General features: G+C 65.3%; 122 protein-coding genes, 2 tRNA genes and 1 pseudogene (2 of these 125 running past the window's edge). 41 read left to right on the forward strand and 84 right to left on the reverse strand.

Annotation, left to right across the window (positions count from 1 at the left end; genetic code table 11):
- From ubiB to ASG11_RS13540, 5 genes and pseudogenes are all read left to right on the forward strand, one after another.
- Positions 1-1,397, forward strand: partial view of a 2-polyprenylphenol 6-hydroxylase gene (gene ubiB, locus ASG11_RS13520; protein ID WP_055781136.1) — the 3' portion only. Its footprint begins 139 nt before the window's first position; 1,397 of the gene's 1,536 nt are visible here — the last part of the coding sequence; its start codon lies off the left edge, out of view; its stop codon occupies positions 1,395-1,397.
- A complete protein-coding gene (locus ASG11_RS13525) occupies positions 1,394-1,750 on the forward strand; it encodes a hypothetical protein (RefSeq protein WP_055781139.1) in 357 nt (118 codons plus the stop codon). Before ubiB ends, ASG11_RS13525 begins: the two co-directional genes overlap by 4 nt.
- Entirely contained in the window at positions 1,747-2,883 is a 1,137-nt protein-coding gene (locus tag ASG11_RS13530; RefSeq protein WP_055781145.1) for a hypothetical protein, read from the forward strand. Before ASG11_RS13525 ends, ASG11_RS13530 begins: the two co-directional genes overlap by 4 nt.
- Positions 2,884-2,896: 13 nt before the next feature.
- Positions 2,897-4,193: pseudogene (locus tag ASG11_RS13535) on the forward strand (bifunctional phosphopantothenoylcysteine decarboxylase/phosphopantothenate synthase).
- Positions 4,194-4,200: 7 nt separating this feature from the next.
- Positions 4,201-5,139, forward strand: coding sequence for a glutaminase (locus tag ASG11_RS13540; protein ID WP_055781147.1), 939 nt, complete (start codon positions 4,201-4,203; stop codon positions 5,137-5,139).
- A gap of 132 nt (positions 5,140-5,271) precedes the next feature.
- On the opposite strand, the gene ASG11_RS13545 is transcribed toward ASG11_RS13540, so the two are convergent.
- From ASG11_RS13545 to ASG11_RS13555, 3 genes are read right to left on the reverse strand one after another with little or no spacing between them, the layout of a single operon-like run.
- Positions 5,272-7,842 carry an HWE histidine kinase domain-containing protein gene (locus ASG11_RS13545; RefSeq protein WP_055781150.1) on the reverse strand — a complete coding sequence of 857 codons (2,571 nt, stop codon included), beginning with the start codon at positions 7,840-7,842 and terminating at the stop codon, positions 5,272-5,274.
- A 2-nt stretch (positions 7,843-7,844) separates the two neighbouring features.
- Positions 7,845-8,384 carry a biliverdin-producing heme oxygenase gene (locus ASG11_RS13550; RefSeq protein WP_055781152.1) on the reverse strand — a complete coding sequence of 180 codons (540 nt, stop codon included), beginning with the start codon at positions 8,382-8,384 and terminating at the stop codon, positions 7,845-7,847.
- Entirely contained in the window at positions 8,381-10,027 is a 1,647-nt protein-coding gene (locus ASG11_RS13555; protein WP_055781155.1) for an ATP-binding protein, read from the reverse strand. Before ASG11_RS13555 ends, ASG11_RS13550 begins: the two co-directional genes overlap by 4 nt.
- 357 nt (positions 10,028-10,384) lie before the next feature.
- On the opposite strand from ASG11_RS13555, the gene ASG11_RS13560 reads away from it, so the two are divergent.
- Complete coding sequence (locus ASG11_RS13560; RefSeq protein ID WP_055781158.1) at positions 10,385-10,840, forward strand: hypothetical protein; 456 nt, start codon at positions 10,385-10,387, stop codon at positions 10,838-10,840.
- Here ASG11_RS13560 and thiS read toward each other — a convergent pair.
- On the reverse strand, positions 10,837-11,841 hold the full coding sequence (thiS, locus tag ASG11_RS13565; RefSeq protein ID WP_055781161.1) for a sulfur carrier protein ThiS: 1,005 nt from the start codon (positions 11,839-11,841) through the stop codon (positions 10,837-10,839). The genes ASG11_RS13560 and thiS overlap by 4 nt on opposite strands.
- A gap of 144 nt (positions 11,842-11,985) precedes the next feature.
- On the opposite strand from thiS, the gene aroQ reads away from it, so the two are divergent.
- From aroQ to ASG11_RS13595, 6 genes are all read left to right on the forward strand, one after another.
- Positions 11,986-12,420 carry a type II 3-dehydroquinate dehydratase gene (gene aroQ / locus ASG11_RS13570; protein ID WP_055781164.1) on the forward strand — a complete coding sequence of 145 codons (435 nt, stop codon included), beginning with the start codon at positions 11,986-11,988 and terminating at the stop codon, positions 12,418-12,420.
- 52 nt (positions 12,421-12,472) lie between these two features.
- The gene (accB, locus tag ASG11_RS13575) at positions 12,473-12,958 is read left to right on the forward strand and encodes an acetyl-CoA carboxylase biotin carboxyl carrier protein (RefSeq protein ID WP_055781168.1); all 486 of its coding nucleotides are present in this window, start codon (positions 12,473-12,475) and stop codon (positions 12,956-12,958) included.
- A gap of 6 nt (positions 12,959-12,964) precedes the next feature.
- On the forward strand, positions 12,965-14,314 hold the full coding sequence (gene accC, locus ASG11_RS13580) for an acetyl-CoA carboxylase biotin carboxylase subunit (protein WP_055781171.1): 1,350 nt from the start codon (positions 12,965-12,967) through the stop codon (positions 14,312-14,314).
- A 203-nt stretch (positions 14,315-14,517) separates the two neighbouring features.
- A complete protein-coding gene (locus tag ASG11_RS13585) occupies positions 14,518-16,476 on the forward strand; it encodes a S9 family peptidase (protein ID WP_055781174.1) in 1,959 nt (652 codons plus the stop codon).
- Positions 16,473-16,811, forward strand: coding sequence for an arsenate reductase (glutaredoxin) (gene arsC, locus ASG11_RS13590; RefSeq protein ID WP_055781177.1), 339 nt, complete (start codon positions 16,473-16,475; stop codon positions 16,809-16,811). Before ASG11_RS13585 ends, arsC begins: the two co-directional genes overlap by 4 nt.
- Positions 16,808-18,256 (forward strand): phospholipase D-like domain-containing protein, encoded by a 1,449-nt coding sequence (locus ASG11_RS13595; RefSeq protein ID WP_055781180.1) that lies wholly within the window; start codon positions 16,808-16,810, stop codon positions 18,254-18,256. The genes arsC and ASG11_RS13595 overlap by 4 nt, the downstream gene beginning before the upstream one ends.
- A 151-nt stretch (positions 18,257-18,407) precedes the next feature.
- Here ASG11_RS13595 and ASG11_RS13600 read toward each other — a convergent pair whose 3' ends face one another.
- Positions 18,408-18,833 carry a PAS domain-containing protein gene (locus tag ASG11_RS13600; protein WP_082472848.1) on the reverse strand — a complete coding sequence of 142 codons (426 nt, stop codon included), beginning with the start codon at positions 18,831-18,833 and terminating at the stop codon, positions 18,408-18,410.
- A gap of 153 nt (positions 18,834-18,986) precedes the next feature.
- Here ASG11_RS13600 and purL point away from each other — a divergent pair, with 153 nt between their 5' ends.
- From purL to bfr, 3 genes are all read left to right on the forward strand, one after another.
- Positions 18,987-21,197: a phosphoribosylformylglycinamidine synthase subunit PurL gene (purL, locus tag ASG11_RS13605; RefSeq protein ID WP_055781185.1), complete on the forward strand. Its 2,211-nt coding sequence runs from the start codon at positions 18,987-18,989 to the stop codon at positions 21,195-21,197.
- 208 nt (positions 21,198-21,405) lie between these two features.
- A complete protein-coding gene (locus ASG11_RS18440; protein ID WP_082472903.1) occupies positions 21,406-21,576 on the forward strand; it encodes a (2Fe-2S)-binding protein in 171 nt (56 codons plus the stop codon).
- A gap of 99 nt (positions 21,577-21,675) precedes the next feature.
- Positions 21,676-22,170 carry a bacterioferritin gene (gene bfr / locus ASG11_RS13610; RefSeq protein WP_055781187.1) on the forward strand — a complete coding sequence of 165 codons (495 nt, stop codon included), beginning with the start codon at positions 21,676-21,678 and terminating at the stop codon, positions 22,168-22,170.
- A gap of 104 nt (positions 22,171-22,274) precedes the next feature.
- Here the strand turns inward: bfr and ASG11_RS13615 are convergent, their stop codons facing one another.
- The 5 genes from ASG11_RS13615 to panB form a co-directional block, all read right to left on the reverse strand.
- The gene (locus ASG11_RS13615; RefSeq protein WP_055782677.1) at positions 22,275-22,688 is read right to left on the reverse strand and encodes an Hpt domain-containing protein; all 414 of its coding nucleotides are present in this window, start codon (positions 22,686-22,688) and stop codon (positions 22,275-22,277) included.
- 167 nt (positions 22,689-22,855) lie between these two features.
- Positions 22,856-24,223, reverse strand: coding sequence for a ribosome biogenesis GTPase Der (gene der / locus ASG11_RS13620; protein WP_055781190.1), 1,368 nt, complete (start codon positions 24,221-24,223; stop codon positions 22,856-22,858).
- A 155-nt stretch (positions 24,224-24,378) separates the two neighbouring features.
- Entirely contained in the window at positions 24,379-25,701 is a 1,323-nt protein-coding gene (locus tag ASG11_RS13625; RefSeq protein ID WP_055781193.1) for a PQQ-like beta-propeller repeat protein, read from the reverse strand.
- On the reverse strand, positions 25,698-26,399 hold the full coding sequence (locus tag ASG11_RS13630; RefSeq protein ID WP_055781196.1) for a tetratricopeptide repeat protein: 702 nt from the start codon (positions 26,397-26,399) through the stop codon (positions 25,698-25,700). The genes ASG11_RS13625 and ASG11_RS13630 overlap by 4 nt, the downstream gene beginning before the upstream one ends.
- A gap of 72 nt (positions 26,400-26,471) precedes the next feature.
- A complete protein-coding gene (panB, locus tag ASG11_RS13635) occupies positions 26,472-27,344 on the reverse strand; it encodes a 3-methyl-2-oxobutanoate hydroxymethyltransferase (RefSeq protein WP_055781200.1) in 873 nt (290 codons plus the stop codon).
- Between the two features lie 119 nt (positions 27,345-27,463).
- On the opposite strand from panB, the gene ASG11_RS13640 reads away from it, so the two are divergent.
- Together ASG11_RS13640 and ASG11_RS13645 are read left to right on the forward strand one after the other, a co-directional pair.
- On the forward strand, positions 27,464-27,925 hold the full coding sequence (locus ASG11_RS13640) for a hypothetical protein (RefSeq protein WP_055781203.1): 462 nt from the start codon (positions 27,464-27,466) through the stop codon (positions 27,923-27,925).
- Position 27,926: 1 nt separating this feature from the next.
- A complete protein-coding gene (locus tag ASG11_RS13645; RefSeq protein ID WP_055781204.1) occupies positions 27,927-28,142 on the forward strand; it encodes a helix-turn-helix transcriptional regulator in 216 nt (71 codons plus the stop codon).
- Between the two features lie 5 nt (positions 28,143-28,147).
- Here the strand turns inward: ASG11_RS13645 and ASG11_RS13650 are convergent, their stop codons facing one another.
- From ASG11_RS13650 to ASG11_RS13705, 13 genes are all read right to left on the reverse strand, one after another.
- Positions 28,148-28,585 carry a hypothetical protein gene (locus tag ASG11_RS13650; protein ID WP_055781207.1) on the reverse strand — a complete coding sequence of 146 codons (438 nt, stop codon included), beginning with the start codon at positions 28,583-28,585 and terminating at the stop codon, positions 28,148-28,150.
- A gap of 225 nt (positions 28,586-28,810) precedes the next feature.
- On the reverse strand, positions 28,811-29,092 hold the full coding sequence (locus tag ASG11_RS13655; RefSeq protein WP_055781211.1) for a DUF427 domain-containing protein: 282 nt from the start codon (positions 29,090-29,092) through the stop codon (positions 28,811-28,813).
- Positions 29,093-29,104: 12 nt separating this feature from the next.
- Positions 29,105-29,455, reverse strand: coding sequence for an ArsC family reductase (locus ASG11_RS13660; protein ID WP_055781213.1), 351 nt, complete (start codon positions 29,453-29,455; stop codon positions 29,105-29,107).
- Positions 29,452-29,883 carry a GNAT family acetyltransferase gene (locus ASG11_RS13665; RefSeq protein WP_082472850.1) on the reverse strand — a complete coding sequence of 144 codons (432 nt, stop codon included), beginning with the start codon at positions 29,881-29,883 and terminating at the stop codon, positions 29,452-29,454. The genes ASG11_RS13660 and ASG11_RS13665 overlap by 4 nt, the downstream gene beginning before the upstream one ends.
- Entirely contained in the window at positions 29,880-30,722 is an 843-nt protein-coding gene (gene bla, locus ASG11_RS13670) for a subclass B3 metallo-beta-lactamase (RefSeq protein ID WP_055781219.1), read from the reverse strand. Before bla ends, ASG11_RS13665 begins: the two co-directional genes overlap by 4 nt.
- A gap of 208 nt (positions 30,723-30,930) precedes the next feature.
- On the reverse strand, positions 30,931-31,053 hold the full coding sequence (locus tag ASG11_RS19380; protein WP_269083399.1) for a hypothetical protein: 123 nt from the start codon (positions 31,051-31,053) through the stop codon (positions 30,931-30,933).
- Positions 31,050-32,606: a glutamine-hydrolyzing GMP synthase gene (gene guaA / locus ASG11_RS13675; RefSeq protein ID WP_055781222.1), complete on the reverse strand. Its 1,557-nt coding sequence runs from the start codon at positions 32,604-32,606 to the stop codon at positions 31,050-31,052. The genes ASG11_RS19380 and guaA overlap by 4 nt, the downstream gene beginning before the upstream one ends.
- Positions 32,607-32,672: 66 nt before the next feature.
- Complete coding sequence (locus ASG11_RS13680) at positions 32,673-34,826, reverse strand: prolyl oligopeptidase family serine peptidase (protein WP_055781225.1); 2,154 nt, start codon at positions 34,824-34,826, stop codon at positions 32,673-32,675.
- 95 nt (positions 34,827-34,921) lie between these two features.
- Positions 34,922-35,344, reverse strand: a complete 423-nt coding sequence (rplQ, locus tag ASG11_RS13685) for a 50S ribosomal protein L17 (protein ID WP_055781229.1) — start codon at positions 35,342-35,344, stop codon at positions 34,922-34,924.
- A 281-nt stretch (positions 35,345-35,625) separates the two neighbouring features.
- Complete coding sequence (locus tag ASG11_RS13690) at positions 35,626-36,687, reverse strand: DNA-directed RNA polymerase subunit alpha (protein WP_055782680.1); 1,062 nt, start codon at positions 36,685-36,687, stop codon at positions 35,626-35,628.
- 95 nt (positions 36,688-36,782) lie between these two features.
- On the reverse strand, positions 36,783-37,172 hold the full coding sequence (rpsK, locus tag ASG11_RS13695) for a 30S ribosomal protein S11 (protein ID WP_034161671.1): 390 nt from the start codon (positions 37,170-37,172) through the stop codon (positions 36,783-36,785).
- A gap of 86 nt (positions 37,173-37,258) precedes the next feature.
- Positions 37,259-37,627: a 30S ribosomal protein S13 gene (gene rpsM, locus ASG11_RS13700; RefSeq protein ID WP_055781232.1), complete on the reverse strand. Its 369-nt coding sequence runs from the start codon at positions 37,625-37,627 to the stop codon at positions 37,259-37,261.
- A 157-nt stretch (positions 37,628-37,784) separates the two neighbouring features.
- Positions 37,785-38,018, reverse strand: a complete 234-nt coding sequence (locus tag ASG11_RS13705; RefSeq protein WP_055781235.1) for a hypothetical protein — start codon at positions 38,016-38,018, stop codon at positions 37,785-37,787.
- A gap of 328 nt (positions 38,019-38,346) precedes the next feature.
- Between ASG11_RS13705 and ASG11_RS13710 the strand changes: the two genes are divergently transcribed.
- A complete protein-coding gene (locus ASG11_RS13710) occupies positions 38,347-38,766 on the forward strand; it encodes a hypothetical protein (protein ID WP_055781237.1) in 420 nt (139 codons plus the stop codon).
- A 179-nt stretch (positions 38,767-38,945) separates the two neighbouring features.
- Here ASG11_RS13710 and ASG11_RS13715 read toward each other — a convergent pair whose 3' ends face one another.
- The 26 genes from ASG11_RS13715 to rpsJ all read right to left on the reverse strand — a co-directional run bounded on the left by ASG11_RS13715 (position 38,946) and on the right by rpsJ (position 54,252).
- Positions 38,946-40,310, reverse strand: coding sequence for a sensor histidine kinase (locus ASG11_RS13715; protein WP_055781240.1), 1,365 nt, complete (start codon positions 40,308-40,310; stop codon positions 38,946-38,948).
- Between the two features lie 11 nt (positions 40,311-40,321).
- Complete coding sequence (locus tag ASG11_RS13720; RefSeq protein WP_055781243.1) at positions 40,322-41,014, reverse strand: response regulator transcription factor; 693 nt, start codon at positions 41,012-41,014, stop codon at positions 40,322-40,324.
- Between the two features lie 235 nt (positions 41,015-41,249).
- Positions 41,250-41,819 carry an SRPBCC family protein gene (locus tag ASG11_RS13725; protein WP_055781245.1) on the reverse strand — a complete coding sequence of 190 codons (570 nt, stop codon included), beginning with the start codon at positions 41,817-41,819 and terminating at the stop codon, positions 41,250-41,252.
- A 201-nt stretch (positions 41,820-42,020) separates the two neighbouring features.
- Positions 42,021-42,671, reverse strand: a complete 651-nt coding sequence (locus tag ASG11_RS13730) for an adenylate kinase (RefSeq protein ID WP_055781248.1) — start codon at positions 42,669-42,671, stop codon at positions 42,021-42,023.
- A 37-nt stretch (positions 42,672-42,708) separates the two neighbouring features.
- The gene (gene secY, locus ASG11_RS13735; RefSeq protein WP_055781252.1) at positions 42,709-44,055 is read right to left on the reverse strand and encodes a preprotein translocase subunit SecY; all 1,347 of its coding nucleotides are present in this window, start codon (positions 44,053-44,055) and stop codon (positions 42,709-42,711) included.
- Positions 44,056-44,312: 257 nt separating this feature from the next.
- Positions 44,313-44,855, reverse strand: a complete 543-nt coding sequence (rplO, locus tag ASG11_RS13740) for a 50S ribosomal protein L15 (protein WP_055781254.1) — start codon at positions 44,853-44,855, stop codon at positions 44,313-44,315.
- Between the two features lie 136 nt (positions 44,856-44,991).
- Entirely contained in the window at positions 44,992-45,168 is a 177-nt protein-coding gene (gene rpmD, locus ASG11_RS13745; RefSeq protein WP_055781256.1) for a 50S ribosomal protein L30, read from the reverse strand.
- A gap of 6 nt (positions 45,169-45,174) precedes the next feature.
- Positions 45,175-45,906 carry a 30S ribosomal protein S5 gene (gene rpsE / locus ASG11_RS13750; RefSeq protein WP_055781259.1) on the reverse strand — a complete coding sequence of 244 codons (732 nt, stop codon included), beginning with the start codon at positions 45,904-45,906 and terminating at the stop codon, positions 45,175-45,177.
- A gap of 3 nt (positions 45,907-45,909) precedes the next feature.
- A complete protein-coding gene (rplR, locus tag ASG11_RS13755; protein WP_055781261.1) occupies positions 45,910-46,269 on the reverse strand; it encodes a 50S ribosomal protein L18 in 360 nt (119 codons plus the stop codon).
- Complete coding sequence (gene rplF / locus ASG11_RS13760; protein ID WP_055781263.1) at positions 46,269-46,802, reverse strand: 50S ribosomal protein L6; 534 nt, start codon at positions 46,800-46,802, stop codon at positions 46,269-46,271. The genes rplR and rplF overlap by 1 nt, the downstream gene beginning before the upstream one ends.
- Complete coding sequence (gene rpsH / locus ASG11_RS13765) at positions 46,802-47,197, reverse strand: 30S ribosomal protein S8 (RefSeq protein ID WP_055781266.1); 396 nt, start codon at positions 47,195-47,197, stop codon at positions 46,802-46,804. Before rpsH ends, rplF begins: the two co-directional genes overlap by 1 nt.
- A gap of 10 nt (positions 47,198-47,207) precedes the next feature.
- On the reverse strand, positions 47,208-47,513 hold the full coding sequence (gene rpsN, locus ASG11_RS13770) for a 30S ribosomal protein S14 (RefSeq protein ID WP_055781268.1): 306 nt from the start codon (positions 47,511-47,513) through the stop codon (positions 47,208-47,210).
- A gap of 1 nt (position 47,514) precedes the next feature.
- Positions 47,515-48,075 (reverse strand): 50S ribosomal protein L5, encoded by a 561-nt coding sequence (gene rplE / locus ASG11_RS13775; RefSeq protein WP_055781272.1) that lies wholly within the window; start codon positions 48,073-48,075, stop codon positions 47,515-47,517.
- A 22-nt stretch (positions 48,076-48,097) separates the two neighbouring features.
- Positions 48,098-48,415, reverse strand: a complete 318-nt coding sequence (gene rplX, locus ASG11_RS13780) for a 50S ribosomal protein L24 (protein ID WP_055781275.1) — start codon at positions 48,413-48,415, stop codon at positions 48,098-48,100.
- A complete protein-coding gene (gene rplN / locus ASG11_RS13785; RefSeq protein WP_055781278.1) occupies positions 48,415-48,783 on the reverse strand; it encodes a 50S ribosomal protein L14 in 369 nt (122 codons plus the stop codon). The genes rplX and rplN overlap by 1 nt, the downstream gene beginning before the upstream one ends.
- A gap of 59 nt (positions 48,784-48,842) precedes the next feature.
- Positions 48,843-49,121, reverse strand: a complete 279-nt coding sequence (rpsQ, locus tag ASG11_RS13790) for a 30S ribosomal protein S17 (RefSeq protein ID WP_055781281.1) — start codon at positions 49,119-49,121, stop codon at positions 48,843-48,845.
- A gap of 10 nt (positions 49,122-49,131) precedes the next feature.
- Positions 49,132-49,338 carry a 50S ribosomal protein L29 gene (gene rpmC, locus ASG11_RS13795; protein WP_055781284.1) on the reverse strand — a complete coding sequence of 69 codons (207 nt, stop codon included), beginning with the start codon at positions 49,336-49,338 and terminating at the stop codon, positions 49,132-49,134.
- A 1-nt stretch (position 49,339) separates the two neighbouring features.
- Positions 49,340-49,774 (reverse strand): 50S ribosomal protein L16, encoded by a 435-nt coding sequence (gene rplP / locus ASG11_RS13800; protein ID WP_055781287.1) that lies wholly within the window; start codon positions 49,772-49,774, stop codon positions 49,340-49,342.
- Between the two features lie 11 nt (positions 49,775-49,785).
- A complete protein-coding gene (rpsC, locus tag ASG11_RS13805; protein WP_055781290.1) occupies positions 49,786-50,493 on the reverse strand; it encodes a 30S ribosomal protein S3 in 708 nt (235 codons plus the stop codon).
- Positions 50,493-50,876, reverse strand: coding sequence for a 50S ribosomal protein L22 (gene rplV, locus ASG11_RS13810; protein ID WP_055781293.1), 384 nt, complete (start codon positions 50,874-50,876; stop codon positions 50,493-50,495). The genes rpsC and rplV overlap by 1 nt, the downstream gene beginning before the upstream one ends.
- A complete protein-coding gene (gene rpsS, locus ASG11_RS13815) occupies positions 50,876-51,151 on the reverse strand; it encodes a 30S ribosomal protein S19 (RefSeq protein ID WP_055781296.1) in 276 nt (91 codons plus the stop codon). The genes rplV and rpsS overlap by 1 nt, the downstream gene beginning before the upstream one ends.
- Positions 51,152-51,156: 5 nt before the next feature.
- A complete protein-coding gene (gene rplB / locus ASG11_RS13820) occupies positions 51,157-52,008 on the reverse strand; it encodes a 50S ribosomal protein L2 (RefSeq protein WP_055781299.1) in 852 nt (283 codons plus the stop codon).
- Positions 52,008-52,328: a 50S ribosomal protein L23 gene (locus tag ASG11_RS13825; protein WP_055781302.1), complete on the reverse strand. Its 321-nt coding sequence runs from the start codon at positions 52,326-52,328 to the stop codon at positions 52,008-52,010. Before ASG11_RS13825 ends, rplB begins: the two co-directional genes overlap by 1 nt.
- On the reverse strand, positions 52,321-52,950 hold the full coding sequence (gene rplD / locus ASG11_RS13830) for a 50S ribosomal protein L4 (protein ID WP_055781304.1): 630 nt from the start codon (positions 52,948-52,950) through the stop codon (positions 52,321-52,323). The genes ASG11_RS13825 and rplD overlap by 8 nt, the downstream gene beginning before the upstream one ends.
- A 2-nt stretch (positions 52,951-52,952) precedes the next feature.
- The gene (gene rplC, locus ASG11_RS13835) at positions 52,953-53,705 is read right to left on the reverse strand and encodes a 50S ribosomal protein L3 (protein WP_055781306.1); all 753 of its coding nucleotides are present in this window, start codon (positions 53,703-53,705) and stop codon (positions 52,953-52,955) included.
- A gap of 235 nt (positions 53,706-53,940) precedes the next feature.
- Positions 53,941-54,252: a 30S ribosomal protein S10 gene (gene rpsJ, locus ASG11_RS13840; protein ID WP_055781308.1), complete on the reverse strand. Its 312-nt coding sequence runs from the start codon at positions 54,250-54,252 to the stop codon at positions 53,941-53,943.
- 316 nt (positions 54,253-54,568) lie between these two features.
- Here rpsJ and ASG11_RS13845 point away from each other — a divergent pair, with 316 nt between their 5' ends.
- The gene (locus ASG11_RS13845; RefSeq protein WP_055781311.1) at positions 54,569-55,033 is read left to right on the forward strand and encodes a nuclear transport factor 2 family protein; all 465 of its coding nucleotides are present in this window, start codon (positions 54,569-54,571) and stop codon (positions 55,031-55,033) included.
- Positions 55,034-55,149: 116 nt separating this feature from the next.
- On the opposite strand, the gene tuf is transcribed toward ASG11_RS13845, so the two are convergent.
- The 4 genes from tuf to rpsL form a co-directional block, all read right to left on the reverse strand.
- On the reverse strand, positions 55,150-56,343 hold the full coding sequence (gene tuf, locus ASG11_RS13850) for an elongation factor Tu (RefSeq protein WP_055782683.1): 1,194 nt from the start codon (positions 56,341-56,343) through the stop codon (positions 55,150-55,152).
- 103 nt (positions 56,344-56,446) lie between these two features.
- Positions 56,447-58,543 (reverse strand): elongation factor G, encoded by a 2,097-nt coding sequence (gene fusA / locus ASG11_RS13855; protein WP_055781312.1) that lies wholly within the window; start codon positions 58,541-58,543, stop codon positions 56,447-56,449.
- Between the two features lie 119 nt (positions 58,544-58,662).
- On the reverse strand, positions 58,663-59,133 hold the full coding sequence (rpsG, locus tag ASG11_RS13860; protein ID WP_055781315.1) for a 30S ribosomal protein S7: 471 nt from the start codon (positions 59,131-59,133) through the stop codon (positions 58,663-58,665).
- 98 nt (positions 59,134-59,231) lie between these two features.
- A complete protein-coding gene (gene rpsL, locus ASG11_RS13865) occupies positions 59,232-59,603 on the reverse strand; it encodes a 30S ribosomal protein S12 (protein WP_019516007.1) in 372 nt (123 codons plus the stop codon).
- Between the two features lie 281 nt (positions 59,604-59,884).
- Here rpsL and glpD point away from each other — a divergent pair, with 281 nt between their 5' ends.
- Positions 59,885-61,342: a glycerol-3-phosphate dehydrogenase gene (gene glpD, locus ASG11_RS13870; protein ID WP_055781318.1), complete on the forward strand. Its 1,458-nt coding sequence runs from the start codon at positions 59,885-59,887 to the stop codon at positions 61,340-61,342.
- A gap of 29 nt (positions 61,343-61,371) precedes the next feature.
- Here glpD and ASG11_RS13875 read toward each other — a convergent pair whose 3' ends face one another.
- Positions 61,372-61,809 (reverse strand): GFA family protein, encoded by a 438-nt coding sequence (locus tag ASG11_RS13875; protein ID WP_443024498.1) that lies wholly within the window; start codon positions 61,807-61,809, stop codon positions 61,372-61,374.
- A 152-nt stretch (positions 61,810-61,961) separates the two neighbouring features.
- Here ASG11_RS13875 and trhO point away from each other — a divergent pair, with 152 nt between their 5' ends.
- Positions 61,962-62,900 (forward strand): oxygen-dependent tRNA uridine(34) hydroxylase TrhO, encoded by a 939-nt coding sequence (gene trhO, locus ASG11_RS13880; RefSeq protein WP_055781324.1) that lies wholly within the window; start codon positions 61,962-61,964, stop codon positions 62,898-62,900.
- 134 nt (positions 62,901-63,034) lie between these two features.
- Here trhO and ASG11_RS13885 read toward each other — a convergent pair whose 3' ends face one another.
- Together ASG11_RS13885 and proS are read right to left on the reverse strand one after the other, a co-directional pair.
- Positions 63,035-63,718 (reverse strand): DUF2490 domain-containing protein, encoded by a 684-nt coding sequence (locus ASG11_RS13885; RefSeq protein WP_236697523.1) that lies wholly within the window; start codon positions 63,716-63,718, stop codon positions 63,035-63,037.
- A 155-nt stretch (positions 63,719-63,873) separates the two neighbouring features.
- Positions 63,874-65,406, reverse strand: a complete 1,533-nt coding sequence (proS, locus tag ASG11_RS13890) for a proline--tRNA ligase (protein WP_055781330.1) — start codon at positions 65,404-65,406, stop codon at positions 63,874-63,876.
- 96 nt (positions 65,407-65,502) lie between these two features.
- Between proS and ASG11_RS13895 the strand changes: the two genes are divergently transcribed.
- A complete protein-coding gene (locus tag ASG11_RS13895) occupies positions 65,503-66,411 on the forward strand; it encodes a DMT family transporter (RefSeq protein ID WP_055781333.1) in 909 nt (302 codons plus the stop codon).
- Between the two features lie 43 nt (positions 66,412-66,454).
- Here ASG11_RS13895 and ASG11_RS13900 read toward each other — a convergent pair.
- Together ASG11_RS13900 and ASG11_RS13905 are read right to left on the reverse strand one after the other, a co-directional pair.
- Positions 66,455-66,530: transfer RNA gene (locus ASG11_RS13900), tRNA-Ala, on the reverse strand.
- 107 nt (positions 66,531-66,637) lie between these two features.
- Positions 66,638-66,955: a TIGR02300 family protein gene (locus tag ASG11_RS13905; RefSeq protein ID WP_055781336.1), complete on the reverse strand. Its 318-nt coding sequence runs from the start codon at positions 66,953-66,955 to the stop codon at positions 66,638-66,640.
- 103 nt (positions 66,956-67,058) lie between these two features.
- Here ASG11_RS13905 and aroA point away from each other — a divergent pair, with 103 nt between their 5' ends.
- From aroA to ASG11_RS13930, 5 genes are all read left to right on the forward strand, one after another.
- The gene (gene aroA / locus ASG11_RS13910; protein ID WP_055781338.1) at positions 67,059-68,405 is read left to right on the forward strand and encodes a 3-phosphoshikimate 1-carboxyvinyltransferase; all 1,347 of its coding nucleotides are present in this window, start codon (positions 67,059-67,061) and stop codon (positions 68,403-68,405) included.
- The gene (gene cmk / locus ASG11_RS13915) at positions 68,402-69,055 is read left to right on the forward strand and encodes a (d)CMP kinase (protein ID WP_055781341.1); all 654 of its coding nucleotides are present in this window, start codon (positions 68,402-68,404) and stop codon (positions 69,053-69,055) included. Before aroA ends, cmk begins: the two co-directional genes overlap by 4 nt.
- 288 nt (positions 69,056-69,343) lie before the next feature.
- On the forward strand, positions 69,344-71,074 hold the full coding sequence (gene rpsA, locus ASG11_RS13920) for a 30S ribosomal protein S1 (protein WP_055781343.1): 1,731 nt from the start codon (positions 69,344-69,346) through the stop codon (positions 71,072-71,074).
- 219 nt (positions 71,075-71,293) lie between these two features.
- The gene (locus tag ASG11_RS13925; RefSeq protein ID WP_055781347.1) at positions 71,294-71,572 is read left to right on the forward strand and encodes an integration host factor subunit beta; all 279 of its coding nucleotides are present in this window, start codon (positions 71,294-71,296) and stop codon (positions 71,570-71,572) included.
- Between the two features lie 51 nt (positions 71,573-71,623).
- A tRNA-Leu gene (locus ASG11_RS13930) sits at positions 71,624-71,709 on the forward strand.
- Positions 71,710-71,732: 23 nt separating this feature from the next.
- On the opposite strand, the gene ASG11_RS13935 is transcribed toward ASG11_RS13930, so the two are convergent.
- Entirely contained in the window at positions 71,733-71,981 is a 249-nt protein-coding gene (locus tag ASG11_RS13935) for a hypothetical protein (RefSeq protein ID WP_055781349.1), read from the reverse strand.
- Positions 71,978-72,472, reverse strand: coding sequence for a hypothetical protein (locus ASG11_RS13940; protein ID WP_055781352.1), 495 nt, complete (start codon positions 72,470-72,472; stop codon positions 71,978-71,980). The genes ASG11_RS13935 and ASG11_RS13940 overlap by 4 nt, the downstream gene beginning before the upstream one ends.
- Positions 72,473-72,850: 378 nt before the next feature.
- On the opposite strand from ASG11_RS13940, the gene ASG11_RS13945 reads away from it, so the two are divergent.
- Genes ASG11_RS13945 through ASG11_RS13965 form a run of 5 tightly spaced genes read left to right on the forward strand, consistent with a single transcriptional unit; the run spans position 72,851 to position 79,082 of the window.
- Positions 72,851-74,590 carry an ABC transporter permease gene (locus tag ASG11_RS13945; RefSeq protein ID WP_082472904.1) on the forward strand — a complete coding sequence of 580 codons (1,740 nt, stop codon included), beginning with the start codon at positions 72,851-72,853 and terminating at the stop codon, positions 74,588-74,590.
- Positions 74,591-74,606: 16 nt separating this feature from the next.
- Entirely contained in the window at positions 74,607-75,926 is a 1,320-nt protein-coding gene (locus ASG11_RS13950) for an ABC transporter ATP-binding protein (RefSeq protein ID WP_055782685.1), read from the forward strand.
- The gene (locus ASG11_RS13955; protein WP_055781358.1) at positions 75,926-77,128 is read left to right on the forward strand and encodes a carbohydrate porin; all 1,203 of its coding nucleotides are present in this window, start codon (positions 75,926-75,928) and stop codon (positions 77,126-77,128) included. Before ASG11_RS13950 ends, ASG11_RS13955 begins: the two co-directional genes overlap by 1 nt.
- A 59-nt stretch (positions 77,129-77,187) precedes the next feature.
- Complete coding sequence (locus ASG11_RS13960; RefSeq protein WP_055781361.1) at positions 77,188-78,645, forward strand: ABC transporter substrate-binding protein; 1,458 nt, start codon at positions 77,188-77,190, stop codon at positions 78,643-78,645.
- Positions 78,646-78,650: 5 nt separating this feature from the next.
- On the forward strand, positions 78,651-79,082 hold the full coding sequence (locus ASG11_RS13965; protein ID WP_055781363.1) for a DUF4112 domain-containing protein: 432 nt from the start codon (positions 78,651-78,653) through the stop codon (positions 79,080-79,082).
- 3 nt (positions 79,083-79,085) lie between these two features.
- Here ASG11_RS13965 and ASG11_RS13970 read toward each other — a convergent pair whose 3' ends face one another.
- Both ASG11_RS13970 and nadC read right to left on the reverse strand, forming a co-directional pair.
- Positions 79,086-79,793 carry a ribonuclease T2 family protein gene (locus ASG11_RS13970; protein ID WP_055781366.1) on the reverse strand — a complete coding sequence of 236 codons (708 nt, stop codon included), beginning with the start codon at positions 79,791-79,793 and terminating at the stop codon, positions 79,086-79,088.
- Positions 79,790-80,641 (reverse strand): carboxylating nicotinate-nucleotide diphosphorylase, encoded by an 852-nt coding sequence (gene nadC, locus ASG11_RS13975; RefSeq protein ID WP_055781368.1) that lies wholly within the window; start codon positions 80,639-80,641, stop codon positions 79,790-79,792. Before nadC ends, ASG11_RS13970 begins: the two co-directional genes overlap by 4 nt.
- A 241-nt stretch (positions 80,642-80,882) precedes the next feature.
- Between nadC and ASG11_RS13980 the strand changes: the two genes are divergently transcribed.
- The 3 genes from ASG11_RS13980 (at position 80,883) to lptG (ending at position 85,355) form a co-directional block, all read left to right on the forward strand.
- Positions 80,883-82,829, forward strand: a complete 1,947-nt coding sequence (locus ASG11_RS13980) for an ATP-binding protein (RefSeq protein ID WP_055781370.1) — start codon at positions 80,883-80,885, stop codon at positions 82,827-82,829.
- 229 nt (positions 82,830-83,058) lie between these two features.
- Entirely contained in the window at positions 83,059-84,270 is a 1,212-nt protein-coding gene (gene lptF / locus ASG11_RS13985) for an LPS export ABC transporter permease LptF (protein ID WP_201781349.1), read from the forward strand.
- Entirely contained in the window at positions 84,267-85,355 is a 1,089-nt protein-coding gene (lptG, locus tag ASG11_RS13990) for an LPS export ABC transporter permease LptG (RefSeq protein WP_055782692.1), read from the forward strand. The genes lptF and lptG overlap by 4 nt, the downstream gene beginning before the upstream one ends.
- 94 nt (positions 85,356-85,449) lie before the next feature.
- On the opposite strand, the gene ASG11_RS19300 is transcribed toward lptG, so the two are convergent.
- The 3 genes from ASG11_RS19300 to ASG11_RS14005 all read right to left on the reverse strand — a co-directional run bounded on the left by ASG11_RS19300 (position 85,450) and on the right by ASG11_RS14005 (position 89,791).
- On the reverse strand, positions 85,450-86,382 hold the full coding sequence (locus ASG11_RS19300) for a PEPxxWA-CTERM sorting domain-containing protein (protein WP_055781374.1): 933 nt from the start codon (positions 86,380-86,382) through the stop codon (positions 85,450-85,452).
- 455 nt (positions 86,383-86,837) lie between these two features.
- Entirely contained in the window at positions 86,838-88,562 is a 1,725-nt protein-coding gene (locus tag ASG11_RS14000) for a hypothetical protein (RefSeq protein ID WP_236697524.1), read from the reverse strand.
- Between the two features lie 140 nt (positions 88,563-88,702).
- Positions 88,703-89,791: a fatty acid desaturase family protein gene (locus ASG11_RS14005; protein WP_055782695.1), complete on the reverse strand. Its 1,089-nt coding sequence runs from the start codon at positions 89,789-89,791 to the stop codon at positions 88,703-88,705.
- A 132-nt stretch (positions 89,792-89,923) separates the two neighbouring features.
- Here ASG11_RS14005 and ASG11_RS14010 point away from each other — a divergent pair, with 132 nt between their 5' ends.
- Positions 89,924-91,084, forward strand: a complete 1,161-nt coding sequence (locus ASG11_RS14010) for an N-acetyltransferase (protein ID WP_443024499.1) — start codon at positions 89,924-89,926, stop codon at positions 91,082-91,084.
- 45 nt (positions 91,085-91,129) lie between these two features.
- Here ASG11_RS14010 and ASG11_RS14015 read toward each other — a convergent pair whose 3' ends face one another.
- From ASG11_RS14015 to glnE, 7 genes are all read right to left on the reverse strand, one after another.
- A complete protein-coding gene (locus tag ASG11_RS14015; RefSeq protein WP_156363813.1) occupies positions 91,130-91,393 on the reverse strand; it encodes a hypothetical protein in 264 nt (87 codons plus the stop codon).
- Positions 91,394-91,582: 189 nt separating this feature from the next.
- Positions 91,583-92,374: a transporter gene (locus tag ASG11_RS14020; RefSeq protein WP_055781384.1), complete on the reverse strand. Its 792-nt coding sequence runs from the start codon at positions 92,372-92,374 to the stop codon at positions 91,583-91,585.
- Positions 92,375-92,385: 11 nt separating this feature from the next.
- Positions 92,386-93,156, reverse strand: coding sequence for an exodeoxyribonuclease III (gene xth, locus ASG11_RS14025; RefSeq protein ID WP_055781387.1), 771 nt, complete (start codon positions 93,154-93,156; stop codon positions 92,386-92,388).
- A gap of 12 nt (positions 93,157-93,168) precedes the next feature.
- On the reverse strand, positions 93,169-93,510 hold the full coding sequence (erpA, locus tag ASG11_RS14030; protein ID WP_055781390.1) for an iron-sulfur cluster insertion protein ErpA: 342 nt from the start codon (positions 93,508-93,510) through the stop codon (positions 93,169-93,171).
- Between the two features lie 140 nt (positions 93,511-93,650).
- Positions 93,651-94,862, reverse strand: coding sequence for a M23 family metallopeptidase (locus ASG11_RS14035; protein WP_082472852.1), 1,212 nt, complete (start codon positions 94,860-94,862; stop codon positions 93,651-93,653).
- Positions 94,863-95,150: 288 nt separating this feature from the next.
- Entirely contained in the window at positions 95,151-95,618 is a 468-nt protein-coding gene (locus ASG11_RS14040) for a peroxiredoxin (RefSeq protein ID WP_055781393.1), read from the reverse strand.
- Positions 95,608-98,289 (reverse strand): bifunctional [glutamate--ammonia ligase]-adenylyl-L-tyrosine phosphorylase/[glutamate--ammonia-ligase] adenylyltransferase, encoded by a 2,682-nt coding sequence (glnE, locus tag ASG11_RS14045; protein WP_055781396.1) that lies wholly within the window; start codon positions 98,287-98,289, stop codon positions 95,608-95,610. The genes ASG11_RS14040 and glnE overlap by 11 nt, the downstream gene beginning before the upstream one ends.
- A 78-nt stretch (positions 98,290-98,367) precedes the next feature.
- Here glnE and ASG11_RS18805 point away from each other — a divergent pair, with 78 nt between their 5' ends.
- Positions 98,368-98,541: a hypothetical protein gene (locus tag ASG11_RS18805; RefSeq protein ID WP_156363814.1), complete on the forward strand. Its 174-nt coding sequence runs from the start codon at positions 98,368-98,370 to the stop codon at positions 98,539-98,541.
- A 53-nt stretch (positions 98,542-98,594) separates the two neighbouring features.
- Here ASG11_RS18805 and ASG11_RS14050 read toward each other — a convergent pair whose 3' ends face one another.
- The 3 genes from ASG11_RS14050 to ASG11_RS14060 form a co-directional block, all read right to left on the reverse strand.
- Positions 98,595-99,248, reverse strand: coding sequence for a sigma-70 family RNA polymerase sigma factor (locus tag ASG11_RS14050; protein ID WP_055782700.1), 654 nt, complete (start codon positions 99,246-99,248; stop codon positions 98,595-98,597).
- A gap of 91 nt (positions 99,249-99,339) precedes the next feature.
- Positions 99,340-99,477: a hypothetical protein gene (locus tag ASG11_RS19025; RefSeq protein WP_055781399.1), complete on the reverse strand. Its 138-nt coding sequence runs from the start codon at positions 99,475-99,477 to the stop codon at positions 99,340-99,342.
- Positions 99,478-99,557: 80 nt separating this feature from the next.
- Entirely contained in the window at positions 99,558-100,364 is an 807-nt protein-coding gene (locus tag ASG11_RS14060) for a response regulator (protein WP_055781401.1), read from the reverse strand.
- Between the two features lie 360 nt (positions 100,365-100,724).
- On the opposite strand from ASG11_RS14060, the gene ASG11_RS19305 reads away from it, so the two are divergent.
- From ASG11_RS19305 to ASG11_RS14075, 3 genes are all read left to right on the forward strand, one after another.
- A complete protein-coding gene (locus ASG11_RS19305) occupies positions 100,725-100,814 on the forward strand; it encodes a NepR family anti-sigma factor (RefSeq protein ID WP_236697525.1) in 90 nt (29 codons plus the stop codon).
- Positions 100,815-100,821: 7 nt separating this feature from the next.
- A complete protein-coding gene (locus ASG11_RS14070) occupies positions 100,822-102,450 on the forward strand; it encodes a sensor histidine kinase (RefSeq protein ID WP_330218910.1) in 1,629 nt (542 codons plus the stop codon).
- Positions 102,451-102,752: 302 nt separating this feature from the next.
- Positions 102,753-102,887: an entericidin A/B family lipoprotein gene (locus ASG11_RS14075; RefSeq protein ID WP_055781408.1), complete on the forward strand. Its 135-nt coding sequence runs from the start codon at positions 102,753-102,755 to the stop codon at positions 102,885-102,887.
- Between the two features lie 173 nt (positions 102,888-103,060).
- Here ASG11_RS14075 and tatC read toward each other — a convergent pair whose 3' ends face one another.
- The 8 genes from tatC to argS all read right to left on the reverse strand — a co-directional run bounded on the left by tatC (position 103,061) and on the right by argS (position 109,713).
- A complete protein-coding gene (gene tatC / locus ASG11_RS14080; protein ID WP_055781410.1) occupies positions 103,061-103,849 on the reverse strand; it encodes a twin-arginine translocase subunit TatC in 789 nt (262 codons plus the stop codon).
- Positions 103,846-104,295, reverse strand: coding sequence for a Sec-independent protein translocase protein TatB (tatB, locus tag ASG11_RS14085; RefSeq protein ID WP_055781413.1), 450 nt, complete (start codon positions 104,293-104,295; stop codon positions 103,846-103,848). The genes tatC and tatB overlap by 4 nt, the downstream gene beginning before the upstream one ends.
- Before the next feature lie 154 nt (positions 104,296-104,449).
- Positions 104,450-104,680 (reverse strand): twin-arginine translocase TatA/TatE family subunit, encoded by a 231-nt coding sequence (locus tag ASG11_RS14090; protein ID WP_055781416.1) that lies wholly within the window; start codon positions 104,678-104,680, stop codon positions 104,450-104,452.
- 28 nt (positions 104,681-104,708) lie between these two features.
- Positions 104,709-105,287, reverse strand: coding sequence for an SMC-Scp complex subunit ScpB (gene scpB / locus ASG11_RS14095; RefSeq protein WP_055781419.1), 579 nt, complete (start codon positions 105,285-105,287; stop codon positions 104,709-104,711).
- Complete coding sequence (locus ASG11_RS14100; RefSeq protein WP_055781422.1) at positions 105,284-106,015, reverse strand: segregation and condensation protein A; 732 nt, start codon at positions 106,013-106,015, stop codon at positions 105,284-105,286. Before ASG11_RS14100 ends, scpB begins: the two co-directional genes overlap by 4 nt.
- A gap of 159 nt (positions 106,016-106,174) precedes the next feature.
- Positions 106,175-107,182: a glycoside hydrolase family 3 N-terminal domain-containing protein gene (locus ASG11_RS14105; RefSeq protein WP_055781424.1), complete on the reverse strand. Its 1,008-nt coding sequence runs from the start codon at positions 107,180-107,182 to the stop codon at positions 106,175-106,177.
- 75 nt (positions 107,183-107,257) lie between these two features.
- On the reverse strand, positions 107,258-107,989 hold the full coding sequence (locus tag ASG11_RS14110; RefSeq protein WP_055781427.1) for an SPOR domain-containing protein: 732 nt from the start codon (positions 107,987-107,989) through the stop codon (positions 107,258-107,260).
- On the reverse strand, positions 107,989-109,713 hold the full coding sequence (gene argS / locus ASG11_RS14115; RefSeq protein ID WP_055781431.1) for an arginine--tRNA ligase: 1,725 nt from the start codon (positions 109,711-109,713) through the stop codon (positions 107,989-107,991). Before argS ends, ASG11_RS14110 begins: the two co-directional genes overlap by 1 nt.
- A 286-nt stretch (positions 109,714-109,999) precedes the next feature.
- On the opposite strand from argS, the gene ASG11_RS14120 reads away from it, so the two are divergent.
- A complete protein-coding gene (locus tag ASG11_RS14120; RefSeq protein WP_055781434.1) occupies positions 110,000-110,284 on the forward strand; it encodes a hypothetical protein in 285 nt (94 codons plus the stop codon).
- Positions 110,285-110,385: 101 nt separating this feature from the next.
- On the opposite strand, the gene ASG11_RS14125 is transcribed toward ASG11_RS14120, so the two are convergent.
- A protein-coding gene (locus ASG11_RS14125; RefSeq protein ID WP_055781437.1) for a deoxyguanosinetriphosphate triphosphohydrolase crosses the window boundary here: on the reverse strand, positions 110,386-110,536 show its 3' end. 1,013 nt of this gene lie beyond the right edge of the window; the window shows 151 of its 1,164 coding nt (coding positions 1,014-1,164); its start codon lies off the right edge, out of view; the stop codon is at positions 110,386-110,388.

Raw genomic sequence — 110,536 nt, forward strand, 5'->3', positions numbered from 1 at the left:
GCGCGCGCGTGCCGGAAGTCCCGGCCTATGCCGACGCGCTGCAGGCGATCGGCCCGGCCGCGATCAAGCTCGGCCAGTCGCTCGCCACCCGGCCCGACATCGTCGGCGAGGCCGCCGCGACCGACCTGCTGCGCCTGCAGGACGCGCTGCCCCCCGTCCCCTACGAGACGATCCACGCCGCGATGACGCGCGCGTTTGGGCGCGATCCGAGCGCGCTGTTCCAGTCGATCGATCCCGTGCCGGTCGGCGCCGCCTCGATCGCGCAGGTCCACCGCGCGATCACCACCGACGGGCGCACCGTCGCGGTCAAGGTGTTGCGCCCCGGCGTGGAGGAGGATTTCGCCCGCGCGATCGACACCTATCAATGGGCCGCCGCGCAGATCGAGGGGATGGGCGGCGAACTGTCCCGCCTGCGCCCGCGCCTGGTGATCGAGACGTTCAAGCGCTGGACCGCGCGCGAGCTCGACCTGCGCCGCGAGGCCGCCTCGGCGTCCGAACTCGCCGATTCGATGGCCGCCGAACCCGATTTCGTCGTGCCCGAGATCGATTGGCAGCGCACCAGCGGCAAGGTGCTGACGCTCGAATGGGTCGACGGCATCAAGCTCAGCAACCGCGCCGCCCTGGTCGCGGCGGGCTACGACACACACCGCCTCGCCGAGACGCTCGTCCACGCCTTCTTGCGCCAGGCGATCGCGGAGGGGTTCTTCCATGCCGACATGCATCAGGGCAACCTGTTCGCCTTGCCCGGCAACAAGATCGCCGCGATCGATTTCGGCATCATGGGCCGGATCGATCGCCGCGCCCGCGTCTGGCTGGCGGAAATTCTCTACGGCCTGATCACCGGCAACTACAAACGCGTCGCCGAAATCCATTTCGAGGCCGGCTACGTCCCCGCGCACCACAATGTCGCCGAATTCGCCACCGCCCTGCGCGCGGTGGGCGAGCCGATGCGCGGCCTCGCGGTCAAGGACATGTCGATCGGCATGATGCTCGACGGGCTGTTCAACATCACGCGCGATTTCGACATGCAGACCCAGCCGCACCTGCTGCTGCTGCAAAAGACGATGGTGATGGTCGAGGGCGTCGCGACCAGCCTCGATCCCGAGATCAATCTGTGGGATTCGGCCGCGCCGTTCGTGCGCGAATGGATCCGCACCGAACTCGGGCCGGAGGCGTTCGTGGCCGATCGCCTGATCACCGATCTGCGCACCTTCGCGCGCCTGCCCGAGCTGATCCGCAACATCGAGGCGCGCTACCCCACGCCCGGCGGCGCGCCGCCTGCCCCGCCGCTGCGCGAGATCGAGGTCGTGCGCATCGGCGGCGGCTGGCGCTACGTCGCGGTCGCGGTGCTGAGCGCGGGCCTCGCCGTGGCCGCGACCTGGGCGTTCCTCGGGTGATCGTCGTCCCGCTCCTGCTGTCGCTCGCCCAGGCCACGCCCCCGCCCCCGGTGCCGGAGGACGCGACCGACGAGATCGTCGTGACCGCGATCGACCGGAGCGAGAAATGCCGCATCCGCTTCGCCGATCGCGACATGAACGATGCCGAACTCAAGCGCCGGTCGGTCGAATGGGCCGCCGGCAAGCCGCTGCGCGTCGTCGCGCGCGCCAGCACCGATCTGAAATGCCTGTCGAAGATCGCCTTCAGGCTGGCCGATCGCGGCGTCACCCGCATCCATTTCGTCGAGCCGAAGGATCTCGGGCCGGCGCCGACGCCCACCCCCACCCCCACCACCACGACGCCGGCACGATGACCCCGCGCACGCTCGCCCCGCTCTGGCTCGCCACGCCCAGCCGCTTCGCCGGGCTCAAGCCGGCGCGCGCGCGCTGGGCGCTGGCGCTGCTCGCGGTGCTGCTCGCCGCCAGCCTCACCGCGCTCGCTACGCCCGGCCCGCCGCCGGTCAGCCACGACAGCAGTGTCAGCGCGGAGGATCGGCGCGCCGACGATCAGGCCGATGTCGTGCTCTACGAATCGATCGTCGCGGGGCTGCGCGCCGGCGGCAATTACTACGCTGTCACCGCCGCTGCGCTGCGTGCCGGGGATTACCCGCTCAAGCCCTTCGTCACCTTCCGCCTGCCGACGCTCGCCATGCTGCAGGCGAACCTGCCGCAACCCGCGACGGTCGCGATGCTCTACATCCTCGCCGCCGCGGTGATGCTCGCCTGGTTCGTCCGCCTGCGCGGCGCGTTCGCCCGCCCGCCGCCACGCGCCATCGCGCTGATCCTGCTCGCGGGCGGCATGGTGGCGTTCGTGCAGGCCGATCTGGCCGGCTTCCACGAGGTCTGGGCCGGCCTGCTCGTCGCCTTGTCGCTCGCGCTGCGCAAGCCCGGCCGCTGGGTCGAGGCGGTCGCCTTCGGCATGATCGCGATGCTGGTCCGCGAAACCGCCGCCCTGTACGTCGGCATCATGGCGGTCATGGCCCTGGCCGAGGGCCGCCGTCGCGAGGCCTATGCCTGGGCCGGCGCGGCGGCGCTGTTCGCGGTCGTCGTCATCCTCCACGCCCGCGCCGTCGGGCAGGTCGTCCGCCCGCTCGATCCCACCTCGCCCGGCTGGGCGGGCATGCTCGGCTTCGGTTTCTTCGTGAAGACGATGGGCCTGTCCACCGCGCTCAATCTCGCGCCCGGCTGGCTCGCCGCCCTGCTCGTCGCGCTCGCCCTGTTCGGCTGGTCCGCGTGGAACGACGCGCTGGCGCTGCGCGCGCTCGCGATCTTCTCAGGCTATGCGGTCCTGCTCGGCCTGTTCGGGCGGCCCGATACCTTCTATTGGGGCCTGATGATCGCGCCCACGATCCTGATCGGCCTGGCCTTCGTGCCCGATGGCCTGCGCGACCTGATCGCCGCCGCGCGCGACCGTCGCAAGATCACCGTGACGAGGCTGACGCGATGAAGATCCTTCTGCCATGAAGATCTTGCTGATCGTCGCCGGCGGCATCGCGGCCTACAAGGCCTGCGAACTGATCCGCCTGTGCCGCAAGGCCGGGATCGAGGTAAAATGCGTCCTCACCGCCGGCGGCGCGCATTTCGTCACGCCGATGACGCTCGCGGCCCTGTCCGAAAATCAGGTCTACACCACGCTCTGGGATCTGAAGGACGAGGCCGAGATGGGCCATATCCAGCTCAGCCGCGAAGCCGATCTGGTCGTCGTCGCCCCCGCCACCGCCGATCTGATGGCCAAGATGGCCGCCGGCATCGCCGACGATCTCGCCACCACCCTGCTGCTCGCGACCGACAAGCCGGTCCTCGCCGCCCCCGCGATGAACGTGCGCATGTGGCAGCACGCCGCCACCGTCCGCAACGTCGCCACGCTGCGCGGCGACGGCGTGACCGTGCTGGAGCCGGACGAAGGCGCGATGGCGTGCGGCGAATACGGCCCCGGCCGCCTGCCCGAACCGGCGGCGATCCTCGCGGCGATACAGGTGGCGTTGAAGCGGTGATCGGTCTGACGAGAATCCTCCCCTCCCTGGAAGGGAGGGGTTGGGGGTGGGTCGCTCTCGATGACCTGCTGCGCCAGGCCCCATACCCACCCACCCCCGCCCCCTCCCTTCCAGGGAGGGGAGCCGACACGTGCTGACCGGCCTTCACATCCTCGTCACCGCCGGCCCGACGCACGAGCCGATCGATCCGGTGCGCTATCTCGCCAATCGCTCCTCCGGCCGTCAGGGCTTCGCCATCGCGGCCGCGCTCGCCGAACTCGGCGCTCGGGTCACGCTGATCGCCGGACCGGTCACACTCGATACGCCACCCGGCGTCACGCGTATCGATGTCGAGACCGCGCTGCAGATGGCGGCGGCGGTCGAGGCCGCGCTCCCCGCCGACGCCGCCGTGATGGTCGCCGCCGTCGCCGACTGGCGAGTCGAGGGCTCGGGCCAGAAGATCAAGAAATCCGGCGCGCCCCCCGTCCTGCACTTGGTCGAGAATCCCGACATCCTCGCCGGCCTCGCGCGCAGCCTGCATCGCCCGAAGCTGCTGATCGGGTTCGCGGCGGAGACCGAAAAGGTCATCGAACACGCCACCGCCAAGCGCACGCGCAAGAATGTCGACTGGATCGTCGCCAACGACGTATCGGGCGACGTGATGGGCGGCAGCGCCAACACCGTCCACATCGTCACCGCGGCCGGCGTCGAAAGCTGGGAAAGACTGCCCAAGGACGATGTCGCCGCCCGCCTCGCCGATCGCATCGCCCAGACGCTCGTCTGACCGGATCATGCCCGATCTGGACGCCATCATCGCCGACATCGCCGCCGAAATCGCCGACGCGCCCGATCGCGGCACGGTCGCCGGCTATATCCCGCCGCTCGCCGCGATCGATCCCGCGCGCTTCGGCATGGCGGTGATCACCGCCGACGGGACCTGCCACGAGGCAGGCGATGCCGACGCCCCGTTCTCGATCCAGAGCGTCGCCAAGGTGTTCGGGCTGACGATGGCGCTGGGCCAGCATGGCGAGGCGCTATGGCGGCGCGTCGGGCGCGAACCCTCGGGCACAGCGTTCAACTCGATCGTCCAGCTCGAATCCGAACACGGCATCCCGCGCAATCCGTTCATCAATGCCGGCGCGATCGTCGTGGCGGACCTGCTGCTCGGTCATGGCCGCCCGGCCGAGGTGCTGGGCGAACTTCTCCGCTTCGTCCGCGCACTGGCCGGCGACGATGCGATCTTCATCGACGAAACCGTGGCAGAAGCCGAACGCGCGACCGGATACCGCAACATCGCGCTCGGCAATTACATGCGGTCATTCGGCAATATCGACAACGACGTGGATCGCGTGCTCGGCGTCTATTTCCACCAATGCGCGATCGCAATGACGTGCCGGCAACTGGCGCAGGCCGGCGCGTTCCTGATGCATGGCGGTCGCAACCCGATGACCGGGCGCAGCATCGTCTCGCGGCAGCGCGCACGGCGCATCAACGCGCTGATGATGACCTGCGGCCATTATGACGGATCGGGCGAATTCGCCTTCCGCGTCGGCCTGCCGGGCAAATCCGGCGTCGGCGGCGGCATCCTCGCGATCGTGCCGGGCAAGGCGAGCATCGCGGTCTGGTCGCCCGGCCTCAACGATCGCGGCAATTCGCAACTCGGCACGCTCGCGCTCGAACGGCTGGTACAGCGCACCGGCTGGTCGGTGTTCGACCCGCCGGAGGGTTAGTTGGGAACGTGACGCGCCTTGCCGTATCGTCTCCCCGGGCTTGACCCGGGGCCCAGCTTCTTTCGACGGTCAAGGGTGCAGCGGGACCCCGGCTCAAGGCCGGGGTGACGGAAGGGTGGCTCGTTCCGCCCCCTACGCCTCCGCCTCCACCGGCAGCAACTCCGCCATGGCCCGCGCGATATTCTCCAGCGTGTAGGGCTTCTGCACGACGATGCGGTTCTGGTGTTCCGCCGGCAGCTGCGCCTGTTCGCCATATCCGGTGGCGAAGACGAACGGCACCTGCAATTCCAGCAACCGGTCGGCGATCGGGAAGCTGTTGCGGTCGCCCAGGTTGATGTCCAGCATCGCCACGCTCGGCCGGGCCGTCTCGATCAGTTCCAGCGCGGCGTCCACGGTCGCCGCGGTGGAGATCGTGGCCGCCCCCAGCCGGCCGACGATATCCTCGGCATCCAGCGCGATGATCAAACTGTCCTCGACCACCAGCACGTCGTATCCGGCGAGCAGGCTCGGCGGCGGCGATTGCGGATGGCCGAGCGCCGGCCGCGCGAACTTGATCGCCGGCCCGGCAAAGCTCTTCGGTTCGGACACGTGCCGCGCCGGGATGCGGAAACTCGCCTCCACGCCGTTCCCGGCATACTCCACCTTGGCCGTCCCGCCGAGGTCGTACGGCACGGAGCGGTGGATGATCGTGGTGCCGAAGCCCTTGCGCGTCGGCTTCCTGACCATCGGGCCACCGGTCTCGCGCCATTCGATCAGCAGGTCGCCCGCGTCGTTCCGCGTCCAGCTCAGGTCCACGCGCCCTTCGGGCACCGACAGGCTGCCATATTTGGTCGAATTGGTGACCAGTTCGTGGATCACCAATGCCATGGTCGAATAAGCCTGCGGGTTGAGCAGGATCGGCGCACCGCGCGACGCGACGCGCTCCCTCTCGGTGACGAACGCGGCCGCCTCGGCGTCGATCAGCGCCTGCATCGGTGCCGGGCCCCAATGGTCGTCGGTGATCTGGTTGTGCGCCCGCGCCAGGGCGTGGACGCGGCCGTCGATCACCTTTACGAATTCCTTCACCGCCTCTTCGCTCGGCTGCGACTGGCGGATCAGGCCGCGGATCACGCCCAGGATATTGCGTACGCGGTGGTTCAGTTCGGCGATCAGCAATTCCTGCCGTGCGCCGGCCTGTTGCCGCTCGGCCGAGGCTTCGTCCGCCAGGCGCAGCACCACCTCGATCAGCGTCGCCCGCAGCGTCTCCGCGACGCGCACCTCGGAGGGCGTGAAGGGCTGCGATTTGCCCTGCACCAATTCCTTCCATTCGGCGAAGCTTTCGCGCGGCGACAGACGCGGGCCGTTCGGGCCATAGTCCACCGGCTTGTGCGGGTCGCCCGCCCAGCGCACCGATCGCACCAGTTCCGACCGGAACAGCACGACATAATCGCGCGGGGATCGCGAGATCGGGATGGCGAGCATCCCCGCCGCTTCGGACGCGAAGCTCTCCGCGCCCTGCACGATACCGGCGATATTGTCGGTGGCGTACACCTTGCCCGCCGCCGTGCTGTTCAGTGCGCGCACGATCTTGCGGAAATCCTCCAGCGGCGGCGTCACGCCCGAAAAGGCGTAATTGCCCGCGATCCACACGCCGACGCCGTCCGCCGGGATCGCATGCGTCAGGATGTCGCCCAGCCAGTCCGGGTCCTTCAGCAGCGTCTCGTCGGACGCCACCGCGCCGAGCAGCTGGTCGGAAATGTCGCGCGCGCGCCGTTCGTATTCCACCGTCTGCTGCCGCTCGCGGCTTTCCAGGCGCATCGCGAACATCTGCGCGAACAGCTCCGCCACCGATCGCCGCTCGAACGTCGGGCAGCGCGGCGCATAATGGTGGCACGCGAACAGCCCCCACAATTTGCCCTCGACGATGATCGAGATCGACAGGCTCGCTTGGACGCCCATGTTCTTCAAATATTCGATATGAATGGGCGAAACCGCGCGCAGCACGGAAAGCGACAGGTCCAGCGGCGCGCCGGTCGCGTCGCGCGGCGGCACGATTTGTACAGGAACGGCGTTCACGTCGGTGATAATGCGCAATAAATTGCGCCGATACAGCTCGCGCGCTTGGACCGGTATGTCACTCGCCGGGTAACGCAGCCCCAAAAACGCCCCAATCCCCCCCCGCACCGCCTCGGCTACGACCTCGCCCGATTGGTCGGCAGCGAAGCGATAGACCATCACCCGATCGAACCCGATCAAAGCGCGCACCTGTCGTGCACCTTCCTTGAAGAACGTCGCCATGTCGTCGCATTGATCGAGCCGGGTGATCATCGATCGCACCATGCCGCTCGCGTCGCCATGTTCGCCCGACGCCGGCTCGCATTCGATCACGATAGTGCCGTTCGAGAAATGAAGCGCCACATCGAAACGATGCCCGCTGCCGAGCAGATCGCAGTCGAACAGGCGCTCGATCGCGTCCGGCCCACGTAGCATCGCAGCGCGATTGCGAAGATCGTGGATCACGTTCGACGGCAAAACATCCGAAATGGGTTGGCCGATCACCTCTTGCGGCGTGCGACCGATAAAGTCAGCGAGATTGGCCGAGGCACGCGCCACCAGCCAGTCGGCGGTGAGTGCGAGCAGGAAGCCGATCGGCTGGATCGCGCCGAGGATGTGGATCGGTTCGCGATCGCAGTTGGTCAGATCGACCGTAGTTTTGTCGCTCAAGATTACGCTACCTTCATACTCGCTTGTCCGGCGCACTCGAACAGTTCGAATACGGTTCGCGCCGCTACCACCGCTTCTCCGATCTCCTCATCGGATCGGAGCCGCCCGTCGATCAACTGCATCAGGAATCGCCACGCCCCCGGCACGGATGCACCGAGAAAGCTTCGCGGCAGTTCGGTCGGCACGGATCGCACCAGCATCGCCCCCCCGAGGCGCGATCCTTCCAGAACATAGATCGCGCCAAGCACCGCCGGTGCAGTTTCGAACCGCGGTTCGATGCCAAACGCAGGTGCGGGAAATCCGATCCCTACCAAGTCCTGCTCCAGCAAAGCGGCCCGCCGCCGCGCCGGCCAATCGGGCACGATCCGCTCGGCCCGGGCACGGTCCAGCGCGGCCTCGCACGGCACATGCGCAGCCGCCTGTGTTGCCAAAAACGCGCCATAGCCTTGCCGGGTCGAGAGCTCGAAGGTGGAATAGATCGCGTCGACGCGGTCGTGGCAGTCGCGCGTCTCGCGCCGCAAGGCCTCGCGCGCGCCGCTCATGCGTGGAGCAGATTGTCGACGCGCCGCGCCAGTTCGTCGATCGCGAACGGTTTGGTCAGCACCTCCATGCCGCGCTTGATATGGCCATGGTTGAGCACGGCATTCTCGGCATAGCCGGTGACGAACAGAACGCGCAGATCGCTGCGCAGCGCCCGCGCCGCATCGGCGACCTCGCGTCCGTTCATTCCACCCGGCAGACCGACATCCGTAATGAGCAGGTCGATCCGCGCGCCGCTCTGCAGGATCTTCAGCCCCGCCGGGCCGTCCCCCGCCTCGACGCAATGATAGCCGAGATCGCTGAGCGCATCGACGATCAGCATGCGAACGGTCGGCTCGTCGTCGATCACCAGCACCGCCTCGCCCTGCGCCGTCTCGATCGCGGCATCGTTCGGCCCCGCCGCATCCTCCTCCTGCTCGCCATCGTGCCGCGGCAGGTAGATGCACACCATCGTGCCTTCGCCCAATTCCGAATAGATCCGCACATGGCCATGGCTCTGTCGCGCGAAGCCGTACACCATCGACAGGCCCAGACCGGTGCCCTGGCCGATCGGCTTGGTGGTGAAGAAGGGCTCGAACACCCGCTCAAGCGTCGCCTTGTCGATGCCGCACCCGGTGTCGCTGACGCAGATCGTGACGTACTGGCCGGGTTCCAACGCACGATCCTTGCCGCCCTTGCGGTCGATCCACTTGTTGCCGGTCTCGATCGTGATCCGGCCGCCGCCCGGCATCGCATCCCGCGCATTGATGCACAGGTTCAGGATCGCATTCTCGAGTTGGTTGGCATCGACCGAGGTCGCCCACAGCCCCGCAGCGGCGACCGTTTCGACCTCGATTTCCGGACCGACCGTGCGGCGGACGAGATCGACCAGATCGGTCATCAGTTGGTTGATGATCACGGGCTTGGGCGACAAGGTCTGCCGCCGCGAGAAAGCGAGCAAACGGTGCGTCAGCGCCGCCGCCCGCCGAGCCGCGCCTTGCCCCGCCGAGATGTAGCGCTCGACATCCACCGCCCGCCCCTGCGCCACGCGCAGTCCGATCATCTCAAACGCGCCCGATATCCCGGCCAGCAGGTTGTTGAAATCGTGGGCCAACCCTCCTGTGAGTTGCCCCACCGCCTCCATCTTCTGCGCCTGACGCAGCGATTCCTCGGCCACCTCGCGTTCCGCCAGCGCGTCGGCGACGCGGGTTTCCAGCTCGGCATTCAGTTTCTTCAACGCCTTCTCGGCGACGACCCGGTCGGTGACGTCCTTGAACAGCACGGCGACCTGTCGGTCCTCCAGCGATCCGACGCGAAACGACGAAACCTGAAGATGCCGTCCGGTGGCGACGAGTTCACGTTCGAAGCGGATCGGCTTGCCGGTCTGCAGCACGCTACCGTACAGTTCGACCCACCCATCCGCCTCGTCCGGCACCATCTCACGCAAGGTCTGGCCCACGACGTTCTCGATGCCGGCATTGGTCGCATAGGCGGCATTGGCCTCGACATGGACATAGTCGCTCAAGGGGCCGTGCGGACCATCGAAGAACTCGATAATGCAAAAGCCTTCGTCCATAGTGTCGAACAAGGTGCGATACCGCTCCGCCGCAAGATGGGCGACACCCACCGGATGTGCGGATCGGTTGGCCGGATCTTCAGAGGACATGACGGCGGATTAGCAGCGCAATTCGCGTGCGGCATCCTTTTTGTGCGAGGCTTTCAGGATCATGAAGTCGGCATTGTCCCAACTGCGTATGTCACAACGCTCGTACGGGCGGACTACCCGCACCTGACATGGTGCACGCCCGCGATGTTTGATGGGCAGGCCATTGTCCGGCCGAAGGTCCACTAACTGAATTTATCGCCATCTACAGGTTTTGCCCGCAAAACACTGAGCCGCCATGCTTTACCGCATCCGGATCATGCCGGTACGCGCGATCAACCGCCTTTCGGGCAGGACGAGATGCGTCCAACGGCGATTTCGTGCGTTGCGGCGATCTAATCTCAATCAGGAATCGCATCCATGATCTTGAAAAAATCCGTGCTCGCGGTGGTCGCACTCGGCCTGTCGGTGACCGCTCAGGCCCAGGACAAGAAGAATACCGGCCAGGTGGCCGGCGATATTGCGAGCCAGCCGGCGCGCGATGTCGGCATCGCCAAGACGAAGATTCCACCGGTGCTGAAGTCGGCTGCTGCGGCGCCTTACGCCCAGCTCAAATCCTGCACGCAGATAAACAGCGCAATCCGCGAGTTGACCAGCGCGCTCGGCCCAGATCTCGATTCGGGCAGCAATGCTCCTCGCGCAGGCATCGCCGAAGTGGGCGGCCGCGCCGTGGTCAATTCGCTGATCCCGTTCCGCGGGGTTGTACGCGAAGTGTCCGGTGCCGCTCCAGCACAGCGGCGCCTGGATGCAGCGATCAGCGCGGGATATGCGCGGCGCGGTTTCCTGCGCGGCCTGAAGATCGCCAAGCGCTGCTAGATCAATCCGCTGAGCGGGCTGGAAGGGTCGGCGTACATTCGCTTGCCCATCCGACCCGCCAAATACGCCATGCGCCCGCTCTCGACGCCGGCCTTCATCGCCGCCGCCATCAGGATCGGATCCTTGGCCTCGGCGATCGCGGTATTCATCAGCACGCCATCGCAACCTAACTCCATCGCCGCCGCCGCATCCGAGGCAGTGCCGACGCCGGCATCGACCAGTACGGGCACGCCTGCGCCCTCCACGATCAGGCGGATCGTGACCTTGTTCTGGATGCCGAGGCCCGAACCGATCGGCGCGCCGAGCGGCATGATCGCAACCGCGCCGACATTTTCCAGCCGCTTCGCCGCGATCGGGTCGTCCACGCAATAGACCATCGGCTTGAAGCCTTCGTTCGACAGGATCTCGCAAGCGCGCAACGTTTCGACCATATCGGGATACAGCGTCTTCGCCTCGCCCAGCACCTCCAGCTTGACCAGATCCCAGCCGCCCGCCTCTCGCGCCAGACGGAGCGTGCGGATCGCGGATTCGGCATCGAAGCATCCGGCGGTGTTGGGGAGATACGTGATCTTCTTCGGATCGATGAAGTCCGTCAGCATCGGCGCGTTGCGATCGCTGACATTCACGCGGCGCACGGCAACGGTCACGATCTCGGCACCCGAAGCCTCCACCGCCGCCGCGTTCTGCGCGAAATCCTTATACTTACCAGTGCCGACGATCAGCCGGGACGTGAACGTCTTGTCCGCGACGGTCCAAGTATCGGTCCTGACCGGCGTGACGTGATCGCCGCCTCCTACAAAGTGAACGATTTCCAGTTCGTCGCCATCCTCGACCATCACGTCGGCCAGCGTCGACCGCGGCACGATCTCCAGATTGCGCTCGACCGCGACTTTCTCGGGCACCAGTCCGAGATCCGCGGCAAGTTGCGCGATGGTCAGGCCGGCAGCGATACGGCGATGTTCGCCATTGACGCGGATCGAGACGGTATGATCGGAATGCATCTTAATCCTTTGCCGTTCGCTTCGAGCGAAGTCGAGAAGCCTGCCCCGGAACCTGTATCTCGACTTCGCTCGATACGAACGGGTAAGGGAAGGTAGACGCGATATAGGCCGTGGTGCCTTGGTCGCAACCGAAAGGCCATTCGCTTGCCCGACACGATTTACGTCCTCAACGGCCCGAATCTCAACCTGCTTGGCCTGCGCGAGCCGGATATCTATGGTCATGATACGCTCGATGATATCGCGGGCATGTTGGAAGACCGCGCGCGCGACCTCGATCTGAAGATCGATATGCGCCAGTCCAACCATGAAGGACATATCGTCGATTGGCTCCACGAGGCGCAGGCCGAGGGTGCCAAGGCGGTGATCCTGAATGGCGGCGCCTATACCCACACCTCGATCGCGATCCACGACGCGATGAAAGGGATCAAGACGCCGGTTATCGAGGTGCATCTGTCGAACCCGCACGCACGCGAAAGCTTCCGTCATCAGAGCTATATCGCGCGGGCCGCGAAGGGAACCATCGCCGGGTTCGGCGCGCTTTCCTATGTCCTGGCGCTTGAAGCCGCCGCGCGTCTCTGACAGGACGCGGGCCGTATAAGGGAAACATCCCGCAAAAGGAGTTCATGGTCGCATGACCGATGCAAATACCAACGAAGCCATGCGGATCGATGTCGATCTGGTGCGTCAACTCGCACAATTGCTCGACGATACGTCGCTGACCGAGATCGAGGTCGAAGACGGCGGGCGCAAGATCCGTATCGCGCGCAAGGCCGCGTCCGTCGCTGCCGCGCCCGTGCAGTATGCCGCCGCCCCGCAGGCTGCCCCGACCGCCCCCGCCGCTGCCGCAACGACCGAAGTCGGCGCCCCGGCACCGGCGAGCACCGCCGATGCGGTGAAGTCTCCGATGGTCGGCACGGTCTATCTCGCGTCCGACCCGGCGTCGAAGCCGTTCATCGCGGTCGGCGACAAGGTCGCGGCCGGCGCGACCTTGCTGATCGTCGAGGCGATGAAGGTAATGAATCCGATCGTCGCGCCCAGCGCCGGCACGGTGAAGGCAATCCTGGTGCAGGACAAGCAGCCGGTCGAGTTCGACCAGCCGCTCGTCGTGGTCGAGTAACCAGCCTTGGCCCAGATCAAGAAACTGCTGATCGCCAATCGCGGCGAGATCGCGTTGCGCATCCATCGTGCATGCCATGAAATGGGCATCCAGACGGTCGCGGTACATTCCACCGCCGATGCCGATGCGATGCATGTACGGCTCGCCGATCAGGCGATCTGCATCGGCCCGCCGGCAGCGACCGATTCCTATCTGAACATTGCCAACATCATCTCGGCAGCCGAGATCAGCGGCGCGGATGCGATCCATCCCGGCTACGGGTTCCTGTCCGAGAACGCCAAGTTCGCGGAGATCGTCGAGGCGCACGGCATCATCTTCGTCGGACCAAAGCCCGAACATATCGTCACGATGGGTGACAAGGTGGAAGCCAAGCGCACCGCCGGTCGGCTCGGTCTGCCGCTCGTTCCGGGATCGGATGGCGCGATCAGCGACATCGCCGAGGCGCGGGAGATCGCGGCGCGGATCGGCTATCCCGTGATCATCAAGGCGGCCTCGGGCGGCGGCGGACGCGGCATGAAGGTGTGCACGTCCGAGGATCAACTCGAGACGTTGATCAGCCAGGCCGGCAGCGAGGCCAAGGCCGCGTTCGGCGACGCCACCGTCTATATGGAAAAATATCTCGGCAATCCGAGACACATCGAATTTCAAGTGTTCGGCGACGGCAACGGCAATGCGATCCATCTCGGCGAGCGCGATTGCTCGCTGCAACGTCGCCATCAGAAGGTGCTGGAGGAAGCCCCCTCCCCGGTGCTCGGTGAGGAGGACCGCGCGCGCATGGGCGCTGTGTGCAGCAAGGCGATGGCCGATATGGGCTATCGCGGCGCGGGCACGATCGAATTCCTGTGGGAAGACGGCGAATTCTACTTCATCGAAATGAACACCCGGCTGCAGGTCGAACATCCGGTGACCGAGATGATCACCGGTCTCGATCTGGTGCGCGAACAGATCCAGATCGCCGAAGGTCGCCCGCTGACCCTTCGCCAGCAGGATGTGGTGTTCCGGGGCCATGCGATCGAATGCCGCATCAACGCCGAGAATCCGCGCACTTTCGCACCTTCGCCGGGACTGGTGACGATGTTCCACGCGCCGGGCGGCATGCACGTTCGCGTCGATAGCGGGCTGTATGCCGGCTATCGCGTGCCGCCTTACTACGATTCGATGATCGCCAAGCTCATCGTCTACGGCACGACGCGCAACGGCGCGTTGCGGCGTTTGCGGCGGGCGCTGGAGGAGTTCGTGATCGAGGGGCCGACGACGACGATCCCCCTGCATCAGGCGTTGCTCGACGATCCGGATTTCCAGGCCGGCGATTATACGATCAAGTGGCTGGAGGAATGGCTGGCCAAGCAGGAATGAGGCGGGGCTGACGTCTCCCCTAACACTACCGTCATCCCGGACCGGATCCGGGATCCAACGAGCCGAACGCGCAACGCCCGCCACCAATGTTCTACTTAGCCGCCCGTTGGATCCCGGATCAAGTCCGGGATGACGGCTATTAGGCACCTTCCCCCTCTAGCCCACCTCTGCCAAAACCCTCCCCATAACAGGGGAGAATCGCCATGATCCGTTTGCCCGCCGCCACCGCGTTGGCGCTGGTCTTCGCCGTGCCCGTCGCCACGTCTTTATCGGCGCAGGTCAAGACGCCCGACCGGCCCGTCACCGACCCCAGATCCGTCACCTCCCCCGTCAATCCGAACGCCCGGGCGGTGCCGGTCGAGGATATCGGCACGTCGCGCTCGCTCGGCACCACGGCATGGAGCGCCGACGGCAGGCAGATCTTCGTCGCCACGAATCTGACAGGGCGAACGAATATCTGGCGCACCGACACTGCCGGCAGTTGGCCGGTTCAGCTTACCCAATCGGACGATTCGCAAACCGGCCTCGCGCCGTCCGCCGACGGCAAATACGTCTATTTTCAGCAAGATGTCGGCGGTAACGAATATCCCGATATCTACCGTGTGCCGGTCGACGGCGGGGCGGTCGAGCAGATCACGAAGACACCGGACCGGCGCGAGGGCAGCATGCTCGTCGGCGGTGCGAAAGGCGCGATCGCCCTGTCGACCAAGCTGAAGACCGAAGGCCAGACCAACCTTGCCGTGCTCGATGCGGACGGCAACGTCCGCGTGCTCACCAAGGAAGCGGACCCGCAATTCGCCTGGGGTGCGGTGGCCTGGGTCGATAGCGGCACGGCGATCATCGCCAATCGCGACCGGGTCGATTCGAAGGTTGGGGAAGTGTGGCGCGTCGATGCCACGACCGGGGCGGCGACCAAGCTGATCGCCAAGGCCGACACGGTCTATCAGGCCGCCGATGCGACGCCGGATGGAAAGTGGATCGCGGTCAGCACCGACGACGGCACCGGGCAGCTGCACGCCGGCCTGTACGACACCGCCGCCAGGACGTGGAAATGGCTCAAGCCGACGCCCTGGGAGCAGACCGCCAGCAGCTTGACCCGCGACGGCAAGGCCCTGATCTTCGCAACCAACGCCGATGCACGCAGCACGCTCTACCGTTATGATATCGCACGCGGCACCGAAACGGCGTTGCAGGTGCCGCCCGGGGTGAACTACCTGACCGGTGCAGATCCTCGCTCGCCCGACGGTCGCACGTTGCTGGTCGGCCATTCGGGTGCGGATTCGCCGACCAACCTGTACCTGTACGATCTCGCCAGCGGTGCCGCGCGCCCCGCGACTCAGCTCGCCATTGCCAGCCTCTCCCCCGATGTGCTGCCGAAGTCCGAGGTCGTGACTTATAAGAGCTTCGACGGCACGCTCGTCAGTGCGGTCGTCACGATGCCCGCCAACCTGAAGCGCGATGGCCGCAACCCCGCGATCGTCCTGCCGCATGGCGGGCCGACCGGTCAGGCGCAGGATGGCTACAGCCGTTATGCCACCGCTTTCGCCAGCCGCGGCTACATCACGATCCAGCCCAATTTCCGCGGCTCGACCGGCTATGGCAAGGCGTTCCAGGAGGCGAACTTCAAGGATCTCGGCGGCGGCGATTTGAAGGACACCGTCGCGGCGAAGACATTTCTCGTCAACACCGGCTATGTCGATGCCAAGCGCGTCGGAATCTTCGGTGGATCGTATGGCGGCTTCATGACGCTGATGGCGATCGGCCGCGTGCCGGACGAGTTCGCCGCCGCCGTGCAATGGTTCGGTATCATCAACTGGCGCACGATGTACCGCGATCAGGACGAACTGCTAAAGGCCTATCAGCGCGGCCTGCTCGGCACGCCGGAAACCGACCCGAAGGTCTACGACGCGTCCTCCCCCCTCACCTATATCCGCGCCGCCAAGGCTCCGTTGCTGACGATCCAGGGCGAGAACGACATCCGCGTGCCACGCGGCCAGGCGCAGGAGGTCAACGACATCCTGAAAGCCAAGGGCAACGTGGTCGAAACCGTCTTCTATCCGGCAGAAGGCCACGGGTTCCAGAAACGCGAGAACCAGCTCGACTCGCTCAAGCGCACGGTGGCGTGGTTCGACAAATATCTGAAGGCGGCGCCGGCAAAATGAAGGCGACCATCTGGCACAACCCGCGCTGCTCGAAATCGCGCGAGGCCTTGGCGATCCTCAGCGACACGCCGGGCGTCGACGTAACGGTGATCGAATATCTCAAGCACCCGCCGTCGCGCGCGACCCTCGCCGGGCTCTACGCCAAAGCGGGGATATCGCCGCGCGACGGCCTGCGGCGGAACGAACCCGAGGCCAAGGCATTGGCGGGTGCAAGCGACGCAGCGATATTGGACGCCATGGCCGAGAACCCGATCCTGATCGAACGGCCCCTGGTGGAGACCGAAAAGGGCGTACGGCTCGGGAGGCCGCCGGAGCGTGTGCGCGACGTACTTTGAGCGCGCTCGAACCTGGCCGCAATTGCTGGCGCATCGAAACTGCCACCCGCGCCACCGTGATCATCGACGCCGATCGCTATTTCAAGGCGGCGCGCGCGGCGATGCTGAAGGCCAAGCATCAGATCCTGCTGATCGGCTGGGATTTCGACGCGCGTATCGATCTGACGCCGGATGGCGATCCCGGTGACGGTGCGCCGCGCAACGTCGGCGATTTCATTTATTGGCTGGTGAAGCACCGCCCCGAATTACAGGTCTATACGCTGCGCTGGGATGTCGGCGCGTTGAAGACGCTGGTGCGTGGGTCGACCATCTTCACGGTCGCCAAATGGATGACGCACGAACGCATCCACACCAAGCTCGACGGATATCACCCGGTTGGAGGATCGCATCACCAGAAGATCGTCGTGATCGATGATTGCCTCGCTTTTGCCGGGGGGATCGACATGACGTCGGAACGCTGGGACACGCGCGAGCATCTCGACGACCAGCCGTGTCGCACCGAGCCGGGCGGCAGGGATCGCTACAAACCATGGCACGACGCAACCACCGCGCTGTCCGGGCCGGTCGCGTCGGCGCTCGGCCACCTGTGCCGCGATCGCTGGGAATTGGCGGGCGGGAAGCCGATCGACCCGCCCCCCGCCACCACCGATTGCTGGCCCGACGGGCTGGACGTGGACTTTTCCGATATAGACGTCGCCGTATCGCGCACCGAACCGGAAATGCCGGATCACCAGCCGGTGATCGAGATCGAGCAACTCTATCTCGATCTGATCGCGCGCGCACGACGGCACATCTATGCAGAGAGCCAGTATTTCGCCTCGCGAAAGATCGCCGAGGCGATCGCGCTCCGGCTGGACGAGCCGGACGGTCCCGAAATCGTCATCATCAACCCGACCACCGCACAGGGTTGGCTGGAGCCGATCGCCATGGACACGGCGCGGGCGCGGCTGTTCCAGGCCTTGAAGCATCACGACACGCACGATCGCCTGCGCATATATCACCCGGTCACAAAGGGCGGCCTGCCGATCTACGTTCATGCCAAGATTCTGGTGATCGATGACCGAGTACTCCGCGTCGGATCGTCCAATTTCAACAATCGATCGATGCGCCTCGATACGGAATGCGACGTGACGATCGACGCGGATCACGGTGCCGACCCGGCGTGCATAGCGGCGATCCGCGACGGTCTGATCGCCGAGCATCTCGGGTCGAAGGCGAGTCGCGTCGCAGCGGTGCTGGTCGAAACGGGATCGCTGATCGCCACGATCGACCGCCTGCGCGCGCCCGGGCGGACGCTGGTCGATTACGAGGTGCCGGAGTTGAGCGACGTCGAGGAATGGCTCGCAGACAATGAAGTGCTCGATCCCGAAGGCCCAGGCGAGATGTTCGAAAGCTTGAGCAAGCGAGGCCTGTTCCGACGGATGCAGTTCTGGCGCAAGGGGTGACCGGCCCTCACCTTGGCTCCCCGTCATCCTGAACTTGCTTCAGGATCCAGGCGCGGTTCGTTGCCGAAACTAATAATTTCTGTGACGCGGATGACCGCGCCTGGATGCTGAAACAAGTTCAGCATGACGGGGTCTATTTCGTAGGGCCAAATCACCCCGTCATCTCTGCCGTGACATCCTGTTTCGTGCCGTACAGGATGACCGCTTTGCCGTTGCGCCTCTGCACGTCGGCATTCAGCCGCATCCAGCGCACGTCGCCGTCCAACCGCCGGATCTGTGCCTCGAACGTGAAGCTGCCGCACGTTTCCAGCGCCGCCGCGCGCAGTCGCTCCAACAGCGTCCGCGATTCGGGCAGATACAGGTCGAGCGTCGAGCGACGATCCACCGCCACCCCCCGCGGTATGCCGAACAGGTCGAACACGCCGCTCGTCCAGCGCAATTGCTCGGTGGCGAGATCGCACTGCCATGCGGCGGGCAGCGCGGGCAGATTGCACGGCTCGTCGGCCCGGAAGTCGCTCAAACGCGGCGCGGGTGCCCCCACCTGCCGGATCCGGTGACGTTCGAGGTGAGTGCCCATGACGCTCCCATGCCTGCCAGCAATTAAGGCTGCGTTATCCCGTAGATTTCGACGACGAGACGCTCCTTCTCCAGCGAGAATTTATGGCGGGGATCGGCAACGGCCCGTCCCCACGGGGTGACGGATCGCGCGTACCCCGCTAAAGGCGCGGGCATGACCAAGATCACGCCCGAGATCGTCGCCGAACACGGCCTGTCGCCCGAAGAATATGAGCGCGTCCTGCACGCCATGGGGCGCGAGCCGAACCTGACCGAACTCGGCATCTTCTCGGTGATGTGGTCCGAACATTGCAGCTATAAATCCAGCCGCATCCATCTGAAAAAGCTGCCGACCACCGGCCCTCAAGTCATCTGTGGCCCAGGCGAGAATGCCGGCGTGATCGATATCGGTGACGGTCAGGCGGCGATCTTCAAGATGGAGAGCCACAACCACCCGTCCTATATCGAACCCTATCAGGGTGCGGCGACCGGAGTCGGCGGCATCCTGCGCGATGTCTTCACGATGGGCGCGCGGCCGATAGCCAATCTCAACGCGCTGCGCTTCGGATCGCCCGATCACCCCAAGATGAAGCATCTGATCGCTGGCGTCGTCCATGGCATCGGCGGCTACGGCAATTGCGTCGGCGTGCCGACGGTAGGCGGCGAGGTGAATTTTCACCCGGCCTATGACGGCAACATCCTCGTCAACGCGATGACGGTGGGCGTCGCGGATCAGGACAAGATCTTCTATTCCGCCGCATCCGGCGTGGGCAATTCGATCGTCTATGTCGGCGCCAAGACGGGGCGGGACGGCATCCACGGTGCCACGATGGCATCCGCCGATTTCGGCGAAGATGCCGATGCCAAGCGCCCGACCGTTCAGGTCGGTGACCCCTTCACCGAAAAACTACTGATCGAAGCGTGCCTGGAACTGATGTCCAGCGACGCGATCGTCGCGATCCAGGATATGGGCGCAGCCGGTCTCACCTCTTCCAGCGTCGAGATGGCGAGCAAGGGCGGCGTCGGCATCGAACTGATCATGGACGACGTGCCGCAGCGCGAGACCGGCATGACGCCGTACGAGATGATGCTCAGCGAATCGCAGGAGCGCATGCTGATGGTGCTGAAGCCCGGCCGCGAGGATTTCGCCGAGGCGATCTTCCGCAAATGGGAACTGGATTTCGCGGTCATCGGCCATGTCACCGAAACCGGACGGATGGTGTTGAAGTGGAAGGGCGATGTCGTCGCCGATATCCCGCTCGGGCCGCTCGCCGACGATGCACCGCTGTACGACCGCCCGCACGTCCCCACCCCGCCGGCGAAGGCGCTGGTCGACGTGCCGGAAAGCACCGACATCGCCGCCGATCTGCTGACGCTGATGGGCTCACCCGATATCGCGTCGCGGCGCTGGATCTGGGAGCAATACGACCACATGGTCGGCGGAGACACCGTGCAGCGCCCCGGCGGCGATGCGGCGGTGGTCCGCGTCCACGGTACGCCCAAGGGCCTTGCCATGACGACCGATTGCACCCCGCGCTATTGCTTCGCCGATCCCTTCGAGGGCGGAAAGCAGGCGGTGGCCGAGGCCTGGCGCAATCTGAGTGCGGTCGGCGCGACACCACTCGCCGTCACCAACTGCCTGAACTTCGCCAACCCGCAACGGCCCGAGATCATGGGCCAGATCGTCGGTTGCCTGGAGGGTATGAGCGAGGCCTGCCGCGCGCTCGATTTCCCGATCGTGTCGGGCAATGTCAGCCTCTATAACGAAAGCAAGGCGACCGGCGGCGGCTCGGCGATCCTGCCAACCCCAGCGATCGGCGGCGTCGGTCTGCTCGCCGATTGGTCGAAGAGTGCGACGATCGCTTTCAAGGGCAGCGGCGACGTGATCCTCGCGGTCGGCACGCGACGCGGCGATCTCGGCCAGACCTTATGGCTGCGCGAATGTCACGAGCGCGAAGACGGACCGCCGCCGCGCGTCGATCTCACCGCCGAACGCAGGTCCGGCGACCTGATCCGAGAGGCGATCACGCTAGGCCAACTGACAGCGGTGCACGACGTGTCCGACGGCGGCATAGCCGTGACGCTCGCCGAGATGGCGCTGGCCGGCGGGATCGGCGCGATGATCGATCGCAAGCAGCCGTTCGATTGCGCGCACAGCTTCTTCGCGGAGGATCAGGGCGTCTATATCGTCACCGTCGAGGACAGTGCGCTGATGGACTTCCTGGGCGCCGCGCACGCCGCCGGGGTCGAAGCCGAACCGATGGGCCGTACCGGCGGCAAGCGTCTGATCTTCGAACGCCCTAACCGCGACGACGTGGTGACTTTGGACGCCCTTCGCACCGCGCACGAAGGCTTCTTCCCGACGCTTATGGGCAGCGCCGCCTGAAACGGATTAGCCATTTCGCAAAGCGCGGGAGCGATTCGCTCGGAACGACGTGATTCGGCGTTCTGGACTGTGGGCGCTGTCCCGCGCTTGCCGCCAGCACGTTTTCTAAATGCGATGAGCAGCGTCGCCTAATGCGAGTCAGACGCAAAAAGGCTTGCGAACAATTCTCATTAGCCCTACTCGCGCTTCAGAGAGGATGGAGCGTCACATGGTCGTTTGCGTCTGTAATGCGATTCGGGAAACCCAGGTCCGCGAAGCTGCCCGCAACGGCGCGACCAGCGCCTGCCAGGCATATCGGAGCCTCGGCCGCCAGCCTAAATGTGGCCAGTGCGTTCCGTTCGCGCGATCCATTATCGATGCGGAGCGTGCTGCTGCGTAGCGTTCGCAGGCGCAACAATCGGCGGAAAACCGCCATTTTTTGACTGTCGCGACCTGTCCGTTTGCGCTATCTAACGGCGCAACGAACGGAGATCTTATCATGCGCGGCGACCCCAAAGTTATCGATTATCTGAACGAGGTGCTCAAGAACGAGCTGACCGCAATCAACCAATATTGGCTGCATTATCGGCTGTACGACCACTGGGGTGTCCGGAAGCTCGCCGAGTTCGAACGGCATGAATCGATCGACGAGATGAAGCATGCCGACTGGGTCGCGGAGCGCATCCTGTTTCTCGACGGCCTGCCCAACTTCCAGCTGCTCGGCCGCCTTCGCATCGGTGAATCGGTGCAGGAAGTGTTGCAAGCCGATCTCGATCTCGAGATGGAGGCCCTGCCGCCGCTGCGCGACGCGATCGAGCACTGCGAGAAGGTTCGCGATTATGTCAGCCGTGATCTGTTCCGCAAGATCCTCGATAGTGAAGAGGAACATGTCGACACGCTGGAGCGCCAGTTCGAAATGATCCAACGCATGGGCATCGAGAATTACGTGCAGCTGCAGAGCAAGCCGGCGAACGAGGAAATCGACCACGTTTGAGCCGGGGTTGAATAGCTAGGCTGACAGGGGCTGGTCCGTTGGGCCGGCCCCTTTTCATATAAATTGCGCGCGGCTGATGCGCAGTCCGATCCGCCAGCGGTGAATTAGATCGCCCGGCGCCCGAACCCCGCCGATGGCCGACGCGCGACCAGCGGGTTGGCCTCGCGCTCGAGCAGCGCCAGCGTCTGTTGGAACAGCGGGCTGAGCTGCACGACATGCTCCAGGGCTTCCTCCGGCGTATCGTGGTTTTCCACGCAATCGCGCGCGATCGTCTCGATGGTTTCGGCCAGCATGCCGAGCGGCTCGGCCCCGAACTGGCGCGCCTCGCCCTTCAGCGTGTGGGCAGGGATGACCAGAGCGGCGGCATTGTTGGCGCGCATCGCCGTCTCGATCGCCGCGACCGATTTCACCCCGTCCTCGCGGAAATAGCCGAGAATACGTACGAACCCCGCGCCCAGTTCGCTTCGCGAACGCTGGTAGGCGGCCCAATCGACCAATGTGCTGCCTTCGAACGACACCGTCTTCTCCTCCATTGGGCGCGACCCACCCCTTGAGAGTGTAGATGACCTTCTAGAAGATTTGGGTAAACGTAAGGTTGACGGACAGAACCGATATGGGTCGATCAAGATAAACCAACCCACTCAATACTAGTCATTTTTTACTGCGACGTTTGGCGGGTCAGGTTCTATAGGTCGAATGGGTTCTTCGGCGCGCGGAGTGTAAGGCGCACAGGCACCGCGCCGAACCCGAGATCGCGGCGGATGCCGTTGATCAGATAGCGTTGATAGCTCGTCGGCAGTTGATCGACGCGGGTGCCGAACAGCACGAAGCCCGGCGGGCGCGTCTTTGCCTGCGTAAGATAGCGCAGCTTGATGCGCTTGCCGCCAGGCGCGGGGGGCGGATTGGCCTCTATCGCTTTCTCGAACCAGCGATTGAGTTCGCCGGTACCGACCCGCTTTGACCAGATCTCGCGCGTTTCGAACGCGACCTTGATCAGCATGTCGAGCCCCTTGCCGGTCGCCGCCGACACGGTCAACACCGGCACGCCCTTGGCTTGGCTCAACCCCTCGTCCAACGCCGCCTTTACGCCGTTGAACAGCGAACTGGCATGTTCGGCCACATCCCACTTGTTGAGCGCGATGACGAGCGCACGCCCCTCCTGCAACGCGGCGTCGGCGATCCGCAGATCCTGCGATTCCAGCCCGCGCGTCGCATCGAGCAGCAGCACGACCACTTCGGCGAAATCGATTGCGTGCAGCGCGTCGGCGACGGAGAGCTTTTCTAGCTTGTCCTGTACGTTGGCGCGCTTCCGCATCCCGGCGGTATCGATCAGGCGCACCGCGCGCGCCTCGCCCTCGGCATCGTGCCACGTCCAGTCGACCGCGATCGAATCGCGCGTGATGCCAGCTTCCGGACCGGTAATGAGGCGTTCCTCACCCAGCATGCGATTGATCAACGTGGACTTACCCGCATTCGGGCGCCCGACGATCGCCAGCTTCAGCGGCGCGCTGAGATCGTCCTCAGCATATTCCGGTTCCTCCTCGACATCCTCGCGATCGATATACGGGAGCAGCGCGTCGAACAGATCGCCCATGCCCTCGCCATGTTCGGCGGAAAGCTGCACCGGATCGCCATAGCCGAGAGCGAGCGATTCAAGGATGCCGGCCTCTCCGGCTTTGCCTTCGGCCTTGTTGGCGACCAGCACGATCGGTGTATCGGAGCCGCGCAGCCAGCGCGAGATTTCTTCTTCGAGTGGCACAACGCCGACGCGCGCGTCGATCATGAACAAAGCGACATCGGCCTGTGCCACCGCTGCCTCGGTCTGCGCGCGCATGCGGCCAGGGAGCGTCGCGGCGTCCTCATCCTCATATCCGGCAGTGTCGATGATACGGAAATCGACGCCGACCAGCGTGGCGTCGCCCTCGCGCCGATCGCGGGTCACGCCGGGGCGATCGTCGACCAGAGCAAGCTTCTTGCCGACAAGGCGGTTGAACAGGGTCGACTTGCCGACATTGGGACGGCCGATAATCGCGACCACAGGGAGCTTAGACATCGCCGCCCCTTAGCCGGGTTGGCGGCAAAGGTCACGCGGTGTGAACGACGCGCCGTTCACAGTCCCAAAAACACACCCGTCATCCCGGACCTGATCCGGAATCCAACCAGCGGCTTTCCGCTACGCACGATCCAAATCCGGGATGACGGCAGATTTTATTTATAGGCTGCAATCCGGCCTTTCATATCCATCACGTAAAGCGTGTTGTTGACCACCACCGGCGACAGGTTGAAGGGTGTGCCCGACTTGATGATCGTGCCGATCTCGCCCGAGGCCACCGCGACCGAGACGATCTCCCCTTCCGAATTGGTCAGCAGCAGACGTCCACCCGCCAGCACCGGGCCAAACCAGGTAATCGTGCCAGAGCGCTTCTTCTCGTTCGTGAAGCCCTTCAACTGGCTGATCCAGCGCACCTTGCCCGTAGCGCGCGACAGGCAGACGAGCTTGGCATCGTCGGTGACGAGAAACAGCCATTCGCCCGCGATCCATGGCGTGGAGATACCGGCGAAGTTCTGCGACCAGACGCGGCGGCCCGTGCCGATATCGATCGAGACGGTACGCCCGCCCTGTCCGACCGCATAGACGCGGCCCTGGTCGATCACTGGCGAAGCGTCGATATCTGCGAGCGACGATACCGAGGTCGAGATCGCCGAGCGCGACAGCGCATCCTGCCACAAGGCGCGACCGTTTTCGTAGCGATAGGCGTTAAGTTCGCCCGACGAGAAGCCGGCGATGATTGATCCCGAACCTGCGGCCGGAGCAGCGACGCCGAATACGCCCTGCGATTCGAGACTGCCCGAGGATTGCCAGGCGGTCTTGCCGTCGGCCTGGTTGAGCGCGAACAGCTGATTGTCCTGGCTCAGCACGTAGACGTTGCCGTTGGAGATCGTCGGTGCGCCCCGCAGTGGCCCGCCCGGCTTGACGCGCCATACTTCCTTGCCGTCCGCGGCGTTCAGCGCGACCACGTCGCCCAGGCCATCGGTGGCGAAAACCTTGCCGTCGTCGAAGCTGACCCCGCCGCCGAAGCGCGCTTCGCGGTTCTTCTTGCCCGAGGTCAGATCCACCGACCAAACGCGCGCTCCAGTGTCGGCCGAGAACGCGTGGACCGTGGCCGCGACGTCGATCGCATAGAGCCGCCCCTCGGCGACGACCGGCGGCGCGGCAAGACGCTGGCGGTTGCTGCCGCCATCGACACTCGCCACCCAGCTGCGCGACAGCGACTGGCCAAGCGAGAGCTGGCCCATCGACTTGGCCGCATTACCGCCCGGCTGCGCCCATTCGGTATTCGTTTCCGGTGCGGGCAGCAGCACTTCGACCGCGGCGATCGTCTTGTCGGCTTCGACCGGCGCTTCCGACAAGAGAATCGGAACGCGATCGCCCAGCACCGGGGTCTTCTTGCCGCCGCCCTTGAAGATTCCGCAGGCGCTGAGCGCCATCAGCGCCGCGATTGCGACCGACGCCCTGGTCCGTGTCATCATGGTGCTTTCTTTTCCTCAACGGTATCGACCGCGTCGATCCCCAGTACGCCGGCCATCTGAACCGCGCGTTGACGGATGCTGGCCGGGACGGTCTCTTCCTTGGCGATCTGCGCGAAGAGCGGACCGGCCAGCTCCTTGCGGTTCATTTCCAGATAGGCCGCGGCGACCAGCTCGCCCGCACTGCCGAACCATGGGTTGCCCTTCACGACCAGCGGCTTCAGCCGCGTGACGACCATGTCGGGCTTCAGCGTATCGAATTCGGCCGAGGTCTGGCGGATCAATGCGAGATCGCGGAACGGCTGGGCGAGCGACGTATCGGCCGCGATCTCGCCGAACTTGGCGGCGGCACCCTTCAGATCGTTCTTGGCGAGCAGCACGTTGCCCTGGCTGAACTTCGCGCTGGCGCGGATGCCCCCGACATCGGAACCGGCCAAAGTCTCGAGCGGCACTGCGGCGGCGTCGGTCTTCTGCGCGGTCAGATCATCGATCGCGGCGCTGAGCTGTTCGCCTTGGACGCCCGCCGCCTCGGTCTGGCGATGTTGCCAGTACAGCACGCCGCCGAACACCGCGAGGGCAAGCCCGATCCCGGCCAGCAGCCAGCGGCCATAGCGCGTCCAGAAACTGGTCAGCTGATCGCGGCGGAGTTCTTCATCGACCTCGCGCAGGAAAGCTTCGTCGGTAGGCGGCGTGACGGCCAAGGCAGGCTCCAGATCGGGTCGGGGAATGGAAGCCGCGGACCTTAGCGACGCACGGCTGGAAGGGAAAGGGGATCAATCCTTCGGCTGATAGGTCTGCTCCGGCCCGGGGAAGGTGCGGGAGCGAACGTCCGAAGCATAGGTCTCGACCGCGGCAGAAATGCGGCCGGCCATGTCGTCGAATTTCTTCACGAACCGCGCGGTGCGCTCGAACAATCCCAGCATATCTTCGGTGACGAGCACCTGCCCGTCGCAATCCGCCGAAGCGCCGATGCCGATCACCGGGCAGGAGACTTCGGCGGTGATCGCGCGGGCGAGGGGTTCGATCACGCCCTCCGCGACGATCGCGAACGCGCCCGCCTCGGCGATCGCGCGGGCATCGGAGATGATCTTGGCATGTTCGGCGTTGCTGCGGCCGCGCGCGCCATATCCGCCGAGCGCGTTCACCGCCTGCGGCGTGAGGCCGATATGCCCCATCACCGGAATGCCGCGCGCCGACAGGAACGCGACCGTCGGGGCCATCGCCTCCCCGCCCTCCATCTTCACCGCCGCCGCGCCGGTTTCGGCCATCACGCGCGCGGCGGAGTGGAACGCCTGTTCTGGGCTGGCCTCATAGCTGCCGAACGGCATGTCGATCACAACGACGGAATGGTAGCTGCCGCGTACCACGGCGGCACCGTGCGCGCACATCATGTCGAGCGTGACGGGCAAGGTGGACGGCAGGCCGTAAATCACCTGCCCCAGACTATCGCCGACCAATAGCAGGTCGCAGTGCGGATCGAGCAGCTGCGCCATGCGCACGGTGTAGGCGGTGAGCATCACCAGCGGCTCCCCAGTACCATTGGGGCCCTTGCGGGCGAGGATCGCGGGCACGGTGAGGCGCTTCATCGGCGCGGGTGTGGGGTTCGCGCGGCTGGTCGAGGTGTCGATCGTGAAGGTCGTGGACATGGAGTGCGCTTACCGGGTTGGGCGGAAGTTGCCAATGTTGGCGCGCATCCAGTGCCGCGCGCTTGACTTGATGTTAGAAATATATAACATCATGCATATCAAAACTAACTGGAGCGGACATGACGTTCAGGGAAAAGTCGCTGTGGGTATCGATGATCGCGTCGGCCGCGATCTGGGGATCGTATCTCTTCGACGTCGGATCGCTGCTCGCGCACGGCACGGTCAGCGCGGCCCAGGCCTATGGCGGCTTCACGCGATCGGTGATCCTGCTGGTCGTCGTGCAGGTGGCGGCGACGATCGTGCTGGCGACCATGGCCCCATCGGACGCCAACGCGCCGGAGGACATGCGCGACAAGGAATTCGCCGCCAGTGCCGCGCTGCCGGCCTACACCCTGCTGAGCCTGGTCATCGTCGTCGCGATGCTGGCGATCCCGCTGCTGGTGCAGGTCGCCCCGCGCTACATCACCGGCGACCCGGCAATGGTGATCGCGATCGTGCTGGGCAATGCCATGCTGCTGGCGCTCGTGATCGCCCACGTCACCTATTGCGCCGCGCAGATCCACCGTTACCGGCACGGCTGACATGGCCAAGCCACACATCACCAATCAGATCCGGACGCTGCGCTTCATGGCCGGCGAAATGACGCAGGCGGAGCTGGGCGAGCATATTCAGGTCACGCGGCAGACGATCGCGGCGATCGAGCAGGGCAAATATTCGCCCACGCTGGAGGCCGCGTTCCGCATCGCCAAGGTGTTCGGCAAGCCGCTGGACGACGTGTTCCAATGGGTGGACGACTAAATCGATCAGGACACCCAGCCGCGCCGCCGGGCATGGTTCGAGAGCCAGATCTCGAACGCGCCGATCGCTGCGATCAGGATCGGAAAGCCGGCGGCGGCGACGAAGCCCTTCACCGCGACGATGTCGGAGTTGCCGAAGAAATACCCGAACATCACGACGACCAGCACGAGCGACAGCACGAACAACGGATGTGCAAATCGCGAGCGGGCCAGCAGGGCAATCGCGCCGAACAATCCGCTCCACACCCCACCGCCATAGAGCCACAGAAACCAATGCGGGCGGCTGGCGAGCAATTCCCGGTCGTATTCCGACATCTCAGCGAGACGTTCGGGGGTGGTCGTCACATCCATGTAGAAGGCCGCGACGCCCATCATGCCCCAGAGCAGGACCAACACCGCCACGATCCAGAACCAGCCAGGTGCCTTGTTGCGAAATGACGCCACGTCGGTTGCTCCCCTATTTCGGGGCGAAGGATGCGCCGAATATTACGGTAGCGCAACTTCCTCTGTTTCGGCGCGGGTCACCCCAAATATCCGTTGAAGAGCCATCCCCTGACCTCCTTACTCGTCATCCCCGCGAAGGCGGGAATCCAGCTTCCTATTCTGGCGGCGGGCAAGGCAGCGGGATCCCGGATCAAGTCCGGGATGACGGATCATGATGATCGGACCTCAGCCGACCTTCACGCCCTTCCAGAAGGCGAAGCGGCCCTTGATCTCGGCGGCGGCGGATTTCGGGTCGGGGTAATACCAGGCGGCATCCGGGTTGCGCTGCCCGTCGACGACGACGGTCTTGTAGCTGGCATCGCCCTTCCACGGGCAATGGCTGTGCGTCCCGCTATCCTCGAACAGGTCGGCGTGCAGGCTGTCGGCGGGGAAATAATGATTGCCCTCGACCACGACGGTGTCGTCCGATTGCGCGAGGATCGCGCCGTTCCAAGTGGCAGTCGGCATGGCAGATTTTCCTTATGAAGCGATCCCGGCGTCAAGATAGGTATCCGGCTTGAACCCCGCCAGCAGCACGTCGCCCTGGACAAGGATCGGCCGCTTGATCATCGACGGTAGCGACAGCATCAATGCAATCGCCTTATCTTCGTTCAGGTCGGCCCGATCGGCCTCGGGCAGCTTGCGGAACGTCGTGCCCTGGCGGTTGAGCACCGTCTCCCAACCGAGCTTCGCGGTCCAGCCGCGCAACGTCGCCGCGTCGATTCCGGCCTTCTTGTAATCGTGGAAGGTGTAGGCGACGCCTTGCGCGTCGAGCCAGACGCGCGCCTTCTTCACCGTGTCGCAATTGGGGATACCGTAGAGAATCGTCATCGTTCGTCCTTCAGGAAACGGCCGAGCGTAACGACATTCTGCCGCTCCAGCCCGAGCGCCGCGTAGAAATCGAGCGCGGCGGCGTTGTCGTCGCGCACCATCAACTGAATCTTCGGCGCGCCCTGCCCACGCAGCCACTCCTCGGCCGCCGCCATCAGCGCGCGGCCCAATCCACCACGTCGTGAATCGGGGCCGACGGCGAGATAATAGACCCAGCCACGATGTCCGTCGAAGCCGACCATGACGCTGGCGACGATCGCACCGTCGTCGGCTCCGCCGTCACGAACGACGAGTACGGTCGATCCGGGGCTGCGCAAGGCCAGCGCGAAATCGGCGGCGGGGTCGTTCCAAGGGCGCGTCAGGCCGCACGCCTGCCATAAGGCGATGACCTGCGCGCCGTCCGCCGCCCGCGCGGGTTCCGGCGTCACGGCTGCTTTTGCTGCTTGGCCAATTCGACCGCGAACGCGGCGCGCGCGTCCTGCACCATCTTCGGCAGCACCGTCCGGTCGATCAATGTGTGCCTGGCGACGCGATCCATCAGGTCGGTCATTTCAGGATGAAACGGCAGCACGACATCGGCCTGCAACGCACCGATCCGATCGAAGCTCGTGCGGAAATCCCCGACGATGCCGGGATAGGCGCGATTGCCGACCAGCCGGTTGCCGGCGACGGTGAGGCTGCACGCGAACAGGACGTCCAGCGGCTTGCCGCGCTGCAAAATCCGCATCTTGTAGCTCGTGCAGCCCGGCGTATGCCCCGGCGTCGCCACGGCGGTCAGCGTGACGCCGCCCAGCGCGATACGCTCGCCATTGCGCACCGCACGATTCACATGCGCGGCGGGGAAGCGGACGACGCCGTAATTGGTCTCGCCCGGGGGGATGCCGCTGTCGAGGGCGGTTTCGTCCCCCGCGCCGGCGACCAGCTTGGCACCGCTCATCCTTTTCAGCGCCGCCACCGCACCGACATGATCGAAATGCGCGTGGCTGACGAGGATCAGCTTCACGTCGCGCAGCTTCACGCCACGCGCCACGATGTTGCGTGCGACCGCGTCCGCATTCTGCTCCATCGTGCCATCGATCAGGATCGCGCCGGCGGGCGTGTGGATGAGATAGGCGGCGAGCCCTTCCGATCCGACATAGTCGATCGCGCCGATCACCGGAAACGGCGCGATCGGGCGCGTCCAGGCCGGAGGATCGAGGCTTGCGGCGGCCGGGCCGGCGATGGCGGCCAGCGCGACCGTGATCAAAAGGTTGGAGAGGTGTCGCATGCTGGAGCCTCCGATAGTCAGCGGTCGGATACGATCTATAGTACCGTCACTCCGGAACAAGTCGGTGATTGTCCTCTTGCGACAGTTGCATCGGCACCTTCCCGGCGAAGGCCGGGGCCAGTCGGGAAACACAAGTGATCGGGCGTTGCGCGACGTAATTTCGTCCCCCGCAACTGAGCCCCGGCCTCCGCCGGGGAAGCGTACGTGTTCAGGTGAGATAAGCGCCGGACACGTCCGGGGTGACGAGCCGGCGGACTTTAGCTGCGGCGGCTTTCAGCCGCTGAACGACGAAGCCGGGATCCTGCCCCGCAGAATCCCGAGTCTTCGTCATTCCCACTCGATCGTGCCCGGTGGCTTCGACGTGTAATCGTAGGTCACGCGGTTGATGCCCTTCACCTCGTTGACGATCCGGGTCGCGACGCGCGGCAGGAAGTCGCCGGGGAATTGGAACGCCTGCGCGGTCATGCCATCGGTCGAGGTGACGGCGCGCAGCGCGAGGACGAAATCATAGGTCCGCCCGTCGCCCATCACGCCGACGGTGCGCACCGGCAGCAGCACCGCGAACGCCTGCCAGATCGCGTCGTACAGGCCGGCGTTGCGAATTTCTTCCAGGTAGATCGCATCGGCCTTGCGCAGGATATCGCAGCGTTCCTTGGTCACTTCGCCGGGAATGCGGATTGCGAGGCCGGGGCCGGGGAACGGATGCCGCCCAACGAACGCTTCGGTGAGGCCGAGTTCGCGGCCCAGCACGCGCACCTCGTCCTTGAACAATTCGCGCAACGGCTCGACCAGTTGCATGTTCATGCGTTCGGGCAGGCCGCCGACATTGTGGTGGCTCTTGATCGTCACCGAGGGTCCACCGGTGAAGCTGACGCTCTCGATCACATCCGGGTAGAGCGTGCCCTGCGCAAGGAAGTCCGCACCGCCGATCTTCTTCGCTTCCGCCTCGAACACCTCGATGAAGGTCGCGCCGATGAACTTGCGCTTGGCCTCGGGATCGGTGACGCCGGCGAGACCGGTCAGGAACAGCTCTTCCGCGTTCACATGCACGAGCGGGATGTTGTAGTGATTGCGGAAGAGGCTGACGACCTGATCGCTCTCGCCCGCCCGCATCAGGCCGTGATCGACGTAGACGCAGGTGAGTTGCTCGCCGATCGCCTCGTGGATCAGCACCGCCGCGACGGAGGAATCGACGCCGCCGGACAGGCCGCAGATCACGCGTCCCTTGCCGACCTGCTTGCGGATCTCCTCGATCTTCGCGGCGCGGAAGCCGGCCATCGTCCAGTCGCCTTCGAGCCCGCAGACGTGGCGGACGAAATTGCAGATCAGCTTCGCGCCGTCGGGCGTGTGGACGACCTCGGGGTGGAACTGCATCGCGTAAAACTGCCGGTCGTCGTCCGCGATCACCGCGAACGGTGCGCCTGGGCTGGCCGCGACGGGGCGGAAGCCGGGGGCGAGCGCGGTCACCTTATCGCCATGGCTCATCCACACCTGGTGGTTCTCGCCCGGCTGCCACAGGCCGTCGAACAGGTCGCAGCGGTCGCCGACCTCGATCACCGCATGGCCGAACTCGCCGCTGTCGCCCAGCGTCACCGTGCCGCCCAATTGATGCATCAGCACCTGCTGGCCGTAACAGATGCCGAGCACCGGCAGGCCGCTGTCGAGGATCACCTGCGGCACGCGCGGCGAGTTTTTGTCGAGCACCGAGGCCGGGCTGCCGGAAAGGATCACGCCCTTGGGTTGCATCCGCGCGAACGCCTCGGCGGCGTTCTGGAACGGGGCGATCTCGCTATAGACCCCCGCCTCGCGAACGCGCCGGGCGATGAGCTGGGTCACCTGGCTGCCGAAATCGACGATGAGGATGGAGTCGCTGGACTGGGTCATGCGGCCAGATAGCGGGGGTGGGCGGCAGATGCCAGCCCACCCCCCTCACCTCACTTCAACCTCGCCTCACTTCACCGGCTTGACGGCCAGTCCGGTCCATTTCGCGGCGAAGGCCCAATTGTCGGCGGCTTCCTCGATCACCTTGTCGGTCGGCTTGCCGCTGCCGTGGCCGGCGCGGGTCTCGATGCGGGCGAGGTGCGGCTTGTCGCCGATGTCCGCCGCCTGAAGCGCCGCGGTATATTTGAAGCTGTGGCCGGGGACGACGCGATCGTCGGTGTCGGCGGTGGCGACGAGGATCGCGGGATAGGGCCGGCCGCCTTTCACGTTGTGATACGGCGAATATTTATAGAGCGTGCGGAAGTCGGCCTCTTTCGAGGGATAGCCGTAATCGTCGACCCAATAGCGCCCGGCGGTGAAGCGATCGAAGCGCAGCATGTCCATCACGCCGACCGCCGGAAGCGCGGCGGCGAACAGGTCGGGGCGCTGGTTGGTGACGGCACCGACCAGCAGACCGCCATTCGATCCGCCCTGGATGGCGAGGCCGTCCTTCGACGTGATGCCCTGCGCCTTCAGATATTCGCCCGCCGCGATGAAATCGTCGAACACGTTCTGCTTGTTGGCGAGGCGTCCGCCGTCATGCCAGGTCTTGCCATATTCGCCGCCGCCGCGGATGTTGGCGACCGCCAGCACGCCGCCCTGCTCCATCCACGCGATCCGCGTTGCCGAAAAGGCCGGCGTGGTCGAGATGTTGAAGCCGCCATAGGCGTAGAGCAGGGTCGGAGCCGGGCCTTTGGTGGTCTTCTTGCGCACGACGAACATCGGCACCTTGGTGCCGTCCTTCGACGGATAGAAGACCTGCGACACGTCATAGGCTTCGGGGTCGAAGGCGACCTTGGGCTGGGCGAAAATCTCGACGCGATTGGTCTTCGCATCGTAGCGCAGGATCCATGACGGGTAATTGAAGCTGCTGAACGAGAAAAACGTCTCCGCATCGTCGCCGTCGCCATTGAAGCCGGAGGTGCTGCCGATCGCAGGCAGCGGCACCTTGCCCTCGGCCTTGCCGTCGAGCGAATAGCGGCGGACCTCGCTCTTCACGTCGACCAGGTAGGTCGCGATCAGCTTGCCGCCGATCAGGCTCGCGCTTTCCAGCACGGCCTTGTCCTCGGGCACGACGTCCACGATCGGCGGGGTGGCGGAGCGGGCATAGAGGTTCATCGCGACGATCTTGAGGCGGGGCGCGCCCTGATCGGTCATCCAATAGAAATTGCCGCCGACATTGCCGGCCAGCGTCCATTCGTTTTCCAGCCCCTTGACGATCGTGCGTGGGGTGGGGCTCGGCGAGGTCAGGTCGATGACGGTGATCTGGTAGCGATTGTCGGTGCCTTGCGTGGTGGTGATCACCAGCCACTTGCCGTCGTCCGTCACCTGCACCTGATGGCCGTATTTGGGGTTCTCCGGCGTCGCGTAGATCAGCGTGTCGGCGCTCTGCGGGGTGCCGAGCTTGTGGAAATAGACCTGCTGGTTCTCGTTCAGCGCCTGGAACTTGGCCCCCGCGGCGGGAGCGGCGAAGCGCGAATAATAGAAACCCGATCCGTCCTTGGCCCAAGCGAGGTTGGAGAACTTCACCCACTCGATCGTGTCGTCGGCTTGCCGGCCGGTGGCGACGTCGAGCACCTTGACCGTGCGCCAGTCGGTGCCGCCATCCTGGATCGCGTAGGCGAGCTTGGTACCGTCGTTGCTCGGTGCCCATTCGGCGAGCGCGGTGGCGCCGTCCTTGGCCCAGAGGTTCGGATCGATCAGCACGCGGCCCTCGCCGCGCAGCGAATCGCGGACGTACAGCACCGCCTGGTTCTGGAGGCCGGAATTGCGGCTGTAGAAATAGCGCCCGCCCTTCTTGGTGGGCACGCCGAAGCGTTCGTAATCGAGCAGCTGCTTCATCCGCGCCTTGAAGATGTCGCGGCCCGGCAGGGTGGCGAGATAAGCGTTGGTGACGGCATTCTGGGATGCGACCCAGGCGGCGACCTCCTTGTCGGTGCGGACGTCGTTTTCCAGCCAGCGATAGGGATCGGCGACCTTCACGCCGAACTGTTCGTCGACTTGGGCCACCTTGCGGGTTTCGGGGTATTGCATCGGGGCGGCCTTGGTCGGTGGTGTCGAAGCTTGGGAATATGCGGGGGGCGAAATGGCGATCAGGGCAATCAGCGGAACTACGCGGCGCATCCAACACTCCAGACATGCAAAAGGAGCCGCACTCTATCGAGTACGGCTCCTTTTGGAAGAGCTTGGCTCCTCCCCTCATCGAGGAGGATCAGCGGTCACGCCGCTTCGTTATAGTCCTCGTCTGAATAGACCGGACCCGAATCCTGACCCTTGGCGTCGACGTCGCGATCGACGAATTCGATCACGGCCATCGGCGAGGCGTCCGACAGGCGGATGCCGGCCTTGATGATGCGGGTGTAGCCGCCGTTGCGACCGGCATAACGCTCGGCCAGAACGTCGAACAGCTTCACCAGCTGCGCATCGTCGAGCAGGCGGGCATGCGCGAGGCGACGGTTGGACAGGCCACCCTTCTTCGCCAGCGTGATCAGCTTTTCGACGTAGGGACGCAGTTCCTTCGCCTTGGCGACGGTGGTGGTGATCTGTTCGTGCTTGATGAGCGCTGCCGACATGTTGCGGAACAGGGCGGTACGATGGGCCGAGGTACGCTGAAGCTTACGGCCGCCTACGCGATGACGCATTTTCTATATCCTTCTTCGTTCGTTAAGGGGCCGTTTTAAGGTACCCCAGACCAGGCGGTGCGAAACGGGCCACCGCCCAAAACCCTTGGAAGTTCACACAAGGTCACACGGTATGGACCTGCATTTCCTTCGAAGTTCACATAAGGTCACACGGTATCGGGTGTGTGACCTCCGGTATTCTCAGGCCCGCCGTGGCAAAGCCACGTCGTCGGACGCGGCCTTCGGCACCGCCGGCCGGGCTGGCGTCGTCTCCGGGTTGGCTTCCGCCAACCCGGTACGACTTAGCCCATGATTTCCTGCTCGAGCTTCTTGGCCATCTCTTCGATATTCTCAGGCGGCCAGCCCGGGATTTCCATGCCGAGGCGCAGACCCATGGACGACAGCACTTCCTTGATCTCGTTCAAGGACTTGCGGCCGAAGTTTGGGGTGCGCAGCATCTCGGCTTCGGTCTTCTGAACCAGATCGCCGATATAGATGATGTTGTCGTTCTTCAGGCAGTTGGCCGAACGCACCGACAGCTCCAGCTCGTCGACCTTCTTGAGCAGGTAACGGTTGATCTGCTGCGTATCGCCGGCAACCTCGCCTGCGGCAGCCGGAGCGGCATGGCCGATCGGCGCGGACCGCGCGACGCTCGAATCGTCGAAGTGGACGAACAGAGCGAGCTGGTCCTGAAGGATGCGACCGGCATAGCCGACCGCGTCTTCCGGCGTGATCGTGCCGTCGGTCTCGATCGTCAGCGTCAGCTTGTCGTAATCGAGTTCCTGCCCGACGCGGGTGTTCTCGACCTTGTAGCTGACCTGCTTGACCGGCGAATAGAGAGCATCGACCGGGATCAGACCGATCGGCGCATCGGCCGGACGGTTGGCGACGGCCGCGACATAGCCCTTACCGACATCGGCGGTGAGTTCCATGTTGAGCGTAGCGCCCTCGTCCAGGTGGCAGATCACCAGCGCCGAGTTCATGACCTCGATGTCGCCCGACACGGCGATGTCGCCGGCGGTGACGGTGGCGGGGCCGGTCGCCGAAAGCTGCAGGCGCTTCGGGCCTTCGCCCTGCATGCGCAGCGCGATCTGCTTCACGTTCAGGACGATGTCGGTGACGTCTTCACGCACGCCTGCCAGCGACGAGAATTCGTGCAGCACGTTCTCGATCTTGATCGAGGTCACCGCGGCACCCTGCAGCGACGAAAGCAGCACGCGACGCAGCGCGTTGCCGAGCGTCAGGCCGAAACCACGCTCCAGCGGCTCGGCGATGAAGGTCGCCTTGCGCTTGCCGTCACCGGACTTTTTCTCGAGACCGTTGGGCTTCTTGAGTTCCTGCCAATTCTTTGCATTGACGGACATGGGCTTCCCCTTGGTTTTGGACAGGTGCGGGCGGGCACCGGCCATGAGAGATCCGGCTCGCGCGGCGTGATCAACCGCGCGCGAGCCGAGCGAGATCAGACGCGACGGCGCTTGGACGGACGAACGCCGTTGTGCGGGATCGAGGTCACGTCGCGGATCGAGGTGATCTGGAAACCGACCGCCTGCAGCGCGCGAAGCGCCGATTCACGACCCGAGCCGGGGCCCTTCACTTCGACTTCCAGCGTGCGGACGCCGTGTTCGGCGGCCTTCTTGCCGGCGTCTTCGGCTGCGACCTGGGCCGCATACGGGGTCGACTTGCGCGAGCCCTTGAAGCCCATCATGCCGGCCGAAGACCACGAGATCGCGTTGCCTTGGGCATCGGTGATCGTGATCATGGTGTTGTTGAAGCTAGCGTTCACATGGGCGACGCCCGAAGTGATGTTCTTGCGCTCACGCCGCTTAATGCGTTGCGGTTCACGTGCCATTTTGAATTCCTAATCCTTTGTACGGAGAGCGGCGGGCTGTCAGCCTCACGCCTGCCTCCGGCGGAGTAAATCGTCCCCCGGACGATTTACTTCTTCTTACCGGCGATCGGCTTGGCCTTGCCCTTGCGGGTACGGGCGTTCGTGTGCGTGCGCTGACCGCGGACCGGCAGGCCCTTGCGGTGACGCAGACCACGATAGCAGGCGAGATCCATCAAACGCTTGATGTTCATCGACACCTGACGACGAAGATCACCCTCGACGGTGTAATCGGCGTCGATGGTTTCGCGGATCTGCAGCACTTCCTGATCGGTCAGGTCCTGCACGCGACGCTCGGGCGCGATGCCCAGCTTTGCGGTGATTGCCTTGGCATGGGTGTTGCCAATGCCGTGGATGTAGGTGAGCGCGATGACGACGCGCTTGTTGGTCGGGATGTTGACCCCGGCGATACGAGCCATGAATTAAGTTCTCCTGCTCCACGGGGCGGCATGGCAGCAGCCCCATCTCATAGCGTTGATGCACATTCCTCGACGCACAGAAGCGGCGAGCGCAAACAAGCGCCGCCGGGACCGGTGTTTCGGAATGATCGCCAAATACGGTGCCCCCACGCACGAGTCAAGCGATGGGTTCCCGTTCTTTACGCAATTTCGACCATTTCCTGAGCGCGACGGCGGTCCAGGCGAGTTCGACCAGCCCGAACGGCCACGCGCCCTGCAGGAATCCGTAGGCCGATCCCATCAGGCACCCTGCGGCGAAGGCCAGAGTCCACCAGTGGCTGCCGGCTTCCTTCATGTAGCAGACCAGCATGAAGGTGACGGCGAACAGGCCGAAGAGCGTCAGGGCATCCATGGCAAGCACCCCTGCCCGGTTCGAGGCGGCGCGCCAAGTGTGGATGTCGGGATCTGGGTGGCGGGATTGCCCCCCTCGTCACCCCGGACGTGATCCGGGGTCCCGCTTTTTCGCCAAGGGAGTGGCCGACGATAGAAGCGGGATCCCGGATCAAGTCCGGGATGACGGGGAATATAAGGCACTGGCTCGCGTCCGAACATCACCGCATTGCCCGCGTGCCAAATTACCCCCGAAATACAATGGATTCGTCGCAGAATCATCCGATCCGGTTCGCTTACCTTCGGTTAACCCCCAAGCGGAAGAACGGGCTTCACGAAAGGGATGTCCGATGCACACCATTGAACACAATCTGAAGCTCGGCTTCATCGAGGTCACCGTCGAGGGCCTGTGGACCGAGGCCGATTTCGACCGCTTCGTGGCCGATCTGCGCGCCGCGATCCTGACATTCCCGGATACCGGCAGGCCGCCCATGACACTCTACAATTATACTGGCGCGCAGATTCAGACCCAGTCGATGATCGCGCGCATGCAGGCTTTGGCCGCCCATCCGGCGATGATCGATCGCCGGGTGGCGCTGTACACCGAAGGCTGCCTCGCGCGGCGCCAGGCCAAGCGCGTGGCGGGCAACCGCGACAACATGCGCGTCTTCGACAGCCGCGAGGAGGCGATCGCATTCCTGCTCGACGATGGCGTGGGCATGATGCCGGTGCCGGCGGATGTATCGTATCGGCAGCATGCTTCGCGGTAAGCACCGACACCATTCGTCCTGAATAGCGGCTGAGCTTGTCGAAGACGCGTATCGAAGGACACGTGCCGTGTTCCAACGGTGCTTCGATACGAGCCTTCGATACGCCTTCGGCTACTCAGTCTCTACTCAGCACGAACGGATCAATATGAAGCCGTCATATTTTGCTGGGTGAGACACGATCAGCCCGGCAGAACGATCGCCGCGATCAGGCCGGGGGCGTTGTCGCCCAATTCCAGCCGCCCGCCGTGCAGGCGCGCGACCGCGGCGACCAGCGACAGGCCCAGGCCCGCCCCCGGTATGGTGCGCGCACTGTCGAGCCGGCCGAAGCGGCTGAGCGCCTGTTCGCGGTCCTGCTCGGCGATGCCGGGGCCGCGATCCTCGACCTGCAGGCGGATGCTGCCCCCGCCCCCTTTCAGTCGCAGCACGATATCCCCGCCGCCCGCCTCGCCGTTGCCCCCGGCATGGCGCAGCGCATTGTCGATCAGGTTGGTGATCGCCTGGGTCATCAATTCGCGGTGCATCACGATGTGCGGCGGATGCGACTCGACGATCGCGGCGAAGGTGATGCCGGCATCGTCGGCGACGGGTTCGTAGAGTTCGGCGATCTCCTCGACCAACGCCGCCGGATCGATATCGGTGAAGCGGTCGCGCGAGACGGATTGCGAGCGCGTGATCTCCAGCAAGGTGGAGAGCATGCGCATCACCAGATCGGTCTCGACCAGCAGGCCGGACAGCGCGGCATCGCGCTGCACCGGATCGGTGACCAGAATCGCCGTCTCGGTCTTGGCGCGCAGCCGGGCGATCGGGGAGCGCAGATCGTGGGCCAGGCTGTCGGTGACGATGCGGAGTTCGCCCATCAGCCGTTCGACCTTGTCGAGCATCGCGTCGAGCCGGATCGACAGCCGATCGAACGCATCGCCGCCGCCGGCGACCGATCCGACGCGGCGGCTGAGATCGCCCTGCCCCACGCCTTCGATCACCGCCGCGATGTTGTTCAGCCGCCGCCCGACATAGCGCGCGACGACCAGACCGCCGACCACGCCGAGCATCAGCGACAGGATCGTCGCGAGCAGCAGGGCGCGTTCGATACCGCGCTGTTCCTGCTGCCAATCGTCCATCAGATGGCCGCTGATCAGCCGGTATGCGCCGATCCGCCGGACGATATAGCCCGCCTCGCGCCCCGCCCAGGGTTCGGCGTCGCCGAGCGAGCCGACGTGAAACGTACCGGATGGCGTGACGGGCGTCGGGAGTTGGTCGGGGCCGATCCCGCTCACCCTGCGTCCCGATTCGTCCACGATCAGCGCGATCAGCGATGAATCGCGCGAGCGGCTGGCGTCACGGATCGCCTGCACCAAGGCCGGCACGCCGCCCGAGCGATAGACCGAGACGAAGGCGTCGGATTGTTCGTTGGTGTCGCGCCGCACCGCGTCGACCGCGTCGCCGTGGATCTGCTGCCACAGGAACGTCGCCAGCACGAGGTTCGTGACCAGAGCCAGCGCGATCGCCAGCAGCGCGATGCGCGCGGTGACCGAGAGGCGCAGCAACCGGGGCGGTATCAGGCGTCGAGCGATAACCGGTACCCCGCGCCGCGCACCGTATGCAGGATCGGCTGGGTGAAGCCGTCCTCGAGCTTGCGGCGCAGGCGGCCGATATGCACGTCCACCACGTTCGATCCCGGATCGAAGTGATAGTTCCAGATCTTCTCCAGCATCATCGTGCGCGTCACGACCTGCCCCGCGTGGCGCGCGAGATATTCGAGCAGGTTGAATTCACGCGCGCCGAGCGGGATCGCGCGCCCCTGCCGCACGACGGTGCGCGCGAGCAGATCGATCTCGAGATCGCCGACGCCCAGCCGCGTGGTCTGCGCCGCTGCCTGCGGCCGCTCGAACCGACGCAGCAACGCCTCGACGCGGGCGGAAAGCTCGGCGAAGGAGAAGGGCTTGGTGAGATAGTCGTCGGCACCGGCATGAAGCCCGTCGACCCGGTCGTCGACCGTGGCGAGCGCGGACAGCACCAGAGTCGGCGTGGCGACGCCGGCCGCGCGGACCGCGTTGATCATCGACAGGCCGTCGAGCCCGGGCAGCATGCGATCGGCAATGATCAGGTCGAAGATGCCTTCGCTCGCCAGGAACAGACCGTCGCGGCCGTCGCCGCAGGTCTCGACCGCGAAGCCCGCCTCGGTCAGGCCCTTGGCGAGATAGGCGGCGGTGGCGGTATCGTCTTCGACGATCAGGATCTTGCGCGTCATAAGGGGCGTATCCGGCTCTGCCCTGCTTGTAGGATATGAAGAGGCCGGCGGAAAGCTTTCACTTTCCACCGGCCTCCGGCGCGCCCAGGGGTCGCGTTAGCGCCGAAGTCGCTATGCCTGTACCATCCGGACGATGCGCATCCGGGCGATAGGGGTTGGCTTCGCTGCCTCTTCCCCGTCGGTATGCGCGATGTGCCCCGCCCGAATCGGTGACGGCGACATGACAAATGCGTCATCAGCGGCCTTCGACTCTGGTCTTGTCCGCCCTGTCGGTCTTGACCGGCGCGGTTTCGGCGAAGGTCTTGAGATTTAGGATCTGGAGCGCGAGCACCTCGTCCACCTTGGGGGCCAGCGTATCGGCCCCGGCGCGGACATAGCCGCCGACGACATAGCTCATCGTCACGCGGGTCTTCTCGCCTTCGGGATCCAGTTTGAAGGTCAAGGTTCCGGTCACCGCCTCGGCCTGGAGCGGCCCGAGCGACCCGACCATGCGGATCATCCGCCCCGGCGCGATATAGACGATATGGGCATGCTCGACGCTGCCCTTGCCGTCCGGGATGCGCTCGCAGAAGCAGCCGGGTGCCTGCGCGTCCAGGTACAGATTGGCCGGATCGTCCGAATAGGTGTGATCCTTGTCCCACCAATATTGCGGCATCTTGAGTGCGGCCCAGACGCGCGCGATTGGCGCGTCGATGGTCAGCGCCTGATCGAGCGCGAAGCCGATCGCGCTGGACTGGACGATCTCGGCGGTGGCCGGCATGGGCTCGGCGGCGAGCAGCAGCGCGGACATTGCAAGGCGTTTCATGTGGCGCTCCCCCGGTGGAGCGGCCAGCATATGCGGATTGGGATACGCCGCAACCGTTCGGGGAGAGCGCGCTTCCCCGGCGAAGGCCGGGGTCCAGTCGCGGATCGTGATTTGGCGGCAGCTGCGCGCGGTTACATCGACCTTCGTGACTGGACCCCGGCCTTCGCCGGGGAGGCAGAAAGGATCGAAGGTGACGGAAAGTTACTTGCCGTCGAGGATCCCCACGATCGCGGTCGTCACCTGGTCGATATCGGCCATGCCGTCGACCCGGCTGACCAGACCGCGCGCTTCGTAGATCGGCAGGATCGGGGCGGTCTTGCCACGATATTCCTCCATCCGCGTGCGCACGGTATCCTCGTTATCGTCCGGGCGGCGCTTGAACTCGGTGCCCGCGCACGTGTCGCAGACGCCGGCGACCTTCGGCTTGTGGAAGCTGTCGTGATAGCCCGCGCCGCAATTGGCGCAGGTGTAGCGGCCGACGATCCGCGCGACGAGCGCGTCCTCGTCGACTTCCAGTTCAATCACGTGATCCAGCGTGCGACCGCGATCCTGCAGCAGCGCGTCGAGCTGATGCGCCTGCGCCGCGGTGCGCGGATAGCCGTCGAAAATCACGCCGCCGACCGTATCGGCCTCGTCGAGCCGCTCGCCAATAATGCCGGAGACGATGTCGTCCGACACCAGCCCGCCCGATTCCATCACCGACTTGGCCTTGAGCCCGGTCGGCGTGCCCGCCTTGACCGCCGCGCGCAGCATGTCGCCGGTGGACAGCTGAACCATGCCGTAGCGCGTCATCAGCCGTGCGGCCTGGGTACCCTTGCCGGCACCAGGCGGGCCAAGGAGGATGATATTCAAGACCGCATTCCCCTCACGTGCTTCAGGTCAGCCCCGCTCAGCGGAGGCGCCCGCCCTTCAGCTTCGCCTTCTTGATCAGATCGCCATACTGATGCGCCAGCAGGTGCGACTGAATCTGCGTCACCGTATCCATCGTTACGTTGACCACGATCAACAGGCTAGTGCCCCCGAGGTAGAACGGAATACTCAGCGCCGACACCAGATATTCCGGCAACAGGCAGATCACCGTCAGATAGGCCGCACCGATCACGGTGATGCGCGTCAGCACGTAATCGAAATACGTCTCGGTATTCTTGCCGGGACGGATGCCGGGGACGAAGCCGCCATAGCGCTTCAGATTGTCCGCGGTCTCTTCCGGATTGAACACCACGGCGGTGTAGAAGAACGAGAAGAAGATGATGCCCGCGCCGTAGAGCAGCATGTACACCGGGCTACCGTGCTGCAGATACTGGTTGAGGCCGATGATGAAATCGCCCCACTTCGATTCGCCCGCCACGCGCTGCCCCGCGAACTGGCTGATCGTCAGCGGCATCAGCAGCAGCGACGAGGCGAAGATCGGAGGGATGACGCCGGCGGTGTTGATCTTCAGCGGCAGATGGCTGCGATCGGCCTGCATGCCGCGCTGAGTCTGGCGCTTGGGGTACTGGATCAGGATGCGGCGCTGCGCGCGCTCCATGAAGCAGATGAACAGGATGAGCATCACGACCGCCGCGATGATCGCAAGCAAGGTGCCGCCGCCCATGCTGCCCGAACGGCCGCCCTCGAACAGGTTGAACAAGGTGGTCGGCAGGCTGGCGACGATGCCGGCCATGATGATCAGCGACATGCCGTTGCCGATGCCGCGCGCGGTGATCTGCTCACCCAGCCACATCAGAAACATGGTGCCACCGACGATGCTGATCACCGCGACGATGCGGAACAGCATGCCGGGATCGACCACCGCCCCGCCCGCTTCGTAACCGACGGCGAGGAAATAGCCCTGCACGGCGGTCAGCGCGACGGTGCCGTAGCGCGTATATTGGTTGAGCCGCTTGCGCCCGCTCTCGCCATCCTTCTTGATCGCGGCGAGCGTCGGCGACAGCGAGGTGGCGAGCTGCACGACGATCGAGGCGGTGATGTAGGGCATCACGCCCAAAGCGATCAGGCTGGCGCGGCCGAGCGAACCGCCCGAGAACATGTTGAAGAAATCGAGCACGCCGCCGCTGGTGCGGTTGGCCAGGCTGACCAGCTTGACCGCGTCGATGCCCGGCAACGGAACGTAGGACAGCATCCGGAAGACGATCAGCACGCCGATCGTGAACCACAGGCGCTTCTTGAGATCGGTCGCCTGAGCGAATTTCGACAGGCTGAGGCCTTGGGCCATCTGGTCGGCTGCGGATGCCATCGTAATTTTACGTCCCAAATTTTAAACGGGCCAAATTTCCGACGGGCCAAATTCTGGCTCGGGAAACAAAAGCGGCGGGAAACGTTATCCGCCCCCCGCCGCTCATATAGTCACGCTTGGAGGCTTGTCTAACCTTCCCCGAAATTTGTTCTCCGGCCCAGGCCGGGGTCGAGATCGGAAGGCCTCGGCTGGCGGGAGCCGCACCGAAGCAGCGCCACCCGTCCGACTGCCCCCGACCTGTACCGGGGAAGAGCAGATCAGGCCTTGAACGAGGCCTTGTGCGCCTTGCGCTCCTGATACTTCACGCCCTTCTTGGCAGCGGCCTTGTCGGCGGCAGCGACGACTTCGATCACCGAGACCGAACCGCCGGCCTTCTCGACCGCTTCGATCGCGCCCTTCGACGCGCCAGCGACGGTGAAGCTGAGCTTCGCCGAGAATTCACCCTTGCTGAGCAGACGCACGCCATCCTTGCCACCGCGTGCCAGGCCAGCGGCCTTCAGCGCGTCATGGTCGAGCGCGGCACCGGCCTCGATCTTGCCTGCGTCGATCGCCTTCTGGATCGCGCCGAGGTTCACCTCTGCATAATCCTTGGCGAAGATGTTGTTGAAGCCACGCTTAGGCAGACGCATGTGCAGCGGCATCTGGCCGCCTTCGAAGCCGGCGATGGATACGCCCTCACGGCTCGTCTGGCCCTTGATACCACGGCCGGCGGTCTTGCCCTTGCCGGAGCCGATTCCACGGCCGACCCGCATGCGGGACTTACGGGCGCCTTCGTTGTCGCGGAGATCGTTCAGTTTCATGATGTGCACTCGCTTTCGCTTTTTTCGCGCTGATATGGATTTCGGGAGGGGCGCCGATAGCGGACGGGTCCGCCGCTGTCACGCCCCAAAACCCGAACCCTCCCCCACTTGCGCGGGAGAGGGTCTGGTTAGGTTCTTACTTCTCGACGCTCAGCATGTGCGAGACCTTGCGGATCATGCCCCGGACTTCGGGGGTATCCTCCAGCTCGCGCGTCTTGTGCATCTTGTTCAGGCCGAGACCGATCAGCGTCGCGCGCTGATCCTTCTCGCGGCGGATCGGCGAACCGGTCTGCGTCACTTTGATCGTTGCCATTATCGCTTACTCCACGATCGCTTCGGCTTCGGCCTGGGGTGCTTCCGCACCGCCACGGCCGAGCAGGTCGGCGATCTTCTTCCCACGGCGCTGCGCGACCGACTTCGGCGAGACCTGGGCGGTCAGCGCTTCGAAGGTCGCACGGATCATGTTGTATGGGTTCGAGGTGCCGACCGACTTGGTCACCACGTCGCCCACGCCCAGAGCTTCGAACACGGCGCGCATCGGGCCACCGGCGATGATGCCCGTACCGGCAGGCGCCGAACGGATCGTGACGAGGCCGGCGCCGAAGTGACCGCGACCGTCGTGATGCATCGTGCGGCCGTCCTTGAGCGGGACGCGGATCATGGCCTTCTTCGCAGCCGCGGTGGCCTTGGAGATGGCTTCCGGCACTTCGCGTGCCTTGCCGTGGCCGAACCCGACGCGACCCTTGCCGTCGCCGACGACGACGAGTGCCGCGAAGCCGAAGCGCTTGCCGCCCTTCACCGTCTTCGAAACGCGGTTGATGTGAACCAGCTTCTCGATCAGCTCTTCGCCGCCATCGTCGCTGCCGGGACGGCCGCCACGATTGTCACGGCCGCCGCGATTGTCGCGACCGCCACGGTTCTGACCGCCGCCGCCGGGGCCGCCACGGCCACGGCCGCCGCGCGGTGCGCCGCCGGGACCACGGTTTTCCGTCGGAACCGGCGCACCGTCTGGCGAAGCTGCTGCTTCGTTCGGGATGATGTCGTCAGCCATGTCTTAGAACTCCAATCCGGCAGCGCGGGCGGCTTCCGCCAGCGCCTTTACGCGACCGTGGAACAGGAAGCCGCCGCGGTCGAACACGACCTGAGTCACGCCTGCCGCCTTGGCCGCTTCGGCGACGCGGGTGCCGACCGAGGTCGCCGCATCGATCGTCGCGCCGGTCGTGCCACGCACGTCCTTCTCGAGGGTCGAGGCCGCGGCCAGCGTCTTGCCCTGCGCATCGTCGATGATCTGGGCGTAGATGTGACGGCCCGAACGATGGATCGACAACCGGGGACGGGTGCCGCCACGAGCGCGGAGCGCGGTGCGAACGCGAAGACGACGCTTCGCGAAGAGGGAGAGACCTTTGGTGCTCATTACTTCTTTTTCCCTTCCTTGCGGAAGATGAACTCGCCGTCGTACTTGATACCCTTGCCCTTGTACGGCTCGGGCTTACGCCACTGGCGAATTTCCGCGGCCAGCTGACCGACCTTCTGCTTGTCCGAACCCGAAATCTCGACCGTGGTGTTATCCGGGGTCTTGACCTCGATGCCTTCCGGCACGTCGATGTTCACGTCGTGGCTGTAGCCGAGCTTCAGGTTCAGTTTACGACCCTGAGCCGCCGCGCGATAGCCGACGCCGGTGATCAGCAGCTTCTTGGTGAAGCCGTCCGACACGCCGGTGATCAGGTTCTGGACCAAGGTACGCTGCATGCCCCAGAATGCGCGGGCACGCTTCGTGTCGTTGGCCGGGTTCACCGAAATGCCGCCGTCTTCGAGCACGTACGTGATCTCGTCGCGCATCGGCATGGAGAGGGTGCCCTTCGGACCCTTCACGCTGAGAACCGCGCCTTCGATGTTCGCCGTCACGCCCGATGGGATCGTGACCGGCTTCTTGCCGATGCGGCTCATCAGAATACCTCCGCCAGCACTTCGCCACCGACATTCTGTTCGCGCGCTTCGGCGTCGGACAGAACACCGCGAGGCGTCGATACGATGGTGATGCCCAGGCCGTTCATGACGCGGGGCAGTTCGGTCGAGCCCGAATAGACGCGGCGACCCGGCTTGGAGACGCGGGCGACGTGCTTGATCGCGGGCTGGCCCTCGAAATACTTCAGCTCGATGCGGATGCCGGCCGCAGGGCCCATCTGCTCTTCGCTATAGCCACGGATATAGCCCTCGCGCTGCAGCACGTCGAGCACGCGGGCCCGAAGCTTGCTGCCCGGAGTCAGGACGGAGTCCTTCTTCGCGCGCTGGCCGTTGCGGATGCGGGTGAGCATATCACCCAGGGGATCGGTCAATGCCATCTTCGGATCCTTACCAGCTCGACTTCGTAACGCCCGGGATCATGCCCTTGTTGGCGAGATCACGAAGCTGAATACGGCAGAGGCGGAACTTGCGGTAATATGCACGCGGACGACCGGTCGTCTCGCAACGGTTGCGGACGCGCGTCGGGTTACCGTTGCGCGGGATTTCGGCCATCTTCAGACGGGCTTCGATCCGCTCGCCGTCCGACAGGGACTTGTCGCCGGCGATCGCCTTCAGCTTCGCGTACTTCGGGGCGTACTTCTTGACCAACTTCTTGCGAAGTTCGTTCTTGTTGATGGAGCTTACCTTAGCCATCTTATGCCGCCTTCTTTTCGTCTGCGGATTCTTCCTGCGGGAACGGGAAACCAAACAAGCGGAGCAGCTCGCGCGCTTCCTCGTCGGTCTTCGCGGTCGTCGCGACGATCACGTCCATACCGCGGATCTGATCCACCTGGTCGTAGCTGATTTCCGGGAAGATCAGCTGTTCCTTCAGGCCGCAGGCATAGTTGCCGCGCCCGTCGAACGACTTGGGGTTCAGGCCACGGAAATCGCGAACGCGCGGGAGGGCGATCGTGATGAAGCGGTCGAGAAACTCGTACATGCGCTCGCGACGCAGCGTGACCTTTACCCCGATCGGCATGCCTTCGCGCAGCTTGAACTGTGCGATCGACTTCTTGGCCTTGGTCACGACGGGCTTCTGCCCTGCGATCAATTCCATTTCGCCGGCGGCCTTGTCGACCTTCTTCTTGTCCTGCGTGGCTTCACCGACGCCCATGTTCAGCACGATCTTGTCGATCCGCGGAATTTCCATGACGTTCTTGTAGCCGAACTTCTCGGTCATCGCCTTGATGATCGTGTCGTCGTACATCTGCCGCATGCGCGGCTTTGCGTTCTGGGCCTCAGCCACCGATCTTCTCCCCGGTCTTGACGGCCACGCGGACCTTCTTTCCGTCCTGGGTCTCGAAACGGACGCGGGTCGGCTTGCCGTCGGCAGTCACGTGAGCGACCTTCGAGACATGCATCGGCGCTTCCGAACGGACCAGGCCACCCTGCGGGTCGCCCTGGCTCGGCTTGGTGTGACGAACGGCGACGTTGACGCCGGATACGACGACCTTGCCGTCCTTCGGCATCGCCATGGTGACTTCGCCGGTCTTGCCCTTGTCCTTGCCGGACAGGACGATGACCTTGTCACCCTTCTTGATCTTCGCAGCAGCCATTACAGCACCTCCGGCGCGAGACTGATGATCTTCATGTGCTTCTTGCCGCGCAGCTCGCGCACGACCGGGCCGAAGATACGGGTGCCGATCGGCTCCTCGTTCTTGTTGACCAGCACGGCGGCGTTGCCGTCGAAACGGATCACGGTGCCGTCGGCGCGGCGAATGTCCTTCGCCGTACGCACGATCACGGCGCGATGGACGTCGCCCTTCTTCACGCGGCCGCGGGGTGCGGCTTCCTTGACGCTGACGACGATGATGTCGCCCACGCCCGCAACACGACGCTTGGACCCGCCAAGCACCTTGATGCACTGAACCCGCTTCGCGCCGCTGTTGTCAGCGACCTCGAGATTGGATTGCATCTGGATCATTGATCCGCTTCCTTCTCACTAAGGCACCGATTCCGACCGGTGCCGCCTACAAAAAGCCGTTAGGCTGTTGCGTCCGTCTCGACCCGTTCCGGCGTCGCATGGGTGTTCACCCGATCGATCACCTTCCAGGTCTTCAGCTTGGAAATCGGTGCGGTCTCTTCGATCCGCACGGTCTCGCCCTGCTTGAACTCGTTGCCCTCGTCATGGGCATGATACTTCTTCGAACGACGGATGATCTTGCCGTAGAGCGCGTGCTTGACCTTGCGCTCCACGTTCACAACCACCGTCTTGTCGCCCTTGTCGGAGACGATCAGCCCCGTCAGCACGCGCTTCGGCATGTCTAAATCCTTACTTGGCTGCCGCGTCGCGCGAGCGAGCGGTTTGCAGCGTCTTGATGCGAGCGATGTCGCGGCGGACTTCCTTGACCCGGCTCGGCTTTTCGAGCTGATTGGTCGCGGCCTGGAAGCGGAGGTTGAACGCCTCGCGCTTCAGGTTGCCGAGCTCTTCACCCAGCTGGTCCTCGGTCTTCGCCTTGAGGTCGTCGATACGGGCCATCTTATGCAACTCCCAGATGCGAGGTGTCGCCGAGACGGGCAACGACCTTCACCTTGATCGGCAGCTTCATCGCTGCGCGGCTGAACGCCATCGCGGCGATGTCACCCGGCACGCCGTCCAATTCGAACAGGATCCGGCCCGGCTTGACGCGAGCGGCCCAATATTCCGGCGAACCCTTGCCCTTGCCCATGCGGACTTCGGCAGGCTTGCCCGTGACCGGCAGATCCGGGAACACGCGGATCCACAAACGACCCTGACGCTTGATGTGACGCGTGATCGCGCGGCGAGCCGCCTCGATCTGGCGCGCGGTCAGACGCTCCGGCTCCATCGCCTTCAGGCCATACGACCCGAAGTTCAGCGTGGTGCCACCCTTGGCGTCGCCATGGATCTTGCCCTTGAACGCCTTGCGAAACTTGGTTTTCTTCGGTTGAAGCATGTCTTGCGTCCTTAGCGGCGGTCGTCGCGCGCCGGGCGCACGCCGGAGGTCTGAGCCTCCATCATGATCCGGTCGGTCGCCATCGGGTCGTGACCCAGGATTTCGCCCTTGAAGATCCACACCTTCACGCCGCACACGCCATAGGCGGTGTGGGCCGAAGCTTCGGCATAATCGACGTTCGCGCGCAGCGTGTGCAGCGGAACGCGACCTTCACGATACCATTCCGACCGTGCGATTTCGGCGCCGCCGAGACGGCCGCCGCAGTTGATCCGGATGCCTTCGGCACCCAGACGCATGGCCGACTGCACCGCACGCTTCATCGCGCGGCGGAACGCGATACGGCGCTCCAGCTGATCGGCGATGCCCTGTGCGACGAGCTTGGCATCGACTTCCGGCTTGCGGATCTCGACGATGTTCAGGCTCACGTCCGACGAGGTCATCTTGCCGAGGGTCCGGCGAAGCTTCTCGATGTCCGCACCCTTCTTGCCGATGATCACGCCGGGGCGTGCGGCATAGATCGACACGCGGCACAGCTTGGCCGGACGCTCGATCACCACCTTGGAGATTGCGGCCTGCGGCAGCGTCTTCATGATGTAGGCGCGCATCTTGAGATCTTCGAGCAGGAGGCGACCGTAATCGGCGCCTTCCGCATACCAGCGGCTATCCCAGGTGCGGTTAATCTGCAGGCGCAGACCGATGGGGTTCGATTTCTGACCCATTACGCTTCTTCTTCTTGCTGTTCGCGAACGACGATGCGCAGGCGGCTGAAGGGCTTGAGGATGCGCGTCGACTTGCCGCGACCGCGCGTGGCGAACCGCTTCATGGTGATCGACTTGCCGACCGACGCCTCGGCGACGACGAGCGCGTCGACATCGAGGTTGTGGTTGTTCTCGGCATTGGCGATGGCGGAGGCGAGCACCTTGCGGGCGTCGACGGCCATACCCTTGGTCGAGAACTGCAGGATGTTCATCGCGTCGCCGACCTTGCGGCCGCGGATCAGCGCGGCGACGAGGCCGAGCTTCTGCGCGGAACCGCGGATCTGCGTGCCGACCGACAACGCTTCGTTATCGGCCACCTTGCGGGGAGATTTAGGCTTGGACATTAGCGCTTGCCCTTCTTGTCGGCGGCGTGACCCGGGAAGTAGCGGGTCGGCGCGAACTCGCCGAGCTTCATCCCGACCATGTCCTCGTTGACCGTGACCGGCACGAACTTGCGACCGTTGTAGACGCTGAACGTGAGGCCGACGAACTGCGGCAGGATCGTCGAGCGACGCGACCAGGTCTTGATCGCACCACGCGCGTTGGTTTCCTGCGCGGTCTCTGCCTTCTTCAGCAGGTGGAGGTCCACGAACGGACCTTTCCAGATGGAACGAGCCATGGCGGTTAGCCCTTCTTCTTGGCGTGACGCGACCGGATGATCATCTTGTCGGTCGACTTGTTGTGACGGGTGCGCGCACCCTTGGTCGGCTTGCCCCATGGCGTAACCGGATGACGGCCGCCCGAGGTACGGCCTTCACCACCGCCGTGCGGATGGTCGACCGGGTTCTTGGCGACACCGCGCGTCAGCGGGCGGATGCCCTTCCAACGGTTGCGGCCGGCCTTGGCGAGATTGGTGTTGCCGTTGTCCGGGTTGGACACGGCACCGACCGTCGCCATGCAGTTCGCGTGAATATAGCGCTGCTCGCCCGAATTGAGGCGGACCATCACCATGCCCTTGTCGCGACCCACGACCTGCACGTACGTGCCGGCCGAACGGGCGATCTGGCCGCCCTTGCCCGGCTTCATCTCCACGTTGTGGACGATGGTGCCGACCGGCATCTGGCCCAGTTCCATGGCGTTGCCCGGCTTCACGTCGGTCTTCTTGCCTGCGATGATCTTGTCACCGACGGCGAGACGCTGCGGCGCGATGATGTACGCGACGTTGGACTTGCCCTCGTCCGTATCGCCATAGTTGATCAGCGCGATGAACGCAGTGCGGTTGGGATCGTATTCGATCCGCTCAACCGTGCCCTCGACTTCCCACAGACGACGCTTGAAATCGATGATGCGATAGCGCTGCTTGTGGCCGCCGGCGATGCCGCGCGACGTGACGTGACCCTTGTTGTTGCGGCCACCGGTCTTGCGCTTGCCTTCGGTCAGCGCCTTGACGGGGCCGCCCTTGTGCAGGCCGGACCGGTCGACGAGGATAAGACCGCGTCGTGCCGGGCTGGTCGGATTATAATGCTTGAGTGCCATTACGCGCTGACCCCCTGCGTCACGTCGATCGACTGGCCGTCGGCCAGCGTGACGATCGCCTTCTTGATGTCCGACTTGGTGTAGGGAACGCCCTTCCACCGCTTGGTCTTGCCCTTCTGGACGATCGTGTTGACCCCCAGGACCTTGACCGAGAACAGCGCCTCGACGGCAGCCTTGATCTCGGGCTTGGTTGCGTCGTTGCTGACGCGGAACACAACGGCGTTGTTCTCGCTGAGCAAGGTCGCCTTCTCGGTGATGTGCGGTGCAACGATCACGTCGTAATGACGCAGATCGATGTCGCCTTTCTGCTTCTTAGCCATTGAAGCGCGCCTCCAGCATTTCGACGGCAGCGCGGGTCAGGACCAGCGTGTCGTGCTTCAGGATGTCATAAACGTTGGCGCCGGCGGCCGGCATCACGTTGATCGTGTGAACGTTGCCCGCGGCGAACGCGAAGCTCTGCTCGACCATGTCGCCATCGATGACGAGTGCGGTCTTGCCGGCGCCCAGGTTGGCCCAATTGGCCAGCAGCGTCTTGGTCTTGCTCTCGGCAACCGTCAGGCTGTCCATGATGACCAACGTACCCGCCTGAGCATGGCTCGACAGTGCCATCTTCAGGCCGAGCGCGCGGACCTTCTTGTTCAGCGACGGGTTGAAGTCACGAACGCGGGCGCCGTGAGCCTTACCACCACCGATGAACACCGGAGCGCGGCGATCGCCGTGACGCGCCGTACCGCCGCCCTTCTGGCGTCCGAACTTCTTGCCGGTGCGCGCGACATCGGCGCGCTCACGCGTGCCGCGTGCGGTCGCACGGCGCTTCTCGAGCTGCCAGGTGACGACCCGGTGCAGGATATCCGGACGGGGCTCGATGCCGAAGACCTCGTCGTTGAGTTCGATGTCCGCGCCCTTGGCGTTGGCATCGAAGGACTGAATGGTGACCTTCATGTTCAGCCCTCCTGGCCTTCGGTCGCTTCGACGGCGGAGGTGTCCTCGGCAGGCGTTTCAGCGGCGGTGTTGTTGTTGGCGACCTGACGGAGGCCGGCGGGGTAAGGCGCGTCCGCATGGCGGGCGACCTTGACCGAATCCTTGACGAGCAACCAGCCGCCTTTCGATCCGGGCACCGAGCCCTTGATGAAGATCAGGCCACGCTCGACGTCGGTCGAAACGATTTCCAGGTTCTGCTGGGTGCGGTTCTTGTTACCCATCTGGCCGGCCATCTTCTTGTTCTTGAAGACCTTGCCCGGATCCTGACGCTGACCGGTCGAACCGAGCGAGCGGTGCGAGACGGACACGCCGTGGGTGGCGCGCAGACCACCGAAGCCCCAACGCTTCATGCCGCCGGCAAAACCCTTACCCTGGGTCACGCCCTGGATATCGACGATCTGGCCAGCGACGTAATGGTCGGCGGAAATGGTCGCACCGACTTCGAGCAGCGCATCGTCGCTGACGCGGAATTCGGCGACCTTCGCCTTGGGTTCGACTTCGGCCTTGCCGAAATGGCCACGCTGCGGCTTGGCGACGTTCTTCGCCTTCGCAGTGCCGGCGCCCAGCTGGACGGCGGTGTAACCATCACGGTCGGCCTCGCGAACGGCCACGACCTGCAGATTTTCCAGTGCAAGGACGGTGACGGGCACGTGGCGCCCATCGTCCTTGAACAAGCGGGTCATCCCCATTTTCTTCGCGATCACGCCAGTGCGCATGATCTTGCTCCTTTAACAGAGGCACCCCGGAACCATTTCCGTAGGTGCGTGTGAACATCGCGAAAGTTGCCCTTCGCGATGCTCGTCAGCCCAATAGATTTTATACTGCTGCCCCGACCCGGGCTGGTGCCTCCCTGGGGAAGCGTGTCGGGGGACGCAGACCCGGATAAATCCGGCGGTATCCCTGTATCTGGCTGGCTCTAAAGCCGAACCGAATCTCGTTGGAGGCGGCCTGTTAGGCCAACTTGATCTCCACGTCAACGCCAGCGGCGAGGTCCAGCTTCATCAACGCGTCGACCGTTTGCGGCGTCGGCTGAACGATGTCCAGCATGCGCTTGTACGTACGCACCTCGAACTGCTCGCGCGACTTCTTGTCGATGTGCGGGCCACGGTTGACCGTGAACTTCTCGATGCGCGTCGGCAAAGGGATCGGACCGCGGATCATTGCGCCGGTGCGACGGGCGGTGTCGGCGATATCGCCGGTTGCCTGGTCGAGCACGCGATGATCGAATGCCTTCAGACGAATACGGATATTCTGCGTGTCCATGAGTCCCTACCGATGCGAAAGAGCGGGCGCCGTTGCCGGCGCTCTTGCTGTTGAGTGATAAACCGAAGGCGCGCCTCTATACGGGCGCCGAGGGAAGATCAAGCCGGAAAGCGCGCGATGTGCCTGCCATTGGTCGCATCGACTTTTGCCTCACTCGGTCCCTGCCGAGGACTGGAACGATGTCGGGAGCCCGAAGATGTGATCGGACCATCTCAGGAGTTCGGCCCGGCCGCAGTTCCAGCGCGCAACGTGGCTGGAAACCGGACGGAGAGAATGCGAGGTTTGCGCCCGTCGACAATAAAGTGAGACGGAACGGATGAAGAGAATGATCGGTGCTTTGCTGCTGGCGACCGGAATGGCGGCGACCGGCGCTGCCGCTCAAAACGGCACCTCCATCGCCTGCGACGGCGGCGATCCGGAAAGCTGCCGCTTCATCCTAACGGTCACGGCCGAGTTGACCGATATGCTCAAGACCGGCGACCCGACACCCTTGCAGCGCCATCTGGATCCGAGGGCGCTCTGGGTCCAGAGCAACGGAAAGGTGCTGGCCGGAACGGAGCTGATCGCGGCGGTCCGGCGCGACGTGCGGCGTGCCACGTCGAAGCTGGACCGAGCCAACGTCCGTTTCTTCGGGAATGTCGCGATCGCGACGTGGGAGGAATCCTGGACCGCGCCAGGAGCCGTCCACGAGGCCGGTCGCCTGGCTGGCGTCGACACTTGGGCGAAGCACCGAAACCGGTGGCGGATCATCACCACGGCGGAGACGTTGCCGACCCCTTAGCCGTAATGCTCGTCTCCGGGTCGGGATCGTCAGCCGCAGGCCGCTCCCGCCCAAACGCAAAAGTCCGGCCTCCCCGAGGGGAAGCCGGACCCGAGCTTTACCTTAACAGGCGTCGATCAGGCGGTGATGCCGCTGACGATGCCCGAACCGACGGTGCGGCCACCTTCACGGATCGTGAAGCGCTGACCGACGTCCATCGCGATCGGGGCGATCAGCTTCACGCCGAGCGCGATGTTGTCGCCCGGCATGACCATTTCGGTGCCCTCGGGCAGCTCAACGGTGCCGGTGACGTCCGTGGTGCGGAAGTAGAACTGCGGACGATAGTTGGCGAAGAACGGCGTGTGACGGCCACCCTCTTCCTTCGACAGCACGTACACTTCCGACTGGAAGTCGGTGTGCGGCTTGATCGAGCCGGGCTTGCAGAGAACCTGGCCACGCTCGACTTCTTCACGGCCCACGCCGCGGATCAGCGCGCCGATGTTGTCGCCGGCCTGGCCCTGATCGAGCAGCTTGCGGAACATTTCGACGCCCGTGACGGTGGTCTTGCGCACGGCGGGCTGGATGCCGACGATCTCGACTTCCTCGCCGACCTTGACGATGCCGGTCTCGACGCGGCCGGTGACGACCGTACCGCGACCCGAGATCGAGAACACGTCTTCGATCGGCATCATGAACGGCTTATCGAGCGGACGCTCCGGCTGCGGCAGGTACGTGTCGACGGCCTGCATCAGCTTCAGAACGGCGTCATGGCCGATTTCCGGGGTCTTGTCTTCGAGTGCGGCAACGGCCGAACCCTGGATGACCGGGATGTTGTCGCCGTCGAAATCGTACGAGCTGAGCAGTTCGCGGATTTCCAGCTCGACCAGTTCGAGGATCTCGGCGTCGTCGACCAGATCGACCTTGTTCATGAACACGACCATCGTCGGCACGCCGACCTGACGGGCGAGCAGGATGTGCTCGCGGGTCTGCGGCATCGGGCCGTCGGTGGCCGAAACAACCAGGATCGCGCCGTCCATCTGGGCGGCACCGGTGATCATGTTCTTCACATAATCGGCGTGGCCCGGGCAATCGACGTGCGCGTAGTGACGGGCTTCCGTCTCATACTCGACGTGTGCGGTCGAGATCGTGATGCCGCGCTCGCGCTCTTCCGGAGCCTTGTCGATGTTCGCATAGCTGGTGAAGGTGGCGCCGCCGGTCTCGGCCAGCACCTTGGTGATCGCCGCGGTCAGCGAGGTCTTGCCATGGTCGACGTGACCGATGGTGCCGATGTTGAGATGCGGCTTGTTCCGCTCGAACTTTGCTTTTGCCATTTTCGCCTCTTCTTGATTCAGATTCGCGGCCAAGGGGCTCCACGCGAACGTGGCCCCTTAACGGCCTATTTCAGGATACACCAGCCCTTAGCGCTACAACGCCTCAGGCCAGCTTCGCTTTCACTTCGTCGGCCACATTCGACGGCACTTCGTCGTAATGCGAGAACTGCATGCTGTACTGCGCGCGGCCCTGCGTGAACGAGCGGAGCGCGTTCACGTAACCGAACATGTTGGCCAGCGGGACCATCGCCTCAACGGTCTGCGCGTTGCCGCGGCTGTCGGTGCCCTGGATTTGGCCACGACGGCTGTTCATGTCGCCGATCACGTCGCCCAGATAATCCTCCGGGGTGACGACCTCGACCTTCATGATCGGCTCGAGCAGCGTGATGCCCGACTTCTGGGCCGCTTCGCGCATCGCGCCGCGGGCACAGATTTCGAACGCCAGTGCCGACGAATCGACGTCGTGATAGGCGCCGTCGTACAGGTTGATCTCGAAATCGATGATCGGGAAGCCGACCAGCGAGCCCGTGGCCGCCGTTTCGCGGAAGCCCTTCTCGATCGCAGGGATATATTCCTTGGGAATATTACCGCCCTTGATCTCGTCCTTGAAGACGATGCCCGAACCGCGCTCGCCCGGCGTCAGCTTCACCTTGACGCGACCGAACTGGCCGGTGCCGCCCGACTGCTTCTTGTGCGTGTAGTCGATATCGACGGGCTTCTTCAGATACTCGCGATACGCCACCTGCGGCGCGCCGACATTGGCCTCGACCTTGAACTCGCGCTTCATGCGATCGACCAGGATCTCGAGATGGAGCTCGCCCATACCCTTGATGATGGTCTGGCCGCTCTCGGCGTCCGAAGTGACGCGGAACGAAGGGTCCTCGCGGGCCAGGCGATTGAGCGCGACGCCCATCTTCTCCTGGTCGGCCTTGGTCTTCGGCTCCACCGACAGCTCGATCACCGGCTCGGGGAATTCCATCCGCTCGAGGATGATCGGCGCGTTCATGGCGCACAGCGTGTCGCCCGTCGTGGTGTCCTTGAGGCCCGCCAGTGCGACGATGTCGCCGGCATAGGCCACCTGAATGTCCTCGCGCTCGTTCGCATGCATCAACAGCATGCGGCCGACCTTTTCCTTCTTATCCTTGACCGAATTCGTCACCTGCGACGAGGTCTCGAGCTTGCCGGAATAGATGCGCGCGAAGGTCAGCGTGCCGACGAACGGATCGTTCATGATCTTGAACGCCAGCGCCGAGAACGGCACCTCGTCCGAGGAAGGACGCTCGTCCGGCGTCACGCCGTCGAGCTTCAGACCCTGAATGGCCGGAACGTCGAGCGGGCTCGGCAGATAGTCGACCACGGCGTCGAGCAACGGCTGCACGCCCTTGTTCTTGAACGCCGAGCCGCACACCACCGGCACGAAGGCCATGCTGAGCGTGCCCTTGCGGATCAGCTTCTTGAGGTCGGCCGTGCTCGGCTCATTGCCCTCGAGATACGCCTCCATCAGGTCGTCGTCCTGCTCGACGGCCATCTCGATCAGGTCGCTGCGATACTTTGCGGCCTTCTCGACCAGGTCCGCGGGGATTTCCTGATATTCGAACTTCGCGCCCAGGCTCTCTTCGAGCCAGATGATCGCACGGTTCTCGACCAGATCGACGAGACCCTTGAAGCCGCCCTCGATCCCGATCGGGAGGTACAGCACCGCCGGACGCGCGCCGAGGCGATCGACGATCGAGTCGACGCAAAAGTAGAAATCGGCACCGGTGCGATCCAGCTTGTTGACGAAGCACATGCGCGGCACGCCGTACTTGTCGGCCTGGCGCCACACGGTCTCGGACTGCGGCTCGACGCCGGCAACGCCGTCGAAGCAGGCGACCGCACCGTCGAGCACGCGCAGCGAACGCTCGACTTCGATCGTGAAGTCGACGTGACCCGGTGTGTCGATGATGTTGATCAGATGCTCGTCGCCCTTGCCCTCTTCGGCGCGCCACTTGCACGTCGTGGCAGCGGACGTGATCGTGATCCCGCGCTCCTGCTCCTGCTCCATCCAGTCCATCGTCGCGGTGCCTTCATGCACTTCGCCGATCTTGTAGGACTTGCCGGTGTAATAGAGGATGCGCTCGGTCGTCGTCGTCTTGCCGGCGTCGATGTGCGCCATGATGCCGATGTTACGATAGCGGTCGAGCGGATGGCTGCGGGCCATGATCGTTGTTCCTTGAAGATATGGGGAGCGGACCGAAGCCAGCTCCCCAATATATAGGTTTGAATGTTACCGGCGAAAGACCGGAGACATGATTACCAGCGAGGGCCGATAATCCGCTGTTACCAGCGGTAGTGCGAGAACGCGCGGTTGGCTTCCGCCATCCGGTGCGTGTCTTCGCGCTTCTTCACCGCGTTGCCGCGGTTGTTGGCGGCATCCATCAGCTCACCCGACAGGCGGGCGGCCATGGTGTTCTCGCTGCGGTTGCGGGCCGCACCGATCAGCCAACGGATCGCGAGCGCCTGCGACCGCTCGAAGCGGACTTCGACAGGAACCTGATAGGTCGCACCGCCGACGCGGCGGCTGCGCACTTCGATGTTCGGCTTCACGTTGTTCAGCGCGTCGTGGAACACGCTGAGCGGATCCTTCTTCGCACGGGCTTCGACGGTCTCGAGCGCACCGTAGACGATCAGTTCCGCGACGGACTTCTTGCCATCGAGCATGACCGAATTCATGAACTTCGAGAGAACCTCATCACCATACTTCGGATCGGGGAGGATGATACGCTTTTCTGGGCGACGACGACGTGCCATTTCAAATTCCTTTTACTCTTCAGCCTGGTCCGGAACCCGTCCGGGGCTTACTTTTTGATTCTGGACCCCGGCCGGCGCCGGGGTGATCGGCTAGCCGATCACTTCGGACGCTTGGCGCCGTACTTGGAACGCGACTGGCGACGATCCTTCACGCCCTGTGTATCGAGCACGCCGCGCAGGACGTGATACCGAACACCGGGAAGATCGCGCACACGGCCGCCACGGATCAGGACCACCGAGTGCTCCTGAAGATTGTGGCCTTCACCCGGAATGTACGAAATCACTTCGCGCTGGTTGGTCAGGCGAACCTTGGCCACCTTGCGCAGAGCCGAGTTCGGCTTCTTCGGGGTCGTCGTGTACACGCGGGTGCAAACGCCGCGCTTCTGCGGGTTCTGTTCCATCGCAGGGACCTTGGACTTGGCCTTCTGCGGATCGCGGCCCTTGCGGACCAGCTGGTTAATCGTCGGCATTGAAGCCTTCACCTTTCAAATGGTTACTTTGCTGGAGCCATGAGGCACACCCCATGAAACCAAAAATTGGGAATACAAAAAGGACCGTTAGGAGCGGTTTTGCTCCCCGGGCCCTGGAATGCATCCAGCAATGTTCAAGCTTGCCCGGGGGACACAGGTCCACCGGAGCAGCGGCGCCTATATACGGCGACTCGGATGGGGTCAACCGCGCCACGATACGATTGCGTCTTGCGACACAGAAGCGGGATGACGTGCCTGTCCCCCTCAGCTAGGTGACAGCGGTGACCTACGATCTCCTCATCATCGGCGGCGGCATCAACGGCTGCGCCATCGCGCGCGAAGCGTCCCTGCTCGGCCTCAAGGTGCTGCTGGTCGAACGCGACGACCTTGCCGGGCACACCTCGTCAGCCTCGACCAAGCTCATTCATGGCGGCCTGCGCTACCTCGAATATTACGACTTCAAGCTCGTGGCCGAGGCGCTTCGCGAGCGCGAGCGTCTCGTAAAAGCCGCGCCGCACATCATCCGCCCGATGCGCTTCGTCCTGCCGCAGGAAAATGCCGTGCGTCCGTGGTGGATGGTCCGCATTGGCCTCTACCTCTACGATTTCCTCGGGGGCAAGATGACCCTCGCCCGCTCGCGCGGCCTGCGCAAGTCCGACACGCTCTACACCGCACCGCTCAAGGGCGGCGATCGCGGCTTCGTCTATTCCGATGCGTTCGTGGACGATTCTCGCCTCACCGTCCTGAATGCAGTCGATGCCGCCGCCAACGGCGCGGACGTGCTCGTCGGCACCGCGCTTGAATCCGCCCGGCGCGAGGGCGGCGTGTGGCGTGCCACGCTGTCGGACTGGCGTACGGTCGAAGCGCGCGCGATCGTCAACGCCGCCGGGCCGTGGGTACACCAGATGCTCGGCAATCTCGGCGTCAACGCCGCCAGCAACGTGCGTCTCGTCAAGGGCAGCCATATCGTCGTGCCCAAGCTGTTCGAGGGCGACCACGCCTATATCCTGCAACAGCCGGACCGGCGCATCGTCTTCGCCATTCCCTATCAGGACGGCACCGAGATCGGCACCACCGACGTGCCGGTCGACAAGCCCGAGGACGCGCGGATCGACGCCGACGAGATCGCGTACCTGTGCGAGGCAGCGAACCGCCACTTCACCAAGCAGATCGCGCCAGCCGACGTCACCTCCACCTGGTCGGGCGTCCGCCCACTCTACGACGACGGCGCGAGCGAGGCGAAGGCGGTGACGCGCGATTACGTGCTGGAACTCGATACCAACGGCCCTGCCCTGCTCAGCGTGTTCGGCGGCAAGATCACCACCGCCCGCCACCTCGCCGAAGAAGCGATGGAGAAGCTCGCGCCCGTGATGGGCTTCAAGGCGCACCCCGTCACCCGCGCGCGTGTCTTCCCCGGCGGCGCGATCGCCGATTTCGAGACATTCCTGACGCAGGTGCGCGAGACCTGGCCGTTTCTCGGCGACGCGCGCAGTGCCCGCATGGCGCACGGCTACGGCCAGATGCTCGCGGATCTATTGGATGGCGTCTCCGATGAAGCCGGCATGGGCGCGGATCTGGGCGGCGGCCTCACCGAGGTCGAGGCGCGCTGGCTTCGCGACCGCGAATGGGCGCGTACCGCCGACGACGTGCTCAAGCGCCGCACCAAGCTCGGCCTGCACCTGAGCGAAGCGGAGCGCGCACAATTCACCGCCCGCTGGGATACGCTCACGACTGGTTGATCCCACGCCAGTGGACCGCCAGTGCGGGGCTAGTCGAAATGCTCGACGCCGGCACCCAGCACGGCGAGCCAGGGATGCTTGCGCTCTTCGTACACCGAGAATTGGGGCGGCGGAAACGTGGGATCGGCAAACGCCCCGAGGGGAATGGCGATCGTACCCGGCAGGCTCTCGTTGACGAAGGCGATCGTCGCGCTGCACGTCGCGCAGAAGCGGAAGGTCGCGCGCGAACCGCTGCCGCCCGCCTGGGACCATTCTTCGAACGCGCCGCTCAGCTGCACCCGGTCGTCCGGCCAGCGGGCTTGCGCCGCGAACGCGCTGCCGCTGCGTTTCTGGCAGGCGAGGCAATGGCAAACCGACACGCGCACCGGATCCCCGCTGCAGGTAGCCCGCAACTGTCCGCACCGACAGGTCGCTTCACGAACGGTCATGACGCTCGATCTAGCGGAGGATCGCGATAATGGCCACATGCCGACACCCGCAGTGGCGATGTGCTTCTCCACGCTCGTCTTATGGGCGGACGGTGAAGAGCGACGCGACGTACCGGTTCGTCATCGACAGGCTGCCGCCGGCGCACGGCTGATTGCGTCGGCACGGGGGCGGGCCTAGAGCGCATCGCGTCATGCCTGCCCCCGTGCCCCCCATTCGGGTCGCCGCGCTCTACAAGTTCGCGCGCTTCGCCGATCCCGCCGCGCTGCGTGGGCCGCTGCTCGGCGTGTGCACCGCGAACCACATCAGGGGCACGCTGCTGCTCGCCCGCGAAGGTATCAACGGCACGATCGCCGGAGCGCCCGAAGCGATCGATGCGGTGCTGGCGCATATCCGCACCCTGCCCGGCTGCGCCGATCTCGACGTGAAGTTCAGTTCCGCCGACACCCTGCCCTTCCACCGCATGAAGGTCCGCCTGAAGCGCGAGATCGTGACGATGGGGCAGCCCGACGTCGATCCACTGACCGGCACGGGCCATTATGTGAAACCCGGCGAGTGGAACGCTCTGATCGACGACCCCGATACGGTGGTGATCGACACGCGCAACGATTACGAGGTGAAGGTCGGCACCTTCGCCGGCGCGCTCGATCCGCAGACGCGCAGCTTCAGCGAATTTCCCGACTGGTTCCGCGCGCACCGCGAGGACCTGGCCGGCAAGAAGATCGCGATGTTCTGCACCGGCGGCATCCGCTGCGAGAAATCCACCGCCTTCCTGAAGAGCGAGGGGCTGAACGAGGTCTATCACCTCGAAGGCGGGATCCTGAAATATCTCGAGCAGGTGCCGGCGACCGAGAGCCGCTGGGAAGGCGAATGCTTCGTGTTCGACCAGCGCGTCGCGGTCGGCCACGGGCTGGCGATCGGCACGCACGGCCTGTGCCACGCCTGCCGCGTGCCGGTCAGCCTCGAAGACCGGGCCTCGCCGCTGTATGAGGAGGGCGTATCCTGCCCGGCGTGCCACGCGACCCGCGACGAGGCGCAGCGTGCGGGCTATGCGGAGCGCCACCGCCAGGTCGTGCTCGCCGAAGCGCGGGGCGAGACGCATGTCGGTGCGGAATTTACCGCCAAAGGCTAAATTCGGCACCGCCCTGGCCCAGTTCGTCATCCCGGACTCGATCCGCGACCGACATGCCGCAAGCGCGCACCCAAAGATCGCATGCATCGAAAGCCGCTGGTTGGACCCCGGATCAAGTCCGGGGTGACGAGAGGTCAATCGTCCAGCTTCGCCCCGGTATGCGGCGAGATGTTGACCGTCAGTTGCAAGCTCAGCGCATGATCCATCTGGGCCTGCGCCCCACCCCGCGCGAACCGGTACTGGTTCAGATAGCCGACATCGGCGCTCACCTTGCGCCCGAACGGCAGGGTCACGCCGACGATGTTGCGCATCCGCTCATACCCGCTGCGCTGGCCCCAGACCGTGCTGTTCGGCAGCAGGAAACTCTCATGGCTGAGGAACACCGCCCAGCCCTTCTTCGCCAGCGGCCGGTTGTAGCGCAGCAGCGGGCGGATGCGGAACCCGATCTCGCGGCCACCGGGGTTGAAGCGCTCGTCGACGCGAAACCGGGTCACGAAATGCCCGAACGTCGCGACGACCTGCTGCCGTATGCGATCCTCGTCCGCCGCGGTATTGCCGTTATAGGCCCCCACGCGACGATAGCCGAAGCCGAGTTCGATCCCGTCCGCGACCTGATAGCCGAGCAACGCCCCGATCTCGGTCTGGAACAGCCCGCGCTGCCGATCGCTGAACCGCGCGATCTGCTCCAGCGTCACGCGCAGCTTCTTCGCGACCGGCACGTTGGTGTTGAGCTGCAGCCACAGCTGCGCATCCTGCTGCTGCGCCTGCGCCGGCAGGGCGACCAAAGATACCAGGACGGCGCCGAGAAACGAGATCACCGTCACCCCGGACTTGTTCCGGGGCCTACCGTGCCACCAGCTCAAGGCCGGAGGCTCACGGTTCGGATCAAGCGGCCTGGCGGACCCCGGAACACGTCCGGGGTGACGATCCTCTTGAGCAAATGCATCGATGAAAAGCCGAATGACGATTGGTCCTAATAGCTCCGCCCGACCAGCACCCGCTCCACCGCCGTATCGCCGGTGAACACGCAGGGCGCGTCCATCGCCGCCTGCTCCATCGGCGCGTTGCGCAGCGTCAGCTTCAGCGCCTTCAGTTTCTCGACCACCGCGTCCAGCGCCGCACCCGTCGGCTTCGACCATTGCACCTCGAGCCAGCCGGGGTTCTTCCGCCCTTCCGCGAAATGCGCCTCGATCGCCGCGAAGTCCGCCGCCGGGGCGATGTTCGCCTGCAACCGCTTCCGCGCCTCGGTGTGGAGCGAGGTCTGCACATCCTCCAGCATCGCCGCCACGCCGGCGACGAAATCGCCCTGCGCGAGCACCGCGCTGTCGAGCTTGCCGTCCTCGCGGTACAGCCGGTCGCGGCGGATGACCGAGACGTTGCCGCCCGCCACGTCGCGCCCGCCGACCTCGACGATCACCGGCGCGCCCTTCTTCACCCAGCCCCAGCGCTTGGTCGCCGCCTTGCCGAACTTCAGGTCGAGCAACGCGCGCACCGGCTCGCCCAATGCGGACTGCTTGGCCAGCTCGCCTTGCAACGTCTTGCAATAGGCGACGATCTCCTCGTCCTCCGGCTGGTCGCGCAGCATCGGCACGATCACCACCTGCCACGGCGCGATGCGCGGTGGCACGCGCAGACCGTCATCGTCGCCATGCACCATGATCACGCCGCCGATCATCCGCGTCGACACGCCCCAGCTCGTCGTATTGGCATATTCGAGCTCGCCCACCGCGTTCTGGAACCGGATGTTCTGGGCATGCGCGAAATTGGTGCCGAGGAAGTGCGACGTACCGGCCTGCAACGCTTTCCCGTCCTGCATCATCGCCTCGATCGAATAGGTTGCGACCGCTCCGGGGAAGCGCTCGTTCTCCGGCTTCTCGCCCGCGACCACCGGCAGCGCGAGACAGTTCTCGGCGAACTCGCGATACACTTCGAGCATCTTCAGGGTCTCGTCGCGCGCCTCGTCCGCCGTGGCGTGCGCGGTGTGCCCCTCCTGCCAGAGGAATTCCGACGTGCGCAGGAACATCCGCGTGCGCATTTCCCAGCGCACCACGTTGGCCCATTGGTTGATCAGCACCGGCAGGTCGCGCCACGATTGCACCCAGCGCGCGAACGCGGTGCCGATTACCGTCTCCGACGTCGGCCGCACGACCAGCGGCTCTTCCAGCTTGGCCGACGGATCGGGGACCAGCCCGCCCTTGCCGTCCGAGATCAGCCGGTGATGCGTGACGACCGCCATCTCCTTGGCGAAGCCCTCGACATGCTCGGCCTCCTTCTCGAAATAGGAAAGCGGGATGAACAGCGGGAAATAGCAATTCTCGTGGCCCGTCGCCTTGATGCGATCGTCGAGCAGGCGCTGGATCCGCTCCCAGATGCCGTACCCCCATGGCCGGATGACCATGCACCCGCGCACGCCGCTCTCCTCGGCCAGATCGGCCTCCGAGATGACGGATTGATACCAGGCGGCGAAATCGGCTTCGCGGGTGACGGGGAGTGCACGCTTTATCATGGGCGCAGGCCCTAAGGCGCGTCGGGCGATCCCGCAAGGATCGGCAATTTCGAAAGGCGTCTCCCACCACCGCACGAGATGTGTAGAAGCGCCGTCATGGCGAACGCTTCTCCCGACCGAATCCTGCTCGCGATCGGGTTGCGGCTGACCTCCGTCTTGTTGTTCGCGTGCATGAACACGTTGATCAAGCTGAGCGAGGCGGGCGGCGCGACGATCGGCGAGATCCTGTTCTTCCGTCAGGCCGGCGCTGCCGCGTTCATGGTCGTGGTCCTGCTGACCGGGCCGGGGCTGCGCTCGGTGGCGACCAGCCGCCTGCCCGCGCACATCCTGCGCATGGCGATGGGGCTGAGCGCGATGGCGCTGACCTTCGCGACGATCCTTGCGCTGCCGCTCGCCGAATCGACCACGATCGGTTTCACCATGCCGATCTTCGCGACGATCCTGGGCGCGCTCGTGCTGGGGGAGCCGACCGGCTGGCATCGCTGGGGCGCAGTGGTGCTCGGCTTCGTCGGCGTGCTGATCGTCGCGCAGCCGGGCACCGGGCACTTCCCGCTGATCGGCGCGCTCACCGGGCTGGGCGCGGCTCTGCTCACCGCCGGGGTCTCGATCCTGCTCCGCCAGATCTCGCGCACCGAAAGCATCACGACGACGGTGTTTTGGTTCTCGACGCTGTCGCTGGTCCCGCTCGGCATCGTCTATGCGTTCGCGATGCAGCCGCACGCGCCGCTCGTCTGGCTGCTGCTCGTCGGTATCGGGGTGATCGGCGGCGCGGCGCAACTCGCGATGACCGGCGCGTTGCGCTTCGGCCCCGTCTCGGTCGTTGTGCCGATGGACTATTCCAGCCTGTTATGGGCGACCCTGTCCGGCTGGGTGGTGTTCGGCGTGTTGCCCGACACCTGGACCTGGGTCGGCGCACCGGTGATCATCGCCAGCGGCCTGTACATCGTCTGGCGCGAACACGTCCGCCGCCGCATCGAGACCGACCAGGCGGTCGTCGAGGGCTAAGGCGGACCGAAGTTCGCCTGCTGGATCAGGGATTTTGAAAGGATGGTGGAGCCGAGGGGGATCGAACCCCTGACCTTTCGCATGCCATGCGAACGCTCTCCCAGCTGAGCTACGGCCCCATCTCCCGGGCGGGTTGGCCCCGGGAAGGCGCTGCCCCTACCGAGGCGTCGCCTGCTTGGCAAGCGGCGTTGCGCGCCGCTTGCCAAAATATCTTCAGATCAGGAACTCAATGCTCGTCGTCTTCGACCGGCGCTTCCACGCCGATATCGTCGTCGCCGCCAAGATCGACCTCGTCGTCGGGCGAGATTTCCTCGTCCTCACCGGTGTCGATATCCTCGTCGTCGCCGGCAAGATCGTCGTCCTTCTTGACCAGATCGGGCTTGGCCTGCTCGAACGGCAGCGGCTGCTTGGACTTGAGAATCGGCTCCGGCGACCAGGTCGATCCGCATTCGATGCACGTGACCGGCTCGTCGTTACCCAGATCGTAGAAGCGCGTTGCGCATTTCGGGCACGTTCTCTTCGTGCCCCATTCGGCCTTGACCATAGCCTTGGTTGAACCTTTCGAATTTCGGAGTTTGCGGGATATGCCCAGCAAAGTGGGGCGCGCCTTGCCATAGCACAAGCGCACTGTCAAAAGCCCGGCGCTCATGTCGCACCCTGCTCCCTCCCCCCGCCAGATCCACGCCTCCGGTCCGTTGCGCGGCCGCGTCGCCGTGCCGGGCGACAAATCGATTAGCCACCGTTCGCTGATGCTCTCCGCGCTGGCGGTGGGCGAAAGCCACATCGAGGGCCTGCTGGAGGGCGAGGACGTTCTCGCCACCGCCGCCGCGATGCGCGCGATGGGCGCGACGATCACGCGCCACGCGGACGGCGTCTGGACGGTCAACGGCGTCGGCGTCGGCGGCCTGATGCAACCGGCGGGCGCGCTGGAGATGGGCAATTCGGGCACCTCGACTCGCCTGCTCATGGGGCTGGTTGCGAGCCACGGCATCACCGCCACCTTCACCGGCGACGCCTCGCTCTCCGGCCGGCCGATGGCGCGGGTGATCGATCCGCTGTCGCAGATGGGGGCGGACATCACCGCCAGCCCCGGCGGCCGCCTGCCGCTGATGGTGCGGGGGATGAATCCGGCGATCCCGATCACCTACACCCTGCCCGTCGCCTCGGCGCAGGTGAAGTCGGCGATACTGCTCGCCGGCCTGAACACGCCGGGCATCACCCGTGTGATCGAGCCGGTCGCGACGCGCGATCACAGCGAACGGATGCTGGCCGGATTCGGCGCCGACCTGAGGGTCGAACAGACGCCCGATGGCCGCGTGATCTCGCTGGTCGGCGAGGCCGAACTCAAGCCGCAGCAGATTGTCGTGCCGGGCGACCCCTCCTCCGCCGCCTTCCTGGTCGTCGCGGCGACGATCGTGCCGGGATCGGACGTGGTGGTGACGAATGTCGGGCTGAACCCGACGCGCGCCGGCATCTTCACCGCGTTGCGCATGATGGGCGCGGACATCACCGAGGTCGATCCCCGCAGCGTCGGCGGCGAACCCGTCGCGGATCTGCACGTGCGCCATGCGAAGCTCACCGCGATCGCGGTGCCGCCCGAGCTCGCGCCGAGCATGATCGACGAATATCCGATCCTGTTCGTCGCCGCGGCCTGCGCCGAGGGCATCACGATCGCGCGCGGCGCGCACGAACTGCGCGTCAAGGAATCGGACCGGATCGCCACGATGGCGGCGGCGCTGGGGGCGGTCGGCGTGCGGACCGAGGAGTTCGAGGACGGCCTCGCGATCCACGGCTCGGGCGGCGCCCCCCTGCCCGGCGGCGGCACGATCGCCACGAAACTCGACCACCGTATCGCGATGAGCCTCTCAGTCGCGGCGTTGGTCTCGACCGCGCCGGTGACGATCGACGACGCCTCGCCCATCGCGACGAGTTACCCTATGTTCTTCGCCTCGCTCGACGCGCTCAGGGGAACGAACGCCGTGGCTGCCGCATGATCATCGCCGTCGATGGACCCGCCGCTTCGGGCAAGGGCACGATCGCGCGCGCCCTGTCGCGGCATTACGCGCTGCCGTATCTCGACACCGGCCTGCTCTACCGCGCGGTCGCCCAGAACGTGCGGCAAATGGAACTCAATCCGGAGATCGAGGCGGACGCCGTCGCGGCGTGCAATTTCGACGACGCCCTGCTCGACGACGCCGTCCTGCGCACCGACGAGGTCGGCAAGCTCGCGTCGGTCGTGTCGGTGCATCCCCTCGTCCGCGCCACGCTGTTCCATCGCCAGCGGCGCTTCGCCAACCAGCCGGGCGGCGCCGTGCTCGACGGCCGCGACATCGGCACGGTGATCGCACCCGAGGCCGACGCCAAATTGTTCATCCGCGCGACCCCGACGATCCGCGCCAAGCGTCGCCACGCCGAACTGCGCGAGAACGGCTCGACCGTCAGCCTCGACAAGGTACTGGCCGACATCCGCGCCCGCGACCTGCGCGATTCGACCCGCAGCGCGGCCCCGCTGGTGGCGGCGAACGACGCGGCGCTGCTCGACACCAGCTTCCTGTCGATCGAGGCCAGCCTGCAGCGCGCGATCGAACTGGTCGAACGGCAGGTCGCCCTCCGCGCGGAACGCGACGCCTACCGCCCGTCCTGACGCCATTCGATTCCAGCGGTCATTCCGAATCCGTTGGGTCGCGACCCCCCGATCCTTGCCTTTTCTCCGCCTTTGCGCTAGGGGCGCGTCCGTCCGGCGGGCTATGCTCTCGGAGGAAGGCGCAGGTGGCATGTCCGTCGCGCCCTTTTCGCTTCCAAGACGCGCAAGAGACTCCTCCTTCACAGCCCGAACGGATGCCGCGCCCGGCATTCGGCCTGCGCGGCGTTTTGGCCAAGACCGCCGGACACAACCGGCTGGCCGGAAACTGATTTAGGACGACCCATCTTTATGGCCACTCAGGCACATCCCACCCGTGACGATTTCGCAGCCATGCTCGACGAGCAGTTCGGCGGCGCCGACAGCTTCGAAGGCCGTGTCGTCAAGGGTACCGTTACCGGAATTGAAAACGACCTCGCCGTCATCGACGTCGGCCTGAAGTCGGAAGGCCGCGTGCCGCTGCGTGAATTCGCCGCGCCGGGCCAGAAGGCCGATCTGAAGATCGGCGACGAAGTCGAAGTCTATGTCGATCGCGTCGAGAACGTGCACGGCGAAGCGATGCTGTCGCGCGATCGCGCCCGCCGCGAAGCCGCATGGGACAAGCTGGAAACCGAATTCGCCAAGACCGCGCGGGTCGAAGGCACGATCTTCGGCCGCGTGAAGGGTGGCTTCACCGTCGACCTGAACGGTGCCGTGGCGTTCCTGCCCGGCTCGCAGGTCGATATCCGCCCGGTCCGCGACGTGACCCCGCTGATGGACATCCCGCAGCCGTTTCAGATCCTGAAGATGGACCGCAAGCGCGGCAACATCGTCGTTTCGCGCCGCGCGATCCTCGAAGAGACCCGCGCCGAGCAGCGTTCGGGCCTGATCCTGTCGCTGGCTGAAGGCCAGATCATCGACGGCGTCGTCAAGAACATCACCGATTACGGTGCGTTCGTCGATCTCGGCGGCATCGACGGTCTGCTGCACGTCACCGATCTCAGCTACAAGCGCGTCGGTCATCCGAGCGAGGTGCTGAACATCGGCGATGTCGTGAAGGTGCAGATCATCCGCATCAACAAGGACACGCAGCGCATCAGCCTCGGCATGAAGCAGCTCGAGAGCGATCCGTGGGATGGCGCGATGGCGAAGTATCCGATCGGCGCCAAGCTGTCGGGCCGCGTCACGAACATCACCGAATATGGTGCGTTCGTCGAGCTGGAAGCCGGCATCGAGGGCCTCGTCCACGTTTCGGAAATGAGTTGGACCAAGAAGAACGTCCATCCGGGCAAGATCGTCTCGACCTCGCAGGAAGTCGAAGTCATCGTGCTCGAAGTGGATTCGGAAAAGCGCCGCATCTCGCTCGGCCTCAAGCAGGCGCAGTCCAACCCGTGGGAGGCCTTCCTGGAGGCACATCCGATCGGTTCGACCGTCGAAGGCGAAGTCAAGAACGCGACCGAGTTCGGCCTGTTCATCGGCCTCGACAACGATGTCGACGGCATGGTCCACATGTCCGACATCGCCTGGGGCGTTTCGGGCGAGGACGCGCTCAACCTGCATCGCAAGGGTGAGACCGTTCAGGCGATCGTGCTCGACATCGATGCCGAGAAGGAGCGCATCTCGCTCGGCATGAAGCAGCTCGAGCGTGGCGCTCCGGCAGCCGGCGGCGTCGCCGCAGGCGGCACGGCAGCGGCGGGTTCGGGTCTCAACAAGAACCAGATCGTCACGGTCACCGTGCTCGAAGTCCGCGATGCGGGTCTCGAAGTGCAGGTCGGCGACGACGGCGCGACGGGCTTCATCAAGCGGACCGATCTCGGCCGCGACCGCGACGAGCAGCGTCCGGAGCGTTTCCAGGTCGCACAGAAGTTCGACGCGATGGTCACCGGCTTCGACCGGTCCAAGAAGCCGACCTTCTCGATCAAGGCGATGCAGATCTCCGAAGAGAAGCAGGCCGTGGCACAATATGGTTCGTCCGATTCGGGCGCATCGCTGGGCGACATCCTGGGTGCCGCGCTGAAGGCACAGAACGAAGACAAGAAGTAAGCGGTGTCCGGCGGGAGGGCCTGACGGCCCTCCTGCCGCCCGATCTGTCCATCTGCCTTTGATCCGGGCATAATTTTGTCCGCAAGGCTTGCATCTTTTCTGGCGGATTGAGCCAGATCAAGATATGTGCGGTCCCACATCCATCCCGGATGACGATTCTCGTTTCGCCAGCGTAGCGTATCAGCGCCGGTCGAGACGGCCTTTTGAGGGGCCGCCGCCATGATCCGTTCCGAACTCGTCGATATGCTCGCCGCCGAAAATCCGGACCTGTCGGTTCGCGACATCGAAGCGATCGTCGGCACCTTCTTCGATGAAATCACCAAGCGCCTGGCGCAGGACGGTCGCGTCGAACTGCGCGGCTTCGGTGCCTTCTCCACTCGCGCCCGCGACGCCCGCACCGGTCGCAACCCGCGCACCGGCGAAACCGTCGATGTCGATGCCAAGCGCGTGCCCTATTTCAAGCCCGGCAAGGAAATGCGCGCGCGTTTGAACGTCTGACCGCACTGACCGGTTGACGCGCCAAGGCACTGACGCCACGAGGCTCCGAACGCGGACGTGGCGAAATTGGTAGACGCACGGGACTTAAAATCCCTCGCCCTTTGGGTGTGCGGGTTCGAGTCCCGCCGTCCGCACCATTGTCGAACGAAGCTCGCCCGGATCATCCGGAGCGCTGGCGGCGTCGATCGCGGATCGTCTGCACGAGCGCACGATGCCGGCCCCGCTCGACGCGAAAGGCAGCCGGCACATGCCGGCCCTGCACGATCAGGACGAGACCGAACAGCGCGAGCCCGAAAGCCGGCAAGCCCAACACCCCCTCCTCGCCCGGGCGGATGCTCAAACCGACGGTGATGGCCGTCACGAACGTCGCGACGCCGATGCCGCGCCACGCAAGATCCCGGCGTGTCATGCCGCGACCTCCGGGTCCGCGATCAGCCTGCGCCCGGCGCACGCCACCGTCCGTGCTTCCTCCGCGCTGCAGCCGACGCAGCCGTGCCACATCACGATATCCGCAGGGAAATCGGATTCCTCCTCCAGCGCGCGAACCCTGTCGCCCGTCTCGAACGTGATGCCGATCGCCGCATCGTGCAGCCCGCTGGCCGAGGCGCGCGCCTTGCCGACCAGCGCCGGAGCGTCGTCGATCCCGCGTGCCTCGATCGCGGTGAAACCCAGCGCGCGAGCGTACCGCACCGCACACAGAAGCAGCGTCCCGGACCCGCAATCGACATCCACGATCCGCACGCTGCAGCGCCGTGCCGCGCGGAGCGAGACCAAAGCGGCCGCCACATCGGGCCAACGACGGTCGCGACAGCGTGGCCGGGTGTCGGCCGGAGTCCCGCGCGGGCGGGCAACGGGGTGCCGCAGCGGTCCGGCGATGCAGTGATCGGCAAGATGGGTCATGGTCGAATAAGTCCTCGGAGATGCTGCAAACCGACGTATCGGCTGGCGGCCCGATCGCGGGCGGCCTTGGGTGCCGCGAGGGCGCGCGCACCGATATAGGTCCGCGCCGAATTAAGGTTCGAGAGCGATTTCAGGGCCGTCGCATATAGGCCGCGTAAAGTTCGGCCCGCGCCCGTCCGGACGCGATTGACAATGTTGCGGTGCGGGAGCAATCGCGCCGCGTCGGCGCGAATCGCCGGCGATCAGGATCGAACAAAAATGCCAAGCGACAGTAGTCGAACGAACGCGCCATCGGGGGCGCCCGGCCGAGCCTGATCCTGTCAGTCTCGCTTCGGGTGGCCGTCGGCGGCCGCCCGACGAGGTGAGACAATGCGTGAATTGCCCCAGATTGCCCGTGGCGTGCGCCCCTTCTCGCGCTATTGGCGCGCGACGACGCCGAGCTGGGCCGATGCCGTCGCCTTCCTGCTTCTCGCTGGCCTTGCCGTGCTCGTCGCGCGCGGCGCGGTGGGCGTGGCGCAGCCTTTGTCCGAACTCCGGCTTGATCCGATCGCACTCGATCCGTGGAACTTGCCGGCCTACGCTCTGCGCACCACGCTCCGCATGTTCGCCGCGCTCGGTGCCTCGCTCCTCTTCACCTTCGTCGTCGCCACGCTGGCGGCCAAGAGCAAGCGCGCGGAGATGGTCATCGTCCCCGCGCTCGACATCCTGCAGTCGGTGCCGATCCTGGGCTTCCTCACCTTCACCGTCACCTTTTTCATGGGCCTGTTTCCGGGGCGCCAATTGGGCGTCGAACTGGCGGCGATCTTCGCGATCTTCACCAGCCAGGCGTGGAACATGGCGTTCAGCTTCTATCAGTCGCTCCGCTCGGTGCCGGGCGACCTGGAAGAAGTGTCGCGCGGTTTCGCACTGTCGCCGTGGCGGCGCTTCATCCGTCTGGAACTGCCCTTCGCCACGCCGTCGCTGGTGTGGAACGCGATGATGTCGATGTCGGGCGGATGGTTCTTCATCGTCGCGGCGGAGGCGATCAGCGTCGGCAACACCCGGATCATGCTGCCCGGCATCGGATCGTGGCTCGCGCTGGCGATCGACGGGCAGGATTTTCGCGCCGTCGGCTGGGCGGTCGGCGCGATGGCGGTGGTGATCCTGCTCTACGACCAGTTCGTGTTCCGGCCGGTCGTCGCCTGGGCCGATCGCTTCCGCTTCGAACAGACCGCGTCGCAGGACGGCCCGAAAAGCTGGGCCTATGATCTGTTCCGCCGTGCGCGATTGCTGCCCGTCCTGTTCGCTCCGCTGACCGGATTCGGGCGGCTGATGATGGCGATCGACCGGCGCCCTGCCCGCCGTGCCAAAACGCGGCGGGAAACCGCACCGAATCCGCTCGGCCGCGTCGTCTGGTCGGCGATCGTCGCGGCGGCGGTGCTGGGTGCGGCATGGCTGGTGATCGATTATCTCGCGTCGCACCTCGCCTGGGGCGACGCGCTCACCGCGCTCGGGCTCGGCTGCATCACGATGCTGCGCGTGCTCGTGCTGATCGCGGTGGCAAGCCTGGTCTGGGTGCCGGTCGGCGTCTGGATCGGCCTGCGCCCACGCTGGGCGGAACGGCTCCAGCCGGTCGCGCAATTCCTCGCCGCCTTCCCGGCCAACGTCCTGTTCCCCTTCGCGGTGATCGCGATCGTCCATTGGCGGCTCGATCCGGACATCTGGTTGTCGCCGCTGATGGTGCTGGGCACGCAATGGTACATCCTGTTCAACGTGATCGCCGGCGCCACCGCGATCCCGAACGACCTGCGCGAGGCCGCCGGCATGTTCGGAATGGGGCGTTGGCAATGGTGGCGCACGCTGATCATCCCCGGCATCTTTCCCTATTACGTCACCGGCGCGCTCACCGCCTCGGGCGGATCGTGGAACGCCAGCATCGTCGCCGAGGCGGTGTCCTGGGGCAGCGAACGTCTCGAGGCGCATGGCCTCGGCACGTACATCGCCAAAGCCACCACCGCCGGCGATTTTCCGCGCGTGACGCTGGGCATCGCGGTGATGTCGATCTTCGTGATCGGCTTCAACCGCCTGCTGTGGCGCCCGCTGTACGCTTATGCCGACCGCCGCCTGCGCCTCGCCTGACAGAAGGAACCGGATCATGGCCAAGCCCCTCGCCCGCCCCGCCACGTCGCCAGCTCTCGTCAGGGTCGAACGTCTCACCCACCGCTACGGCAAGGCCGGCGGGGGCGGATTGCTGGTGCTCGACGATGTCGGACTCACCCTGCGCGAGAACGAGATCGTCGGGCTGCTCGGCCGGTCCGGCTCGGGCAAGTCGACACTGCTGCGCTCGATCGCGGGGCTGATCCGCGCCGACGAGGGCGAGATCGATTTCGTCGCCGATGCGCAGGGTGCCGCGCCGACCGTCAGCATGGTGTTCCAGACCTTCGCCCTGTTCCCCTGGCTGACCGTCCTGCAGAACGTCGAACTCGGCCTGGAGGCGCAGCGCGTTCCCGCCGACGAACGCCGCACCCGCTCGCTCGCCGCGATCGACCTGATCGGCCTGGACGGATTCGAGAACGCGTATCCGAAGGAATTGTCCGGCGGGATGCGCCAGCGCGTCGGCCTGGCGCGCGCGATCGTGGTCAACCCCTCGCTGCTGCTGATGGACGAACCCTTTTCCGCGCTCGACGTGCTGACCGCCGAAACGCTGCGTACAGATCTGCTCGATCTGTGGGCGGAGGGGCGGATGCCGATCAAGTCGATCCTGATCGTCACCCACAATATCGAAGAGGCGGTGCTGATGTGCGATCGCATCCTCGTCTTCTCGTCCAATCCCGGCCGCATCGCCGCCGAGATCAAGGTCGATCTGCCGCAACCACGCGACCGGCTCGATCCGCCATTCCGCGCGCTGGTCGATGACATCTATGCCCGCATGACGGCCCGCCCCGCGCCCCAGCCGGTCCGCGACGGCGGATCGCCCGGCACCGGTATCCAGATGGTGCTGCCCCGCGTCTCGACCAACTCGCTCGCCGGCTTGATCGAGGAGGTCGATGCCGGCCCGTTCGATGGCCGCGCGGGCATGGCCGATCTCGCCGATCAGCTTCAACTGGAGATCGACGAGCTGTTCCCGATCGCGGAAACGTTGCAGTTGCTGCGCTTCGCCGAACTTCAGGGCGCCGAAATCCAGCTTACCCCGCTCGCCCGCCGTTACGCGCAGGCCGATGTCGACACCCGCAAGGCGATATTCGCGCAGGCCCTGCTCGCGCATGTGCCGCTTGCCCAGCACATCAAGCGCATTCTCGACGAACGCTCCGGGCACGTCGCCCCGGCACGTCGCTTCCGCGACGAACTCGAGGATCATATGTCGCCGGACTATGCCGAGGAGACATTGCGCACCGTGACGCTGTGGGGTCGCTATGCCGAGGTCTTCGCCTATGACGAGGACGATGATCGCTTCTCGCTGGACGACGCCGTGTGATGCGCTGGATGGTCAGTGCGATCCTGCTGCTGCTGGCGCATCCGGCCTGGGCGCAGGACGAGCGGCCGACCGGCTATCCACGGTCGGCGAACGAAGGATCGACCAAGGCGGTATCGCTATCCGCCGTCTATACCGCCGATGTCCGCAGCGACATCGACGGCGGCATCGCGCGGGGCACGCGCTATCTCGACAATCTCGACCTGCAGGTCGCGGTCGATGCGGAGCGGCTGGTCGGCTGGCACGGCGCGCGGCTGTTTGGCTATGCGATCTACAATAACGGCACGCATTTCTCTTCCGATCTGGCCGGCGCGACCCAGGGGGTGTCGAACATCGAAACCGGCATGCGCGCGCTGCGGCTGTTCGAGGCCTGGGTGGAACAGGATGTCGGGCGCAATGCCTCGCTCAAGGCCGGGCTCTACAATCTCAATTCGGAATTCGACACGACACAGAGCGGCGGGTTCTTCCTGCTGTCGTCGCACGGCATCGGCCCGGATTTCTCGCAAAGCGGGCGCAACGGGCCGTCGATCTTTCCGGTGACCTCGCTCGCGGTGCGCGCGGAAGGCAAGTTCGGTACGCACTGGCTGGCGCGCGTTGCGGTGCTCGACGGCGTGCCCGGCGACCCGGGACATCCCGCCGCGACCGCGATCAAGCTGTCGGCCCGCGACGGCGCACTCGTCGTCGGCGAGGTGAACTATCTCAGCGGCGGCACGAAGGCCGCGATCGGCGCATGGGCCTATACCGGGCGGTTCGATGCGATCCCCTTGGGCACCGCACCGTCGTCCGGCCACGGCAATTCCGGAACCTATGTCTTCGCCGAACACCGGTGGCGGGGCACACGCGCCGAAGATGCGGACGGATTGGCGGGGTGGCTGCGTTTCGGCATTGCCGACACGCGCTACAATCCGATCGCGCGCTATCTGGGCGGCGGCCTCGTCTATGCCGGCCCGTTCGCGCGACGAAAGACCGACCAGATCGGCCTGTCCGTCGCGGTCGCCGAGTTCGGAGATCGTTATCGGCGATCGCAGGCGCTGTCGGGCGAGCCGGCCGGGCCGCGCGAAATCGTGATCGAGGCGGGCTATCTCGCCCAGCTGGCACCATGGCTGCGCGTTCAGCCGGACGTGCAGTACGTCGTCCATCCCGGCGGCGACACCCTCGTGGACCATGCCGTCGTGGCCGGATTCAGGATCAAGGTCGGCCAGTAAGCCGACACGGCGTAACTTCGCCGGTAGCGCCCCGCGCCGGCGAATGGCAGAACGGAAGGATGAACCTTCGCCCTGCTTTGCTGATCGCCGCGCTCCTGATGACGGCGGCGTGCGACAAGCGCCGCGACGCGGGGCGCGTGGTGGTCAGCGCGATCGGTGGCGATCTGGCGATCGGCGACCCCTCGCGCACGCCGCAGGGCTACGCTGCACGGGTGATGATGGATTCCACCGCGCAGGGCCTGGTGCGGTTCGATGCCAGCGGTCAGATCGAGCCGGGAATCGCCGAGCGATGGATCGTGATCGATGACGGGATGAGCTACATCTTCCGGCTGCGCGATGCGGAATGGAGCAATGGTGCGCCCGTCACGGCATCGGAAGTGGTCGCGGTGCTGCGCCGGCAGATCGCGGCTCGATCGCGCAATCCGCTCGCTCCGTTCCTCAGCGCGATCGACGAGATCGTCGAGATGACGCCCGAGGTCATCGAGGTGCGGTTGAAGCGCCCACGCCCCGATCTGCTCAAGCTGTTCGCGCAACCCGAGCTGGCCGTGTTCCGGACCCGGCCATTCGGCGGCAGCGGCCCGTTGCGCGTCGTCAACCGGACGCGCGACATGGCCCTGCTGCGCCCCGCGATCGATCCGACGCGCTCGCCCGACGACGTCGCCGATCCCACGCCCGAAGACGAGGTGCGGCTGATCGGCGAACGCGCCGCCCGGGCGATCGCGCGGTTCGCGGCGGGCGAGTCCGATCTCGTCACCGGCGGCACCTTCGTCGACTGGCCGCTGATCGGTAGCGCGACGATCGCGCCGACCAACCGCAAGATCGATCCGGCGGCTGGCCTGTTCGGGCTGGCGATCGTGAACCGCACCGGCTTCCTCGCTGATGCGCGCGTCCGTGCCGCGATCTCGGGCGCGCTGGATCGGCAGGCGATCGTCGGCGCATTCCTGCCGGAATGGACCCCGACGACGCAGCTTCTGCCCGAACAGCTCGATTCCGCCACCGTGCCGGTCGTGCCGGACTGGAGCGCGGTGGCGCAGGACGACCGCTTGCAGACGATCCGCGCACTCGTGGCCGCGTGGCGATCGGCGCATCCCGGTCCGCTCACACTCCGCCTGGCGCTGCCTGCCGGGCCGGGTGCGACGATATTATACGGCCAGATCGGCGCGAGCCTCGCCACGATGGGTATCCGGGTACAGCGCGTCGGTGCGGAAGAGGATACCGACCTGCGCCTGATCGATGCGGTCGCGCCCTACGACAGCGCACGCTGGTATCTCGCCACCGCCTGCGCACCGTGCGGCGAGGCGGCCACGGCGGCGATCGACGCCGCGCGTGACGCCCCGGACATGGCGTCCCGCGCGCTGCGGATCGCCGAGGCCGACATCGCGCTTGCCGCCGACGTCGCCTACATTCCGATCGCCCGGCCGCTGCGCTGGTCGCTGGTCGCGGTGCGGCTCAAGCAGTGGGAGCCGAACGCGCGCGCGTGGCACCCGTTGAATCATCTGCGCGCCGCCCCCAATTGAGATTCATGGCCAACACCACGCGCATCGACGACGATCCCATCCGCCGCATGTCGGGCATGCTGCCGCTCGGCACCGACGCCGCCGCCGTGCGCCAACGCGTGGTGGCGATGGAACATCTGCTGGAAGGATTGTTCACCATTCCCGGCACCAACCGCAAGGTCGGGCTGGACGTGCTGATCGGCATCGTGCCCGTGGCCGGCGACGTGATCGCCGCGGCGATGGGCTCCTGGTTGGTGTGGGAAGCGCGCAACCTCGGCATGTCGAAGCTGCAGATGGCGCGCATGTTCGGCAATGTCGGCACCGATTTCCTGCTCGGGCTGATCCCGATCATCGGTGTCGTGCCCGACTTCTTCTTCCGATCGAACACGCGCAACCTGCGCATCATCAAGAAGCATCTCGACAAGCATCACCCGTCCACCGTCACGGTGGACGGCTGAAGGTTACCGCCGCCCGCGCCAGATCTTGAGGTCCGCGCCCGCCGGCAGGCCGCCGGAATTGGGCCGGCAGCGTTCGTAATTATAGGCCTTGTCGAGGCACAACCAGATCTCGTCCAGCCAGCCCTGCTTCGTCGCGGTCACGCGGATCGACGTGACCGGTAGCCCCGGATTGGCCTTCGCGAACGCGGCCGAAAAATCGCCGACCGTCAGAGGCGCGCGCGACAGGCCGTCCATGTCCGGATAGCGCAACGCCGCGAACAGTCGGGTCGAGCTGCGGAAATAGGCGGTCGGCGTGGTGCCCATGCAGGTGCCGTGCTTGGCCCATTCGTGCTGGATCAGTTGCGGCGACGGCGTCGAGCACAGGGTGTCGCGGATCACCTTTTTCGGCACGATCGGCGTGGCGGCGCAATATTGCGGCCAGTCCTTGCCCACGCCGTCCGGCCACAGGCCGTGCAACGTGAAGCCGAAGCTATTGCCTCCCCCGCATTGGAAGCGCGCCGAGCGATCGTCCTTGTGCGCGCGGCAATAGCCCGGTGCCCAGGTGATCGCGAGCGTATAGCTGCCGATCGGCAGCACGCGCTTCGGCTGGTCGGCCGACGGCAGATCGGGGCGCGGCGTCGGCACATTGCCGGGAATGGCGCATTGATAGGCCTGCGCCTGCGCGACACCGGGCAGGCCGAGCGCGACCAAGGCGAGAAGCTTCAGTTTCATGCTGGCATCTCCGTGAAATCCAGGCCGATATCGGCGGCGGGCGCGGACTGCGTCAAGCGGCCGACGCTGACATAGGTCACGCCGGTTTCCGCCAGCGCGCGGATCGTGTCCAGCCTTACGCCGCCCGACGCCTCGGTCGGCACGCGTCCGCCGACCAACGTCACCGCGCCGCGCAGCGTCGGCGCGTCCATATTGTCGAGCAGCAGGTGAGTCGCGCCCGCCGCCAAGGCCGGTTCGATCTGATCGACCCGGTCGACCTCGACGATGATGCTGGCGATCCCCGCCGCTTTCGCGCGCGCGACCGCCGCGCCGACTCCACCGGCGACCGCCACGTGATTGTCCTTGATCATCGCCGCATCCCACAGGCCCATGCGGTGATTGGTCGCACCGCCCATACTGGTCGCGTACTTCTCGAGTCGGCGAAGGCCCGGGATGGTCTTGCGCGTATCGAGCAGGGTCGCGCCGGTGCCGACGATCTTGTCGACGTAAGCGCGCGTCATCGTCGCGATACCGGACAGATGCTGCACCGTGTTGAGCGCCGAACGCTCGGCGGTCAGCATCGCCCGCGCGGAGCCTTCGAGGCGCATGAGATCGGTGCCGGCGGGCACGCGTTGCCCGTCCGCGACGAGCATTTCGATCCCGACCTCCGGATCGAGCGCGCGGAAGAACGCCTCGGCGATGCCCAGCCCGGCGACGACGATCGCATCGCGGCTGTCCATCACGCCGCTGAAGCGCGCCTCCGCCGGAATGACGGCAGCGGAAGTGATGTCACCCCCCTCCCCCAGATCCTCGGCCAGCGTCGCGCGGACGAACGAGTCGAGGTCGAAACCGGGCAGTTCGAAGCTCATGCCTGCTCTCCGAAAGTCACGAAAGTCACGCGATACGACGCTTGAGGCGTCCTCGCGCTGACAGGTTTGAGGGTCGGCGGCAGGCCTTGGCCCGGATGCGATCGGCTGAGCATGCTCGCCCTGTGGCATGGATCGGGGTTTGTAGGACAGAGGGTTGTCGAACCGCCGGCGATGATGGCCGCCCCGATCCGTAGCCAATCCGTATCTTTGCACGAGTCGCGGCAAGGTGTACAAAGCGGGCATGACGGGGAAAGAGGGCGAGATCGCGGCTGCGGGGGAACGCAAGACTGCCTGGCGCACCAGCATGCTGATCGTGATGGCGCTGCTGGGTGCGGTGGTGCTCGTCGGGCTGACGATGACCCTGGGCGAAGCCAATCGCCAGCGCGATCGCGCGCTGCGCCTGCAATCGCACAGCTACGAGGTGATGATCCTCGCGCGCACCTTCTCCAGCACGATCGCGCGATCCGAGGCATCGCTCGGCCGCTACGTGATCAGCACCGACAAGCAGCTCGGACGGCTCTATTCGGACGACTGGAAGATCGCGGGGCAGCAGATCGCTCGGCTCGACCAGGTCACGCGCGACAATACCGGACAAAACCGCCTGATCACGCGCCTGCGCCGGGCCTATACCGCGCGCGGCGAGGAATTGTCGGATACCGCGCTCAGCACCAATTACGGCAAGAACGACATGGCGCTGAAGCGCTATTACAAGGCGCGCAACTCGGCCGCACTGCGCCAGATCAACGACCTGCTCGACCAGATCATCGCGCACGAACGCGCCCTGCTCGATGCGCGCACCAGCAATGCGATGAAATCGGCCGAACGCTCCAATCGGTCGGCGGCGGTGCTGGCGGTGTTCGGCATGCTGATCGTGATCGGGGCGATCGTGCTCGGCTGGCTGACGGTCAAGGCGCTCGGCGAGCGCGCCAGCGCGCGGGCCGAGGCGGAGCAGCAGCGCGAGCGCGCGATGGAACTGGAATTCGCCGTCGAGCATGCGACGAGCGAATTGCAGAAGCAGGAGAGCAAGCTGCGCCAGGTGCAGAAGATGGAGGCGGTCGGCCAGCTGACGGGCGGGATCGCGCATGATTTCAACAATATGCTTGCCGTCGTCGTCGGCGGCCTGGAACTCGCCAGGCGCAGTCTGGACAAGGATAGCGACGCGACGCCGCGCCACATCGACAATGCAATGGAAGGCGCCAACCGCGCCGCCGCCCTGACCCGCCAATTGCTCGCCTTCAGCCGCGAAGAGACGCTGAAGCTGGAGCCGATCGCGGCGGGCGAATTGATCGCCGGCATGTCGGACCTACTCGATCGCACGCTGGGCGACGCGATCACGGTCGAGGCGCGCGACAAGGGCAGGAACTGGCTGACCTGCGCCGACCGGCATCAACTGGAAAACGTCATCCTCAACCTCGCCGTCAACGCCCGCGACGCGATGGACGGGCGTGGACAGATGACGATCGTGACCGCCGGCACGCAGCTCGCCGAACATGCGGTCGGCCGCTGCCCGGCGGGCCAATACGTCACCATCGCCGTCACCGACACCGGCCACGGCATGACGCCCGAGGTGATGGAACGCGTGTTCGAGCCCTTCTTCACCACCAAGCCGATCGGCCAGGGCACCGGCCTAGGGCTCAGCCAGATCTTCGCGTTCGTGCGTCAGGCGAACGGCGAGATCGGGCTTCAGTCCAAGCCCGGCAAGGGCACGACGGTGACGCTCTATTTGCCGCGCCACATCGCGGACGCGCCGGCCAAGTCGGCACGCCCCGCCCCGCTGCCGGAGATCGGCCCGACCGCCGCACTCGATATATTGGTGGTCGAGGACGATCCGCGCGTGCTGACCGCGACGATCGGCGCGCTGCAGGATCTCGGCCACCGCCCGATCCCGTGCAGCGATCCGCGTGCCGCGCCGGCCATGCTCGCCGAGGCGGGCTCGGTCGACCTGATCGTGTCCGACGTGCTGATGCCGGGCCAGACGGGACCGGAACTGATCGCGGAACTCACCGCCGACTATCCGCACGTCGCGGTGCTGTTCGTCACCGGCTATGCCGGGGAGGCGGGCGGCGAGGCGGAATTCGGCGGCCATCACGTGCTGCGCAAACCGTTCACGATCGCCGCACTGGAACGCGCGGTGGGGGCCGCGATGGCGGCGGAACGGCCTGCGCCGCAGAGCATCGCGGCCGAGTGACGTAGGGCCTCACTTCTCCCCTCCCTGAAAGGGAGGGGCAGGGGTGGGTTGCTCACCAGGAAACGCCGTCCTCTCCCCATGCCGACCCACCCCCAGCCCCTCCCTTCCAGGGAGGGGAGCCCACAGGCCAATTAACGGCTGACGGACGGCTCAGACCCGGATATAGCTGCCCGTCCGAGTATCCCGGCGCACGTCTGCGTCCCTGTTCCGAAAGCCCCCCGCCCCCACCATGAAGTCGATCGATCGCTACATGGTCCGGCTGATTCTGGTGCCGCTGCTGTCGACGCTGACGATCTCGGCGATGCTGCTGGTGCTCGATCGCATGTTGCGGCTGTTCGATTTCGTCGCGACCGAGGGCGGACCGATCACGGTCGTGTGGAAGATGCTGGCCAATCTGCTGCCGGAATATCTCGGGCTCGGCATTCCGATCGGCCTTCTGCTCGGCGTGCTGCTCGCCTTCCGCAAGCTCGCCACGTCGTCCGAACTGGACGTGATGCGCGGCGTCGGGATCAGTTACTGGCGGTTGCTGCGCATGCCGTACATGTTCGCGATCGTGCTGGCGGCGATCAATCTGGCGATCGTCGGCTATATCCAGCCGACCGCGCGCTACGCCTATGAGAATCTGCGCTACGAACTGCGCACTGGCGCGCTCGGCGCCTCGATCAAGGTCGGCGAGTTCACGCATTTCGGCGACAAGATGACGATCCGCATCGAACAGAGCCGGGACGAGGGCCGCAAGCTGTCCGGCATCTTCGTCCAGGCGGTGGGCAAGGACGGCACGTCGTTCGCGGTTACGGCGGCGAGCGGCAAGTTCCTCGCCACCGACAATCCCGACGAGATCGTGTTCCAGCTCACCGACGGGGTCCTGATCAGCCAGGCGCCGAAGATCCCGACGCCGCGCGTGCTGACCTTCACCACGCACAACCTGCCGATTCCGCTGCCCAAATACGGCAGTTTCCGCCAGCGCGGCGAAGGCAATATGGAACTCACCCTGCCCGAATTGGTGCGCATCGGCAGCAACCCGCAGACCAGCGAGGATCTGCGCGACACCAGCCGGTCCGCCTTCCACTTCCGCGTGGTCGAGATCGCGACGATGTTCCTGCTGCCGTTGCTCGCGCTGGCGCTCGGCATCCCGCCCAAGCGCTCGACCTCGGCGCTGGGCGTATTCCTGGCGATCGTGATGGTCGTCACCTATCACAAGGTGAACCAATATGCCGAGGCGATCGGCGGGCTGGGCAAGATCGATCCGCTGATCGCCTTGTGGACGCCGTTCGCGATCTTCACCGCCTTGGTCGGCTGGATGTTCTACACCATTGCCTATGTCCCCGACGGCCAGCCGATCGGCGCGCTGGAGCGCGTGTTCGGAAAGCTCGGCAAGTGGATCGTGCGCCGCATGCGCGGCCCCCGGCGCGAAGACGCGACGGGAGTGCAGGCGGCATGAACTTCTTCCCCTCCCGCGTCGTCGCCGTCTACATGGCGCGGCTGTTCGTCGTGCGCACCTTCGCGGTGATGGCCGGCCTGGTGCTGGTGCTGCAGGCGCTCGATCTGCTCGGCCAGTCGGGCAACATCCTGGCCTATCCCGGCAACGGCGATGCTCAGGTATGGCATTATATGAGCCTGCGCGCGCCGCAGATCATCGCCTTCGTGCTGCCCTTCTCCGTCCTGCTCGGTACGATCCTGACGCTGAGCCAGATGAACCAGAACAGCGAGATCATCGCGCTGAAGGCGTCGGGGCTGTCCGCGCATCAGGTGCTGGCGCCGCTGGTGCTGGCGAGCCTGATCGTCGCGGTGATCTCCTTCACGTTCAACGACCGCATCGTCGCGCGCGCCACGTCGGCGCTCAACCAGTGGCAGAACGTCAATTACGGCCCGCTGCCGATCGATCGTGGCGATCGCTCCAACGTTTGGGTGCGCGATGGTGACGATCTGATCCAGGCCGATCAGATCAAGGGCCGCGGCACGGCGGCGCAGCTCGGCGGGATCACGCTCTACGATCGCGAGAAGGGCAATCTCGTCGGCATCATCGAGGCCGAGCGCGGGCGCTATGCCGCGCCCGGCTGGCAGATCTTCCACGCGACGCGCTTCGACGTGGCAAGCGGTAAAAAGATCAAGATCGGCAATCCGGTGGTCGCCAAGAGCGTGCGACCCGATCAGTTCACGCTCGCCACGGTCGATGCCGATTCGCTGTCTTTCGGCGCGTTGCGCAGCGCGATCGGCGACCTGTCCGATGCCGGCCGGCCGACCAAGGCGCTCGAAGGATCGGCCTGGCACAAGCTCTCCGCGCCCTTGTCGTCGGTGCTGATGCCGTTGCTCGGCGCGGTGGCGGCCTTCGGTCTGGCGCGATCGGGCAAGCTGTTCCTGCGCGCGGCGATCGGCATGGGGCTGGGCTTCGCCTATTTCGTCGCCGACAATTTCGCGCTGGCGATGGGCAATCTGGGCGCATATCCGCCGTTCCTGGCTGCCTGGGCACCCTTCCTGCTGTTCTTCCTGATCGGCGAAGCGGTGCTGGTGCGGACCGAGGAATAGCAACCAAGCCGGGCTGGCCCGGACCGCCGGACGGCCACGAAAAAAGCCGCCGATCTCGCGATCGGCGGCTTCGTCGTTTTAGGCTATCCGCCGATCAGGCAGCGTAGGACACCCGGGGCGCACCCTTCTTGCTGCGGCGCATTCCGAGGCCGATGCCACCGAAGCCGACGAGCATCATGGCCCAGGTTGCGGGCTCAGGCACGGCGCCGGCTGCCACTTCGAAGTTCGAATTGACCGCGCGACCACCGCTGAAGTTGACGTTCACGTTGTCGACCGCGCCATAGAACTGGTTGTTCCATCCCGAACCGATGCCGATTTCCAGACCGTAGACGGTCAGGTTCGCATTGGCATTGTCCGTCATCCACTGCGCCAGCGTCTTCTGCCCGCCATTCGCCGCTGCGAACGTCGGGCCGAGCGAGGCGTTCGTCGCCCACCAGATGCCGGTGTTGAGATTGGCGGTCAGCGTGGTCCAGCTATCGACCGGCGCGGCCGTCTGCTGCTGATAGACATTTTCGAACACCAGCGATCCGGCGAACACCCCATCCTTCAGCATGTCGAAGCGCAGCACCGGCGAGAAATTGGCGTCGGTCGTGGACGTGCCCGCGCGATAGAAATCGAACGACACGCTCGTCAGGGTCGAGAGCGCGACGGGTGCGATCGCCCCGGCATTGCCGAACAGATAGACCAGATCGCCCTTGCCGGGATCACCTTGCGTGCTGTTGAAATACGCCGATCCATTACCGGAGCGGGCATAATCGGTCGTGATGCCGACGGTGGAGCCAGCACCGACGTTCGCCTGATACCAGCTGTTCAACGCCGTCGTGCCCGACGCACGGTTCGCGCCGGCATTCGGCCCCGGACCGGTCACGATCGTCCGCGTGCCCGTGGCGGTCGTCGTCGTCGTGGCGGTGCTCGTACCGAACGTACCGTTGACGTTCTGAAGGCTCGTGTTGTTCACCGTCTCCGCCGTCGCGCTGGACGCGACGACCGCGATAGCGGCGGCAGCCGTCAAATATAGGCTTTTCATTATAGCTTCCCCTCTTCTCGGCCAGTTCTTGTACTGTTTGCGTGGCCGCAGAAATTGCGCCCGATGCCGAAGGAATCGTTCTTAACCGGTTGTTCATAAATCGCAAGATGGTGATATGGATACTGTTTCAAACTGTGACATCTTGCGGAATTTCGTGCCTGACAGATCGTTATGATACCGAAATTAGTTGTCCATACATTTCGAATTACGGTGTTAACCTGATTTAGATCACCAATTTCCGCTCGGTTCTTGTTTGGTTTTTGTAACCGACACACCAGACAGCAGTTTTTTTGTTCATGTGATCAGTGACGCGTCTTGCGCCGCCAGCGTGATCACCATGCGCAGACATCGCGGCGAAATCTTCGGATTATGCGGTAACGGCGCTTCGGACCGCGCGATCTGAGACGCTGGTACCGATGCTCCGGCTATGCAGCCAGGCTCTGCCGACGGCGACGTCAGCCGGCAATCCGGGTCCAGGGATCGGCCTGCCGCATGTCGAGGCGGCAGAGGTCGCGAAAATCGTGGCGGCGCGCATAGGCCAGCACACGGGCATCGTAGTCCGCGGCGAGCGGGTCGGCGAATTTCCAGTCCGGCGGGTTGAAGGTGGAAAAGCCGTTGATCGTCGGCACCCGCCACATCTCGGCGAGGAACATCGCGTCGACATTGTGCGGATAGACGCCGTTCGCTTCCGGATTGATGTAGACCGGCTCGTCCCGCCGCGCCGCCACGACGTAGAAGCTCGTGCAGCTTGCCGGCGGAGCGGGAATCGGTTCCAAGGCCGTACGCTGTGCCGAGCGGCTGAGCTGTGCCGGCGATTCCGCGCTGAGGTTTTCGGCGACGAGCAACGCCAGGAATCCGGCGGCCAGCCAGGGCTTCGATCGTGCCACCAGTCTCGCCCGCTCCTGCCACGCCGCGACCACCAGCAGCAGGAACGGGAGCACCAGCCAGAGCTGATAGCGCGAGACGACCCGCATGCCCTTCGCCCCCGGGACCAGTTCGAACACCAGACCCCAGGGCGATGCCACGTCGAATTGCAATGTCAGGAACCACGCTACGATCGTCGCCAGCGCAAAGGCGCGCAGTTCGATCGAGACCGGGCGATCCAGCCCGACCCGCCGCCGCACGATGATCCGCCACGCCGCCGTGACGATTAGGGTGACCAGGACTACCGGCAGCCCCGATTGATGCTCCCCGCCGAGCAGGCGTGCCGGCAGCGTCGGGATCGCCGGATTGATCACATGGACCAGCGCGCCCAGCGCCCGGAAGATCCAGCCCCAGACGTAATTGCCCGGCCCGACATTGATCATGTCGACCACCGGCGTGACGAGATAGCCGAGCATCTGATGGTAGGACTGCCCGCCGGTCTCGCGCGCCTTGGGCAGGTAGACGATGAGGAAGGGTATGATCAGGACGATGAAGGCGATCGCCCCGCAGAGGAAAGTCCCCGCATGGCGGCGCGCGAGGCCGAGCAACGTCGCAGGCCGCCAATGGCCGCTCAGGACACACCAACAGACGGCGAACAGGCCGGCCGAAAAGATCGTGAACCAGGCCATGTAATAGGATGTCAGCAGCCAGGCCGCCGTCAACGCAGCGAGTGCCACGGCCAGCCATCGCGCCTGGAAATAGCGCCCTTCTCGCTCGACCCGAACCACGCCGATCGCCAAGATCATCGCCACCGGCAGCAACGCGACGCTCTGCAATTGGGCATGCACCGCCTGAAGCAAGATGTTGCTGGCGATGGTCCACAGCAGCGCCACGATCAACGCGCCCGAGCGACCCCAGCCGAGCGTCCGGGCGACTAGCAGATAGGCGGCGGCGAAGCCGATCGTCTTAAAGGTCAGGATGTTCAGCGTGTCGGCGTGAAAGGGATCGGCGAACAGCCGCCAGAAGGAATAGACCAAGCCGTAGAGGAAATAACCGTCATTGTAGCCGAGCGTCCCGGTATAGGGATGGAAATAGCCGGTCGTATTCCAGGCGGCGGCACCGCTCAGAACGTTGCGCCAATGTTCGAGGATGCTGATCTCGATCATCCCGTCCGCGCGGTCGCCGAAGCCGAGATCGAATCCGCTGAGGATAGGCGCGCGGAAGAACAGCGCCATCGCCACGACGTAGACGAGCGCGAATGCTGCAAGGTTGGTGATCGGCCGGCGCTTGGGCGCGTGCTCGGGGCCGGCGCTCACGTCCGACGCTCGTCAGCTGCGGCCACGCTGGTTACAAAATCGGCGTGCCACGGTTGCATGGCACCCGCCTATCTTCCTCGTGGCGCCCTGTCGATGGGACGAGACATCAACAAGACGCGTCGGCTCGCACTATGAATCGATCAGCGCGCCGCCATCGTGCTGCGCGCGATCTTCGCCACCAGACCCGGCAGGCCAGGATAGCTGGCCTTGTGGTAGGGCGACTCCACTTCCAGCGCGGCGGAAATGCGGCGATGCGCCTCGCCCAGCGCGTGATAGGGGAGGCCCGGCAGCAGGTGATGCAGCGCATGATAGCGCAGGCCCACCGGTGCCCACAGCATCGGCAGCAACGCCGGCGGCGGCACGTTGACGGTGTCGAGATATTGCGCGGTGACGGTCATCGCCTCGCCCTCATTCTCCCACAGATGTGCGACCAGCGTGCGCACCTGATTGATCACCATCACCGCCGAAGCGATGCCCAGACCGATCAGGAACACGCGAAGCGGCACGATGCCGGTGGCGACCATCGTGATCACCGCGATCGCCCATGCACTGGCGGCCGCTTCCTGCCACAACCACTGCGTCCGTGCGGCTCCTTCGGGTGCGCGGCGACGGAAGCCGGGGTTGATCGACAGCGACGAATAGCGCTCGATCACCAGCCGGCGCACCGCCGGGATCACCGACAGCGGCGTCAGCACGGCAAAGCGGAACAGTAACGCGATCGGGCCGAGCGCCGAGACGACGATGAACAACGGCAGCGTCCACGGCTTCATCAGCGCGAGCGGCAGATATTCGGGATCCTCCGCCGTGCCGTAGCGCGTGCGGGCGTGGTGCAGATTGTGCACGCCCTCATACATGAAGCTCGGCACCAGCAGCGGAATGCCGGCGATCAGGTTCCACGCAATATGAAAGCCCGGCACGGCCGACGACTTGAAATGCGTCAGTTCATGAATGAACGAGCCCGCGCGGTAGAGCGCCAGCACCGAGATCACCCCCGCCAGCACGGCCCAGCCGCCCGGCGCCAGCACGGCCGCGGCAAACGCCGCATAACCGACCACCGCCGAGACGATCAGGTCCGTCCAATAGATCGCCGGACGATGCGCCAGGATGTCGCGCGTCAGATCGGCGGCGGCGCGGAGCATCGCGCGATCGTCGGCGATCCGCTCGCGGGCGGCGCGCGGTGCCACGGCGGGCGCGGCGGCGCGGCGATCGAAGGTGAGAGCGGTTTCCATAAGGCGTTCCATTATCCCCAGATAGTGGCGGCAGCGTGGCGGTGAAAGGTCTACGGTGTTGCAGGGGTTGCAGCCTTGACAGCAGACCGTGCACGCAGGACTGAAACGACCTCCTTCCCGCAAAAGGCGCGTATCTTGGCCGACCAATCCCTCACCATCCGCCCGATCCACAGCAAGGCCGATCGCAAGGCGTTCATCGACCTCGCTTTCCGTCTCAACGCGGATGACCCCAATTGGGTGCCGCCGCTCAAGGGCGAAGCGCTGGGGCTGATCACGCCGGAGAAGAACGGCTGGTTCAGCCATGCCGAGGCGCAACTCTATCTGGCGGAGCGCGGCGGCAAGATCGTCGGGCGGATTTCCGCGCATATCGACACGCTGGCGCTGACGTTGCCGGCGGAACAAGGCTTCGGCCCCGGCGTGGGGTGCTGGGGGCTGCTGGAGGCGGAGGGTCGCGATCTGGCGCACGCGCTGATCGCGACCGCCGAGCAATGGCTGCGCGACAAGCACATGGTGCGCGCGCTCGGGCCGATCAGCATGTCGATCTGGGAAGAGCCGGGCCTGCTGATCGAGGGCTTCGATCATCCGCCGACGATCATGATGGGCCATCACAAGCCGCATTATCAGGAATGGATCGAATCCGCCGGCTATCGCGGCGTCAAGACGCTTTACACGTATGACCTCGATATCACGAAGGAGTTTCCACCGCTGGTCGGCCGGATCATCGCCGCGGGCGAAAAGAACGCGCGCATCCGCATCCGCAAGGTCGACAAGTCGCAGTTCGACAAGGAAGCCGCGATCATCCTCGCGATCCTCAACGACGCCTGGTCGGACAATTGGGGCTATGTGCCCTTGACCGAGCCCGAGATCGTCGACGTCGGCGTGAAGTTGAAGCCGATCGTGTTCGAGGATCTGATCCGCATCGCCGAGGTGGATGGCGAACCGGTCGCGTTCATGATCGTCCTGCCCGACCTCAACGAAGCGATCGCGCCGCTCAACGGCAGCCTGTTCCCGTTCGGCTGGGCGAAATTGCTGTGGTGGTTGCGCAAGCCCAAGGTCCGCACCGTTCGCGTGCCGCTGATGGGCGTGGTCAAACGCCTGCAATCGTCGCGCATGGCGAGCCAGTTGGCGCTGATGATGATCGAATATATTCGTCGGTCCGCCGTGGCCGAATATGGCGCGTCGCGGGGCGAGATCGGCTGGATCCTCGAGGACAATCAGGGCATGCGATCGATCGCCGACCTGATCGAATGCAAGATCAACAAGAAATACGAAGTCTACGAACGCACGTTGTGAGCGGCGCGGCCCGCGACGTTTTTTAGCGTCGCGGGCCTGTTGCCTTCACTTGGCGAGCGGATCGAAACCACGCGACAGCCAATCTTCCCGCGTGTGGCAGGTGCGGATCGGGAGCATGGACCCGGTAATCCTTTGCACAACACAATAGTTGGTAGGCTTTACCGCTGTCTTTGCTGAGATTGACGGCGCAACAGCAGAGGTCGAAGCTTCTACCGGAACTTCGGTCGCAGGTTTTGCGATATCGGCGAATGCCGGAGTAGCAGCGGCGATCAGCGCGCCCGAAAGCGCGGCGATTACGGTCTTGATCATGAAATCCTCCATCGACCGATCCGGCATCGTGCCGGTCGTAACTGTGTTAGTGCATTATGCATGCCAAACACCTGGTCGACGCAAGTTCAATAGCTTATCGGAATATCGGCATGGATCATGCGGCAATAGAAACGAGACTTCGGGAAATTTCGCCAATCATCGGTGCTCTATGCGCCGCGATCGAACGGTTCAGAAACGTCGCGACACCCCGAGATACACCTCCATATCCGGCGCGTCGCGATTGAGCCCGGCGTTCGCGCCAGCGTCGATCTGCAGGTTTTCGCCCAGCACGCAGGCGAGCGACACGCCGGCGAGCATTTGCGTCGTCGCGCCCGAGGGATCGTCATCCCGCAGCGCCTGCAACTCCGCCGTCGCGGTCAGCGCCTTGCTGAGGGCGAGACCCAATCCGACCGTTTCGCTGAACGCGACGTGACGGCCGCGGCCGTCTTCATCCACCGCCGCATCGATTTCGGACGTCGTCTCGAAATTGAGCGCGTCGCTCAGATCATAGGTCACCGGCACGACCAGCCCCGCCCCCCAATCGCCGGCACCGACGGGCGAGCGCCCGACCGGCACGGTGACAAACGGATGTACCGCGACGGACAGGCCCTTGCCGTCCGGATTCTTCAGGTTGGCCTTGAAACCGAGCATCGCATCGCCGACGCGATCGGCGCTGTCGATATCCCCGGCGAGTTTGTCACGCGTTCGGACATGGCCGAACGGCGTGAAGCCGATCTGCGCCTCGATCGTATCCGTCAGTCCGATGCGCATCAGGGTATCTCCGAGCAGGACCGTGTCGCTGCGCTGATCGGCATCCTCGTCCCGCGTCCAATCGCCCAGCGCGGTTTCCACCGACACGCGGCCGGGCGAGATCGTGCAGGCCGGCGTGCCGAGCCCGGGCCGTTCGGGGCAATACTCGCGATCCTGCGCGGCGGCAGGCGCGGCGACGATCGTCAACAGTCCGGCCAGCATCCAGCGCATATGATTCCCTTTTAGCGGAGCTTGACCCAGGTCGGTGCGTGATCGCTCGCTTTTTCGCGCCCGCGATAGTCCTTGTCGACGCCGGCATCGGCCAGCCGATCGGCGGCCACCGGCGACAGCAGCAGGTGATCGATGCGGAATCCGGCATCGCGTTGCCATGCACCGGCCTGATAGTCCCAGAAGGTCCAGACACCGCCTTTGGGGAAGCGCGTGCGCAGCGCGTCGGTCCAGCCCTGAGCGACCAACCGGCGCAGACCCTCGCGGCTTTCCGGCTGCATCAAGGCATCTTCGGCCATCGCGCGCACCGAATAGGTATCGTCGTCATTGGCAATGACATTGTAGTCGCCGGCCAGCACTACCGCCTTTTCCTCGGCAAGCAGCACACGCGCGCGCGCGGACAGTCGTTCGATCCAGCGCAACTTATAGTCGAACTTCGGCCCCGGCTGCGGATTGCCGTTGGGCAGATAGAGCGAGGCGACGATCACCCCGTCCACCTCGCACTCGAGATAGCGGCTATGTTCGTCCTCGGGCTCGCCCTCCAGCCCGCGCTGGCGCTCGATCGGGTCCGCGCCTCTGGCCAGCACGGCCACGCCGTTCCAGCTCTTCTGCCCGTGCCACACGGCACCGTAGCCCGCCGCGCGGATATCCGCCTCGGGAAAGGTTTCGTCGCTGGTCTTCAGTTCCTGGAGGCAGACCACGTCGGGCTGCTGCTCGGCCAGATATTCGACCAGACGCGGCAAGCGCGCCTTGATGCCGTTGATATTGTAGGTGACGATCTTCACGTGGCAGGGCAATCAGACCGAGAAGCTCGAGCCGCAGCCGCAACCGGACGCGGCGTTGGGATTCTCGACCTTGAACGCCGCACCGCCGAGCGATTCGACATAATCCACCGCACAACCGCGCACCAGATCGAGGCTGATCGCGTCGACCACCAGCTTCACCGCATCGGTTTCCGCGACGACATCGTCATCGGCCACCGTATCGGCCAGTTCGAATTTGTACTGGAATCCCGAACATCCGCCGCCATCGACCGCGAGGCGCAGGATCGCGGGCTTGCCCTGCCGCTCCGCAATCGCCGCGACGCGCGCGGCGGCGGACGGTGTCAGGGAAACGGGCGATGGTGCGATGGTAGCCATCAGGGGGAGATAGGCCGTCCAAAGGGGAACGGCAACGGGGATGCCTGTGTTTGGTCTTTCGCGAGCAAAGCGCTCTGCGAGGACGGACCGATCTTTCACCTATCACGGCATCCTGAAGGTGTTTCAGGATGACGACGAATTTACTCCGCGCCGTCGGCCGCAGGGCCGCCCATCGATACCGGCGTCATCTTCAGGCCGCTCTTGCTCGCGGCGAGATAGTCGGCGGTCTGCAGGAACGGGATCGGGTTCACGGCATGGCCATCGATGCGCACTTCGTAGTGAAGGTGCGGGCCGGTCGAGCGACCGGTCGAGCCCATCAGCGCGATCAACTGGCCGCGCTTAACGCGGGTGAAGGGCGCGACGAGGATCTTGGAGAGGTGGCCGTAACGGGTCTGGATGCCCTTGCCGTGATCGATCTCGACCAGATTGCCATAGCCGCCCGAGCGCTCGGCGCGATCAACGTAACCGTCGGCGGTGGCGTAGATCGGCGTCCCGACCGGGCCGGGAATATCCACACCGGCATGCATCGCCGCGGTGCCACGGAACGGATCGGCGCGGACGCCGTAATTGCTGGTGAAGCTGAGCCGCTCGACCGGCTGCGCCGACGGGATCGCGATCACCGACTGCTCGAGCGAATCGAGCTTCTTCCAAGTCATGAACAAAGAGCGGAATTGCTGGTCGGCCTGCAGGTCGACGCTGGCTTCGTTGCTGTCGGCAGCTTCGAACGGGCCGCCCATCGCCAGATTTCGGGCCGGCATCTTGGCCAGGCGCTTCGCAGCAACACCGAGGCGGCTGACCTTCTGCGTGGTCATCGCGATACGCTGCTCGACGACGCGGCGGGCCTGCACGGCCAGCACGACCTGGCGGCGCTCGATCTTTTCCAGCGGGGCGACGACGTCGGCCGCGAGCTTGGCGGCCTTGGGATCGATCACGGTCGCGGCCACTTCCTGCGGCGCGCCCTTGCCGGTGACGACGGCGGTGATGAGAGCCTGACGCTGCTCGACGCGGACGGCATGCGCCTGGGCGACGCTCTTGATCGTGGCGACATCGGCCTGCATCGCTGCGACCTTCGCCTGCATCTGCGCGACCTTGGCGTCGGCGGAGGAATGCGCATCGACCATGCCGGTCAGTGCGACGGCGCCGACGGCGGCCTGGGCCGCGCCGTAGACCGAGAAACACATCGTGACGGCGGCAACGCTGGCGGCGATCGCCTGGGTCCGGCCACCGATGCTGAAACGGCGCAGGGCGCGGCCGTCGTGGAAAATGAAGTCCCGCGTGACGAACCACGTCCGGAACCGCGCAAGCTTGTTCGCGGTATCTTCCGCGACGTGCGCGATCGAAATCTTGGTCATTAATCCCCGGCGATCTTGCTAGGGACACCGGATCATTCCGGCGTCCAACCCCTGATTCGTCTCGATCGCAGCCCCTCCGCGTTCTCGACCCGGCCTTTGTGGCCCACAGAGTCTTTAACTAACAACCCTAGGCCCGGGTTTGCGCGGTCAGTTGCAGGGGTCGCGCGGCGAGTCGTTGAATCGCGCGTGAACGTTCGGGAAGCCGGCTGGTGCGGCGCACAATTTCGGTGATCGGAAGGGCCGGATCCGGCGAGCGGATCGGTGGAATTCAGCGGCGCGAACCTGGGGTCAGGTCAGCTCCTTGGCCGCCGCCAATACGGCCATCGCATGGCCCGGCACTTTCACCTTGCGCCACACCCGTTGCAGCACGCCGGCGGCATCGAACAGCCACGTCGATCGATCGATGCCGAGATAGGCTTTACCGTAGAGCTTCTTCTCGATCCACACGCCGAACGCCTCGGTCACCGAGCCATCCTCATCGCTCGCCAGCGGCACCTTAAGATCGTATTTGGCGATGAATTTCGTGTGTTTCGCCGGCGTGTCCTTCGACACGCCGAGAACTTCGACGCCCAGCGCCTGGAATTCAGGATAGAGCGCACCGAAATCCTGCGCCTCGCGCGTGCAGCCGGTCGTGTCGTCCTTGGGATAGAAATACAGCACCAGCGGCTTGCCGAGATAGGCGCGCAGATCGACCTTCTCGCCACCGGGACGCGTCAACGCGACGTCCGGCGATGTATCGCCCAGCTCAACCGACATCGTCGCCTCCCACGCTCGCCCAGAACCGCATCACCTCCTGCCGCGTCCGTTCGAACGCGGCAAGCGTCGTCGGCCAGTCGGGCAACCCGACGGCGCGGGCGATCAACGCCTGCGTCGTCGGTTCCGGCACCTGAGCATCGGGTGCGACGAGGCGCAGCGTGACGATCAGACGGGTCAGCAGATCGTGCGCGCCGCGCATTTCCGGCGGGGCCAGCCCGGCAGCGATCTGCGCATCGATCGCACGACCCAGATTGGCATCGAAGCCGGCGCGATGGACGAGCTGCGCGACATGCGTGGCGAACTCAAGATCGACCAGCGCGCCCGGCGACAGCTTGGCATCGAGCGGCCCGGCCGGCGGCTTGTGCGCGGCCATGTCGGCGCGCATCGTCACCGCATCGGCGATCAGGTCGCGTTCGGGGCGCTCGCCGTGCAGGACGGCATCGATCACCGCGACCGTCTCCGCGCGCGCCGCCGCCGATCCGAACACCGGCCGCGCGCGGGTCAGCGCCATATGCTCCCACGTCCACGCGCTTTCGCGCTGATAGCGCGCGAAACCGTCGAGCGAGACCGACAGCGGTCCTTGCGTGCCGGACGGCCGAAGCCGCGTATCCACCTCGTAAAGCGGGCCGGAGGCGGTCGCGACCGACAGCGCACCGGTAAGACGCTGTGCCAGCCGATTGTAGTAAAGCACTGCCCCCAGACGCTTTTCGCCGTCGGATTCGGCCGCGAAATCGCCGGTGAAGAGGTAGATGAGGTCGAGATCCGAGGCATGGGTCAATGCCCCACCGCCCATCCGCCCGAGCGCCAGAACGACCAATTCGCTGTCGGGTACGCGGCCATGCTTCGCGGCGAAATCGGCGACGGTCGCCTCGGCCAGCACCTGGATCGCGGCCTCCGCGACGCGCGCATAGCCGGCCGAGACGTCGAGCGGATCGGACACGCCGGCCACGATCTGCGCGCCCAGGGCGAAGCGCTTCTCGCCCACCACCTTGCGCACATGATCGAGCCGCGCCTGATAATCCGCCCCCTCCCCCATTTCCGCGGCCAGTTCGGCGACCGAACCGACCGCCTCCAGCGCAGTCGCGTCGATCAACCCGTCCAGCAGGTCCGCCCGCCGTCCCAGCGCCTCGGCCAGCGGCGCGGCATGGCTGAGGATCGCGCCGAGCAGGCGCGCCAGCGCCGGGCGCGCTTCCAGCAGGCGCAGGAAATTGATCGCGCTGGGCAACCGCGACAGCATCGCATCGAGCCGCAGGATCGCGGCATGCGGGTCCGGCGCGGTGCCGAGCGCGTCGATCAGGCCGGGCAGCACCGCCTCCAATGCCTCCAGCGCCGCCGGGCTGCGCAGCGCGGCATAGGATCCGGCGCGCCACTGCACGACGCGCTGCACCGCGCCCGCCGTATCGGTGAAGCCCGAGGCGGCGAGCTGCTCGGCCAGACGCGCGGTATCGTGCGACAAACCGTCGCCCTCGTCCGGCTCGATCGAATCATAGATGCGCGCGGTACTGGCGACGTGCGGCCGCAGCAGATCGAGCAACGCCGCACCGCTCTCCAGCCCGTGCAGCCGCGCCACGCCGTCGAGCGCAGCGCCGGTCGGCAGGTGATGCGTCTGGCGATCGTCGATCATCTGCACGCGGTGTTCGATCGTGCGCAACAATGTGTAGCTCTCGGCCATCGCCATGGCATCGTCCGTGCCGATCCACCCCGCCCCGGCCAGCGCCGCCAGGGCGTCGCGGGTTGCTGGCGCGCGCAAGGCGGGGTCGCGCCCGCCGTGAATCAACTGGTGGATCTGCGCGAAGAATTCGACCTCGCGGATGCCGCCGCGCCCGCGCTTCAGGTCGAAGCCGGGGCCGAACGCCTGCCCCTGCGCATGATGATCGCGAATACGGCGCGAGATACCCCGGATCTCGCCGATCGCGCCGAAATCGAGCGCGCGGCGCCAGACGAACGGGCGGATCGTATCGAGGAAACGCTGGCCCAGCGCGAGATCCCCGGCAGCGGCGCGGGCACGGATGAACGCGGCACGCTCCCATGGCAGCGCCTGCGCTTCGTAATAGGCGATCGCAGCATCGACCGGCAGCGCGAGCGGCGTCGCCTCGGGCGATGGGCGCAGCCGCAGGTCGACGCGTAGAACATATCCGTCGCCATCGCGCGCCTGGAGCAGTTCGACCACGCGCTTGCCGATCCGCACCGCAGCCTCTTGCGGCTCTTCGCGACCCCGGCGTGGCAAGGTGGCGGGATCGAACAGCAGGATCGGATCGATATCGGACGAGTAATTCAGTTCGTGGCTGCCCTGCTTGCCGAGCGCGATGCCGACGAAGCCGACCGGTTCGGCCCCCGGCGTGCGCTCCGCGATCGCGGTGCGGATCGCCAGATCGAGCGCGCGATCGGCGAAGTCGCTCAACGCCCCGGTCACGGCGGTGAGGTTCAGCACGCCCGCCAGGTCGCCGATCGCCACGAGCAAGGATATGCGGCGCCGCGCGAGCCTGAGCCTGCGGGCCACCGGCTCGTCCGATGAAACATCGCTCAGGACATCGAGCGGCGGCAGCACGCCCGCTTCGAGCGCCGCGGCCAACTCCGGCTCGCGCCCCGCCACCATCGTCAAAAACGGCGAGCCGGCGCGCGCCCGCGACAGGGCATCCACGATCCGGGGGTCTGGCAGCGGCCTGTTCATGCGACGAACCGGTGCATCGGCGCTTCCGCCACCTATTGGCAAGCAACAAATGGGCTTTTCGGCCGTTTAGACGATATGATGGCCGAGGCTCTTCTTACTTCGACGCAGGTCGCGAACCAGGGCGCTTTTCGCGTCGTTGCCCCATTCATGGGCGATTCGGTCAGCGGTGCGTTGAACTCGGCCTTTGGCGAGCAGGACGATCTTCCACCGGACTGGTGCCGGCTACTAAATAGTCTCGACGAGATCGACTGAGGCTCAGCTAGGCCGAGAAACTCTTTCCGGCTTTCACCGGAAAAGAATCTGCATCAGCCGCGATCGCGACTTAGGCTCTCGACCTCGCCCATGATCGTATCGAGCGCCGTCATGCCAGGCTCATTGCTATGCGTCCGACGCGACGGCAGCGATCCGTCACCAAGGATCGTCTCGAGCGCCACGCGACCGCGTGCGACGCGACTCTTGATCGTGCCAACCGCGACGCCGCAGATCTCGGCCGCCTCCTCATAGGCGAAACCACCGGCCCCCACCAGAATCAGCGCCTCGCGCTGCGGCTGCGGCAGATGCAGCAACGCGCGCTGCATGTCGCCGAGTTCGACATGGCGATCCTGGCTCGCCGGGGCGGCAAGGATCTTGTCGGCGACAAGATCGTCCCATTCGCCCTTGAAGCGCGCACGGCGCATCTGGCTGAGATACAGGTTGCGCAGGATGATGAACGTCCAGGCGCGCATGTTCGTACCGGCCTGGAAGCGCTGCCGCGCGGCCCAGGCCTTCATCAGCGTTTCCTGCACCAGATCGTCGGCGAGATCGCGGTTGCCGGACAGAGAGCGACCGAAGGCGCGCAGATGCGGAATGACCTGCGCGAGTTCTTTCTTGAACTCGGGATCGGACAACGCGACGTGCTCGACGACCTCGTTCGCCGCTTCTGCGCCGACCTCGTCGCCGTTCGTTTCGGATTCAGACATGAACACCCGCTTTTGCCTCATTCGTACCGGACATAGGGATAAGACCGGCAGAACGCCAGCACGCCCCCGAAAATCAAACGCTTAGCCTGATCTATTTCATGAACAGGAAGGCGAAGATCACGATGACGAGCACCAGCGAGATGCCCAGGATATAACGCGTCATGTGGGGCGTGGCGCCCGCACGGGCATCTTGGCCGGAAACGCGGATCTTTTCGTTTGGATCGGTCATGCAGGATAAACCCGCGAAAACCGTTTTGGGTCCGTATCGTTGGGAACTTTCGTCGCCAACGATACGGAAATCCCGTGGACTCAAAGCGCTGGTACGGTCGCCGAGTCGAAGAACAGTGCCTGGGCGATCGCCGCCTTGACGGTCGAGCGCTGGAACGGCTTGGTGATCAGGAAGGTCGGCTCGGGCCGCTCGCCTGTCAGCAGGCGCTCCGGAAACGCGGTGATGAAGATCACCGGCACCTGGAACTCGGCCAGGATGTCCTTCACCGCATCGATGCCCGAGGAATCGTCGGCCAATTGGATGTCGGCCAGCACGAGACCGGGGCGATCCTCCATCGCCAGGGCCACGGCCTCGTCGCGCGTCACGGCGACGCCGGTCACCTCATGGCCGAGATCGCGCACGATCGTCTCGATATCCATCGCGATCAGCGGCTCGTCCTCGATGATCAGCACACGGGCCCGGGTCTGCTTCTCGATCTCAGCGAGGGCCTCGGCGACCAGCGAGTCGACTTCGGACGTCTCGACCTCGATCAGATACGCCGCGTCTTCCGGCGTGAAGCCTTCCATCGCGGTCAGCAGCAGCGCCTGACGCGACAGCGGCGTCATCCGCGCCAACCGCGCCCGCGCGATCGATTCCTGATCGTCACCATCGTCCGCGGATGCGTTTTCCGGCGTCTCGTCATAATTGGTGGAGCCCCAGATCGCCTGGAACATACGATACAGCCCGAGCCGGGGATCGACATCGCGGGGGAATTCGTTCGGGGCGGCGACGATCGCTTCCAGCGTGGCGCGGACGTAACGGTCGCCATGCGTCTGGCTGCCGGTGAGTGCCCGGCCATAGCGGCGCAGGAAGGGGAGATGGGGGGCAAGCTGCTGTCCAAGCGACATGGCTGTCGGGGTCTCCTGACATGAAAAATCGCCGTCCTTGTGGAAGCGGCTCCGGTGGTTTGCAATGCGATTCAGTCGTGTGGGAATTTTCGCATCGCAGGTGGAACAATCGGCGCGCTATTTGGTTTCATGCAGTCGTCGCACGATGTACGTGCGATGAATCGGTGCGTGTCGCGGGCCGGTTTTTTGTCATCTGGCCGATCCCAAGTCGGTGTTTCATATCGTACCCGGCTGCCGCCGGCGTGTTCAGGGGGGACGGCATTGCGTTCGGGCGACGAGTCTTCAAGATCTTCGAGGAAGCCGGCATCGACCGGAAAGACTCCGGTCGGTTCCACCAGGGTACAGAGCAAGGATCGCGACATGGGCGCGGCACTGCGCACCGTGTACCAGAAGACCGTGGAAGAAGACATTCCGTCCGACCTGCTCGATCTTTTGGGTAAACTCGATTGACCGGATAGTGAACGACCACAGCGTTACGGGCCAGCCCGCAGAGACACGTCCCCTGTCCGGCACGGTCGGCAATATCCCCCTCCGATCCTCCCTGTTCGTCGCCGCGATTCCGACCGGCGCCAAAGTTTTCCTGATCCTGAGCGCGGCCTTGCTGCCGCTGGCCGTGATCGCCTTCTTCGCCACGCTGAACACCGCGCAGAACGCTACGGCGGATGCGCGGGCCCGGGTGCGAGTCGCGTCCTCCGAAACTGCGCGCCGCCTCGCGATCGAGATGATCGGCGACATGACCGCATTGCGCGTCGCGCTCAATGCTTTGGACAGCGATGCCGGCGACGCCCCGAGTTGCGCCCGCGCGCAGGGCGTGTTCGCGCAGCAGGCGGCCAGCGGCACGCGCTTCGCGATCATCGACGCCAACCGGCGGGTGCTGTGCGGCACCGCGCTGCCATCCGATCTCACCTTGCTCGCCGCCCCTGGCACCGCACAGATCGCGGCGCGCGTCGTTCCCGGTAAGGGCGTCGTGCTGGCGATCGGCGGCAATCGCAGCGGGGCGAGCGCCAACGCCTTCTTCCCGGCCCGCTTCCTCGCCGACATCGGCCAGCCGAGCGGATTTCCGATCCCGTTCGAAACCCGCCTGGCGCAGGGCGATGTCGAACTGACCCTGACTCCCCTGCCCGACCGCGCCACGCTGGAACGACGCGAGACACAGCGGATCGCGCTCGGCCTCGGGGATCTCGATCTCGAGATGACGATCCGCAGCCAGCCGATCACGCCGCCGGTGTTGATCGCCTTGCTGTTCCCGATCCTGATGTGGTTCGCCGCCGCCAGCATCGGCTGGTTCATCGTCGATCGTCTGCTGATCCGTCCCCTGCGTCGCCTGCGCACCGCGGTCGCTGCCTATGTGCCGGGCGAGGAGATCGATCCCGAAGAGGTCCGTGCCCTCCCCGCGCAGGAAATTCGCGAACTGGGCGACACGTTCCGCAACATCAGCCGCACCGTCGCCACGCACGAGGCCGGGCTGGCCGAGGGGCTCGTGCGCCAGACCAAGTTGACGCGCGAGGTGCATCATCGCGTGAAGAACAATCTTCAGGTCATCTCCAGCCTGATCAATTTCCACGCCCGCAGCGCCAAATCGGTCGAGGCGAGCGCGGCCTATGCGGGCATCCAGCGTCGCGTCGATGCGCTGGCCGTCGTCCACCGCCACCATTTCGCCGAGATGGAGGAGCATCGCGGCCTGTCGCTGCGCTCGGTGATCGGTGAACTCGCCTCCAACATCCGCGCGACCGCGCCCGACAATTCTTCCGGCCTTGGGATACTGCTCGATGTCGAACCGTGGCTGGTCAATCAGGATATCGGCATCGCCGTCGCCTTCCTGATCACCGAGATCGTCGAGCTGGCGATGAGCTGCAATCCGGCCGCGCAGATCCGCATATCGGTCAAACCGGGCGAGACGGAGGAGCGCGCGGTGCTCCGGATCAGTTCGCCATCGCTGATCGATTGCGATGCGTTGCAGGGCGCGATCAAGGATCGCTACGGCCGCGTTATGGAAGGCCTGTCGCGCCAATTGCGGTCGAAGCTGCACCACGATCCGCTGATCGGCGCCTATGAAATCACCATCGCGGTGATCGGGCGCGACTGAAACCGGGATGGCGCGAAAAAAGATTCGGTTTTTGTAAGAATCGTCGGAACCGATTTTTGTGAAGCCCGTTATAGTCTTCGGATAGCGAATTTATGCCCCCCCGCTCTCGCTATCCAAGACATGGGCCCGGAAGCGTCTACCCTCCCCCCCCCGGAGGCGCTTCCGGGCCCAATAACTTTCCGACATCGCAAACTCCTTACCGTGCCGCCGGTCGTCGTAAATGTCGCGTCGTGTCCGGAACGAACCGACGACCCGATCATTCTCAGGTCAGGTTTCACCCATCCACAACAAGGAGAAGTCAAATGCGTAAGCTCGCAGGAATGGCCGTAGTCGCCGCAGCCCTTTTGGTCAGTGCGTGCAACACGATCGAAGGCGCCGGCAAGGACGTGTCGTCCGCCGGCAAGACGGTCGCGAAGACGGCCGACGACGCCAAATAAGCTTTCGGCTCTGGCCGAAACAGGAAAGGCCCTCTCCCACCCGGGAGGGGGCCTTCTTCATTGTCGGCGACCTTCTCGGAAGTACGCTTCACATCTCCGTTTGACCCCGAGCTGGTCGACGGGGATGCCCCGATCCCGCCCTTCGACAAGCTCAGGCCGAACGGAAAATAGCTTCAGACCCCCTCGGACGCCTCGGGCGTTTCCGCCGCAACCTTCGCGCGCTTGCGCTCGGTGAACCAGATCCCGATCAGCGCCATTTCGTAGAGCAGCACCAGCGGGATCGCGAGCAGCAGCTGCGAACCCACATCCGGCGGCGTCAACACCGCCGCGATCGCGAACGCCGCGACGATCGCGTAGCGCCGCGCCGCGACCAATTGCTTGCGCGTCACGATGCCGGCACGCTCCAGCAGCATCAGCAGCACCGGTAGCAGAAACGACAGGCCGAACGCGAACAGGAACTGCATGACGAACGAGAGGTAGCTTGTCACCGTCGGCAGTGCCTCCTGGCGGATGCCGCCAAGATCGCCCTGATAGGAGAGCAGGAATTTGAGCGCCATCGGAACGGCGATGAAATACGCCATCGACGCGCCGGCGATGAACAAGACCGGCGTGGCGAGCAGGAACGGCAGCAAGGCGCGCTTCTCCTGACGGTACAGGCCGGGCGCGACGAATTGCCACAATTGGTTGGCGATCACCGGAAACGACATCATCATCGCGGCGAAGAACGCCACCTTCACCTGCACCAGGAAGCCGCCGAACACTTCGGTGGAGATGATCGTCTTCTGCCCCGCCATCACCAGTGGATGCACCAGGAACGCGAAGATCGGGCGCGAGAAATAGAAGCCGATCAGGAACGTCAGCAGCATCGCCACCGCGCAATACAGCAGCCGGCGGCGCAGTTCGATCAGATGATCGAGCAGCGGCGCACGCGACGCGTCGATCTCGCTCACATCGTCGCTCACGACGCGGCCTTGGGTTCGGCGCTCTTGGCGCGCGGCTTGCGCGTCTTGGCGACGGGCCGCGGCGCACCGGGTTCGAGTTCGAGTTGCGGCTCGGCGGCCGGCGTGACGACCGGCTGCTCGACCATCACCGGCGGTGCATCCTCCGAAACAGGCTCGACCACGGTTTCACTGGCGTGATCGGCCGGGCTGGACGGCAAGGACGGCACCGGATCGGCATGTTCGCGCATGATCCGGGCGTTCTCCTCGGCCCATTTCTTCTCCATTTCCTGGAGTTCCGCCTCGCGCACCATCGTGTCGAAGCCGGAGCGGACCTGATTCATCACCCCGCGCCCCTTCGCGACCCAATGGCCGACGAAGCGCATCGCGCGCGGCAGATCCTTGGGCCCGATGACGACCAGCGCGACGACCGCGACGAGCATCAATTCGGTAGGCGCGATGTCGAACATGACGGGCTATCGTTCAGGCGGGAGGGTGGAAAATGTCATCGAATCCCGCCGTCCGTCCTGAGCTTGTCGAAGGACTGTCCTTCTCTGCCAGGCAGGAGAAGGGCAATGCTTTGACAGGCTCAGCATGGGCGGGGGCCCAATACGGTGGGGAAACTCAGCGCTCTTCGCGCAGCTTTTCGCCGTCGCGATCGAATGCGGGATCGGCGGCGGGCTTCGCGTCGATCCGCGACGGCGTCGCCTTGTCGTCTTCCTCGGCCATGCCCTTCTTGAACTGCTTGATGCCCTTGGCGACGTCGCCCATCATGTTGGAGAAGCGGCCGCCGCCGAGCACGAGCACCATCACGACGCCCAACACCAGCCAATGCACGAGGCTGAAACTACCCATGAAACTTCTCCTTGGAGTTGGACCCTATCTAGTCTTCCTCATACGGATTGGCCACCTCGATAGTTTCAAAAGCGAGATCGACCGGATCGAGCAGCCCCGCCGCCTTGAGATCGTCCAGCCCCGGCAGATCGCGGCGACTGGACAATCCGAAATGGGCGAGGAAATCCGCCGTCGTGGCATACAGTAGCGGTCGCCCCGGCACGTCGCGCCGCCCCGCCGGGCGCACCCAGCCCGCCTCCATCAGCACGTCGATCGTGCCCTTGGAAATCTGCACGCCGCGAATCGCCTCGATTTCCGCGCGCGTCGCAGGCTCGTGATAGGCGATGATCGCCAGTGTCTCGATCCCCGCCCGGCTCAGCTTGCGCGGCTCCTCGCGGTCGCGGCGCAGCAGATGCGCCATGTCCGCCGCGGTCTGGAAATGCCAGCGCTCGCCGCGCACCACCAGTTCCACGCCGCGCCCGTCATAATCGGCCTGCAACCGCGCCAGCGCCTCGCGCACGCCGGTCGCTCCGTTCAGGTGCGCGCGGATCGCGTCCGCGGTCATCGGTTCGGTCGCGGCGAACAGCACCGCCTCCACCGCGCGCGCCAGATCGTCCGGAGGGCTCATACCGGCGCCCGCAGATACAGCGGCGCGAACGGCGATTTCTGGCGCAGTTCCACCCGCCCCTGACGCGCCAGTTCCAGCGCGGCGAGGAAGCTGCTCGCCAGCGCCGATTTGCGAAAAGGCCCCGCCGCCGCGTCGGGCAGGAAACTTTCGATCGTACCCCATTCGACCGTCATGCCGAGCAGTCGCGACACGCGTTCGAGCGCCGCCTCCAGCGTCATCACATGCCGATCGGCGACGACATGCATCACCGGCCGGGTGCGCGCCGTGATCCGGCCATACGCTGCGATCAGGTCGAAGACCTCCGCCTGCCACAAGGCCCTGCGCACCGTCCGCAGCCCCTCCGGCTGCCCGCGCACGAACACGTCGCGGCCGATCCGGTCGCGCGCGATCAGCCGCGCGCCGGCCTCGCGCATCGCGTTCAGCCGTTCGAGCCGCAGCTGCAGCCTGAGCGCCAGTTCCTCCGGATCGGGCTGGGCCTCGGGATCGCGCGGCAGCAGCAACGCCGACTTCAGATACGCGAGCCACGCCGCCATCACGAGATAATCGGCCGCCAGCTCCAGCTTGATCGCCTTCGCCTCCTCGACATAGCGCAGATATTGATCGACCAGCGCCAGGATCGAAATCTCGCGCAGATCCACCTTCTGCCGCCGCGCCAGATCGAGCAGCAGATCGAGCGGCCCTTCCCACCCGTCGATATCCAGCGTCAATTGTTCGGGCTCGTCGGTCACGGGCGCACATTACCCATAATCGCTACGGCAGCTAAACCCCTTCGTCGCCAAACCCGATCGTCACCCCAGCGCAGGCTGGGGTCTCTGTGGGGAAAGCGATCCGCGCGCCTCCGGGAGACCCCAGCCTGCGCTGGGGTGACGGGCTGGGTCGAGGATCGCTCACACCACCGCCAGCAACGCATCCCGCTTGGCGATCAGGTCCGCCAGATCGCCCTGCGGCACCGCCCCCGCGATCGTCGCCATCGCCCGATCGAGCCGCGCGCGCGACACGTCGGAGATCGCGCTCGATCGCCCGGCGATCTCCTCCATCTCCGGCATCCGCGCCCAGCAATCGAGCACGATGTCGCACCCCGCCGCGATCGCGCCCGCCGCCTTGTCGCCCGCGCTCCCGCTCAGCGCCTTCATGTCGATATCGTCGGTCATCAACAGCCCGTCGAAGCCGATCCGCTTGCGGATGATCTCCTGGACGATGATCGGCGAGAGGGTCGCGGGGCGCTCCGGATCCCAAGCCTCGAACACGATGTGCGAGGTCATGCCCATCGGTGCATCCTTCAGCGCGATGAACGGCGCGAGATCGGTCTCCAGCTCGGCATCCGACGCGGTGACGGTCGGCAAATGGTGATGCGTATCGACGATCGCGCGGCCATGCCCGGGCATGTGCTTGACCACCCCGACGACACCGCCGCGCTGCAATCCATCGAGCATCGCCCGCCCCATCGCCGCGACCCGCATCGGCTCGCTTCCCAGAGTGCGGCAGGCGATCGCCTCGGTCGTATCGGGCTGCGCCACGTCGAGCAGCGGCAGGCAGTCGACCGTGATGCCGACCTCGGCCAGCATCAACGCGATGCCCTGAGCGTTGACTCGCGCCGCCTCGATCCCCGAGATCGGCGCACGCTCGTACAGCGCATCGAAGGCGGGGCCGGCGGGGAATTCCGGCCATTCCGGTGCCCGCATTCGCGCCACGCGCCCGCCCTCCTGATCGATCAGGATCGGCAGGTCGTCCCGCCCGGACAGCGCGCGCAGATCGTCGGTCAGCGCGCGGACCTGCGCGCGAGTCTCGATATTGCGTTTGAACAGGATATAGCCGGCGGGGTTGGCGCTGGCGAAGAAGCTGCGTTCTTCAGCGGTGATGGCAAGGCCGGAAAGGCCGAAGATGACGGGGATCATGCCCCGTTCTAACAAGCTCCGCCCGCCCTGAGTAGGGATGATATCCTCAGGACGGACGGAAACCGGTAGCCGAACTCAGTTGTTCGGAATGAAGCAGGCCTCGCCCGCGACCTTCAGCTTGCCGCACAGCGTCTTGGCCTGTCCGGCGCTGCCGGCGTTCACGCGCAGCCGATATACGGTGTTGCCGTTGACGTCCGCCTTCTGGACCAATTTGCCTAGCGGCGCGAGATCGGTGAACCGCTTGGACAGTTTCGTCCAGACCGCGTTGGCCTCCGCCTCGCTGCCCAGCGACCCGAGCTGCACCAGCGACCCGCCCGAGGCGGCCGCGCCGGCCACGTTGATGTCGGGACCGGTCGGCGCCGCGGTCAGCTTGCCGCCCGATGCCGGCACCGGCGCCACCGTCTTGGCCGCGCCGGCCGCCGCTGCCGGAGCGCCCGGCTTCGCCTTGGTGCCCGCCACCGGCGCTTCCGGCGCGGCGTCGAGGTTGATCACGCCGTTGTTCGTGCCCGTGCCATCGCTGGTCGCGATCGCGGTGTCGCCCTCGCCCTTCACCTTCATGCCGCCGGGATCGTCGGGCTTGACCTTGTAGTCGCCCGGCTGCGCCTCGATCAGCGCGCCGTTCCCGTCTGCCCCCCGGCTCTTCTGGAAATAATGATAGCCCAGGATCGCCGCGGCGATCACCGCCAGGCCGATCACCACCAGCCCGAGGATGCGCGCGATGCTCGGGCCGTTGTCGTAATCCTCCTCGACCGTTTCCAGCCAGGGCAGCCGATCCTCGTCACGCACCGCGTGGTTGTCGGAAGCCATCAATTCATCTCCTGGACCGCCTGCACCCCCATGATGCCGAGTCCGTTGCGGATGATCTGCCCGATTGCGTCGGCCAAGAAAAGACGCGCGCACGTGACGCTGGCATCGTCCGCGATCAGGAAGCGCCGCGCCGGATTGTCGTTGCCGACATTCCACAGCGCGTGGAACGCCGCCGCCAAGTCATAGAGATAAAAGGCGATTCTGTGCGGCTCGCGCGCCGCCGCGGCGGTATCCACCACCCGCGGGAACTGCGCGGCGAGCTTCACCAGCGCCAGATCGTCCGTTTCAAGCTGGGACAGATCGATGGCCGCGCACGCGATTCCGGCCTCCTTGGCGCGGCGATGCAGCGACATGATGCGGGCGTGCGCATATTGCACGTAGAAGACCGGATTGTCCTTCGACGCCTCCACCACCTTGGCGAAATCGAAATCCATCTGCGCATCGGCCTTGCGCGTCAGCATCGTGAAGCGGACGACATCCTTGCCGACCTCGTTCACGACATCGGCCAGCGTGACGAAGTTGCCGGACCGCTTGGACATCTTCACCGGCTCGCCGGCGCGGAGCAGCCGCACCATCTGCACCAGCTTGACGTCGAACTTCGTCTTGCCGCCGGTCAGCGCCTGCACCGCCGCGACGATCCGCTTGACCGTGCCAGCGTGATCCGCGCCCCAGATATCGATCAGCGCGTCGGCCGACTGCGCCTTCTGATAGTGGTAGGCAAGATCGGCCCCGAAATACGTCCAGGCGCCCGTCGATTTGCGGATCGGCCGGTCCTGATCGTCGCCGAACTGGGTCGAGCGGAACAGCGGCAGCACCACCGGCTCCCAATCGTCCGGCGTCTCGCCCTTCGGCGCTTCCAGCACGCCGTCATAGATCAATCCGCGCGACCGCAATTCCGCCTCGGCCGCCTCGGGCTTGCCTGCCGCCTGCAACTCGGCTTCCGAAGAGAATAGGTCGTGATGGATGCCGAGCAGCGCCAGATCGGCCTTGATCAGCACCAGCATCGCCGCGACCGCGCTCTTGCGGAACAGGTCGAGCCACTCCGCCTCGGGCGCATCGACATATTTGTCCTCGAATTCCTGCGCCAACGCCTGGCCGACCGGGATCAGGTAGTCGCCCGGATACAGCCCTTCGGGAATCTCGACGCCCTCGCCCAGCGCCTCGCGGTAGCGCAGGTGCGCCGAGCGCGCTAGGACGTCGACCTGCCCGCCGGCATCGTTGACGTAATATTCGCGGATCACCGTGTTGCCGGCGAATTCCAGCAGCGATGCCAGCGCATCGCCGACCACCGCGCCACGGCAATGCCCCATATGCATCGGACCAGTAGGATTGGCCGAGACATATTCGATATTGACCGTCGTCCCCCGCCCGCGCGACGACCGTCCGTAATCCGCGCCGCCATCGGTGATCGCCGACAGCTCCGCGCGCCACGTATCCTCGGTCAGCGTCATGTTGATGAAGCCCGGCCCGGCGATCGACACCCTCTCGACCTCGTCGAACTTGCCCAGTTCGGCGGCGATCTTCTCGGCCAGCGCGCGCGGATTGGTCGCGGCCGGCTTGGCCAGCACCATCGCGGCATTGGTCGCCAGATCGCCATGTGTCACGTCGCGCGGCGGCTCCACCGTCACGGCGGTGCGATTCAACCCCGCCGGCAGATCGCCCGAAGCGACGAGGGTATCGAGCACCGCATCGAGATGCGCGGCGAAACGGGTGTAGAGCGTCATGAAAGGTTCCGAACCTGAAAGCGAGCGCGCGCCTTAGCGGAACGCCGCCCTCGACTCAAATCCTCGCCGGATCGCGGGGGATCCGCCCGCCCCGGGCCGCCGCTGCCGTGATCGGCGGAGCCGGTGGATTCACCGCCCGGCCCCGCCGATCATCTTGCGTTCGGTGCAACCGGTCGCGCAATCTTTGCGCTTGGGATCATGCTGCACTGCAATATGATGGCGTCAACGAACGATGATCACAGGACGAGGATGCTGATCCGGCTTCGCTATTCGAAGGGACCAGACCATGACCAAGCTCCTCACCGCCGCGGCTTTGATCGCCACGCTCGCCGCCCCGGCCTTCGCCAAGGATGTGGCCGCCCAGCGCAGCTTCACGCGCGATGGCGAAACCTATGTCTACACCGCCGCCGTCAAGGGCGACGCGACGGTCCTGTCGGGCCGTAGTTCGTCCGGCCGCGACTTCCGCCTCACCGTGCGCAACGGCCATGTCACCGGTCGTTCGGGCGGCGTGCCCGTCTCGTTCGACGTCGACAGCGCGACCACCGGCGGCCTGGAACTGGCCGCGCGTTAAATCACGCACCGTTCGTGCTGAGCCTGTCGAAGCACCGTTTTTCTATTCAGATCGAATGAGAAGAACGGCCCTTCGACAGGCTTAGGGCGAACAGACGTTTCTCAAAACCCCTCTGGCAGATCCACCGGCCCGACCGCCTCGCGATATCGTGTCACCGCATAGCGATCCGTCATCCCGGCAATGAAATCGGCGATGTGCCGGCTGCGCTCGGGCTCGGCCGTCGGCAGGCGCTCCGGCCAGTCCCCGGGCATC

The organism is Sphingomonas sp. Leaf357 (genome assembly GCF_001423845.1).
GTDB lineage: Bacteria > Pseudomonadota > Alphaproteobacteria > Sphingomonadales > Sphingomonadaceae > Sphingomonas.

Bases quoted from the DNA above. Each gene is read 5' to 3' on its own strand.
- ASG11_RS13530 (WP_055781145.1), top strand. From the start codon at position 1,747: ATGACCCCGCGCACGCTCGCCCCGCTCTGGCTCGCCACGCCCAGCCGC.
- ASG11_RS13540 (WP_055781147.1), top strand. From the start codon at position 4,201: ATGCCCGATCTGGACGCCATCATCGCCGACATCGCCGCCGAAATCGCC.
- ASG11_RS13550 (WP_055781152.1), bottom strand. From the start codon at position 8,384: ATGAGCGGCGCGCGCGAGGCCTTGCGGCGCGAGACGCGCGACTGCCAC.
- ASG11_RS13555 (WP_055781155.1), bottom strand. From the start codon at position 10,027: ATGTCCTCTGAAGATCCGGCCAACCGATCCGCACATCCGGTGGGTGTC.
- ASG11_RS13560 (WP_055781158.1), top strand. From the start codon at position 10,385: ATGATCTTGAAAAAATCCGTGCTCGCGGTGGTCGCACTCGGCCTGTCG.
- thiS (WP_055781161.1), bottom strand. From the start codon at position 11,841: ATGCATTCCGATCATACCGTCTCGATCCGCGTCAATGGCGAACATCGC.
- accB (WP_055781168.1), top strand. From the start codon at position 12,473: ATGACCGATGCAAATACCAACGAAGCCATGCGGATCGATGTCGATCTG.
- ASG11_RS13585 (WP_055781174.1), top strand. From the start codon at position 14,518: ATGATCCGTTTGCCCGCCGCCACCGCGTTGGCGCTGGTCTTCGCCGTG.
- arsC (WP_055781177.1), top strand. From the start codon at position 16,473: ATGAAGGCGACCATCTGGCACAACCCGCGCTGCTCGAAATCGCGCGAG.
- ASG11_RS13600 (WP_082472848.1), bottom strand. From the start codon at position 18,833: ATGGGCACTCACCTCGAACGTCACCGGATCCGGCAGGTGGGGGCACCC.
- purL (WP_055781185.1), top strand. From the start codon at position 18,987: ATGACCAAGATCACGCCCGAGATCGTCGCCGAACACGGCCTGTCGCCC.
- ASG11_RS18440 (WP_082472903.1), top strand. From the start codon at position 21,406: ATGGTCGTTTGCGTCTGTAATGCGATTCGGGAAACCCAGGTCCGCGAA.
- bfr (WP_055781187.1), top strand. From the start codon at position 21,676: ATGCGCGGCGACCCCAAAGTTATCGATTATCTGAACGAGGTGCTCAAG.
- der (WP_055781190.1), bottom strand. From the start codon at position 24,223: ATGTCTAAGCTCCCTGTGGTCGCGATTATCGGCCGTCCCAATGTCGGC.
- ASG11_RS13625 (WP_055781193.1), bottom strand. From the start codon at position 25,701: ATGATGACACGGACCAGGGCGTCGGTCGCAATCGCGGCGCTGATGGCG.
- panB (WP_055781200.1), bottom strand. From the start codon at position 27,344: ATGTCCACGACCTTCACGATCGACACCTCGACCAGCCGCGCGAACCCC.
- ASG11_RS13640 (WP_055781203.1), top strand. From the start codon at position 27,464: ATGACGTTCAGGGAAAAGTCGCTGTGGGTATCGATGATCGCGTCGGCC.
- ASG11_RS13645 (WP_055781204.1), top strand. From the start codon at position 27,927: ATGGCCAAGCCACACATCACCAATCAGATCCGGACGCTGCGCTTCATG.
- ASG11_RS13655 (WP_055781211.1), bottom strand. From the start codon at position 29,092: ATGCCGACTGCCACTTGGAACGGCGCGATCCTCGCGCAATCGGACGAC.
- ASG11_RS13660 (WP_055781213.1), bottom strand. From the start codon at position 29,455: ATGACGATTCTCTACGGTATCCCCAATTGCGACACGGTGAAGAAGGCG.
- bla (WP_055781219.1), bottom strand. From the start codon at position 30,722: ATGCGACACCTCTCCAACCTTTTGATCACGGTCGCGCTGGCCGCCATC.
- ASG11_RS19380 (WP_269083399.1), bottom strand. From the start codon at position 31,053: ATGACGAAGACTCGGGATTCTGCGGGGCAGGATCCCGGCTTCGTCGTT.
- guaA (WP_055781222.1), bottom strand. From the start codon at position 32,606: ATGACCCAGTCCAGCGACTCCATCCTCATCGTCGATTTCGGCAGCCAG.
- ASG11_RS13680 (WP_055781225.1), bottom strand. From the start codon at position 34,826: ATGCGCCGCGTAGTTCCGCTGATTGCCCTGATCGCCATTTCGCCCCCC.
- rplQ (WP_055781229.1), bottom strand. From the start codon at position 35,344: ATGCGTCATCGCGTAGGCGGCCGTAAGCTTCAGCGTACCTCGGCCCAT.
- ASG11_RS13690 (WP_055782680.1), bottom strand. From the start codon at position 36,687: ATGTCCGTCAATGCAAAGAATTGGCAGGAACTCAAGAAGCCCAACGGT.
- rpsK (WP_034161671.1), bottom strand. From the start codon at position 37,172: ATGGCACGTGAACCGCAACGCATTAAGCGGCGTGAGCGCAAGAACATC.
- rpsM (WP_055781232.1), bottom strand. From the start codon at position 37,627: ATGGCTCGTATCGCCGGGGTCAACATCCCGACCAACAAGCGCGTCGTC.
- ASG11_RS13705 (WP_055781235.1), bottom strand. From the start codon at position 38,018: ATGGATGCCCTGACGCTCTTCGGCCTGTTCGCCGTCACCTTCATGCTG.
- ASG11_RS13710 (WP_055781237.1), top strand. From the start codon at position 38,347: ATGCACACCATTGAACACAATCTGAAGCTCGGCTTCATCGAGGTCACC.
- ASG11_RS13720 (WP_055781243.1), bottom strand. From the start codon at position 41,014: ATGACGCGCAAGATCCTGATCGTCGAAGACGATACCGCCACCGCCGCC.
- ASG11_RS13725 (WP_055781245.1), bottom strand. From the start codon at position 41,819: ATGAAACGCCTTGCAATGTCCGCGCTGCTGCTCGCCGCCGAGCCCATG.
- secY (WP_055781252.1), bottom strand. From the start codon at position 44,055: ATGGCATCCGCAGCCGACCAGATGGCCCAAGGCCTCAGCCTGTCGAAA.
- rplO (WP_055781254.1), bottom strand. From the start codon at position 44,855: ATGAAACTGAACGATCTCCGCGACAACGAAGGCGCCCGTAAGTCCCGC.
- rpmD (WP_055781256.1), bottom strand. From the start codon at position 45,168: ATGGCAACGATCAAAGTGACGCAGACCGGTTCGCCGATCCGCCGCGAG.
- rpsE (WP_055781259.1), bottom strand. From the start codon at position 45,906: ATGGCTGACGACATCATCCCGAACGAAGCAGCAGCTTCGCCAGACGGT.
- rplR (WP_055781261.1), bottom strand. From the start codon at position 46,269: ATGAGCACCAAAGGTCTCTCCCTCTTCGCGAAGCGTCGTCTTCGCGTT.
- rplF (WP_055781263.1), bottom strand. From the start codon at position 46,802: ATGAGCCGCATCGGCAAGAAGCCGGTCACGATCCCATCGGGCGTGACG.
- rpsH (WP_055781266.1), bottom strand. From the start codon at position 47,197: ATGGCATTGACCGATCCCCTGGGTGATATGCTCACCCGCATCCGCAAC.
- rpsN (WP_055781268.1), bottom strand. From the start codon at position 47,513: ATGGCTAAGGTAAGCTCCATCAACAAGAACGAACTTCGCAAGAAGTTG.
- rplE (WP_055781272.1), bottom strand. From the start codon at position 48,075: ATGCGGCAGATGTACGACGACACGATCATCAAGGCGATGACCGAGAAG.
- rplX (WP_055781275.1), bottom strand. From the start codon at position 48,415: ATGGCTGCTGCGAAGATCAAGAAGGGTGACAAGGTCATCGTCCTGTCC.
- rplN (WP_055781278.1), bottom strand. From the start codon at position 48,783: ATGATCCAGATGCAATCCAATCTCGAGGTCGCTGACAACAGCGGCGCG.
- rpsQ (WP_055781281.1), bottom strand. From the start codon at position 49,121: ATGCCGAAGCGCGTGCTGACGGGGCTGATCGTCTCCGACAAGGGCGAC.
- rpmC (WP_055781284.1), bottom strand. From the start codon at position 49,338: ATGGCCCGTATCGACGACCTCAAGGCGAAGACCGAGGACCAGCTGGGT.
- rplP (WP_055781287.1), bottom strand. From the start codon at position 49,774: ATGCTTCAACCGAAGAAAACCAAGTTTCGCAAGGCGTTCAAGGGCAAG.
- rpsC (WP_055781290.1), bottom strand. From the start codon at position 50,493: ATGGGTCAGAAATCGAACCCCATCGGTCTGCGCCTGCAGATTAACCGC.
- rplV (WP_055781293.1), bottom strand. From the start codon at position 50,876: ATGTCCAAGCCTAAATCTCCCCGCAAGGTGGCCGATAACGAAGCGTTG.
- rpsS (WP_055781296.1), bottom strand. From the start codon at position 51,151: ATGGCTCGTTCCATCTGGAAAGGTCCGTTCGTGGACCTCCACCTGCTG.
- rplB (WP_055781299.1), bottom strand. From the start codon at position 52,008: ATGGCACTCAAGCATTATAATCCGACCAGCCCGGCACGACGCGGTCTT.
- ASG11_RS13825 (WP_055781302.1), bottom strand. From the start codon at position 52,328: ATGGCTAAGAAGCAGAAAGGCGACATCGATCTGCGTCATTACGACGTG.
- rplD (WP_055781304.1), bottom strand. From the start codon at position 52,950: ATGAAGGTCACCATTCAGTCCTTCGATGCCAACGCCAAGGGCGCGGAC.
- rplC (WP_055781306.1), bottom strand. From the start codon at position 53,705: ATGCGCACTGGCGTGATCGCGAAGAAAATGGGGATGACCCGCTTGTTC.
- rpsJ (WP_055781308.1), bottom strand. From the start codon at position 54,252: ATGGACACGCAGAATATCCGTATTCGTCTGAAGGCATTCGATCATCGC.
- ASG11_RS13845 (WP_055781311.1), top strand. From the start codon at position 54,569: ATGAAGAGAATGATCGGTGCTTTGCTGCTGGCGACCGGAATGGCGGCG.
- tuf (WP_055782683.1), bottom strand. From the start codon at position 56,343: ATGGCAAAAGCAAAGTTCGAGCGGAACAAGCCGCATCTCAACATCGGC.
- fusA (WP_055781312.1), bottom strand. From the start codon at position 58,543: ATGGCCCGCAGCCATCCGCTCGACCGCTATCGTAACATCGGCATCATG.
- rpsG (WP_055781315.1), bottom strand. From the start codon at position 59,133: ATGGCACGTCGTCGTCGCCCAGAAAAGCGTATCATCCTCCCCGATCCG.
- rpsL (WP_019516007.1), bottom strand. From the start codon at position 59,603: ATGCCGACGATTAACCAGCTGGTCCGCAAGGGCCGCGATCCGCAGAAG.
- ASG11_RS13875 (WP_443024498.1), bottom strand. From the start codon at position 61,809: ATGTGGCCATTATCGCGATCCTCCGCTAGATCGAGCGTCATGACCGTT.
- trhO (WP_055781324.1), top strand. From the start codon at position 61,962: ATGCCTGCCCCCGTGCCCCCCATTCGGGTCGCCGCGCTCTACAAGTTC.
- proS (WP_055781330.1), bottom strand. From the start codon at position 65,406: ATGATAAAGCGTGCACTCCCCGTCACCCGCGAAGCCGATTTCGCCGCC.
- ASG11_RS13895 (WP_055781333.1), top strand. From the start codon at position 65,503: ATGGCGAACGCTTCTCCCGACCGAATCCTGCTCGCGATCGGGTTGCGG.
- ASG11_RS13905 (WP_055781336.1), bottom strand. From the start codon at position 66,955: ATGGTCAAGGCCGAATGGGGCACGAAGAGAACGTGCCCGAAATGCGCA.
- aroA (WP_055781338.1), top strand. From the start codon at position 67,059: ATGTCGCACCCTGCTCCCTCCCCCCGCCAGATCCACGCCTCCGGTCCG.
- cmk (WP_055781341.1), top strand. From the start codon at position 68,402: ATGATCATCGCCGTCGATGGACCCGCCGCTTCGGGCAAGGGCACGATC.
- rpsA (WP_055781343.1), top strand. From the start codon at position 69,344: ATGGCCACTCAGGCACATCCCACCCGTGACGATTTCGCAGCCATGCTC.
- ASG11_RS13925 (WP_055781347.1), top strand. From the start codon at position 71,294: ATGATCCGTTCCGAACTCGTCGATATGCTCGCCGCCGAAAATCCGGAC.
- ASG11_RS13935 (WP_055781349.1), bottom strand. From the start codon at position 71,981: ATGACACGCCGGGATCTTGCGTGGCGCGGCATCGGCGTCGCGACGTTC.
- ASG11_RS13940 (WP_055781352.1), bottom strand. From the start codon at position 72,472: ATGACCCATCTTGCCGATCACTGCATCGCCGGACCGCTGCGGCACCCC.
- ASG11_RS13950 (WP_055782685.1), top strand. From the start codon at position 74,607: ATGGCCAAGCCCCTCGCCCGCCCCGCCACGTCGCCAGCTCTCGTCAGG.
- ASG11_RS13955 (WP_055781358.1), top strand. From the start codon at position 75,926: ATGCGCTGGATGGTCAGTGCGATCCTGCTGCTGCTGGCGCATCCGGCC.
- ASG11_RS13960 (WP_055781361.1), top strand. From the start codon at position 77,188: ATGAACCTTCGCCCTGCTTTGCTGATCGCCGCGCTCCTGATGACGGCG.
- ASG11_RS13965 (WP_055781363.1), top strand. From the start codon at position 78,651: ATGGCCAACACCACGCGCATCGACGACGATCCCATCCGCCGCATGTCG.
- ASG11_RS13970 (WP_055781366.1), bottom strand. From the start codon at position 79,793: ATGAAACTGAAGCTTCTCGCCTTGGTCGCGCTCGGCCTGCCCGGTGTC.
- nadC (WP_055781368.1), bottom strand. From the start codon at position 80,641: ATGAGCTTCGAACTGCCCGGTTTCGACCTCGACTCGTTCGTCCGCGCG.
- ASG11_RS13980 (WP_055781370.1), top strand. From the start codon at position 80,883: ATGACGGGGAAAGAGGGCGAGATCGCGGCTGCGGGGGAACGCAAGACT.
- lptF (WP_201781349.1), top strand. From the start codon at position 83,059: ATGAAGTCGATCGATCGCTACATGGTCCGGCTGATTCTGGTGCCGCTG.
- lptG (WP_055782692.1), top strand. From the start codon at position 84,267: ATGAACTTCTTCCCCTCCCGCGTCGTCGCCGTCTACATGGCGCGGCTG.
- ASG11_RS19300 (WP_055781374.1), bottom strand. From the start codon at position 86,382: ATGAAAAGCCTATATTTGACGGCTGCCGCCGCTATCGCGGTCGTCGCG.
- ASG11_RS14005 (WP_055782695.1), bottom strand. From the start codon at position 89,791: ATGGAAACCGCTCTCACCTTCGATCGCCGCGCCGCCGCGCCCGCCGTG.
- ASG11_RS14015 (WP_156363813.1), bottom strand. From the start codon at position 91,393: ATGATCAAGACCGTAATCGCCGCGCTTTCGGGCGCGCTGATCGCCGCT.
- ASG11_RS14020 (WP_055781384.1), bottom strand. From the start codon at position 92,374: ATGCGCTGGATGCTGGCCGGACTGTTGACGATCGTCGCCGCGCCTGCC.
- erpA (WP_055781390.1), bottom strand. From the start codon at position 93,510: ATGGCTACCATCGCACCATCGCCCGTTTCCCTGACACCGTCCGCCGCC.
- ASG11_RS14035 (WP_082472852.1), bottom strand. From the start codon at position 94,862: ATGACCAAGATTTCGATCGCGCACGTCGCGGAAGATACCGCGAACAAG.
- ASG11_RS14040 (WP_055781393.1), bottom strand. From the start codon at position 95,618: ATGTCGGTTGAGCTGGGCGATACATCGCCGGACGTCGCGTTGACGCGT.
- glnE (WP_055781396.1), bottom strand. From the start codon at position 98,289: ATGAACAGGCCGCTGCCAGACCCCCGGATCGTGGATGCCCTGTCGCGG.
- ASG11_RS18805 (WP_156363814.1), top strand. From the start codon at position 98,368: ATGGCCGAGGCTCTTCTTACTTCGACGCAGGTCGCGAACCAGGGCGCT.
- ASG11_RS14050 (WP_055782700.1), bottom strand. From the start codon at position 99,248: ATGTCTGAATCCGAAACGAACGGCGACGAGGTCGGCGCAGAAGCGGCG.
- ASG11_RS19025 (WP_055781399.1), bottom strand. From the start codon at position 99,477: ATGACCGATCCAAACGAAAAGATCCGCGTTTCCGGCCAAGATGCCCGT.
- ASG11_RS14060 (WP_055781401.1), bottom strand. From the start codon at position 100,364: ATGTCGCTTGGACAGCAGCTTGCCCCCCATCTCCCCTTCCTGCGCCGC.
- ASG11_RS19305 (WP_236697525.1), top strand. From the start codon at position 100,725: ATGGGCGCGGCACTGCGCACCGTGTACCAGAAGACCGTGGAAGAAGAC.
- ASG11_RS14075 (WP_055781408.1), top strand. From the start codon at position 102,753: ATGCGTAAGCTCGCAGGAATGGCCGTAGTCGCCGCAGCCCTTTTGGTC.
- tatB (WP_055781413.1), bottom strand. From the start codon at position 104,295: ATGTTCGACATCGCGCCTACCGAATTGATGCTCGTCGCGGTCGTCGCG.
- ASG11_RS14090 (WP_055781416.1), bottom strand. From the start codon at position 104,680: ATGGGTAGTTTCAGCCTCGTGCATTGGCTGGTGTTGGGCGTCGTGATG.
- scpB (WP_055781419.1), bottom strand. From the start codon at position 105,287: ATGAGCCCTCCGGACGATCTGGCGCGCGCGGTGGAGGCGGTGCTGTTC.
- ASG11_RS14105 (WP_055781424.1), bottom strand. From the start codon at position 107,182: ATGATCCCCGTCATCTTCGGCCTTTCCGGCCTTGCCATCACCGCTGAA.
- ASG11_RS14110 (WP_055781427.1), bottom strand. From the start codon at position 107,989: ATGGCTTCCGACAACCACGCGGTGCGTGACGAGGATCGGCTGCCCTGG.
- argS (WP_055781431.1), bottom strand. From the start codon at position 109,713: ATGACGCTCTACACCCGTTTCGCCGCGCATCTCGATGCGGTGCTCGAT.
- ASG11_RS14120 (WP_055781434.1), top strand. From the start codon at position 110,000: ATGACCAAGCTCCTCACCGCCGCGGCTTTGATCGCCACGCTCGCCGCC.